The following is a 110,312-nucleotide window of genomic DNA, read 5'->3' on the forward strand; positions in this document are numbered from 1 at the left end:
ATCAACGATGCTTGCGGTGGATGACACACCGCTATCGGGAGCAAGCCCCCTCCCACAGGGGATTTTCTGTGTGCTGGGGGTTGTATGATGAGGTGGCCGGAAGTTGGAGCTCAGTCGGCGAGGAGCATCGGCGGGAGCGTGCCGAGGAGGGACACCGCCGCCACCGCTGCTACGCCCAGTAACCACTCCAGCATCACACTGGCCTTCAAGCTGTCCAGGCGTTCCTCACAGCGCTCGATACGCAGGCGGTTCAACAGCGCCAGTGCCAACATGCCCAGCACCAGCAGCACCTTGATCAACAGAATCAGGGCAAAACCATTGAACAACGGCGTGGGCCATAGCTGCCCGGTGAGCACGCGCACATTGATCAGCCCCGTCACCAGCAACCCGCTGACCAAGCCATAACCCACGCCGCTGAAGCGCTTGAGGATGGTTGCCAGCGCATCCTCTCGCTGGTGCCTGAGGACCAACACCAGCAGCAATAAGCCACCGAGCCAGGCGCCGACGCACACCAGGTGTACCACCTGGTTGAGGATCAGCAGTTGCCCGCTCAATCCATTGAGCATGGCGCCATGGCCCACTGGTGCCAGCGTGACCAGCAGCAGGGTGATCAACGGCAGGCGCAAGGCCGGCCAGGGTTTGACCAGCGCGATCACCAGCAGCAGGTTCAACAGCAGATGCCAGGCCCACACTTGGCCAAAGAAGGTTTTGCCCAGCACCAACTGCACGGTCGCCGGTTGCAGCGCCGCGCTCCAACTGCCGGCCATGCTGGCGGTGATCAACAACAACCAGGCCACGCCGGAACACAGCGCCAAGCCGGCGAGCACGCGGGTGATGTGCAGCAGGTGCCGGTCAAGTGCCGGTTGCCGTTCAGTGCCTGACAACCAGGGCCTGAAGGCACAGGCCCCGAACATCAACAGCACGACGATGAAGTGCACAAAGCGGCACAGCACCAGCAGTGTCGCCATGAATTATTGGCCGACCTTGAAGCTGTATTCGCCGTTGCTCTTGTGCGTGTCGACCGACACCGCGTTCCACACTACTCGATAGTTGCCGGCGGCCAGCGGTGCGGCAGGCGTGACGACCAGGGTCTTCTTATCGGCGTCGGGGGTTTCCAGGCCCTTGATCGCGACTTCGGTGCCGTCCTTGCTCAGCGACACCTTGGTGAAGACGGCTTCGACGCCTTCGCTGAACGTCAGGCGCAGGTCGGCAGGCGCCGCGACGGTGCTGTCGGCCGCAGGCGTCGAGCTCTTGAGGTGGGCATGCGCAAACGCGGCCGAGGCGCCCAGCAGCGATGCGAGCAGGGCGACGGTGGTCAGGGCTTTCTTGATCAACATTGTTCGATACCTTCAGGTTAGGAAGTCGGTAGAGCCATATGCAGCAAGGGAAAGGGTTTGCCTTCGCCATCCAGCGGCGAGCGTGCGACCTGGATGAAGCCATAGTGCAGATAAAACCCCACGGCCTGTGGGTTTTGTTCGTTGACGTCTACCGTCAGGGTGTCATGGCGCGCACGCGCGTGGTCGAGCAATTGCCGGCCGATGCCTTGGCCACGGCGGTCGGGTTCGATAAACAGCATCTCGACGTTATGCCCGCCGGTGCCGATGAAACCGGCGATACCCTGCGGGTCTTCATACACCCACACATCCAGGGCAGGCATGGGCAAATAGGTGTCGCGCACCAGGGGCAGCAGACGTTGGATGTCGTCCTCTGGCAGGAAGTCATGGGTGGCGCGTACCGAGCGTTCCCACAGTGCGCCGAGCACGGGGTCGTCAGTGGCGACACGAGGTCGGATAGTCATGATCTGGGTCCTTGATCGGGAGAGCGATGCTAACCAATCCGTTTTCCAGGGGAAAGGTTCGCGTCAGAAGTTTCATTGTGGTGTGTCGCCGCGCCCTGGAGCCGATGGTAGTCTTGAGGCCATGTTGTTGTCAGGGAGCCCTTATGGGCAATCACAAGATCGGAATTCGTCGAGTCAACGTCGAAAAAATCCTATTGGCGGCGGAAAAAGTCTTCGCGGTGAAAGGTTATGGCAGCACCGCCATGGCCGACATCGCCGAAGAAGTGCAATTGCCGCGCTCCAACCTGCATTACTACTTCACCACCAAGAGCGAACTGTACAGCGCGGTGCTGTTCGACCTGCTGGACGTGTGGAAACAGGACGCCCTGAGCTTCGAAACCTTCGACGATCCGCGTGTGGTGTTGAGCAGCTACATCCGCGCCAAGATGCAGCGCTCGCGCACGCGGCCCTATGGGTCGAAAGTCTGGGCCAACGAAATCATCCACGGCGCGCCGACCCTGGGCCAGGCGCTGGATGAAAGCCTGTACGACTGGGCCAAGATGAAGGAAGCGAAAATTCGCCAATGGGTGGAAGACAAACGCATCCTGCCGGTGGAGCCGTCGAGCCTGCTGTATATGATCTGGGCATCGACCCAGCACTATGCGGACTTTGATCATCAGGTGACGATTCTGAATGATCACCAGCCGCTGTCGGACATGCAGTTCGAGAAGGCCATTCAGACGGTGACCAGTGTGATTCTGCGGGGGATTGGGTTGGAACCTTGAGGTTTGTGTTGTGAGTGGTGGCCTCATCGGGAGCAAGCCCCCTCCCACAAATGACCGCATTCACCTGGAGGCATGCAATCAACTGTGGGAGGGGGCTTGCTCCCGATAGCGGCCTGAAGCCCTACACCGCCTCCCGGTAGGGGTTGCGCGGATCCTGCGTCCAATTCAAAAACGGCTTGCCCGTCTCCATCGGCACCATCTCGATACAATCCGCCACCGGGCAGGTGATCTGGCACAGGTTGCAGCCCACGCACTCATCATCGATCACGCTGTATTGATGCGTGCCATCCGCCTGTTTCACACTCGCGATCGCCTGGTGCGAGGTATCTTCACAGGCTATGTGACAACGCCCGCAGCCGATACACGCCGCCTGATCGATCTTGGCGATGACCTGGTAATTGATGTCCAGGTACTTCCAATCCGTGGTATTGCCCACCGCCCGCCCGGAAAAATCCTGCAGGCTGGTGTAGCCCTGGCTGTCCATCCAACGGGACAGCCCATCCTTCATCTCGTCCACAATCCGAAACCCATGCAACATCGCCGCCGTGCACACCTGCACCGCGCCGCACCCCAGCGCGACGAATTCGGCGGCATCGCGCCAGTTGCCGATGCCGCCAATGCCGCAGATCGGCAGGCCCTGGGTCTGCGGGTCACGGGCGATTTCCGCGACCATGTTCAAGGCAATCGGCTTGACCGCCGAACCGCAATACCCGCCGTGGGTGCTCTGGGTGCCGACCACCGGCAGGGCGACCATGCGTTCCAGGTCGACACTGGTGATGGAGTTGATGGTGTTGATCAGCGAGACCGCGTCCGCACCGCCGCGATAGGCCGCCCGCGCCGCCACACGAATGTCGGTGATATTCGGCGTGAGCTTGACGATCACCGGCAGCGAGCAGTACGTCTTGCACCAGCGCGTGACTTGTTCGACATACTCCGGCACCTGGCCTACCGCTGCGCCCATGCCGCGTTCGGGCATGCCGTGGGGGCAGCCGAAATTCAGCTCGATACCGTCGCAGCCGGTGGCCTCCACCAAGGGCAGGATGTTTTTCCACGACTGTTCGACGCAGGGCACCATCAGCGACACGATCAGCGCACGGTCCGGCCAGTCCTTTTTGACCTGGGTGATTTCCCGCAGGTTGATCTCCAGGGAACGGTCGGTGATCAGCTCGATATTGTTGATGCCCAGCACTTCACGATTGGCGCCGTAGTGGGCCGAGTAGCGTGACGACACATTGACCGCCGCCGGGTCTTCCCCCAGGGTTTTCCACACCACGCCGCCCCAGCCGGCCTCGAAGGCGCGGACCACGTTGTAGGCTTTGTCGGTGGGCGGTGCGGAGGCCAGCCAGAAGGGGTTGGAAGCCTTGATACCGGCGAACACAATCGAAAGATCGGCCATTACGCAGCCTCCACGTTCAGCATGAGTTGGGTGTGCATGGCCTCGGCGGCCAGCTTGCCGTGTTGCACCGCCTGCACGGTGAGGTCCTGGCCGAGGCTGACGCAATCGCCGCCGGCATAGACGCCTGGAATACTGGTGCGCAACTGCTCGTCGACGAAGATCCGCTCGCCGACGCGGTGCAGTTGCTGGGCCAGCGGGTCGTGCAGGGCGGCGTTGTCGAAGCCCTGGCCGATGGCCTTGAAGATGGCGTCGGCGGCCAATTCGAAGGTTTCGCCGGTGGCGTGCAGACGCCCATTTTCCATGTGCGTGCGCAGAAAGCGCATGCCGCGCACACGACCGTGATCATCCAGCAGCACGGCTTCGGGCTGGGCCCAGGTCAGCAGGCGCACCTGATTGGCCTTGGCGATGTCCTGCTCATGCTGGGTTGCGCCCATGTCCGCCAGGCCACGGCGGTACACCAGGTTCACATCGCGGGCACCCAGGCGGGCCATTTGCACGGCCATGTCGATGGCGGTGTTGCCGGCGCCGAGCACGATGCAGCGGTCGGCCAGGGGCAGTTGGGTGAGGTCCTCGGCCTGGCGCAGCTCGCGGATGTAGTCGGTGGCGGCCAGCAGGCCGGGAGCCTCTTCGTGGGGCAGACCGAGTTGTTTGCTGGCGGCCAGGCCGAGGCCGAGGAACACCGCGTCAAATTGCTGGTGCAGCTCGCTCAAGGTCAGGTTATCGCCCAGGCGCTGGCCGTGGCGAATCTCGATACCGCCGATCTGCAGCAGGAAATCCAACTCCTTTTGCGCAAAGTCATCCACCAACTTGTATTTGGCGATGCCGTATTCATTCAGCCCGCCGGCTTTTTCCCGCGCCTCGAAAATCACCACGTCATGCCCGTGCAAGGCAGCGCGATGGGCGCAGGCCAGCCCCGCAGGCCCGGCGCCGACCACCGCGATGCGTTTGCCGGTGGACGCGGCGCGCTGGAACGGGTGTTCGCTGAAGTGCGCATTGTCGATCGCGTAGCGTTGCAACAGGCCGATCAGCACCGGGGCGCATTCCTCGGCGTGGTTGCGCACGCAGGCTTGCTGGCACAGGATTTCGGTGGGGCACACCCTAGCGCAACTGCCGCCGAGGATGTTGGCCGAGAGGATTCTCTGCGCCGCACCCTGCACGTTATCGGTGTGGATATTGCGGATGAACGAGGGGATATCGATCTCGCTGGGGCACGCATTCACGCACGGCGCGTCGTAGCAATACAGGCAACGCGAGGCTTCCAGTTGGGCTTGACGACGGTTGAGGGGCGGCGCCAGGTCGCTGAAATGGCTGGCCAGCGTTGCGCCGTCTTCTTGGGGGTGGGGGAGGTGGGTCAGGGTCTGGATCACGGGGTTGGCCTCACGGTTTTGTGGGTTGCCTCTGGCGGGCATTGTTGCTGCCTGTACTGGCCTCATCGGGAGCAAGCCCGCTCCCACAGTCGACTGTGGGAGCGGGCTTGCTCGCGAATGCGCGCTCAGCGGTTCACGGCCACCGGCCTGGAATGCTCAGCCCGTTTGCTCAACTGCTCGAACACCGGCGGATACGCCGGCCGCTCCACATACCGCCCGGCGCCGCGTTCGGCGCGCAGGTCGCCATCGGCCCAGACCAGCTTGCCCTGGCTGATGGTGTGGCTCGGCACACCGCGTACGGTCTTGCCTTCGAAGATGTTGAAGTCGACATTCTGGTGGTGGGTCTTGGCGGAAATGGTCCGTGTGCCCTGCGGGTCCCACAGCACCAGGTCGGCATCCGCACCCACCCGGATCGCGCCCTTGCGCGGGTAGAGGTTGAAGATCTTCGCGGTGTTGGTGGAGGTCAGCGCGACGAAATCCTGCATCGACAGGCGCCCGGTGTTGACGCCCTCATCCCACAGCAACGCCATGCGGTCTTCGATACCGGCGGTGCCGTTGGGGATCTTGCTGAAGTCGTCACGGCCGGCGGCTTTTTGTTCGGCGCAGAAGCAGCAATGGTCGGTGGCGGTGGTGTGCAGGTTGCCCGATTGCAGCCCGTGCCACAGCGCCTCCTGATGCCCGCGTGGGCGGAACGGCGGGCTCATCACGTAGCCGGCGGCGGTTTGCCAGTCGGGGTGCTGGTAGACGCTGTCGTCCAGCAGCAGGTGGCCGGCGAGGACCTCGCCATACACCGGCTGGCCCTTGCCACGGGCGTAGGTGATTTCGTCGAGGGCTTCCTGGGTCGATACGTGCACCAGGTACAACGGCGTGCCCAGGGTCTCGGCGATACGGATTGCGCGGCTGGCCGCTTCACCCTCCACCTGGGACGGCCGCGACAGCGGGTGTGCTTCCGGCCCGGTGATGCCCTGGGCCATCAGCTTGCGTTGCAGGTGATACACCAGCTCGCCGTTTTCCGCATGCACAGTGGGCACCGCGCCCAGTTCCAGGCAGCGTTCGAAGCTGGCGACCAGCGTGTCATCGGCCGCCATGATCGCGTTCTTGTAGGCCATGAAGTGCTTGAAGCTGTTGATGCCGTGATGGCTGACCAGTTCGGCCATTTCCTCGCGCACCTGCTCGCTCCACCAGGTGATCGCAACGTGAAAACCGTAGTCGGCCGCGGACTTCTGTGCCCAGCCGCGCCACTGGTGAAAGGCTTCAAGCAATGACTGCTGGGGGTTGGGAATCACAAAGTCGATGATCGAGGTGGTGCCCCCTGCCAGGCCCGCCGCCGTGCCAGTGAAAAAATCTTCGCTGGCCACGGTGCCCATGAAGGGCAGTTGCATATGGGTATGAGGGTCGATGCCGCCAGGCATCAAGTACTGGCCGCTGCCGTCGAGTATTTCAGTGCCGGCGGGAATATCCAGCTGAGTCCCTATGGCCCGGATTAGACCGTCTGCGCATAAAACATCGGCGCGGTAACTTTCATCATGGGTAATAACGGTGGCGCCACGGATCAACAGCGACATGTCGAGTTCCTCACAGGCTTGACCGGCTTGTGCCAGTTCTAAGTGTTGTAATGCTGCTTTCCGATGCTCGGTTAATTCTTGTCATCGGTGACAGGAATAGAAACTAGCCCGAGATTTTCGATTGGGCAAGAAGATTTTTTATAAGCTTATATCGTCTTTAATATATTGATTTATAAGGATAAAAAATAAAAATCACCAAAATGTAGCGATGTCTCACCATTTTGACGCACTTGACAGGTTCTTAAATTGAGCAACATTTCTTATTGCAAATCAGACGCTTGAGAGATGCCTCTTGACGGGGCCGGTAAATAAAAATAATTGTGTTGCACCAGATTGAGTCCTGACGGTTCGGGCAACTTCCACGTTATTTAGCCTGAGTAGCGCGGCGAGTGCCTGAGGCTCAATCGGAAAGTTGATAAACATCAGTACGTTATATAAGCGGTGTGGGTTCGAGGTGGGCGGTCGGCACGGTTATTGAGTGCAATGGCGGCTGGCCGGACCCGTGATGTCATGTTGTTAACGCGGTACTCCGGCCACCCAGGTTCAAACCCTGGGTGAGCAACAATAATTCGAAAAAACCGTGGAGCGGCCATGCAACAGAACAGATCGCAAGTCATTGAACGCAACGGCCTGTACGAACTCGACGCCGGCCCCGACGTCCTCGACAGCCCTCGCTACAACCACGACATGGCACCGACCAAGGTGCATGAACGCACCTGGAACAAATGGCACATCACCGCGCTGTGGGTCGGCATGTCGATCTGCGTGCCGACCTACACCCTGGGCGGGGTACTGACGGCCTACTTCGGGCTGACGGTGGGCGAGGCGCTGATGGCGATCTTGCTGGCCAATATCGTGGTGCTGATCCCGCTGACCCTTAACGCGTTTCCCGGCACGAAGTACGGCATTCCCTTTCCGGTGTTGTTGCGTTCGTCCTTCGGCATTCTCGGCTCCAATGTGCCGTGCCTGATCCGGGCGCTGGTGGCGTGCGGTTGGTTCGGGATCCAGACGATGTTTGGCGGGCTGGCGATCCACCTGTTCCTGGGCTCGATTTTCGAGGGCTGGAAGTCCCTGGGCGGCACTGGCGAAGTGATCGGCTTCATGATCTTCTGGACCCTGAACCTGTGGGTGGTATTGCGTGGCGCCGAATCGATCAAGCGCCTGGAAACCCTGTCGGCACCGTTGCTGGTGGCGGTGGGGATCGGTCTGCTGGTGTGGGCGATGCCGAATGTGTCGCTCAGCGAGCTCATGGCCATCCCACCCAAGCGCCCTGAAGGCGCGAGCCTCACCGGTTACTTCATGGCCGGGCTCACTGCGATGGTGGGTTTCTGGGCCACGTTGTCGCTGAATATTCCCGACTTCAGCCGCTACGCCAGGAGCCAGAAGGACCAGATCCTGGGGCAGATTTTCGGCCTGCCGCTGACCATGTTCCTGTTTGCCGCCCTCGGCGTGATCATGACAGCCGCGTCGGTCAAGCTGGTGGGTGTCAGCGTGTCCGACCCGGTGAGCCTGATCGGGCATATCCAGAGCCCGGTGTGGGTTGCGATTGCCATGGCGTTGATCATTATCGCGACGTTGTCCACCAACACGGCGGCGAACATCGTGTCGCCCACCAATGACTTTCAGAACATTGCGCCCAAGCTGATCAACCGCACCACCGCCGTGATCTTGACTGGCTTGGTGGGGCTGGCATTGATGGGCCACGAGTTGCTGAAAAAGCTCGGGCTGATTGTTTCCGATGTGAGCCTGGAGACCGTCTATTCCAACTGGTTGCTCGGCTATTCAAGCCTGCTGGGGCCTATCGCCGGGATCATGGTGGTGGACTACTTCATCACCCGCAAACAGCAATTGGACCTCGCCGGCCTGTACCGCGATGACATTTACCCTGCTTGGAACTGGAGTGGCTTTATCGCCTTCGGCGTGCCGGTGGTGCTGACCTTGCTGTCGCTGGGCAGCGACGCGTTCAGTTGGTTCTACAGCTACGGCTGGTTTACCGGTTCGGCACTGGGCGGTGTGTTGTATTACGGCCTGAATGCCAAGCGCGGCATCAGCCCGGTCACGGCCAAATCCTCGTTGTGAGAGGTTGAAATGCAATTCAAATGTGGGAGCGGGCTTGCTCGCGATGAGGCCGCGTCAGTCGCTGCAAATGTCGTCTGGAAGAGCGCGTTCGCGAGCAAGCCCGCTCCCACATTTTTGGCCTCATTCCATGACTGGAATCGGGTCAACCCATAAGAAATGTAGCCTGAGGAGATCCCCCATGAACGCTGTGACGGACGTTCTGCAATCCACCCATCAGCACATCAACCGCGACCGCTTGTGGCAGTCCCTGATGGACCTGGCCAGGCTCGGCGCCACGCCCAAGGGCGGCGTATGCCGCCTGGCCCTGACCGACCTCGATCGCAAGGCCCGCGATCTGTTCGTGCAGTGGTGCGAGGAGGCGGGTTGCACGGTCACCATCGACGGCATCGGCAATATCTTCGCGCGCCGCCCCGGGCGCAATCCCAACCTGCCACCGGTAATGACCGGTAGCCATATCGACACCCAGCCCACCGGGGGCAAGTTCGACGGTTGCTTTGGCGTGCTGGCCGGCGTGGAAGTGCTGCGCACGCTCAATGACCTGAAGCTGGAAACCGAGGCCCCGCTGGAAGTGGTGGTGTGGACCAACGAAGAAGGCTCGCGTTTTCCACCGTGCATGATGGGCTCCGGGGTGTTCGCCGAGAAATTCACCTTGGCCGATACCCTGGCCAGGGTCGATGCGGAGGGGGTCAGCGTGGGCGATGCGTTGAATGCGATCGGCTACGCGGGAGCACGTCCGGTCAGCGGGCACAAAGTCGGCGCGTATTTCGAGGCGCATATCGAGCAAGGGCCGATTCTCGAGGACGAGAAAAAAACCATCGGTGTGGTGCTGGGGGCATTGGGGCAGAAGTGGTTCGACCTGAAACTGCGCGGCGTTGAAGCCCATGCGGGACCGACGCCGATGCACCTGCGCAAGGATGCTTTGGTCGGCGCGGCAGCGGTAGTGGCGGCGGTGAATGCAGCGGCGTTGGGGCACCAGCCCCATGCGTGTGGAACCGTGGGTTGCCTGCAAGCCTATCCTGGCTCGCGCAACGTCATTCCGGGTGAAGTACGCATGACCCTGGACTTCCGCCATCTGGAGCCGGCGCGGCTGGATTCGATGATTGCCCAAGTGCGCAAGGTGATCGATGAGACCTGTGCCAAACATGGCCTGAGCTTCGAGATGGAGCCTACGGCGGATTTCCCCGCGCTGTATTTCGACCAGGGCTGCGTCAAGGCTGTGCGCGACGCGGCCAATGGCCTGGGCCTGTCGAACATGGACATCGTCAGCGGGGCAGGGCACGACGCGATTTTCGTCGCTGAACTCGGCCCGGCAGGGATGATCTTCGTGCCGTGTGAAGGCGGCATCAGCCACAACGAAATCGAAAACGCCACCCCGGATGATCTGGCGGCAGGCTGTGCAGTCTTGTTGCGCGCAATGGTTGCTGCTTCAGCCGCCATCGCCAGCGGCAGACTCGCTGCCTGAAAAGCAGTTGAGGAAGGTGGGTGGGGGGCGAGCCCTAATGCCAGTCAGTTAATAAGCGACAGAGCGGACGATGGATAACCTGTGGGAGGGGGCTTGCTCCCGATAGGCCGCGCAGCGGCCTCAAAAATGGGCCTGCTACGCAGTCCATCGGGAGCAAGCCCCCTCCCACATTGGACTCACACTGCGCAATGTTTGGCGCTATATCCAGATTGCGTCCCATAGCGGATAGTCACCTATGCGCTTCACCAACCCCGCTCGCAGCGGGTTGGCCACCACGTATCTGGCCATTTTTACCAAGTCGTCCTCCTTGCGCAGCGCCCGGTCATGGAAGCCTTCCTGCCAGAGCCGTCCCTTGCGCCCACTCGCACCGTTGACGGTTCGCGTACTTCTGGATTTCACCTGGCACATCAGATCCGCCAGCGAGCCTTTTTTCAGCTCGAGCAAGCAATGGAAATGGTCCGGCATGACGACCCAGGCCATGGAGTTCGCCAGCCCTTTGTATTGGGCCAGCCGAAATTGCCAGACCACCAGGCGGCCGAGGTGGAAGTCGCTGAATAGGGGTAGGCGTTCGTGGGTTTTGGTGGTGATGAGATAGATGCGGTTCGGTTCGCTGAAACGACCGATACGCAGGCGGTGTGAAGCGGGTAGATCTGCCATTCCCTGGGCCTCTCTAGATGGGTTTAGAGAGGCTAGATTGGGGAGTGAGAGGCTGATGGGCAGGGGTTTGGCAGGATGTGTCCAGGCGGACGCTATCGGGAGCAAGCCCCCTCCCACATTGGCTCTGCGGCGTGCATACATAATGTGTCTGGTCGTAGGACCAGTGTGGGAGGGGGCTTGCTCCCGATAGCGGTCGTCAGCTCATGCGTCAGGTTGCCATCCACCCCCCAATGCCGTGACCAACCCCACGCTCGCCTGTAACTGCCGTGTCTGCACCGCCTGCAAGGTTCTCTGCGCCTGCAGTGCGGCGGTTTGTGCAGTCACCACATCCAGATAACTCACCGCCCCGGCCTGATAGCTGTTCATCGCCAGAGACTCGGTATGCTGCGCCGCATCCGCCGCCGCCTGTTCATCCTGTGCCTCCTGTTGCAAATCCCTTAGCTGCGCCAGGTTATCTTCCACCTCCCGCACGGCCTTCAACACCTGGCTGCGGTATTGCGCAGAGGCTTCTTCAAACTCGGCTTTGGCCTGGCGCTCATTGGCGCTCAAGCGTCCGCCATCAAAGATCGGCAGGTTTACCAACGGCCCCAGCGCCCAGTAACGGTTGCCGGCCGACAGCAGGTTGCCGACGCCTTGGGTCTGCCCGCCAATCAAGCCGGTCAGGCTGAAATCCGGATACCAGGCCGCCTTGGCCACGCCAATATTGGCATTGGCGGCAAACACTCGGCGTTCCGCCGCCGCGATGTCGGGGCGACGTTGCAGCAGTTGGCTCGGCAGTTGTGAAGGCATTCCTGGCAAAGCGATCAGTTGCTGACTTGCCGGCAAGGTGAAGTCGCTGGCCGCTACGCCGACCAATTCGCCGATGGCATGTTCGGTCAGGTTGCGTTGCCCACGCACTTCATCCCATTGTGCCTTGGCTTCGGCCAGTTGGTTTTGGGCGCGGGTCAGGTCCAGCTCAGAAGCAATCTGACCTTCATAGCGGCTACGGGTCAGTTGCAATGCCTGGCTGAAATCATCCAGCGAGCGGTTGAGGATCCGCGCTTGCGCATCCAGCCCATTGAGTTGCACATACAGGGTCGCCAACTGGTGTTGCAGGCTCAGGCGTGCCACCGCCAGGTCGTCCCCGGACGCCTGCGCCTGGGCATCCCCGGCGGCGACCTGATTACGGATCTTGCCCCATAGGTCCAGGTCGTAGCTCAGGGCAAACCCTGCGCTATTGCTGTTGTACACCGACGGCTGCGTGGCGCCGCGCAGTGGCCGTGAATCCGACTGGCGCTGACGCAAGGTTTGTGCGCTGGCGGTGATCTGCGGGAACAGCCCTGCGTGCAGTTGGCTGGCGTAGGCCTGGGACGCATCGAAGTGTGCCAGCGCCGCAGCCAGGTCCGGGTTGGCCTTGAGCAGTTGTTGTTGCAGGTCATTGAGGCGCGCGTCGTGGTAGAGCTTCCACCACTGGGGAGCCAGGCGATCGGACGGTTGCGCGCTGCGCCACGGACCGTCGCTGGTCTGTTCACGGTAACCGGCCGGCAGGTCCACCGCTGGCACCTGGTAGGCGGGGGCCATCGAGCAGCCTTGCAGCATCAGCAGCATTAATGCGGCGAGGGGTTTAAGCCTTGGGCGCATGCGCACCTCCGGAGGCATCGGCCAGTTGTACCGGGTCACCTTCGCGCAGGGCGTCGGGTGGGTTGTCGACCACGCGGTCGGCGGGTTTCAAACCTTGGTCGACGACCAGGCGCTCGCCGAGGTCGAGGCCGATGTGGATGTCCCGCAGGTGCACGTGGTTCTGCGCATCCAGCACCGCGACTTGGGTGCCTTGGGCGCGAAAGATCAACGCGCTGGCCGGAATGCTGACGCCGTGGGTGTCTGCCGGAATCGGCAGGGTGGCTTCGGCATAGTCACCCGGCAGCAACTCGCCCTTGGGGTTGTCGGCGACGAACTGGGCGAGCAGGGTGCCGGAGCGGCGATCGATGGCGGTGGAGTCGCCGATCAGGCGCGCCTTGAAGTGCTCGCCGGGGTGTTCGGGCACCGTCAGCTTGGCTTCGAGACCCGGGCGGATCACCGCCGCATAGTTCTGTGGCACCGGCACGTAGAGGCGCAACTGATGCGTGTCGGCGATATCGAACAGTTCCGGGTCGCTGTCGGTATCGGCCTTGATCAACTGGCCGATATCGGTGTTGCGTGCGGTGATGGTGCCGGTGAAGGGCGCGCGCAGGGTCTTGTAGCTCTCCAGCGCCGACAGGCGTGCGTAATCGGCAGCCGCAGCTTCAGCATTGGCTTTGGCGGCGGCGGCGTTGGAGGTTTTTTCATCGGCCTCCTGGCGCGACACCGAGTGGCTGGCCAGCAGGTTTTGCCAGCGTGTGGCGGTGGTTTGCGCCAGGCGTGCATCAGCCTGTTGCTGAATCAGCCGGGCGTGGGCTTGTGCCACTTGCTGATCAAGGTCCGGGCTGTCGATTTCGGCGAGCACCTGGCCAGCTTTCACCGGGCTGCCGATGTCGACTTTCCAGTCCTTCAAGTAGCCGCTGACCCGGGCGTGGATCGGTGCCTTGCTCCAGGCTTCCAGGTGCGCGGGCAAACGCAGGGTATCGCCGGCGGCGTTCTGTTGGGGTTGGAACACCATCACCTGTGGGATGGCGGCGGTTTCCGTCCAGGCGGTAACCGATTGCTCGTGCAGTGTGCGGGCGTGCAGGCCGTTGGCGACCAACAGGGCGGCCACAGTCAGGCCGCCGACACCCATGAGCATCAAGCGCTTGCGCGAGGGTTTGTGATCAGACGACATGTGAAGTTTCTCCAGCAACAGCGCGAGTAGAGTGACGACCGTGGACCAGGCTGAAGACCACGGGAACAAACAACAAAGTGGCAGTGGTGGCGAGGATCAAGCCGCCGATCACCGCCCGGCCCAGAGGCGCGTTCTGCTCTTCGGAAAGGGCCAGCGGCAACATGCCGATGATCATCGCCAGGGCGGTCATGCACACCGGGCGAAAGCGTGTGTAGCCGGCTTCCAGCGCAGCCTTTAGCGCATCGCCATGTTCGGCCAGGCGTTCGCGGCAGAAGCTCACCACCAGGATCGAGTTGGCGGTGGCCACGCCCATGCACAGGATGGCGCCGGTGAGCGCCGGCACCGACAGCGAGGTGCCGCTGAGGAACAGCATCCACACGATGCCCGCCAAGGCAGCCGGCAGGGCGGTGATAATCACGAACGGGTCGACCCACGACTGGAAGTTGACCACGATCAGCAGGTAGATCAGCACGACCGCACCGAGCAGGCCGAAGCTCAAACCGCTGAAGGCTTCGTGCAACGCGTCGATTTGCCCATGCAGGCTGATCACCGCGCCTTTGGGGCGCATGGAGGCGGTGTCGTCGAGCACTTTTTGCACGTCACGGGCCACGCCCCCCAGGTCACGGCCTTGCACGTTGGCGTACAGGTCCAGGGTCGGTTGGATATTGTAGTGAGTCACCACCGCCGGGCTTTGCACGCGGGAGATGGTTGCCACGCCGCCGAGGATTTGCGACTGGCCATCAGCCCCTGTGACCGGCAGCGCTTCCAGTGACGGCAAGCTGTCCAGGCGGTATTGCGGCGTTGCAGCGACGATGGAGTACGACACGCCGTTCGCCGGGTTCAGCCAGAAGGTCGGCGCGGTTTGCGAGCTGCCCGCGAGGGAGGCGACCATGCTGTTGGTCACGTCCTTCTCGGTAATCCCCAGGCCATTGGCACGCATGCGGTCGACGTTGACTTGCAGCGACGGGTAGCCGGTGGACTGCTGGATACGCAAGTCGGCGATGCCTGGAATGTGCGACAGGTGACGTTCCAGTTCCACGGCGTAGGCGCGGTTTTCTGCATCGCTGCGCCCGGAGATTTTCACATCCAGTGGTGCGGGGGCGCCGAAGTTGAGGATCTGGCTGCTGATATCGGCCGGCAGGAACGCGAAGTGGCTGCCGGGGAAACTCTGCGGCAAGACTTCACGCAGTTTTTTCACGTAGTCGGCGGTGGGCGCATGGTCTTTTTTCAGGCTGACCTGGATGTCGCCATCCTGCGGACCGATAGTGCCGCTGCTGCTGTAGGCCATGTCGATGCCGCTCAGCGGAATGCCGATGTTGTCGACGATGGTGTCCAGTTCTTGCGCCGGGATCACTTCGCGAATCCGCGCTTCAATGCGGTCGAACGCCGCCGCGCTTTCTTCGATACGCGTGCCCAGCGGCAAGCGTACGTGCAGGGCCAGGGCGCCGGCGTCGGTGGCCGGAAAGAAATCCTGGCCCAGGCTCGGCAGCAGCAGGAACGAGGCGAGCACGCACGCCAGGAAACCTGCGATAAAGCGTTTGCGGTTGCCCAGCGCCAAGGTCAGCAGGCCGTGGTAGGTGTCGCGGATGTTCGAGAAGTGACGCTCGAAGCCTTGCTGAAAATTCAGCACCGATTGCAGCAGGCGATTGCGCGTTTTCTGGTGCTGCTCGCCCTCGTGGTGGTTGATGAATGCATCTTCCGGGTGATGCCCCGCGCCTTGTTCCGGCGTATGTGGCTTGAGCAGGAACATCGCCAGGGTCGGCACCAGCGTGCGCGAGAGGATGAACGAGCTGGCCATGGCAAAGATCACCGCCAGGGCCATCGGCCGGAACAGGTAGCCGGCAATCCCGTTCAGCAGGAACATCGGCACGAACACGATGCAGATACACAGCAGCGAGACGAATGCCGGGCCGACGATCTGCGCGGCGCCGTCGAGGATCGCGGTTTTCACCGCCTTGCCTTGTTCCAGGTGCCAGTTGATGTTCTCGATGGTCACCGTGGCGTCGTCCACCAGGATCCCGACCGCCAACGCCAACCCGCCGAGGGTCATCACGTTGAGGGTTTGCCCGCTGACAGCCAGCAGCGCGATGGCTGATAGCACCGCCAGGGGGATCGAGGCGGCAATGATCAGGGTGGAGCGCCAACTGCCGAGGAACAGCAGGATCATTGCACTGGTCAGCAGCGCGGCGATGATGCCTTCCTGGGCTACGCTACCGACCGATTGCTTGACGAACACCGAGGCGTCACCGAGCAGCGAGGTCTTCAGCGAAGGTGGCAGGGTTTCGTTGATGCGCGGCAGCATCTGGCGAATACCGTCGATGATCGACAGGGTGGAAATGCTGCCGTTTTTCAGTGCCGGCATCAGTACGGCGCGGTGGCCGTCGACCCGCACGATGTTGGTCTGCGGTGGCGAGCCGTCACGCACGTGGGCGACTTGGCCGATGGTGATCAGCGCGCCGTCGACGGTCTTGATCGGCAGGTCGTTGAGCTCATCGATGGCCTTGGGGCTGTTGTTGAGCAGAATCGTGTATTCATTGGGGCCGAGCTTGGCGGTGCCCACCGGGATGATCTGGTTTTGCAGCGCCAGGGCATTGCCCACGTCCTGCGCCGACAGGCCTTTGGCGGCGAGTGCCTGGGGGTCGAGGTCGAGGGTGATCTGCCGCTGCTTGCCGCCCATGGGGGTAGGCATGGCCAGGCCGGGCAGGGCACTTAAAGGCAGGCGAATGTTGTTCTGCACCAGGTCGCGGATCTTGGCTTCCGAGAGGCTGGGGCTGGAGAACGCCATTTGCAGGATCGGCACCGTGGAGGCGCTGTAGTTGAGGATCAGTGGCGGCGTGATACCGGGCGGCATCTGCTTGAGCACGGTTTGTGAAACAGCGGTCACCTGGGCGTTGGCGGTACGGATATCCACGCCGGGTTGGAAGAAGATCTTCACGATGCCCATGCCGGGCAGCGATTGCGATTCGATATGTTCGATGTCGTTGACGGTGGTGCTCAGGGAGCGTTCATAGGTGTAGATCACCCGGCCGGCCATGGCGTCCGGTGACAGGCCGTTGTACTGCCAGACCACGGCGACTACGGGGATGCCGATATCGGGAAACACATCCGTAGGGGTTCGCAGGGCCGCCATCGGCCCGATGATGCAAATGAATATGGCCAACACGATAAACGTGTACGGCTTTTGCAGTGCGGTCTTTACCAGCCCGAGCATGCGTGAACCTCCGAGGGAGCAGGATTGCAAACCCCGGCAGTCTTGCCCGACCCACCTAACACGCACCTTTCAGCCAAATGAAGGAACATTTAGTTAAGCGCTTAAGAACCTTTCATGTGTATTCATTTGTTCTACAAAGGGCCGCTCCCCAAGCTTGTCATCTATCGGCGGCGACACATTTCGCCTCGTCTTTTTACTCATGTCCTATGGAGCCCTGCCATGTCACTTAAACCTTTGCTTTTGATTCCTGCCCTCGGTGCTGTGCTGCTGTTGTCGGCGTGTGCCGGCCCGATCCCCAAGGCGGACCCAAGCGAGGCGTGGATCGGTTTGAAAGAAGAAGCCCCGAATGACCTGATGGCCGAACGTGTCGACGGCAAGCGTGTGGATGACGGGCGTTTTTTTGAAGTGCCGCCAGGCGACCATCGCCTGGATGTGACCCTGTTTGAAGAAGAGCCAGGCGACGACAATCAGCAGGACTGCCAGGGGCGGGTCGAGTACAAGCACTTCAAGGCGGGTGAGCATTACACCCTGGTGGAGTCGAGCCTCGGCACTACCGTGCGCGCGGTGCTCAAGGATGGTCACGGCAAGGAAGTTGCCGCGACCCAGGACTTCAATTGCATGCCAGGCTAAGCGTGACGTGCCGCCGACGCCTCTGGTGGCTTGGCGGGTTTGACGTGGGGGTGATGATGGCGACGGGTTACGCGCATCACGCCCCACAACATGGCACTGGCGACAGCCAGCCAACCGCAGATCAACAGGAAAATCGTTGTAGCAAGGCTCATTCTGGCCTCCTTTCGCCCCTTGGGGCACACACACACTTCTTTATGGACAGTCTAGCTACCGGGCGGTTGCCTGCTATTGACCAATGGTCGAGTCTGTCCAACTTGTTTGCTCTATCCCCGGCGTTTTACTGAGACTCAAGGCTATACCGACGTGGCAGAGCACCCTATGATCTGGAGCCTCACCGGCAGTTGATCAAGAGAGTAAAAAATTGCGGTTACGGTCGAACGTTAAAACCACCCTGTTGCTGGCATGTACCTTGGGGCTTGCGGCGTGTTCCGGGCAGCCGTCGAAACTGCCGGGCCTGCCGGAGCGCGTCGAACTCAATGGTGTGCCGACCTTTCGCAGCGAGGCCTACCTGAGTGGCCCTAGTGCTTTGGCCAGCATGCTGTCGCAACAAGGCATTGTCATGACACCTGGCTTGCTGGATAAGCCACTGCATCTACCCGGCGCGGAGGCAGACCTTGAGCGCAACATGCAGGTGCTGGCTCGCGAATACGGGCTGATGGTGTATCCGCTGGACAGCCAACTGACGGCGGTGCTGGCGCAGGTCGCCGCGGGTTACCCGGTGATGGCGCGGCTCAACCCGAGTTTCTGGTCGGGCACCCGCTATGTCGTGGTGGTGGGGTTCAATCAGCAAAAGAGCACGGTGTTGCTGCGCTCGGGCATGGAGCGACGGCTGTCGATGAGCTTCAGCGACTTTGAGTCAGCGTGGAAGAGCGCCGGTCACTGGGCCATCCTGACCCAGCGTCCGAGCCAGTTGCCCGCCAATGTGGACGCACAGCGCTGGCGTGATGCGGCCAACGCCACGGCGCAGGCTGGCCAGGAGAGGGCGGCGGCGCAGGCGCTCAAGGTGCTGGCGGAGCGCAAATAAAACCGCGCCCAAGGCGCGAGTGTAGTGAGCGGGCTTGCCCCGCGCTGGGCGGCGCAGCCGCCCCAAATCTGGTCACCTCGGTATTCCTGAAACACCGCGGCGTTCTTGTTGGGGCGGCTGCGCCACCCAGCGCGGGGCAAGCCCGCTCACTACAAGAGTTCGGTTGTGGTTACCGGGGGGCTTAGCGGCGCACCTCTGCGGCAATCGGGCGGTTCTTCAGGTTTTTGTCGGCCTTGTAGCGCAACGCGACGTCCGGCACCGACGTGCTCTTGCCGGTCTCGACCCAGTTGCGAATACGACCGGCATCGGCGAAGTGGGTGAATTTGCCGAAGGCGTCCAGGATCACCAATGAAACCGGGCGGTTGCCCATGCTCGTCACCAGCACCAGGCAGTGGCCGGCCTGGTTGGTAAAGCCAGTCTTGGTCAGCTTGATATCCCAGTTGGCGCGGTTGATCAGGTGGTCGGTGTTGGAGAAGCCCAAGGTGTAGTTGGGTTTGCGGAACGACACGGTCTTTTCTTTAGTGGTGCTGAGCTGGCTGAGCATTGGAAACTTGCGTGCATAGGCCAGCAGCTTGCTCAAGTCACGGGCGGTGGACACGTTGTGAATCGACAGGCCGGTGGGTTCCACATAGTGGGTGCTGGTCATGCCCAGCGCCTTGGCCTTGGCGTTCATTGCCGCGATAAACGCGGGGTAGCCGCCCGGGTAGTGGTGAGCCAGGCTGGCAGCTGCGCGGTTTTCCGAGGACATCAGGGCAATCAGCAGCATTTCTTTACGCGGCATTTCGCTGCCGATTTTCACACGGGAGAACACGCCTTTCATTTCCGGCGTGTCCTTGATGTTGATGTCGATGTATTCGTCCATGTTCTGCTTGGCTTCCAGCACCACCAGGCCGGTCATCAATTTACTCACGGAGGCGATGGGTACCACCACGTCGGGGTTGCTGGAATAGATGACTTTGTTGGTCTGTAAGTCGACCAGCATGGCGCTGCCGGAGGCGATTTGCAGTTTGGAAGTATCACGCGGCGCCTGGGTGGTTTCGGCTGCGTGCGCGAAGGTGCCTGTAAATGCAAAAAATAGGCTGACGATAGAGAGACGAATTTTCACGCGGGTGAACTCGCTAAAAAGTAAGGAAATACCGTTCGAGAACGGGTTTTATGATAAATGCCGTTACATTTTAGGAGTATGGATCAATAACTGTCGAATGTTCTTCTAAACCCGGACGAAAGCACTTAAAAACAAAGAAAAAAGTATTTTAGCGGCGGCAATAAAAAACCCCGCGATAAGGCGGGGTTTTTTCAGTACGGCTGGTTATCAGTCGTGCAGGGTTTCTGCTGCATACAGCGTATTTTCCAGCAAGCAGGCACGAGTCATCGGGCCGACACCCCCTGGCACGGGAGTGATCCAGCCGGCGCGGGGCAGGGCGGTCTCGTAGACCACATCACCGACCAGCTTGCCATCTTCCTGACGGTTGATGCCGACGTCGATCACGATGGCGCCTTCCTTGATCCACTCACCCTTGACCAGACCCGGCTTGCCGGCGGCGACCACCACCAGGTCGGCACGGCCGACGTGGCCGGCAAGGTCCTTGGTGAAGCGGTGGGTGACGGTCACGGTGCAACCGGCCAGCAGCAGTTCCATGGCCATTGGGCGGCCGACGATGTTGGACGCGCCGACGACCACGGCATCGAGGCCGTACAGGTCGACACCGGTGCTTTCCAGCAGGGTCATGATGCCTTTGGGGGTGCAGGGGCGCAGCAGCGGGATGCGTTGTGCGAGGCGGCCGACGTTATAAGGGTGGAAACCGTCGACGTCTTTGTCCGGGCGGATGCGTTCGAGCAGCTTGGAGGCATCCAGGTGCTCGGGCAGTGGCAGTTGAAGCAGGACGCCGTCGATGGCCGGGTCGTCGTTGAGGGTGTCGATCAGGTCGGTCAGTGCCTGCTGGGTGGTCTCGGAAGGCAGGTCGTAGGCCTTGGAAATAAAGCCGACCTCTTCACAGTCTTTACGCTTGTGCGAGACATAAACCTGAGAGGCAGGATCGCTGCCGACCAGGATCACCGCGAGGCCGGGCGTGCGCAGACCTTGCTGGCTGCGCTCGGTGACGCGTTTGGCGATCTGCTGGCGCAGGCTGGCGGCGATTGATTTGCCGTCGATAAGTTGTGCAGTCATTACGCGTGATTAACCATCGAGAGGGGGAAGAAAAGTGCGCGCATTCTCGCACGCCATGGCGTGAGGGCAAAGGCGCTTGGTCTGCAAATTGCCCTAACCCCTTAAATAAAATCAGTTTTTTTCAAAAAAGATTTGACGGGTATCAACGCCCTCTATACTATTCGTCGCACTTGTCGGGCACAGCCTAGCACTGGTTAAGAAGGTCGAGCAGAATAGTTGTTCTGCAAGGCTGGAAGCACTTAGTTTGTAATCCTCCAAGAGTACAGATTAATAAGGCGCCCGTAGCTCAGCTGGATAGAGCATCCGCCTTCTAAGCGGATGGTCGCAGGTTCGAGTCCTGCCGGGTGCGCCATTAGGCAGCTTTGGCACAAGTAGCGCTATATGGTGGGCGTAGCTCAGTTGGTAGAGCACGGGATTGTGACTCCCGTTGTCGAGGGTTCGATCCCCTTCGTCCACCCCATATTCGAAAGGCGCCAGATTTAACAGTCTGGCGCCTTTTTTGGTTTCAGCGGTTCGAATATTCCGCGACTGCAGGTAGTGGGTCGCAAGGGCAGGGCGTTTCGTCGTATTTGTGTATCTCGATGATGCCGCACTGCCTGCCGCCCCCGTCTGAGGGGTGGGCCGTCAGGGAGATGGATGACGACTTCCTCTATATATAGAAGGAGCGGCGCAGAGCCCTGGCGTGATGGGCTGTATTTGTCAGCGGGGCGGGGGGCATCAGTGCCTTCGTACCGATAAATTGCCGGCTGTTTTCGGGCGTATTTCCAGTAGGGTGACTTCTTGGGTTTGACCCACTAGAATGCATGCCCTTGATTGGGGTCGGAAATGGCCGGCTAACGTCTGTGCAACGAGGAATATCCATGCAAGTTTCTGTTGAAAATACTACTGCTATCGAGCGTCGCCTGAGCATCACCGTGCCGGCTGAGCGTATCGAGACTGCGGTCAACAAGCGTCTGCAGCAGACTGCCCAGAAGGCCAAGATCGCTGGTTTCCGTCCAGGCAAAGTGCCAATGAGCGAAATCAAGCGTCGTTTTGGTGCCGATGCGCGTCAGGAAGCTGTAGGTGACGTGATCCAGGCTTCTTTCTACGAAGCCGTTGTCGAGCACAAGCTGAACCCGGCTGGCTCGCCATCGATCGAGCCTAAGTCCCTGGAAGCCGGCAAGGACCTGGAATACGTTGCCGTATTCGAAGTGTTCCCTGAGTTTGAAGTGGCCGGTTTCGACGGTATCACCGTTGAGCGCCTGAGCGCTGACGTAGCTGATGCCGACCTGGACAACATGCTGGAAATCCTGCGCAAGCAGAACACCCGTTTCGAAGTGGCCGACCGCGCTGCCCAGAACGAAGACCAGCTGAACATCGATTTCGTCGGCAAGGTTGACGGCGAAGCTTTCGCTGGCGGCTCCGCCAAGGGTACTCAGCTGGTGCTGGGTTCCAACCGCATGATCCCTGGTTTCGAAGACGGCCTGGTTGGCGCAAAAGCCGGCGAAGAGCGCGTGCTGAACCTGACTTTCCCTGCTGACTACCAGAACCTGGACCTGGCCGGCAAAGCCGCTGAGTTCACCGTGACCGTCAACAGCGTTTCCGAGCCTAAGCTGCCAGAGCTGAACGAAGAGTTCTTCGCGCAATTCGGCATCAAGGAAACCGGTATCGAAGGCTTCCGCACCGAAGTTCGCAAGAACATGGAGCGCGAGCTGCGTCAGGCCATCAAGTCCAAGGTCAAGAACCAGGTCATGGACGGTCTGCTGGCCGCCAACCCGATCGAAGTGCCCAAGGCTCTGCTGTCCAACGAAGTGGATCGCCTGCGCGTTCAAGCGGTTCAGCAGTTCGGTGGCAACATCAAGCCTGATCAACTGCCGGCCGAGCTGTTCGAAGAACAAGCCAAGCGCCGTGTCGTGCTGGGTCTGGTCGTGGCTGAAGTGGTCAAGCAACACGACCTCAAGCCTGACGAAGATCGCGTTCGCGAAATGATCCAGGAAATGGCTTCGGCCTACCAGGAGCCTGAGCAGGTCGTGGCTTGGTACTACAAGAACGACCAGCAACTGAACGAAGTACGTTCGGTTGTGCTGGAAGAACAAGTTGTGGATACTGTTCTGCAGAAGGCTAAGGTGACCGACAAAGCGGTCTCTTACGAAGAAGCAGTCAAGCCGGCGGAAGCAGCACAAGCCGACTGATTGTCCAACTCGTTGGAAATACAACCATAAGCCAGCCTCGCGCTGGCTTATGCGTTTTCAAGACATGACTATTTGGGAGTAACTGCAGAGCATGTTCCGTAATTCCTATATTCAGCAGAACTCTGATATCCAGGCCGCCGGCGGCCTGGTCCCGATGGTTGTCGAGCAATCTGCTCGTGGCGAACGCGCCTACGACATCTACTCGCGCCTGCTCAAGGAGCGAGTGATCTTTCTGGTTGGTCCGGTAGAGGACTACATGGCCAACCTGATCTGTGCGCAACTGCTGTTCCTTGAAGCGGAAAACCCGGACAAGGACATCCATCTCTACATCAACTCTCCAGGCGGTTCGGTGACGGCGGGCATGTCGATCTACGACACCATGCAGTTCATCAAGCCGAACGTATCGACCACTTGCATCGGCCAGGCGTGCAGCATGGGCGCGTTCCTGCTGACTGCCGGTGCCGAGGGCAAGCGTTTCTGCCTGCCTAACTCGCGTGTGATGATTCACCAGCCACTGGGCGGCTTCCAGGGCCAGGCGTCGGATATCGAAATCCACGCCAAGGAAATCCTGTTTATTCGTGAGCGTCTCAACACGCTGATGGCCAAGCACAGCGGGCGCACCCTCGAAGAAATCGAGCGCGACACCAACCGCGACAATTTCATGAGTGCCGAAGCCGCGCGTGAATACGGGCTGATCGACGCAGTGATCGACAAGCGCCCCGCTTAATATAAGCCGCTCAAAATAGGGCTGGTCGGCATGTCCGACCACCGGCGGGCTTGAAAAAGCCCGCATAAGCCTTCATCTTGTGTTGCAAGCCTATCGGATTTGGATCGAACGAATGACTGACACCCGCAACGGCGAGGACAACGGCAAGCTGCTCTATTGCTCCTTCTGCGGCAAAAGCCAGCATGAAGTACGCAAGTTGATTGCCGGCCCCTCGGTGTTTATCTGCGACGAGTGCGTCGACCTGTGCAATGACATCATCCGCGAGGAGGTGCAGGAAGCCCAGGCCGAGAGCAGCGCGCATAAATTGCCTTCGCCTAAAGAAATTAGCGGTATCCTTGACCAGTATGTAATCGGTCAAGAGCGTGCAAAGAAGGTTCTGGCCGTAGCGGTGTACAACCACTACAAGCGCTTGAACCAGCGTGACAAGAAGGGCGACGAAGTCGAACTCGGCAAGAGCAACATCTTGCTGATCGGCCCGACAGGCTCGGGTAAAACCCTGCTTGCCGAAACCCTCGCTCGCCTGTTGAACGTTCCGTTCACCATCGCCGACGCCACCACCCTCACCGAGGCTGGCTACGTGGGCGAAGACGTCGAGAACATCATTCAAAAGCTGCTGCAGAAGTGCGACTACGACGTAGAGAAAGCCCAGATGGGTATTGTCTACATCGACGAAATCGACAAGATTTCGCGCAAGTCGGACAACCCGTCCATCACCCGGGATGTTTCCGGTGAAGGCGTGCAGCAGGCCCTGTTGAAACTGATTGAAGGCACGGTGGCTTCCGTTCCGCCTCAAGGTGGTCGCAAGCACCCGCAGCAGGAATTCCTTCAGGTCGATACGCGCAACATCCTGTTCATCTGTGGTGGTGCGTTCTCCGGTCTCGAAAAGGTCATCCAGCAGCGCTCCACCCGTGGTGGCATCGGTTTCAGTGCGGAAGTGCGCAGCAAGGAAGAAGGCAAGAAGGTGGGCGAGTCCCTGCGTGAAGTCGAGCCTGACGATCTGGTCAAGTTCGGTCTGATCCCGGAATTCGTCGGCCGTCTGCCGGTCCTGGCCACGTTGGACGAGTTGGATGAGGCGGCTCTGATTCAGATCCTCACCGAACCGAAAAACGCCCTGACCAAGCAATACGCCAAGCTGTTCGAGATGGAAGGTGTGGACCTCGAGTTCCGTACCGACGCGCTCAAATCAGTGGCCAAGCGGGCATTGGAGCGCAAGACCGGTGCACGTGGTCTGCGTTCGATCCTCGAAGGCGTGTTGCTCGACACCATGTACGAGATCCCCTCGCAGTCCGAGGTGAGTAAAGTGGTGATCGACGAAAGCGTTATCGAAGGCAAGTCCAAGCCACTGTATATCTACGAAAACAGTGAGCCGACTGCAAAGGCTGCGCCGGACGCGTAAGCGTTTTGCAGCTGCAGTACCAGCAAGGGGCCTTTCGGGGCCCCTTTGTTTTTGGTGTGGCTTTTTGGGGTGGTTTTTCAGGACGGCTTTTAAATTCATAGGCATTCATGCGTTTAACTGCTGGCATTGAGCTTGTTTTTTTTGCATGCAGCCCCCATCTTGGCTCCAAGCTTATTTTTCAACTGTCATAGAGGCGAAATCATGAAGACAACCAGCGAATTGCCTCTCCTGCCGTTGCGTGATGTCGTCGTCTATCCGCACATGGTTATCCCGCTGTTCGTGGGGCGCGAGAAGTCTATCGAAGCCCTCGAGGCTGCGATGACGGGCGACAAGCAGATCCTGCTGTTGGCTCAGAAGAATCCTGCTGATGATGATCCGGGCGAAGAAGCCCTGTATCGCGTCGGCACCATTGCCACCGTGCTGCAACTGCTTAAGCTGCCTGATGGCACCGTCAAGGTGCTGGTCGAAGGCGAGCAGCGTGGTGCGGTCGAGCGTTTCATGGAGGTGGATGGTCACCTGCGTGCCGAAGTCGCGTTGATCGACGAAGTCGAAGCCCCTGAGCGCGAATCCGAAGTGTTTGTACGCAGCCTGCTCTCGCAGTTCGAGCAGTATGTGCAGTTGGGCAAGAAAGTCCCGGCTGAAGTCCTGTCGTCCCTCAACAGCATTGATGAGCCAAGCCGCCTGGTCGATACCATGGCTGCGCACATGGCGCTGAAAATCGAGCAGAAGCAGGACATTCTCGAAATCATCGACCTGGCCGCCCGCGTTGAACATGTGCTGGCACTGCTGGATGGCGAAATCGACCTGTTGCAGGTTGAGAAGCGCATCCGTGGTCGCGTGAAGAAGCAAATGGAGCGCAGCCAGCGCGAGTACTACCTGAATGAGCAGATGAAGGCCATTCAGAAGGAGCTTGGCGACAGCGAGGAAGGCCACAATGAAATCGAGGAGCTGAAAAAGCGTATCGATGCCGCCGGCCTGCCGAAAGACGCCCTGGCCAAAGCCACCGCCGAGCTGAACAAGCTCAAGCAAATGTCCCCGATGTCGGCCGAAGCCACCGTGGTTCGCTCCTACATCGACTGGCTGGTGCAGGTGCCGTGGAAGGCCCAGACCAAGGTGCGCCTGGACCTGGCTCGTGCAGAAGATATCCTCGACGCCGATCACTATGGCCTCGAAGAAGTCAAAGAACGCATTCTCGAATACCTCGCCGTGCAAAAGCGCGTGAAGAAGATTCGTGGCCCGGTGTTGTGCCTGGTCGGCCCTCCAGGTGTGGGTAAAACCTCGCTGGCCGAATCCATCGCCAGCGCCACCAACCGCAAATTCGTGCGCATGGCCCTGGGTGGTGTGCGTGATGAGGCGGAAATCCGTGGCCATCGCCGGACTTATATCGGTTCGATGCCAGGAAGATTGATTCAAAAGATGACAAAGGTCGGTGTGCGCAACCCGCTGTTCCTGCTCGATGAAATCGACAAGATGGGCAGCGACATGCGTGGCGATCCGGCGTCGGCTTTGCTCGAAGTGCTCGACCCGGAGCAGAACCATAATTTCAATGACCATTACCTGGAGGTCGATTACGACCTGTCCGACGTGATGTTCCTGTGCACCTCCAACTCCATGAACATTCCGCCAGCCTTGCTGGACCGGATGGAGGTGATTCGTCTGCCGGGTTACACCGAAGACGAGAAGATCAACATCGCCGTCAAGTACCTCGCGCCCAAGCAGATTTCGGCCAATGGCCTGAAAAAGGGCGAGATCGAATTTGAGGTCGAGACGATCCGCGACATCGTGCGCTATTACACCCGCGAGGCCGGTGTGCGGGGGCTTGAGCGCCAGATCGCGAAGATCTGCCGCAAGGCCGTGAAGGAGCATGCGCTGGAAAAACGCTTCTGCGTCAAGGTCACTGCTGACTCCCTGGAGCACTTCCTGGGCGTGCGCAAATTCCGTTATGGCCTGGCTGAGCAGCAGGACCAGGTAGGACAGGTGACTGGCCTGGCATGGACCCAAGTGGGCGGCGAATTGCTGACCATTGAGGCGGCGGTGATCCCTGGCAAGGGCCAGTTGATCAAGACCGGCTCGCTGGGTGATGTGATGGTCGAATCCATCACTGCCGCGCAAACCGTGGTGCGCAGCCGCGCCAAGAGCCTGGGCATCCCCCTGGACTTCCACGAGAAGCACGACACGCACATCCACATGCCGGAAGGGGCGACTCCGAAGGACGGCCCTAGCGCCGGCGTAGGCATGTGCACGGCCCTGGTGTCGGCATTGACCGGCATTCCGGTGCGAGCGGATGTGGCCATGACCGGGGAAATTACCCTGCGTGGTCAGGTACTGGCCATCGGTGGTCTGAAAGAGAAATTGCTGGCCGCGCACCGGGGTGGAATCAAGACGGTGATCATTCCTGAAGAGAATGTCCGCGACTTGAAGGAAATTCCTGACAATATCAAGCAAGATCTTCAGATTAAACCCGTTAAATGGATTGACGAGGTCCTGCAAATTGCGCTGCAATACGCGCCGGAGCCCTTGCCGGATGTGGCTCCGGAGATCGTCGCGAAGGATGAAAAACGCGAGTCTGATTCCAAGGAAAGAATTAGCACGCATTAATGCGTTTAAGCCTGGGGGCTTCCTTGACAGATTTTTAGAGCCCTTGTTATAAAGCGGCTCTTAAGTGTCTGTAGGCCATTCAGCACTGGTTTTTGCTTTCACCAAAAAACTTAGAATCATACTCAATAGATATATAAGGGGACTTAGAGTGAACAAGTCGGAACTGATTGATGCTGTTGCCGCATCCGCTGATATCCCGAAAGCTGCTGCTGGCCGTGCGCTGGACGCAGTTATCGAATCCGTCACTGGCGCTCTGAAGGCCGGCGACTCCGTGGTGCTGGTAGGCTTTGGTACTTTCTCTGTGACTGACCGCCCAGCTCGCGTTGGCCGCAACCCACAGACTGGCAAAGCACTGCAAATCGCTGCTGCCAAGAAACCAGGTTTCAAAGCCGGTAAAGCCCTGAAAGAAGCCGTTAACTAAGCCTCGTTCAAGCCTTACCTATCCGGGTCAGACGCAGGTCTGGCCTGGCAGCGGAGCGGCACAGCCGACCCAGGTATCCATCGGGTCGCAACGCCGGGGGTGTGGGTTCAAACCCCCGTCCGCTCCGCCAGTTACGAGAAGGCGCATCCTCGGATGCGCCTTTCTTCTATCCGGACTCTACCCACGCTCCACGGTTGCCTAATTTTGAAGTTCAACCGTTTCTGGGGGACGCATGCTGCAGAATATCAGGGACAATTCACAAGGCTGGATTGCCAAGACCATTATCGGGATCATCGTCGCATTGATGGCGTTCACCGGTATCGAAGCCATTTTCCAGGCTTCGACCAACAACAAGCAGGACGTGGCCAAGGTCAACGGTGAAGAAATCACCCAGACCGAATTGAGCCAGGCCGTCGATATGCAACGTCGCCAGCTGATGCAACAGCTGGGCAAGGATTTCGATGCTTCCCTGCTGGACGAGAAATTGCTGCGCGATGCGGCCCTCAAAGGGCTGATCGACCGCAAGCTGTTGCTGCAAGGCGCTGCGAATTCCAAGTTTGGCTTCTCCGAAGCAGCCTTGGACCAAGTCATCCTGCAGACGCCGGAATTCCAGGTGGACGGCAAGTTCAACCCCGAACGCTTTGACCAGGTGATCCGTCAGCTGGGCTACAGCCGTATGCAGTTCCGTCAGATGCTGACCCAGGAAATGCTCATCGGCCAGGTTCGCGCAGGTATTGCCGGCAGCGGCTTCGTGACCGACGCCGAAGTGCTCGCATTCGCCCGCCTGGAAAAACAGACCCGCGATTTCGCCACCGTGAATGTCAAGGCCGACCCTGCGGCGGTGAAGCTCACCGACGACGAGGTCAAGGCTTACTACGACCAGCACGCCAAAGAGTTCATGACCCCGGACCAGGTGGTCATCGACTACCTGGAACTGAAGAAGTCATCGTTCTTCGACCAGGTCACCGTCAAGGACGATGAACTGCAGGCTGCCTATCAGAAAGAAACCGCCAACCTCGCTGAACAGCGTCGCGCCGCGCACATTCTGATTGAAGTCAACGACAAGACCACCGACGCGCAAGCCAAGGCCAAGCTCGAGGAAATCCAGGCGCGCCTGGCCAAGGGCGAGAAGTTCGAAGCCCTGGCCAAGGAGTTCTCCCAGGACCCGGGTTCGGCCAACAATGGCGGTGACCTCGGTTTCGCCGGCCCTGGCGTCTATGACCCGGCTTTTGAAACTGCCCTGTATGCCTTGAACAAGGACCAGGTGTCGGCCCCGGTGCGTACCACCTTCGGTTGGCACCTGATCAAGTTGTTGGGCGTTGAAGCACCGCAGGTGCCATCGTTTGCCAGCCTGAAAGACAAGCTGACCCGCGAGCTCAAGACCCAACAGGTTGAACAGCGTTTTGTCGAAGCCACCAAGCAATTGGAAGACGCGGCTTTCGAAGCCTCCGACCTGGCTCAGCCGGCGTCCGACCTGAAGCTGACCGTGCACACCTCCGCGCCATTTGGCCGTGAGGGTGGTGAAGGTATCGCGGCCAACCGTGCCGTGGTCACCGCTGCGTTCAGCCCGGAAGTGCTGGATGAGGGTGCCAACAGCACCGCCATCGAGCTGGACCCGGAAACCGTCATCGTGCTGCGTGCCAAAGAGCACCTCAAGCCGGCGCAATTGCCGCTGGAGCGTGTTGCTGCGGCGATTCGCACCCAGATGACCAAGGAGCGCGCCAGCGCGGCGGCCAAGGCTCACGCTGACGAAGTGATCGCCAGCCTGCGCGACGGCAAGACCCCGTTGGACCAACCGGTCGACGGCCAGGCCTGGAAAGTCACCGAAGCGGCGACCCGTAACGCCGAGGCTGTTGATCCAGCAGTGCTGCAAGCCCTGTTCCGTATGCCCAAGCCTGCGAGCAAGGACAAGCCGACGTTCACTACCGTGACCCTGGCTGATGGCAGCCTGGTGATCGTGCGCCTGAACGGCGTCAACGAAGCGGCAGCCCCGTCGGACGAAGAAAAGGCGCAATACCGTCGATTCCTCGCTTCGCGCATCGGCCAGCAAGACTTTGCGGCGTACCGTAAGCAGTTGGAAACCCAGGCTGACATCAAGAAGTTCTGATGACGGTTTGAATGAAAAGCCCCCGGCCTGAAAAGACCGGGGGTTTTTTTATGGTGCTTGATCTGTAGATCTGTGACGTTTTACCGACAGGAATATGCGCGCCAAGGTCTCGTTCTGTTGCACAATACCGCCCTGACTGTTTTTCTCAGGATTTTCGATGTCGACATCATTTCACGTGCGTAGCCTCGGGTTGGCGCTTATGTTGGCGGGCGCCGCGGGCTGCTCGTCGCCCAAGACCGCTATTTATGAACATGAGAACTTCGACGATTCCGGTACGTTTTCCCGTGATTATCCGGTCAGTGCCACGGCGTCCTGCGAGGCGGCGCGGCGGGCGCTGCTGAGCCAGGGCTACATCATCACCAGCAGCGATCCCAAACTGGTGGTGGGCAACAAGAGCTTCCAGCAAACCGGCGAAACCCACATGCAGATCAGCTTCAATGTGGTGTGTGCCAATGATGGCAAGGGCAACAATCACTCGACGATGTTTGCCAACGCCTTGCAGGACCGGTATGCGCTGAAGAAGGTCAACAACTCCGCGAGCCTGGGTGTGGGTGTGCTGGGCTCGGTGTCGATGCCGATCGGCTCCACCGATGACTCGATGGTGAAGGTGGCGAGTGAGACCGTCTCGGCACCGAAGTTCTATGAGCGTTACTTTGCGCTGGTGGACGTGTTCCTGCCGCAGGAAGCGAAGCCGGTCGAGCAGAGCCCAGAAAAGCCGAAGGCTGAGCTGGGGGTGCCTGAGCCTAAAGTTGAGCCTGCCACCGCGCCTGTAGCACCCGCTGCGCCTGTCGAGAAAGTCGAGACACCGAAAATCGAGGCGCCTGCGCCATCAGTTTCGGAGCCGGTTGTTCCTGCGCCTGAGCCTGCGCCGATTACTCCTCAGCAAGAGCCGGTTGTCGCCCCGGCCGCGACTAACCCGGCATTGCCAGCGCCGACGGAAGCGATCCCACCACTGCCGACCCCGGCAAAGTAAGCTTAGTGCCTGCGGGATAAATTCCCGCAGTGCTGCTACGTTTAATGTGCATGTGCAGGAACGTCATGACGCAGACTTTTTTTCGTCATGACGGCACTTTAGGCTGGCTGTGCAGGTCATTAATCTGCAGCCACATTAAACCTAGCGAGGAGTGACCCATGGACGATTATCAGGAAGAACTGCTGGAGTACCAGGCTTTTGAATTGGACCCGCTGGATCCGGTGGATGACGCCACTGAGCTGTAACCCTGACTTCAGGCGGAATGCCGCTGACTGCGGCGAAATTCCCCTGGGGTCTGGTTGTTCCACCGCCTGAACGCCCGTTGAAACGCCTGGGCCGAGGCAAAACCGAGCAGATAGGCGATTTCGCCGAATGCCAGTTCGGTGTCGCGAATGTAGGTCATCGCCAAGTCGCGGCGAGTATCGTTGAGAATCGCGCGAAACTGAGTGCCTTCTTCGGCCAGCTTGCGTCGCAGGGTCCAGGTGGGCAGCTTCAAGCGCGCCGCCACTTCTTCAAGGTCCGGTTCCCGGCCGCCATTGAGCATCGGCCCGAGCAAACGGGTGATGCGCTCGCGCAGGCTGCGGGTGCGGGTCAGCTGTTCCAACTCCCTTTCACACAACTGCAGCAACAGATGCCAGGTGCTGGGGCAGTGCTGTGGGTTACGCAGGGCCAGGGTTTGCTGGCCTAGGCGCAGTTGGTTGGCATCCGCGCCGAAGTGAACATCGCCTAGCGCCTGGTAGTGTTCGCTGTATTGCGGCGCTTCGAACTCGATGTCGATACGCTGAGCACGCACAGGCTGCTGGGCCAGGCCCGACAATTGGTGCAGCCAGCCGGCGATGATCGAGTCCACCACAAAACGGTTGTAAGCGTTGTAGGGGCTGATGGAATAAAACCGCAGCCAGGCGCCTTCAGCATCCTCATGAAAGCTCGACTGCCCGCGATAGTTGGAGCCGTACAAGGCTTCGAAGCGCGTCAATGTACGTGCCGCTTCGCGTACGTTGGGCGCCTGGGCGGCTGTGACACCTGCCAGCCCGGCCTGGCTCAAGCGGCTGAGCTGGCCCATGCGCAGGCCCAGGCTCGGGTCGCCGGTCAGTTGGATGGCCGCATGGCCCAGGCGCATATAGCGCGGGATCGACAGGCGTGCGCCAGCCTCGGCAAGGCGTGCCGGGTCCAGGCCGTATTGCAGCAGCAAGGGTTGCGGGTCCATACCGTGGCTGTGGATGGCATCGGCCAGGGTGTGCACGAAGCCCACCGACAGATCCCCAAGGCGCACCGGCTTCACGGGTTACAGCCAGATATTCAACAGGCGTGCGCCACGGGCGTCGCTGTCGGCACTGACCTGCCCGTTGCTGTTCAGGAAGCTGTGCCCGGCGGTGCCCAGGTCCCAGAACTGCCCGCGCAGAAATACACTCATGCCTGCCGTGGCCTGGCTGATCGGCTGCTGGCTGATCAGGGTGAGCCGGCGCCAGGCTTCGCCTTCGCTGAGTTCTTCGGGCTTGAGGCTGATTTCAGGCGGCGTGGACACACTTTTGAAGCCGCGCCATGGCCGGTCCCAGGTGTCGCGACCGGTCACGAATGCCGGCACCGCAATCAGCTGTGCGCCTTGCTCATTGAGCTTGCGGTAGTTGTCCGGGTACCAGCTGTCGCTGCCGACCAGAACGCCGAGGCGCCCGGCCGGCGTGTCGACCACGCTGACAAGGTCTTCAGCGCCCGGTTGGATAAAGCCACGTTCGTCATAGATAGGATAGAGCTGGCGCTGCGGCTGGCCCAAGGGCAAACCGTCGGCGCCGAACACCAGGCTGGCGTTGTACAGCGCGCCATGGCCGATCTGCAGTTGCCCCTGGCTCACGTTCGGGTTGGGCAGGGTGATGGAGCCGGCCACCAGGGTGACGCCGAACTCTTTGGCCAGGCCGCCGAACAGCGTCTGATAGTCGCGGGCCATCGATGCGGCTTTCATGCGCAGGTAGGCGTCGTCCATGCGATTGTCGCCGGTGGCGCTGAGCCAGGCACGGGCAAACAGGAATGGGTTGCTGGCCGACAGCCAGTTCATCGCGTCCTTGAGGTGGATGGCCTGGTACAGCTCGTTTTTCTCGCCGCCCAGCATCAGCCAGGTGCCGATATGCTCCGGCAGCACCACGACGGTCTTGCTGTTGATCAGCCCCTGGTCTCGGGCCTTTTGCAGGTAGGCCGCGAGTTTCAGGTGCAGGCGTTCCAGGCTCTGGTAGTCGGCGGGAAACAGTTCCGGCTGGATGCCCAGCAAATTGCCACGGTCGGCCGGTATGCCTTCGTTGACGGCCAGGGTAATGCGCAGGTCCGACAGGTAATGCGCCACGGGGCGCTCCTGGGTCCAGACCAGATACGCGGTGGCGGCGGCAACCAGGGCCAGGGTGAAGCTCAAAGCTAGAAGTTTACGCATGGGGCAACAGACAACAGACCGGGTGCAGGGTTCGCGACTAGGGTAGGGCCCATGGCGCGGCTTGCCAAGGGGCGCTGTACATTTGGATCAATAACTTGTCAGTTTCAGTCATTGAGCGTGGGTTCAGCGCCTCTTAGTCTGTGGGACATAAACCGATGGGGTGTCATACGAACGCCCCACGTCCCGTGATGATCTGTTGTGGAGCTTGACCATGACCGCTGCTGCCTACCCGCATCTGCTGGCCCCGTTGGACCTGGGTTTTACCACCTTGCGCAACCGTACCCTGATGGGCTCGATGCACACTGGCCTGGAAGAAAAGCCTGGCGGTTTCGAACGCATGGCGGCCTATTTCGCCGAGCGTGCCCGTGGCGGCGTGGGCCTGATGGTGACCGGCGGCATTGGCCCGAATGATGAGGGTGGGGTCTACGCCGGTGCGGCCAAGCTGACCACCGATGCCGAAGCACAGAAGCACAAGATCGTGACCCAGGCCGTGCACGAAGCGGGCGGCAAGATCTGCATGCAGATCCTCCACGCCGGCCGTTATGCCTACAGCCCCAAGCAGGTGGCGCCGAGCGCGATTCAAGCGCCGATCAACCCGTTCAAGCCCAAGGAACTGGACGAAGAGGGCATCGAAAAACAGATTCAGGATTTCGTCACTTGTTCGTTGCTGGCCCAGGTCGCCGAATACGACGGCGTTGAAATCATGGGCTCCGAGGGCTACTTCATCAACCAGTTCCTCGCCGCCCATACCAACCACCGTACCGACCGTTGGGGCGGCAGCTACGAAAACCGCATGCGCCTGGCGGTGGAAATTGTACGCCGTGTGCGCGAGGCCGTCGGGCCGAACTTCATCATTATCTTCCGCCTGTCGATGCTCGACCTGGTGGAAGGCGGCAGCACCTGGGAAGAGATCGTGCAGTTGGCCAAGGCCATCGAACAGGCCGGTGCAACGCTGATCAACACCGGTATCGGCTGGCACGAAGCGCGTATCCCGACCATCGCCACCAAGGTGCCGCGTGGCGCGTTCAGCAAAGTCACCGCCAAGCTGCGCGGTGCGGTGCAGATCCCGCTGATCACCACTAACCGTATCAACACCCCGGAAATCGCCGAACAGATCCTCGCCGAAGGCGATGCCGACATGGTTTCGATGGCGCGGCCGTTTCTCGCCGACCCTGAGTTCGTCAACAAGGCTGCGGCCGGTCGTGCCGATGAAATCAACACATGCATCGGCTGCAACCAGGCCTGCCTGGACCACACCTTCGGCGGCAAACTGACCACCTGCCTGGTCAACCCACGAGCGTGCTACGAGACCGAACTTAACTACCTGCCGGTCAAACAGATCAAGAAAATTGCCGTGGTCGGCGCCGGCCCGGCCGGCCTGGCAGCGGCGACGGTGGCTGCCGAGCGTGGCCACCAAGTGACGCTGTTCGATTCGGCCAGCGAAATTGGCGGCCAGTTCAACATCGCCAAGCGAGTGCCGGGCAAGGAGGAATTTTTTGAAACCCTGCGTTACTTCAAGCGCAAGCTGCAGACCACCCACGTCGAACTGTGCCTGAACACTCGCGTGGAGGTGGCGCAACTGGCGGCGGGCGGTTATGACGAGATCATCCTGGCCACCGGTATTGCACCGCGCACCCCGGCGATCCCGGGCATCGACAATGCCAAGGTGCTCAGTTACCTGGACGTGATTCTGCAGCGCAAGCCGGTGGGCAAGCGCGTGGCGGTGATCGGCGCCGGTGGCATTGGTTTTGACGTCTCGGAGTTCCTCGTGCACCAGGGCGTGTCCGCCAGCCTTGACCGCGAAGCCTTCTGGAAGGAGTGGGGCATCGACACCCAACTGCAGGCCCGTGGTGGCGTGGCCGGGATCAAGCCTCAGCCCCATGCGCCGGCACGTGAAGTGTTCCTGCTGCAACGCAAGACCTCCAAGGTCGGTGACGGTTTGGGCAAGACCACCGGCTGGATTCACCGCACCGGTCTGAAGAACAAGCAGGTGCAGATGCTCAACAGTGTCGAGTATTTGAAGATCGACGATGAGGGCCTGCATATCCGTATTGGTGCCGAAGGCGAGCCTCAGGTGCTGGCGGTGGACAATATCGTGATTTGCGCCGGCCAGGACCCGCTGCGTGAATTGCAGGATGGCCTGGTCGCGGCGGGCCAGAACGTGCACCTGATCGGCGGTGCCGATGTGGCGGCCGAGCTGGATGCCAAGCGTGCGATCAACCAGGGTTCACGCCTGGCGGCCGAGCTGTAAGGCCACAAGCGGGGCGGTGTTAGACTACTGCCCCGTTTTTCATGCAGATCCCCCGATGGGCCCCTTCGACTGGCTTCCCCGCGCTCCCCTTGAACCCTTGCACCTGGATTGGTTGAAGGGCGTCGAGTTGGCGGTACTGCGCCTGGACCGCATCGACCCGCTGATCAGCGGCAACAAGTGGTTCAAGCTCACCGGGCATCTGGCGCAGGCGCAAACCGCCAGCGGCATCATCAGCCTGGGCGGCGCTTACTCCAACCATTTGCACGCCTTGGCGGCGGCCGGGCAACGCTTGGGTTTCCCCACCGTTGGCCTGTTGCGCGGCCACCCTCAAGACACGCCCACCGTGCTCGACCTGAAAGCGTTCGGCATGCAGCTGCATTGGCTGGGCTACGGCGGCTATCGCGCGCGGCATGCGCCGGACTTCTGGTTGCCTTGGCGAGAGCAATACCCGCACCTGCATCCCGTGCCCGAAGGCGGAGGCGGAATGGCCGGTGCATTGGGCTGCGGGGTGCTGCTGGAACAGGCGCGCGCGCAATTGCACACCTTGGGTTGGGCGGACTATCACGGCTGGTGGCTGGCGGCGGGTACCGGCACGACGCTCGCGGGCCTGGTCCTGGCTGAGGCGGGGGCGCATCCGGTGTACGGCGCCATGGCCGTGCCGGATGATCACGGTGTTGCGCAGAACATCGAGGCGCTCGTGCCGGGCGGTTACGAATTGCTGGACGCCTGCCGGGGCGGCTTCGCCAAAATCGACGCGGTGTTGCGCGACTTTATCGAGGCTACCGAACAGGCCTGTGGCTTGCCGCTGGAGCCGCTCTATACCGGCAAAGCGCTGCTGGCGTTAAAGCAGCAGATCGAAGCCGGACGTTTCAGGCCCGGCACCCGGTTGATCTTCATTCATACCGGCGGCTTGCAAGGCCGCCGAGGGTTCACGGGGTAGCGCGCTTGCCCGGCATCATGCGCAGCGCGGTGTTATCGCGCACGATGTAGTGGTGGTAAATCCCCGCCAAGGCATGCAGCCCGATCAGCCAGTAACCGACGGTACCGCTCAGTTCATGCCACTCCTTGATCTGCTTGGCCAAGTCTTTGTTTTCGCCGATCAGGGGCGGCAACTCTATTCCGTAGAACATCACGGAATGCCCTTGGGCGCTGACGATCAACCAGCCCAGGATCGGCGTGCCGATCATGAACACATACAGCGCCACGTGCATCAGTGTCGCCAGTGCCGCCTGCCAGGGGGGCGGTGCCGGCACGATTTTCGGTGCCACGCCCAGTGCGCGTGCGAACAGCCGCAGCCAGACCAGTACAAAAATGGTCAGGCCGAACATGAAGTGCATTTCCACAATCAATGCCCGACCGCCACTGCCTTTGGGGAAGACCCCACGAAACTCAATGCAGGCGTAAACCACCGCCAGCAGCACCACCATCACCCAGTGCAACGCTATCGACATGGTGCTGTAACGCGTATCGGAATTTTTCCACGGCATCGCTGGGTTCCTCACTCATCAGGGCAAACCTCCGTTCTTTGGCGACGGAGTGCTTTAACTGTATGCCGATTTTGAGTGGTTTGCCTGGCGCAAATACCGTTGTTTTGACCTCTGTCAGCCGCTTTGCGGCATTTCGCCGCGAGCCAGGCGCTGGTTGATCTGCGTGATGACTGCCGGCAGCTCCAGGAGGGTGTCGATCAGGTAGTGCGGACGCGAGCCTTCGAACAGGTGCCCGATGCGTTTGCGTTCGCTGGCCAGTGTGGCGCTGTCCAGCGCGCGGAACTGCTCGTAGGTCAGGCCAAGGGCATTGCCGGAACAGGTCAGGGCCACGGTCCACATCCCGGCGCGGCGACCTTCAAGAATGCCTGGCACGGTGTCGTCGACCTTCACGCACGCCGCCACATCATCGACCCCCAGCGCGATCACGTTGGCCAGGGCCTGGGCCGGCCATGGTCGGCCGTTGGGCACTTCGTCGGTGGCAACCACATGGTCCGCGATGTAGCCGTGGGTGGCGGCAAGGGCAACCACCTTGTCCATCACTTGCTTGGGGTAGCCTGAGCAGGAACCGATCTTGATGCCTTGCACGCGCAGCCGGGCGATGGTGTCGAGGGCGCCCGGGATCAGCGCTGAATGCTCGGCGATCTTTTCGATCTGCAGCGGCATGAAACGCTGGTAGATCGCGGTGACGTCATCGTCGGTTGGGCTGCGGCCGAACGCCTTGCGGTAGCGTTCAGCTACCTGCGGCTGATCGCACAAGGTGCGGATATGGTCCCATTTGCCCATGCCCATCGGGCCGCGGGCTTCGTCGATGGACACCTGCACACCGAACTCGGCGAAGGCTTCGACAAAGATCTGCGTGGGGGCAAAGGAGCCGAAGTCGACCACGGTGCCGGCCCAGTCGAGGATCACGGCCTGGAGGGTGTTGGGGGTTTGATAGTTCATGCCGGCGATCCCTGAGAAGAAAGATTGATATGCATGGATTGCAGTGCCTCGGCGATGGCGGCGACGGCGGCGTGCATGTCGCTGGCATCGACCTGGCCGATACAGCCCACGCGGAAGGTTTCCACCTGAGTCAATTTGCCGGGGTACAGGATGAACCCCTTGGCCTTGACCCGTTCGTAAAACGCCTTGAACTGGTAACGCGGGTCTTGCGGGGCGTGGAAGGTCACGATAATCGGCGCCTGGATCGCTGCCGGCAAAAAGCTGTGCAGGCCCAGTTCAGCCATGCCGTCCAGCAGCGCCTGGCAATTACTGGCGTAGCGTTGATAGCGCGCAGGCAGGCCACCTTCCTCGGCGTATTGCACCAGCGCTTCGTGCAGGGCTGCGACCACATGGGTCGGCGGAGTGAAGCGCCATTGACCGGTACTGGCCATGTAGCGGTGTTGGTCGAACAGGTCCATCGCCAAGGAATGACAATTACCCTCGGCGGCGGCCAGGGCGTGCTTTTGCGCAAAAACGAAACCCATGCCCGGCACGCCCTCCAGGCATTTGCCCGAAGCGGCAATGAGGGCGTCGAACGGCACCTCGCGGGCGTCGATCGGCAAGGCGCCGAACGAGCTCATGGCGTCGATGATCAAGCGCTTGCCGTGGTGCTTCACCACCTGGGCGATCGCCGCCAGCGGGTTGAGAATGCCGGTACTGGTTTCGCAGTGAATCAACGCGACGTGGGTGATGGTGGGGTCCGCCTGCAACAGGCGGTCCACGTCGGCGGCGGTGGTCGGCGCGTCCTCGGCGGTTTCAAAGGCCGTGAATGCACGGCCGAGCACTGCGCAGATCTTCGCCAGGCGTTTACCGTAGGCGCCGTTGGTCAGCACCAGTACCTTGCCGTTGCGGGGCACCAGTGTGCCGATGGCGGCTTCCACGGCAAAGGTGCCGCTGCCTTGCAAAGGCACGCAGTGGTGGCTCGCGGCGCCGTTGATAATCGCCAGCAACTGCTCGCAAACACTGGAGGTGAGTTGGTTGAAACGGTCATCCCATGAGCCCCAGTCCATCAGCATTGCCTGGCGGGTGCGGGCGGACGTGGTCAGGGGGCCGGGCGTGAGCAGAATCGGCGGGGTCATTGCAGCTCCTCGTGAAGCGGTCGAATCAATCTACGGCGCCTAAATTGCAGTTTGGCTTGTTATCAATCAAATTGTTTGTTGTTATGCGAGCTATCAGTGAGGCCGATAGCTATGAACCTGTTCCAACTGCGCGCATTCGATGCCGTGGCCCGCGAGGGCAGCTTTACCCGGGCGGCGGCACGGCTGTTTATCAGCCAGCCGGCGGTGACCGGGCATATCAAGGCCCTGGAGGAGCACTACCAGATCCCGCTGCTGCGCCGCACGGCACGGCGGGTGGAGTTGACCGAGGAGGGCACGCGCCTGGCCGCGATCACGCGGGCGATCTTCGGCCTGGTGGATGAGGCGCAGATGCTGCTGGAGGCCAACCGGCAATTGCTGACCGGGCGCCTGGAAGTGGCGGCGGATGGCCCGCACCTGGTGATGCCGATGATTGCCAGCCTGCGCGCGCGTTACCCGGGCATCACCGTCAACCTGCGGTTGGGCAATGCTCAGGAAACCCTGGCGGCGCTGCTGTCCGAGCATGCAGACGTGGCGGTACTGACCGAGGTGGAGCCGCGCCACGGCCTGCATTTGCAGCCCTTGAGTGAGTCGCGGATCTGCGCGCTGGTGCCGGCGGGCCATGCCTGGGCCAAGCAGCCTGGCGGCATTGACCTGGAGCAGCTCAACGAGGTGATCATGGTGCTGCGTGAACCCGGTTCCATCACCCGGCGTACCTTTGATGACGCCTGCCAGGCACGCGGTGTACAGCCCAAGGTGTTGCTGGAGCTGGACAGCCGTGAAGCGGTCACCGAAGCCGTCGCCGCGCAATTGGGCGTGGGCGTGGTGTCGTCAATGGAGGTCAGCCCCGACCCGCGGGTACGGGCGATTGCCTTGCAAGGTGATGGGCTGGTCAACCGGCACCTGCTCGGTTGCCTGGAGCGACGTCGCTCATTGCGCTTGATCCAGGCGTTTTTCGAGTTGGCCGCTTGACGGTTTTTTGGTGGATTGGAGCGTTCTTGCCCTATAAACTCTGCCCCCAAAGCGCCGGCCAGTAGACGTTTCGGCGCGATGGATAAAAGAGAGTGAGTCATGGGCGCACAGTGGAAAGTCAAACATAAAGAAGCGGCAGCCAATGCCAAGGGCAAGATCTTCGGCAAGCTGGTGAAAGAGATCACCATCGCCGCCCGTAACGGTGCCGACACCGCGACCAACGCCCACCTGCGTCTGGTGGTGGAGCAGGCCAAAAAGGCCTCGATGCCCAAGGAGACCCTGGACCGCGCCATCAAGAAAGGTGCCGGCCTGCTGGGCGAAACCGTGCAGTACCACCGTGTCACCTATGAAGGTTTTGCCCCGCATCAGGTGCCGTTGATCGTCGAATGCGTGACCGACAACATCAACCGTACCGTGGCGGAAATCCGCGTGGCATTCCGCAAGGGCCAGCTGGGTGCCTCCGGCTCCGTGGCCTGGGACTTCAACCATGTCGGCCTGATCGAAGCCTCGCCGGACACCCCGGACGCGGACCCGGAAATGGCCGCTATTGAAGCCGGCGCCCAGGATTTCGAAGACGGCGAGGAAGAGGGCACCACCCTGTTCATCACCGAGACCACCGACCTGGACGCTGTGCAGAAAGCGCTGCCGGAGCAGGGGTTCACCGTGCTGTCGGCCAAGTTGGGCTATCTCTCGAAGAACCCGGTCAGCGGCTTGACCGATGAGCAGATGGCCGAAGTCGAAGCCTTCCTGGAAGGCCTGGACAACCATGATGACGTGCAGGATATGTTCGTCGGTTTGGCCGGCTGATCTGCAACTCGAGAGATAAGGTCAAAATGTGGGAGGTGGCTTGCTCCCTTCCACAGGGTTTCAGTGCTGTTGTGCAGATTGCAGCAGCGCTTCAATTTCTTCAAAGCTTGGTCGGGCCATTACCTGCGGCTGACAGCAACGCTTTTGCAGCGCTACGAGTTCGCCGCTCCCGCCCGTTTCAACTCGCTCCAACAACTCCCCCAGCAACACCCCAAACGCTCTCACTTCGATACGTTGCAACGCCCTGGTTTCCAACGTGTCCGCCATAGCATGGAACGAGGCCGCGCCAAAATCGCCCAACAGGCAATCGCCCGCTGCATTCCACAAGATATTGTGCGCGTACAAGTCGCCATGGGTGATGCCCTGCCGATGCAGGTGCGCCGCCACCGACGCCACGCCCCGCAGCATGCGCAACGCCACCTCAAGGCTGAAGCGGGTATCGGCTTCGTAGATATCCCGGGTGCAAGAGTCCCAGCTGGGCAGGGCGGCCAGGTTGCGGTAACTCGCATCGATCAGGTCCATGACCAGCGCGGCCTGGTCGTCGGGGTGGCCGACGACGCGGCCCTGTACCTTGATCAGGTTCGGGTGCAGGCCCGCGGCGATACAGGCTTGCATTTCGTGCAAGGGGGAGCCGTCGCTGGTGATGGTGCCTTTGTACAGCTTGACCGCGACAGGTTTGGCCAAAGGCTTCCACAGGGCTTTGCGGATGATCCCGGACGCGCCCTCGCCGAGTACCTCGGCCAGTTCCAGCTCAGGCCAGGGAATACTCGCCGTCGTGTGCTCATCGGCCGTTACCGCCGCCATTTCCACCGGGTTACCGGCATAGGCCAGCCAGGTCAGGCTCGGTAGGTTCAGCAGCCATTCGGGCAAATGGGTGAAACGGTTGGAGGCGATGCGGATCAGCTCGAGGTTGTGGCAGTGGGCCAGGCTTTGCGGCAAGTGCTCCAGTTGATTGCCGGCCAGCATCAGCTTTTGCAGCAGCGGCCGCTCTCCCAGTTCGTGGGGCAATTGGCGGATGCAATTGTCGGTGAGAATCAGCCAGCGCAGCCGCGGTGGCAGGGCGGCGGCGGGCACATGGCTGATCTGGTTGGCCTTGAAGCCGATCATGCTCAGCTGGGCGCATTGGCCCAGGCATTCCGGCAACTCGGTAAAGGCGTTGTTCGAGCAGAACAGGATGCGCAAGTGGGTCAGGCGGTGAAGATCGTCGGGCAGACTGCTCAGGGCATTGCCGGTGAGGTTGAGGATCTCCAGGGAATCGGCCAGTTCAAATATTTCCGGCGGGAATTCGGTCAGCCCACAGGACAGGTCCAGGCGTCGGGTGCCGGCCAATTGGCCGGCCTTGAGTTGGGCGAGGGTATTCATGAACGGCGCGATCACTCGGCAAGGTAGGTGTAAATGCCGCTCATGATACCGGGTCGGATGCCCATTGCGGGCAGACCGTTTGTAATTGACTCAGGCGGCTCGCCGTGCGGGCCAGATCGATGGCCTGGCCTTCCATGGCGAGCGGCAGGGGCTGGTGGCCGATCAGGGTCAGGCGCTTATCGCGGTCGTAAAGCACGTCCACCAGGTTGATAAAACGCTGTTGCACGGCGATGGGGCATTCTGCCAGTTGGGGCAGGCCGTCGATGATCCAATGGTCGTAGTCCTGGCACAGCAGCAGGTAATCCATCACCGCCGTGAGTTGCTCGCACAGGTCGTTGAAGGTGAAAGCGATGGTACGGGCCTGCCGATGGCGGTAAGTCAATTGCCGGGTGCCGACGCTCAAGCGGTGCGGTGGTGAGTCGGTGGCGGGCAGTCCAAGGTCTTCGCGCTGCTGCGCAGTGCCCGGCCATACATATTGCCCTTCGGTAAACCGTTGTTCGGCATGGGTCTGGGGCAGGCTGCGGAAGTCCTGCGGCGAACTGACCTCCAACACGTCCATGCGTGCGGCGATGAGGTCGATCACCGGCTTGAAGCGTTCGTGGTAAAGGGGGTTGGGCAGTAACCCTTCGGGGGGGTAATTGGACGTCACCAACACCCAGATGCCCCGCTGGAACAGCGCCTTGAACAAGCGGCTGATCAGCATCGCATCGCCGATGTCGTGGACATGGAACTCGTCGAAACACAGCACGCGACAACCTGCCAGCAGTTCATCCAGGGTGACGGCCAGGGCATCGGTGTGTTCGCGGTGCTGGAACATGCCCCGGTGCAGGCGGGCGAAAAAATCGTGGAAGTGCACGCGCTGCTTCTCGTCGATCGGCAGCGCCTGGAAAAACCCATCGAGCAGCCAGCTTTTACCCCGCCCCACCGGGCCATGCAGGTACAGGCTGCGTGTGCGCTGACCGCCGAGCAGTTGCCGGGTTTCTCGGGCCAGGGCGGCAATTGCCTGGGTCTGGCCGGTACTGAGGGTGTAGCCCTGTTGCGCGGCTTTTTGTGCAAAGAAAGCGGCGATGGGCGAGGTGTCCGAGGCGTCGGTTTTTTTACCCAGCAGGCGTTGGATCAGGGAAAGCACGGCCAATACGAGTCGCTCTGTGTTTCGGGGGTCGCTTACTTTAGGGGCCTGGGCGCGATTTGACCAATAGAGAAGCAGGCAAGCCGTTATCTCAAAAAGGCATGACGGGTGGGGGATCCCGCGCAAACTGGCAGATTCTTGCTAAATGACTAACCTCATACAAAGTTTGTACCCCTGTATAAGGAATTGGGGCTGTGAAGGGACACACAGTATTGGCCGTCATGGGCGCCATGCTTGGCAGTACGGTCTACGGCGCGCAACTGCAAGTGGTGGTGCGCATCGACGTACAGCGCGGCTGCCAATTGGTGGGCACCACCCGCAGTGCCGGTATCGAACAGCTGGGTGTGCTGGACTTCGGCAGTGGCCCGCGCCTGGACGACCCGGCCGGTCCCTTGAGCGCGGCCCTGATCAGCCAGCGTCAACCGCGCCTTGAATGTAACCCCGATACGCCCTACCAAGTGCGCGTGGACGGTGGCCTGCATGGTGGCGTCGGTGAAGTGCGTTACCTCGCCAACGCTGCGCCTTCGGCTCGCCCCATTCCCTATCGCCTGTACGCTGACGCCGCGCGTCGCATCCCCTTGCCTGTAAATGAACCGTTGAGCGGGCGCGTGCCGGACTCCGGCAGCGTCGACCTGCCGCTGTATGGCCGTATCGAACCGTTGAGGGATATTCCCGCCGTCGGCCGCTATTCCGACCTGCTCAAGGTCACCGTCACATGGTAAGCCGGGGTTGGGCCCTGATAGCCGTGGGCGGCTTGTTGCTGCTGGCGGGTGACGCTGAGGCGGCGGTCAGTGGGCAGATTCAGGCGCGCCTGGTGATCACGGCCAGTTGCGAGGTGAGCAAAGGTGGGGTGACGACGCCGCTCAATGCTACAGGCGGCGCCGCCATGCTCGACTTCGGCAGCCAGGGCCCGACCTGGACCAACCCTGTGGGCGCGGTCGTTACCGATGTGACCAAGGCACCGTTGTCGGTGTCCTGCAACCCGTCGGTGGTGAGCAGTTTTAAAGTGACCATCGACGGTGGCACCAATGGTGACGGCACTGTCCGGCGCCTGAGCAATGGTCGTCAGAGCATTCCGTATCAGTTGTCGGCCGATCCGCTGGGGAGAATCTCCTACAGCATCGGTCAGCAACACCATTTCGTCATGACCAAGGGGACACACATCCCGATCCTGTTATTCGGCTTGGTGGTGGCGAATACCAAGGCCTTACCGGCCGGCATCTACACAGACACCCTGACGGTGACTCTGGATTGGTAAACCATGAGGATGAACATCATGCATGCACTTGTCTCCAAAGCAGTTTTCCCCTTGATGGCGCTGGCGTGGGTGTCGGCTGCGCAGGCGGCCACGGTGGCTGGCACGGTGACCTCCACCCTGGTGTTGACCAGCAGTTGCCTGGTCAACGGTGCGGCGGCGACCGGCGGGATGAGTTTCGGTGCGTTGAACTTCGGTACCGCCAATAGCCTGTTCACCCAAGCGACCGGCCAGGTGCTGGGCGGCGGCGGCGGAGCGTTGTCGATCTTGTGTTCGGCCGGTACTTCACCCTCGTTGACGGTGTCTGCAGGGGCCAACGATGGCAAGTCCGCCGGTGGCGGGCGTGCGCTGTATGACGGGGTGGCCAATTACGTGCCCTACGACCTTTACACCGACAGCGGTCACTCGAACCTGTTGGCCATCGGTGGGGTGATCAACCTGGCGCCGAGCACCGGGGTTGCCCAGGCCGTGAATATCTACGGCAAGGCTACCGGCAAGGCGGGGCTGCCGGCCGGCACGTACACAGACACCGTTGCCGTGACCCTGACCTTCTAAGTGCATGAATCGCGTTGGGTGGGCGGCGTTGCTGGTGTGCCTGGGCTGGGGAATGCCGGTGTCGCTGTTGGCGGTGACCAGCCAGTCGTTCCAGGTCAGTGCGACGATCACCCCGGGATGCCTGGTGGTCGGCGGTGGCACGAATTACGGCAGCCTGGCGTTCGGCACGTACTCAGCGCTGGCGACCAGCACCGCGTCCGTCGCGCTCACCGGGGGTGTGACCTTGCAATGCACGCCAGGGGTTGCGCTGAATATGAGTGTCGACGGCGGTTTGTATAACGCCAGCGGCCGGCGGATGCAGCTCAATAGCGGCACCGCCCAAGTGGCTTACCAGTTGTTTCGGGACGCGGCCTTCAGCCAGAGCCTGGGGATCAGCCAGAGCGTCAGCGTGACCTACAGCAACGCCAACAACATCACTTTGCCGATTTATGGGCGAGTGCAGTTACCGGGCAACCAGCCTGGGGGGACGTACAGCGATACGCTGCAGGTGCAGCTGTCGTGGTAAAGCGATCGGCACAAGGAGTGGGATTTATGGATGCAGCTTCCCGGCGAGGATGGATCGCGGGTGTTATCAGCATGATGGTACTGGGCGTGGCGAATGTGCAGGCTGCCAGTTCCGTGTTGATCTGGCCGATTGACCCGGTGCTGGAGGCCGATCAACAGGCCAGCGCCCTGTGGCTGGAGAACCGCGGCACCGAGACCGCAAACCTGCAAATCCGTGTGTTTGCCTGGACCCAACAGGGTTTCGACGAGCAGTACCACAACCAGCGCGACGTGATCGGCAGCCCGCCGGTGGCGAAGATCGAGCCGGGGCAGAAGCAACTGGTGCGCCTGACCCGTACCAAAGACGTGCCGCCGGGCCAGGAGCTGGCCTATCGCATCATCATCGATGAAATCCCATCGGCCACACCCATCGCCACGCCGGCCGATGGCAAGACCGCTGCAGCTATCCGCTTCCAGATGCGTTATTCGGTGCCACTGTTCGCCTATGGGCCGGGCTTGTGGAGCAAGGACGACGGCACCCGTGATCGCGACCCGAAAGGGGCGGGCAAACCGGACTTGAGCTGGAAGAAGGTCACGGTGGGCGCACGCAGCTACGTCGAAATGCGCAACCAGGGCGCCGTGCATGCGCGTTTGACCGATGCCGCGTTCAAACAGGGCGGCCAGCCCCGGCCGCTGGTGGAGGGCTTGTTGGGCTACGTGTTGCCGGGCGCGACCATGCGCTGGCCGGTGCCGGACGGGTTACCCGTTGATCAGCCGCTACAGGTCCGCATCAATGGTGCAACGCAGCTGGAGAGCCTGGCGCCGGGGCGGTAGGGCAATGCGCTAGGGCATGGAGCAGCCCCGGATGTTAACGGATGGAGATGTCCATTGACGGACACAAAGTAGTGGTGAGCCAAGGTCAGGCTCGAGGGTTATGGCGAAGGGTGTGGGTGGGGGGCTTGTCCGGCCTGGCGCTTGCGCCGCTGGGCATGGCTGCACCGTTGCCACCACCGCCCAGCAGCATGGAGGCTGTTGCTGATGCGCAGTTGTTCCTGGAACTGGTGGTCAACCAGCAGGACACCGGCCGTGTGGTCGCGGTCAATCAGAGAGCCGGGCAATTGTTCCTGCCGGCCTCGGTGTTGCAAGAGGTGGGCATGAAACTGCCTGCCGACGTCGGCAGCGAAATCGCGCTGGATAACCTGCCGGGCCTGCACAGCGACTACGACAGCCAGGGCCAGCGGCTGGTGCTCACCGTGCCGCCCCCCTGGTTGCCTGAACAGTTTATCGGCAATCGCGACAACTCCCCACGCACTCCCGCGTTGACCAGCTTTGGCGCGATGCTCAACTACGACGCCTATCTGAACGACACCGATGACGCGGCTACTTACCTGGGCGTCTTCAACGAAGTGCGGCTGTTCGATACCTGGGGAACCTTGTCCAACACCGGGCAGTACCGCGCCACCATTGGTCGTGAGACCGTCGGCAGCAGCCTGGATAACGGTTACCGACGGTATGACACCACCTGGCGGTTTTCCGATGATGAACGCCTGCTGACCTACGAAGCGGGGGATGTGATCAGCGCCGCGTTGCCCTGGAGCACTTCGGTGCGCCTGGGCGGGGTGCAGGTGTCGCGGGACTTTGCGGTACGCCCGGATCTGGTGACTTACCCATTGCCGCAATTCTCGGGCGAGGCGGCGGTGCCGTCGTCGGTGGATTTGTTCATCAATGGTTATAAAACCAGCAGTGCGGATTTGCAGCCAGGCCCCTACACCTTGACCAACGTGCCGTTTATCAACGGCGCTGGGGAAGCGGTGGTGGTCACCACCGACGCCTTGGGCCGACAAGTGTCGACCACGGTACCCTTCTATGTCACCAGTACGCTGTTGCAACAGGGCTTGTCGGACTTTTCGGTAGCGGCGGGTAATCTGCGTCGCGACTACACCGTGCGTGATTTTGGTTATGGCCCTGGGCTGGTCAGCGCTACGTTTCGCCACGGGCTGTCCGATGCCTTCACGTTGGAAAGCCACGCGGAAGCCTCTAACGACCTGACCCTGGGCGGCGTGGGTGGCAACCTGCGAATGGGCACCTTCGGTGTGCTCAACACGGCGATCAGCCAAAGCCAGTATGACGGCAGGACCGGCCAGCAATTGAGCCTGGGCTACCAATACAGCAACCCGCTCTATAGCCTGTCGTACCAACGGGTAGAGCGCCGCGATCAATACGCCGACCTGAGCCTGATCGACACGCCTTACGCCAGCCTCAGCAAACGCAGCCAGCAGGCAACCTTGAGTCTGAACCTCAAGGATTTCGGCAGCCTGGGCGTCGGTTATTTTGATGTGCAGGCGGCGGATGATTCACGCACGCGCCTGGTGAACCTGACTTGGAGCAAACCGCTGTGGCGCAACAGCAGTTTTTACCTGTCGGCCAACCATGAGGTGGGCGACAGCAGTTGGGCGGTGCAGGCGCAACTGGTGATTCCGTTCGACGTTTACGGCAGCCTCAGCGTCGGCAGCGAACGCAGCAAGACCGGGCAAAGCCTGCAGCGGGTCAATTACAGCCGCGCCGTGCCGGCCGAAGGCGGGGTGGGCGTCAACCTGGGTTACGCCAGCGGTGATGGGCCGGCTTATCGTCAGGCCGACCTGACCTGGCGTTTGCAGTCGGTGCAGTTGCAGGCGGGCGTGTATGGCAGCCGCGACAGCGAAACCCGTTGGGCGGATGCCAGCGGCTCACTGGTGTGGATGGACCATCAGGTGTTCGCCGCCAACCGCGTCAACGATGCATTTGTGGTGGTGAGTACCGATGGCTTCAGCGGTGTACCGGTGCGCTATGAAAACCAGGTGGTGGGCCAGACCGATCGCAACGGCCACCTGCTGGTGCCGTGGACCAGTGCGTACTACCGCGCCAAATACGAGATTGACCCGCTGAACCTGCCGGCCAGTGTGCAAGTCCCCAACGTTGAGCAACGCGTGGCCGTGCGCCGGGGCAGCGGTTATCTGCTCGAGTTCCCGATGCGTCGGGTGCTTTCGGCGAGTATCACGCTGGTCGATGCCCAGCATGCGGAACTGCCCCTGGGCAGCCAGGTACGTCATGAGCAGAGCGGCGCGTTGGCGGTGGTGGGCTGGGATGGCCTGGTGTACCTGGAAAACCTGGCGGCCCATAACACCTTGCAAGTTACCCTCGGCAATGGCCAGACGTGCCAGGCCACGTTTGAACTGGATACCACTCGGGAACAGGTGCCGCTGATCGGGCCGCTGGTGTGCCAATGACATAAGGAGTGTGCGTGTGCGGGTCAAGGAATGGCTGTGGGGGGTGTCGAGCTTGGTCGTATCGATTCCGGTGCAAGCTGCCTGTTCGGCGGTGGCCACCGTGCCGGCCAGCTTCGGCACGGCGGTCAGCTCGATGACGGTACGTACCACGTCCCAGCCCAGTTCGACCACCAACGGTGGCATCAACTGCACACCGGCGTTGCTGTCGGTACTGACGTCCGGTGATCACTTCTACGCGACCATTACCGGTTCGGCGCAAGGTGGCATGCTCGGGCCGACGGGTGATGTCATCAGCTACACGGTGTACGGCAACAACACCACCTCGTTCCCGATAACGCGGGGCAGCGCATTTGATTTCGGCGGCAGTGGCGGCATTGCCGCGAACTTGGGGCTGGTGTTCGGCCCCGGCACCAAAACCTTGCCACTCTACTTTGCCACCACCGTTGGCAGTAACGTGGCGGCAGGCGTGTACAGCGAGACACTGAGTATTTTATGGAGCTGGAATTATTGCGCGGGCATTGGCATCGGCGGTATCTGCGCAGGGCGCGATATCGGCAGTGGCACCAGCACGCTGAACGTCAGCATGACCGTTGCCAATGATTGTCAGATCACCACGCCGGCGATCGCGTTCGGCAGTGCGCCGGTGGTCAGCGCTTTCACCACCGTCAACGGCCAGGCCAGTGTTGCCTGCACCAAGGGCAGCGCCTACACCGTCGGCCTCGGCGACGGGCAGAACCCGGTGAGTGTGGGCGGACGACGGCAGATGATTTCCGGCAGTAATCTCTTGGCCTACGACATTTTTCAGGGCGCCGGCACCACCCGTTGGGGCAGCGTGGGCGCGTCGCGGCGCGCCAGTGCCTCGGCGGAAATCAACCCCGGCAACGGCCTTGGCACCGGCAGCCAGGTGTTCAACTACAACGCCCGGATCTACACCGACCAGACCACGCCACCGGGTGGCACCTACCTCGACAACGTGGTGCTGGATGTAGGGTTCTAGAACTTCAGCAGCGGCGTGCCCGGCTGGTCCGCAGGCCTGACCATGGCGTAGTTGTACCCGCCGCCGGACCAATACTGCGCCTCTAAACCGTCGGCACTGCGGCTGCCACGGGGCAGGAACCCGTTGTTCGGGCCGGGTGGCCGGATGTAGAAGCTGAGGCGGTGACCTTGTGCGTCCTCGTACAGCACCATGGCGGCCGCGCCTTGATCGGTCGTGAGCAGGCGCCCGCTGACCGGTTTGAAGCCCGATGGGCTGAGGTCGGGCAGGCGATGGGCGCGGTTGAAGTAACGGTCCAGCCACGCCTGCATGGCGCCGCCGTCCTGGGTCTGGTAGTCGGCCGGCATGATGCCGTCCTGGGCGAACAAGCGGAATGCTTGCATCGCATCGGCCATTGGTAACGTCGGCGCTTGAGTGGCTTCGCGGGCATGCCAGCCGCCCAGCCCGCCGAGGCTGACGGCGATCAACAGGACGGCGGCGCTGGCGACGTGGCGGCGCGTCTGATGCTTGAGGCGCCGGCGAATCAGTGCCGGGTCCAGCTCGGGGTTGGCCGGTTGTTGCAAGGTGCCGCTCAAGGACGCGCGCAGCAACTGCGCGTCGCGTTGCCATGCGTGCACTTGAGCCGCGGCGTCGGGGTGGGCGGCCAGCCAGGTTTCGAGCACACGGCGGTCGCTCTCCGACAACTGGTGGTCAACATAGGCATGCAAATCGCGTTCGCTGGGGGGCAGGCTGATCATTTGAGTATCCGCAGGGAAGGGCTGGCGATGTCGCCGTCGCTGAGTTGGCGCAAGGCTTGGCGTGCCCGGGACAGACGCGACATCACCGTGCCGAGCGGTACGTCGAGGATGTCGGCGACTTCCTTATAGCTCAAGCCCTCGACACTGACCCAGAGCAGCAGGGCGCGTTGTTCGGTGTTGAGCTGGTCGAAGGCTTGCAGGGTCGACTGGGCCATGACCGTGCGCTCTGCCGAAGGGTGCGCGTCGTCACGGCCGGTGAAGAATTCGAGCATGCGCGCATACCGACGGCTGCGCCGGTGAGCGTCGAGGAACTGCCGGTAGAGAATCGAGAACAGCCAGGCGCGCAGGTCACCTTCGCTGCGTCTATCGGCCCAGCGGGTGATTGCCCGTTCCAGGGTCGACTGCACCAGATCGTCGGCGCTGCTGGTGTTACGCGTCAGGGACACGGCAAAACGCCGCAACCTGGGGATGAGTTCACGTAACTGTTCGTCGAGTTCATGCATGGCAGTGGAAGTCTGGTCGGTTGTACTGAGGAAGACGCAGGCCCTTGTAGGTTATTCCATCAGCCGAGAAAAGAAATTCACTCTGTGTTGAGTCAGACGTTTCTGCATAGCTTGAGAGGCTGTAATCGCGGGAGTTGCCGTCTCTCCACCCTTGTAACTGCCAGCACGTGGTTGGCGGTGAAACGATGAGGGTGTGTCCATGACGTTGTCACCAACCGATAAAGCGTATTTTTCACCAGAAGCATTCGCTCATTTACCCGCCGCGCAGCAGTACATGCTTGAAGAGTGGGGCCGGGGGCCGTTGGTTCCGCTCGACGATAGCTGTGTGCACCACGCCATCGAAGCTCAAGCGGCACGGGCTCCTCAGGCCATAGCTGCGGTCGGTTTGGGCCAGCCCATCAGTTATGAACAACTCAACCGCCAGGCTAACCGCCTGGCGGTGCGATTGATCGAGCAGGGGGTCAAGCGCGGCGATACGGTGGCGCTGTTCGTCGAGCGGTCGATCCCTATGTTGGTGGGGTTGCTGGCGGTGATGAAGATCGGCGCGGCGTATGTCCCCCAGGACGCCAGGATCGTGCCGCCCGTGCAACTGGCAATGGTCCTCGACACATTGACCAGTCCGGTCATATTGACCCTGTCGAACCTGAGGGGACGTATCCCTGAAACACCGACGCAGCGCTGCGTGTGTCTCGATGACTTTCTCGCCGAAGAACCCTGGGTTGCCCAGGACAATCATCGTCTATTTGCCGTTACCTACCCGGACGATCTGTGTTTTGTGCTGTTCACGTCCGGCACTACCGGGCGCCCCAACGGTGTGCGCGTCACCCATCGCAACCTATGCAATATCCTGCTCACGGAACCGGGGCGGATGGGGATGGCGCCTGGCCGCACCGTGGGGCAGATCCTCAATATCGGTTTTGACATGGCCGCCTGGGAAATGCTTGGCTGCCTGGCCCACGGTGCGACCCTGCTGATCCGTGGCAAGGACATTGCGCAAACGGCAGCACAGTGTGATGTGTTGATCGCGACACCTTCGATCCTGGCCACGCTCGATCCGCAACGTTGCCCCAGGATCAAGCAGGTCGCCGTGGCCGGCGAACCTTGCCCCCAGACCCTGGCTGACCGCTGGGCCAGCCACTGCGATTTCTATAACGGCTGCGGGCCGACTGAAACCACCATCGTCAATACCTTGCACCGGCATGTCCCCGGCACATTGCTGACCATCGGCACACCGACGCCCAACAACACGGTGTATGTCCTCGATGCACAAGGGCGTGCCTGTGAACCAGGGCAAACCGGTGAAATGTGGGCCGGTGGCAAAGGTGTGACAGCCGGCTACCTGGACGATGCTCAACTGACTGCGCAGCGTTACCGGCCGGACCCGTTCCTGGGCGGCGATGCGAGGATGTTTCGCACGCGGGACCTGGGGCGCTGGACGCGTGACGGGCAACTTGAGCACCTGGGGCGTGTGGACGATCAAGTCAAGGTGCGCGGTTTTCGTGTGGAGCTGGATGCGGTGTCGGCTGCACTGGAAGCCGGGGAGGGATGCGTACGCGCCGTCACGCTGAAACTGGACGAGCGAAACCTGATCGCCTTCGTTTCACCGGCCAGCGCCGATATTGAATCTTGCCGGCATCAGAGCGAACAACGCTTGGCCTACTACTGCGTGCCGTCGGCGATCTATGCGCTGGAACAATTGCCCCTGACGGCCAGAGGCAAGGTCGACAAAGCGCTGTTGCTGCAATGGGCGCAGCAAAGGCAGGACGTGAAGGAGGCCGGTCATGTTTGATGCACTGGCCCGAGCCCAGATTCCTCCCCAGCCGAGGTTCTGGCGGCGCCTGCGCGCGTGGTCGGTGTTTTCCTATTACAACCGTCTCTTTGCACTGGTCATCGCCTGCAATGCAGGGGTGCTGTGGCTGGGCGCGGGGGTGCAGGCCATGGGGACGCAGGCACTGTCGACGATGGTGTTGATCAACCTTTCGCTGGCGACCTTGGTGCGCCAGCAATACCTGATCAATGGGCTGTTCTGGCTGGCCACCCGCGTGCCGCTGGGATGGCCGTTGGGCATTCGGCGCCGGGTGGCAAAGGTGTATCACTTCGGCGGGCTGCACAGTGGCGGGGCAGTGGCGGCGACAGCCTGGTTCTGCGCCATGTTCGGTATGCAGGTAGCTCTGTACTTGCGCGAGCCTGGTGATGCTTCGTCAAGCGCAATGTGGCTGGGTGCGGTGTTGATGGCATTGCTGTTGTTGATGCTGATCATGGCGCTGCCTTGGATGCGTGGGCATTTTCACAACGCTTTCGAGCGTGTTCACCGGTTTGCCGGATGGGGGGTGCTGCTGCTGTTTTGGGGGCTGACACTGACGGCATCCGTCGAAGATGGGGGGAACCCACTGTCCAGCGGTGCATTTTGGGTGCTGGTGTTACTGACCTTGAGTATCGCCCTGCCGTGGCTGCGCTTGCGCCGGGTGCCGATCGAAACGCTGCGGCCTTCCCGGCATGCGGCAATTGCACAATTGACCCACACCACACCGTTTGCCGGCTCATCCACGGCGATCAGCCTGAACCCACTGCTGGAATGGCATTCCTTCGCCAATATCCCTGCGCCGGATCAGGCGGGGTTTCGCCTGATCATTTCACGGGCTGGGGACTGGACGGGGCGGTTCATTGAGCAACCGCCTGCCCAGGTCTGGGTCAAGGGCATTACCACCGCCGGGGTCGCGAATGTGGAGACGCTGTTCAAGTCGGTGCTCTACATCGCCACCGGCAGTGGCATCGGTCCGGTCATGCCGCACCTGCTGGCAGGCAACGTGCCGATACGGTTGATCTGGTCGGCCCGCAGCCCGCGCAAAACTTACGGTGACGCATTGGTGGATGAAATTCTCCGGGCACAACCCCAGGCGCTGATCTGGGATACCGATGAGCGCGGTAAACCTGACCTTGTGCAACTGGCCTATGGCGCTGTCCAGGCTTATGGCATCGAAGCGGTCATCTGCATCGCCAACCAGAACCTGACGCAGCGTGTGGTGCAGGCGTTGGAAACCCAAGGGATACCCGCTTATGGCGCGATCTGGGATTCCTGAGAGCGTGGGGTCGTTGAAGATTATCAATCAGTGGAGGTGCTTATGAATGTATTGGTCGAACGTCATGGCCGAGTGATTCTGGTCAGGCTCAATCGCCCTGAAGTCAAAAATGCGCTGAGTTCGGCGCTGATGACCGAACTGGTTTCTTGTCTGGAAACCCTTGACCGAGATCCTGAGGTGGGCTGTTTTGTGATCACCGGCGGCACGGACTATTTTGCCGCGGGTGCCGACATTAAGGAGATGAGTGGCAAGTCCTATCTGGAGATGCTCAACGAAGACTATTTCGTCGGCTGGGAAGCGTTCACCCGGCTGCGTACGCCCACCATCGCCGCAGTCGCCGGATACGCTTTTGGTGGCGGATGTGAACTGGCGTTGATGTGCGACATGATTTTTGCCGCCGACACCGCCACGTTTGCTCAGCCTGAAATCAAGCTCGGCGTGATGCCTGGCATGGGCGCCACCCAGCGTTTGACAGGGTTGATCGGCAAGGCCAAGACCATGGACCTGATATTGACCGGCCGGCCGATGACGGCCCAGGAGGCCGAGCAGGCCGGGTTGGTGTCGCGTGTTTATCCGTCGGCGGCTTTGTTGGAGCAGGCGTTGGCGGTGGCGGCACAAATCGCTGGATTCTCTCGCACGGCCACCCGGGCGGCGCGAGAGGCTGTGGAGCAATCCCTTGAGGTGGGATTGCACGAGGGCGTGCGTCTGGAGCGCCGATTGTTCCACGGCCTGTTCGCCACGCCGGACCAGCAGGAGGGCATGCAGGCGTTCTTGGGCAAGCGCGCGGCTTCCTTTAACCAGAGGTAGAAGGGCGGCGCATCTACTTTGAAAATAACTACAGTAAAAGGGGAATAAACCTACATGGGATTCGTCTCATAGCTCATTTCCCCTACGGCCACGTGCCCTGGAGCTTTTCATGGTAGATCATTCATCACCGCCACGGCCGCCCCTCAGTACAGCCAGTCTGGTCGTCAGGCTGGCGTGTATTGGTGGTGTGGTGGCGGTTATGGCTGGGGCGTTTGCCTACGTCAATGGCACCCTCGACCCCCAGCGCCTGCGCCCCAAGACCTTGGTCAATGCCTTGGAAACCAATAACGGCCAGCACCCGGGCTTCCGGCGCAATCATGCCAAGGGCGTGTGTGTAGCTGGTTATTTTGAAAGCAGCCCTGAGGTGCGTGCCTACTCCAGTGCCGAGGTATTCAGCGCAGCGAAAACCCCGGTGATTGGCCGGTTTGCCCTGCCCAGCGGTAACCCTTATGCGCCGGACAGCAGCGTGCCGATCCGCAGTCTGGCCTTGCAGTTCAGCCAGGCCAACGGCCAGCAATGGCGCACGGGCATGAACAGCATGCCGGTGTTCCCGGTGGGCACGCCCGAGGCGTTTTACCAGTTGCTCAAGGCCGGCGCGCCGGACCCGGCCACCGGCAAGCCGAATCCTGCGAGCATGCCCGCGTTTTTCGCCGCACACCCGGAGACGGCGCCGTTCCTGGCGTGGGTCAAGACCGCCAAGCCGTCGGCCAGCTATGCCACGCAAACCTATAACGGCATCAATGCGTTTTACCTGGTAGGCACTGATGGCAAGCGCCAGGCCGTACGCTGGGGCGTGGTGCCGCAGAGCCAGGACGCAAGTGGTGACAGCGCGCCGCCGGGCAGCGATTTCCTGGAAACAGACTTGGTGCAGCGGTTGGCGGCCGGGCCGCTGCGTTGGCAATTGAACATGACCCTGGCCAACCCCGGCGACCCGGTGGACGACGCCAGCAAGCCCTGGACCGGTGAGCACAAGGTGCTCAACGCCGGCACCCTGGTGCTGCAAAGCAGCCAGCCCCAGGCGGACGGTGATTGCCGCGATATCAACTTCGACCCGCTGATTCTGCCCAGCGGCATCGAAGCCTCCAACGACCCATTGCTGGCAGCCCGTTCGGCCGCTTACGCCAGTTCCTACCTGCGCCGCGCGGGTGAAGTCAGCCCACTGCACAGCGCCCCACAGGAGTCGAAGCCATGAATGCTCAACCCAGGTTTTTCGCACCGCTGGCGCGTCTGCTGCATTGGTTGATGGCGCTGATGATCATCGCCATGTTGTTTATCGGCGCGGGCATGGTGGCATCCGTGTCGGAACGTCACGAGTGGCTGATTCACCTGCACAAGCCGCTGGGTATCGCGATTCTGGCGCTGGTGATCGTGCGCCTGGTGGTGCGTTTCTCGACCCGGCAACCACCGCTGCCCGCCGATTTGCCGCTGTGGCAAGTCTTGGCGGCCAAGGCGTCCCACCTGGTGCTGTACGCATTGATGCTGGTGTTGCCCTTGTTGGGCTGGGCAATGATTTCGGCGGCCGGCGATCCGGTGATGCTCAGCAGTTCGGTACAACTGCCGGCACTGGTAGGGGCGAACGCGCCATTGTTTGCGCTGTTGCGCAAGGCCCATGGTTATCTCGCTTACCTGTTGTTCCTGACGGTGCTGCTGCACCTGGCCGCAGCGTTGTTCCACGGCCTGATCCGGCGCGATGGTGTATTGCAAAGCATGACCGGCACCAAGGGCTGATGCCGGGGGCGGGGAGGTTAGCGCAGCGCCGTGACGATATCGGCCACGGTGCTCAAGACGTCCTTGCCCAATTGCTTGGAGCGCTCGCCTGACCAACCGGTTTTCGGGTTGGGCGCGTCGTCGTTGTCCTTGAAGGGCATCTCCAGGGTCAGCGACAGGCAGTCGTACTTCTCGCCGACGGCATTGCAGGCCAGCGTCATGTTGGCCTCGCCCGGCAGGTCGCGGGTGTAGCCGTGGGTGGTCTGGAAGTCGCGGGTCAACCCACTCAAGTGGCTGCGGAAGTGTTTTTCCAGTTTCTCGATACGCGGGGTGTAGCCGGGGTTGCCTTCGCAGCCGGCGGTGAAGACGTAAGGGATTTCCTCGTCGCCGTGGATATCGAGGAACAGGTCGACGCCATACTTTTCCATCTGCTGCTGGGCGAACAGCACTTCGGGGCTGGTTTCCTGATTGGCGCTCTGCCAGGCACGGTTGAGGTCCTGACCCATGGCATTGGTGCGTAGATGCCCATGGAAGGCGCCATCGGGGTTCATGTTCGGTATCAGGTACAGGTCGGCGACGGACAGCAGTTTTTTCAGCTCGGTATCACCGTCCTGTTGCAGGCGTTCGATGATGCCTTCCATAAACCATTCGGCCATGTGCTCGCCGGGGTGTTGCTGCGCGATGATCCAGACTTTGCGTCGGCCTTCGCCACCCTTGCCACGGCGCAGCAGCTGGATATCGCGGCCTTCGACACTTTTGCCGGTAGCGAGCAATTCAGTGCCGGCGCGATTCAGGGCCTGGTCGATCAGCCAGTCATGGCGTTCACGGCTGTAGGGTTCGAAGTAGGCGAACCACACTTGTTTCTCGCGAGTCTGGAGGCTGATGTGCAGGATTTCGCCATCAAAGCGCGTGGGCACGCGAAACCAGTTGATATGGTCGTACGAAGCCACGGCGTTATAGCCGCTCCAGGCATGTTTATAAGAGGAGCGGCCCGCATTGCTCAGGCGGAAGGTGTGGGTGTGCCCCACGTGCATGCCTTCAGCCTTGAAGTGGAACCATTGGAAGTGCGGGCTGCGGGTATCGGGTTTGATCGCCAGCAGCAACTGATAAGCGTCGCTGGCATCCAGGACCTGGATATTGCCGCTGTCGAAGTCGGTGCTGATCTTGATGGAGGTCAAGGCCACGGTCATAGTCTGGCTGCCTGATTATGAGTTGTTGTGGCGGATATCTTACACAGGCGCGAGGAAAAATCTGGATGCAAAATTGTTGCAGGGGGAGGGGGCGTCATCCTTGACGCTCTGGCAGCTTAGAATCTATGAGATTGATTCTCAAGCGCTATTTCTCAAAGATACGGGCTAGAGCGTTCATGCGACTTTCTTTGGTTGATGCTCTTTTGCTACCATGCGCGCCATCGAGCAACACACAGTCTTCATTAGCCTGAAGCCATGCCAGGGAAACTGGCAAAAAAAAGACCCGGCCAAAGAGCCGGGTCAAAAACCGTGATTAGCCTGATGAGGAGATATTCCAAGAGTCCGACCTAAGGTCCCTTGGTCTATCGACTGATCTCGCGATCAGCTGAGTCCAATAATAATCATTATCATTTGCAAGTCAAATGTTTTTATCCGTCGGATAGAAATATTTTTCCCGCGTGCCCGTCATGCCTTTGACTGCGGCACCGATGCCTGCAGCGACCGTTCCACCATCGCTTTGGCCATATCAATCAAATACACCACTGAAAATGCCAGGTCCCGTTGGTTGCCCTGATGGTTGCTCGCCGATTCGTAGGCCGTGGCTGCCGCGCTGCGCAACAGGTCTGAAGCGTGGATCAGGGCTTCCTCCTGGCTGATGCCCGGGTGGATGGCGAACAAAGCCTCTTCCGGCATCGATGCAGACATATCTTCTTTCAAGTAGAAGTCCAACGCGCGCTGGGCCGCGCCGCTGCTGCGCATGCCGTGCAGTTCATCGTATTCAGGTGTTTGAGCGAGTAAAGACGGGCTGGTCATCATAAGGGGCGCTACTCTGAGTGGGTGTCGAAAACCTTATGTTCGATGATAGTACGTATCGTATTTATGTCGTTTTATGGATTACTACAAACTGTTTATTGCCCTGGAAAATACGCAACGTATTGTCAGGCGCCATGGATAAATGGATAGCGCTGGTCAGAACCCACATGAGAGACCGCAAGGTCACGCAGGATCAATTGGCCGAGCGCCTGGGCATGTCCCAGGGGGGCGTTGGCCATTGGCTGAATAAACGCCGCGTGCCCAGCCTGGCGGACATGAACCGGGTGCTGAAGGAGCTCGGCCTGGGGTACCTGGAAGTCGCGCTTGAGGTTCGTGAACGAATCGATGAGGGGGCAGAGGCCCACGAGCAACGCTACAACCCGTATTTCCGCTACCCGGTCAGCGACTGGAAAGGGCTCTGTGAAATGCGCGAAGAGCGCGGCACCTACGCAACTGCGCGCTTTGAACCGACCGATTACCACGCCCAGGGCGAGGCATTCTGGCTACCCGTGATGGGGGACGCCATGACGGCGCCCAGCGGTCTGAGCATCGGCGCCGGCATGCTGATCCTGGTGGACCCGGCCATCGACGCCGCACCTGGCAAGCTGGTGCTTGCCCAATGGGCCGACAGCGCCCAGGCGACCTTTCGCCAGTTGCAGGAAGAGAGCGGCCAGCTCTACCTGGTACCGCTCAATCCCACTTACCCCAAGCAGGTATTCAGCGACGATTGCCGAATCCTCGGCGTCGTGGTGCAAGCCACCGCGAAGTTTTAGTCCGCCGTTTCCAGCTCCACCAAGGCACTGCCTTCGGCAACCATTTCACCTTCCTGGCAAAACAGCGCCTTGACCACCCCGGCCTGGGGGGCACGGATGCTGTGTTCCATCTTCATCGCCTCCAGCACCACCAACTGCGCCCCGGCTTCCACACTTTGCCCGACGTCCACCAGCACCCGCACGATACTGCCGTTCATGGGCGCCGTGAGGCCGCCTTGATGCGACTGGTTGGCCTCGACCGCCGCAATCGGGTCAAACAGGCTTACCGCATGCATCTCACCGCCCCAGCGCAGATACAGCAGCGCCCCCTGGCGCACCGCCAGATGGCTGCGACGCACGCCGTGCTGTTCGGTCAGCAACTGCTCATCGCGCCACTGCGATGTGCTGTCCGCCAGCGTCACCTGCCGGTCTTGCCCGCCGCAGCTCAAATGCAGGGAGACCTCGGCCGGCAGCCCGGCGCGGAACCCGCGTGTGTCCGCCCAGGGGCCATCGGCGGTCGGCAGGCTCTGCATGAAGGCCGAGCCTGCCATCTGCCAGAACTCATCGCTCAATGCGCCGGGCGGCGGCAACAGCTCATCCTGATAGCGCGGAATAAACCCGGTATCCAACTCTGCCGCCGCAAACGCCGGATGCCCGATGATCCGCCGCAGAAAACCCAGGTTGGTCTTGAGCCCGCCGACGGCGAATTCATCGAGCATGCTCAATAACCGCAACCGTGCCTGTTCGCGGTCTTCGCCCCAGGCAATCAGCTTGCCCAGCATCGGGTCGTAGAATGGCGAGACACTGTCCCCCTGGGCAACGCCGCTGTCCACGCGGCGGCCGGTGCCCGGCACCGACTCGCGATACAGCGCCAGATGCCCGGTGGCCGGCAGGAAATCATTGGCCGGGTCTTCGGCATACAGGCGCACTTCAATCGCATGGCCGATCAACGGCACCTGCTCCTGGGTGATCGGCAGTGGTTCGCCCTGGGCGACACGGATCTGCCAGGCCACCAGGTCCAGGCCGGTAATCGCCTCGGTGACCGGATGTTCCACCTGCAGCCGTGTGTTCATCTCCATGAAGAAAAACTCGCCGCGCGCGTCCAGCAAGAACTCCACGGTGCCCGCGCCCACATAACCGATGGCCTGGGCCGCACGCACGGCGGCTTCACCCATGGCTTTGCGTTGTTCCACGCTCAAGCCGGGGGCGGGCGCTTCCTCCACGACTTTTTGATGACGACGCTGAATCGAGCAGTCGCGCTCATTGAGGTACAGGCAGTGGCCCTGCTGATCGGCAAACACCTGGATTTCCACATGGCGTGGCTTGAGCAGGTACTTCTCCACCAGCATCTGCCCATTGCCGAAGGACGATAGCGCTTCGCGCTGGGCGGAAGCCAAGGCTTCGGCCAGTTGGCTGACGTCCTCGACCACCTTCATGCCCTTGCCGCCGCCACCGGCCGTGGCCTTGAGCAGCACCGGGTAGCCGATACTTTCGCAGGCGCTGCGGAAGGTCTCCAGGTCCTGGGCCTCGCCGTGATAACCCGGCACCAGCGGCACGCCCGCGGTTTCCATCAGTGCCTTGGCCGCCGACTTGCTGCCCATGGCGTCGATGGCCGAGGCGGGCGGGCCGAGGAAGATCAAACCGGCCGCTTCAATCGCACGCGCAAAGCCGGCGTTTTCCGAGAGGAAGCCGTAGCCGGGATGAATCGCCTGGGCGCCGCTGGCCTGGGCGGCGGCGATCAGTTTGTCGATTTGCAGGTAGCTGTCGGTCGCTTTGCTGCCACCCAGGTCAACGCGAATGTCTGCCTCGCGACTGTGGCGTGCATCGCGATCGGTGGCGCTGTGTACGGCCACGGTGGTCAGGCCCATGGCTTTGGCCGTGCGCATCACGCGACAGGCAATTTCGCCACGGTTGGCGACCAGTACGGTGGTCAGCTTGCTCATGAACGTGGCTCCTGCGCTTGCCAGCTGGGCGGGCGTTTTTGCAGGAAGGCGCGCAAGCCTTCCTGGCCTTCGGCGCTGACACGAATCCGCGCAATGGCATTTTCGCAATAGCGGCGCAGGGCCGGGGTGAGCGCGCCGTTGCCGACTTCGCGCAGCAAATCCTTGCTGGCGCGCATCGCGGCCGGGCTGTTTTGCAGCAGGTTGGCGACCCACTGTTCGACCTGCAGGTCCAGCTCACCGGCGGGGTAGCTTTCCGCCAACAGGCCGATTTCCCGTGCGCGCTGGCCGCCAAAGCGCTCGGCCGTCAAGGCATAGCGGCGCGCCGCGCGTTCGCCGATGGCTTGCACCACAAACGGGCTGATCACGGCCGGGGCCAGGCCGATGCGCACTTCCGACAAGCAGAACTGCGCATCATCGGCGCCAATCGCCATATCGCAGCAACTGATCAGGCCCAGGGCGCCGCCATAAGCCGCGCCTTGCACCACCGCCAGGGTCGGGATCTTCAGCTTGGCCAGGTTGTACATCAACTCGGCCAGCTCGCGAGCGTCGTCCAGGTTGGTGTGGTAGTCCAGCTCGGCCGATTGTTGCATCCAAGCCAGGTCGGCACCGGCGCTGAAGTGTTTGCCGCGCGCGCGCAGCACCAGAAAGCGCAGGGACGGGTCGGCCTGTACCTGGTCGAGGGCGATGATCAATTCACGGATCATCTCGGCATTGAACGCGTTGTTCTTGGTCTCACGACTGAGCCACAGGCTGGCGAAACCACGCGTGTCGGTGACCAGTTCGAGGGTGTTGAAATCGCTCATGGGGTACAGCTCCATTTACATGCGGAACACGCCGAAGCGGCTCGGCTCGATGGGGGCGTTCAGCGCGGCGGACAAGGCCAGGGCCAGCACGTCGCGGGTCTGCAACGGGTCGATGACACCGTCGTCCCACAGGCGTGCGCTGGAGTAGTAGGGGTGGCCCTGAGTCTCGTACTGGTCGAGGATCGGCTGCTTGATCGCCGCCTCTTCCTCGGCACTGAACCCTGTGCCCGCACGTTCGGCTTGTTCGCGCTTGACCTGCACCAGTACGCCGGCCGCCTGTTCGGCACCCATCACGCCAATGCGTGCGTTCGGCCACATCCACAGGAAGCGTGGGTCGTAGGCTCGGCCGCACATACCGTAGTTACCCGCACCAAAACTGCCGCCGATGATGACCGTGAACTTCGGCACCTTGGCACAGGCCACTGCCGTGACCAGCTTGGCGCCGTGTTTGGCGATACCGCCGGCCTCATACTTCTGGCCGACCATGAACCCGGTGATGTTCTGCAGGAATACCAGTGGAATCCCGCGCTGGCAGGCCAGTTCGATAAAGTGCGCGCCTTTTTGCGCGGCTTCGGCGAACAAGATGCCGTTATTGGCCAGGATCGCAACCGGGTAGCCCTGCAGGTGCGCAAAACCGCACACCAGTGTGGTGCCGAACAGTGCCTTGAATTCATCGAACACCGAGCCGTCGACCAGCCGTGCGATCACCTCGCGGACATCGAACGGTTGCTTGGCATCGGCCGGGATCACGCCATAGAGTTCTTCGCCGCTGTACAGCGGCGCCTCGGGCGGCCGTTGCCGCAACTCACCCTGCTTGCGCCAGTTGAGGTTGGCCACACTGCGGCGGGCCAGGGCCAGGGCGTGTTCATCGCTGTCGGCATAGTGGTCGGCCACGCCGGAGATTTTGCAGTGCACGTCCGCGCCGCCAAGGTCTTCGGCGCTGACCACTTCGCCGGTAGCGGCTTTCACCAGCGGCGGGCCGGCGAGGAAGATGGTGGCTTGCTGACGCACCATGATTGCTTCGTCCGCCATGGCGGGCACATAGGCACCGCCTGCGGTGCATGAGCCCATGACCACGGCGATCTGCGGGATGCCCTGGGCGCTCATGTTCGCCTGGTTGAAGAAGATCCGCCCAAAGTGCTCGCGGTCAGGGAACACTTCATCCTGACGCGGCAAGTTGGCGCCACCGGAGTCCACCAGGTAGATGCACGGCAGGCGGTTCTGCTCGGCGATGGTCTGGGCGCGCAGGTGTTTTTTGACGGTGAGCGGGTAGTAGGAGCCGCCTTTCACCGTGGCGTCGTTGGCGACGATCATGCATTCGACGCCTTCCACGCGGCCGATCCCGGCAATCACCCCGGCGGCCGGCACGTCTTCAGCGTAGACCTGGTGAGCGGCCAACTGGCTGAGTTCCAGAAACGGCGAGCCGGGATCCAGCAGGCGGTTGATGCGCTCACGCGGCAGCAGTTTGCCGCGTGAGGTGTGCCGCTCCTGGGCCTTGGCGCCGCCGCCTTGCTGTACTTGAGCAAGCAAGGCGTGGAGGGCGTCGACTTGTTCGCGCATCGCCCTGCTGTTGGCGGCGAACTCCGCCGAGCGCGGGTTGAGCTGGGTGTGCAAGGTGGCCATGGCGTGCTCCCTCAGCGGGTTTCGTTGAAGAGTTCGCGACCGATCAGCATCCGGCGAATTTCGCTGGTGCCGGCGCCGATTTCATACAGCTTGGCGTCACGCAACAGGCGTCCGGCAGGGAACTCATTGATGTAGCCATTGCCGCCGAGAATCTGGATGGCATCGAGGGCCATCTGCGTGGCGCGTTCGGAACTGAACAGGATCACCCCGGCAGCGTCCTTGCGCGTGGTTTCGCCGCGCTCGCAGGCCTGGGCGACCGCGTACAGGTAAGCGCGGCAGGCGTTGAGTTGGGTGTACATGTCGGCGACCTTGCCCTGGATCAGCTGGAACTCACCGATGCTCTGGCCGAACTGCTTGCGGTCGTGGATATACGGCACGATCAGGTCCATGCAGGCTTGCATGATGCCAATCGGGCCGCCCGCCAGGACCACGCGTTCGTAGTCCAGGCCGCTCATCAGCACTTTGACACCGCCATTGAGCGTACCGAGGATATTTTCTTCGGGCACCTCGACGTCATCGAAGAACAGCTCGCAGGTGTTGGAGCCGCGCATGCCCAGCTTGTCGAACTTGTTGCTGCGGCTGAAGCCTTTCCAGTCGCGCTCGACAATAAATGCGGTGATGCCATGGGCGCCTTTTTCCAGGTCGGTCTTGGCGTAGATCACATAGGTGTGGGCGTCCGGGCCGTTGGTGATCCAGGTCTTGCTGCCGTTAAGCACGTAGTGATCGCCGCGTTTGTCGGCGCGCAGCTTCATCGAGACCACATCGGAGCCGGCATTCGGCTCACTCATGGCCAGTGCGCCGATATGTTCGCCGCTGATCAGCTGGGGCAGGTACTTGAGTTTCTGCGCGTGGCTGCCGTTGCGGTTGATCTGGTTGACGCAGAGATTGGAGTGGGCGCCGTAGGACAAGCCGACCGAAGCCGAAGCGCGGCTGATCTCTTCAATTGCCACCACGTGGGCCAGGTAACCCAGGCCGGCGCCGCCATATTCTTCCGCGACGGTGATGCCCAGCAGGCCCATGTCCCCGAACTTGCGCCACATATCGGCGGGGAACAGGTTGTCGCTGTCGATCTGTGCCGCGCGCGGTGCCAGCTCCTTGGCCACGAAGGACTGCACTTGATCGCGCAGCATGTCGATGGTTTCGCCGAGGGCGAAGTTAAGGGACGGGTAACTCATGGACAGGCACCTTAAATGTGAGCTTTGTTGTTGTGTGGGTTGAGCGGCAGGGGAGGTCGCTAACCTTTACGTTAACGTAAGCTTGCCTTGCGACGCTGTCAATCGTAGTTTACGTTTACGTCAACCTACAAAAAAGACAACAGGGGTCGTTATGGATCAACCGCATCAGAGCTACAGCCGTGGCTCCCAGGACAAGACCTTGCTGGCCATGACCATTGGCCAGGCATTCGATCGCACCGTCGCGCAGTACCCGGATGGCGAGGCGCTGGTGGTGCGTCACCAGCAATGTCGCTACACCTGGCGGCAACTCTGCGAGGCGGTGGACCTGCACGCCCGTGCGTTCCTGGCCCTGGGCATGCAAACCGGCGATCGCCTGGGTATTTGGGCGCCCAACTGTGCCCAGTGGTGTATCAGCCAGATCGCCAGCGCCAAGATCGGCGTGATCCTCGTCAACATCAACCCGGCGTATCGCAGCAGCGAGCTGGAGTACGTGCTCAAGCAGTCCGGCTGCCAGTGGCTGGTGTGCGCCGGGTCGTTCAAGACTTCCGATTACCACGCCATGCTGCTGGAGTTGAAGCCCGACCTGCGCGGCATCATCAGTCTCGACCCGGCCCCGCCTGCGGGTTTCCTGCCCTGGTCGCAGCTGGCGGCGCTCGGTGCAGGTGTGCCGCCCGAGCAATTGCATACCCGTCAAGCCAGCCTGCACTTCGACCAAGCCGTCAACCTCCAGTACACCTCCGGCACTACCGGCTTCCCCAAGGGCGCCACCCTCAGTCACCACAACATCCTCAATAACGGTTACATGGTCGGCGAAAGCCTGGGCCTGACGGCGCAGGATCGCCTGGTGATCCCGGTGCCGCTGTATCACTGCTTTGGCATGGTCATGGGCAACCTGGGCTGTATCACCCACGGCACCACCATGATTTATCCGAATGACGGCTTTGATCCGCTGCTGACCCTCACCGCCGTCGCCGAAGAGCGCGCGACCGGCCTGTACGGTGTGCCGACCATGTTTATCGCGATGCTGGATCACCCACGCCGACGCGAGTTCGACCTGTCGACCTTGCGCACCGGCATCATGGCCGGCGCCACGTGCCCTATTGAGGTGATGCGCCGAGTGATCAGCGAGCTGCACATGAGCGAGGTGCAGATTGCCTATGGCATGACCGAAACCAGCCCGGTGTCGCTGCAGACGGGGCCGGATGACGACCTCGAGCGCCGTGTCACCACCGTTGGCCGCACCCAGCCGCAGTTGGAAAACAAGATCATCGACACTGCCGGTAACATTGTGGCGCGGGGCGAGATCGGCGAGTTGTGCACCCGTGGCTACAGCGTGATGCTCGGCTACTGGAACCACCCGCAAGCCACCCGCGAGGCCATCGACGATGCCGGCTGGATGCACACCGGCGACCTTGCGACCATGGATGAGCAAGGCTACGTAAGCATTGCCGGACGCAACAAGGACATGATCATCCGAGGTGGCGAGAACGTGTACCCGCGTGAGCTGGAGGAGTTTTTCTTCACCCATCCGGCGGTGGCGGATGTGCAGGTCATCGGCATCCCGGACGCACGCTACGGTGAAGAGATCGTCGCCTGGATCAAGTTCCATCCCGGCCACGCCGCCAATGAGCTGGAACTGCAAACCTGGTGCAAGGGCCGTATCGCCCACTTCAAGACGCCCCGGTATTTCAAGTTCGTGGATGAGTTTCCGATGACGGTGACGGGCAAGGTGCAGAAATTCCGCATGCGCGAGATTTCCATCGAAGAGCTGGGAGAAGGGCGGGGGTAAACCCCGGAAAGCACAAAGGGGACCCGAAGGTCCCCTTTAATTTGTCGTTGCGTGCTCTTTTTTTATTATTGAGGGGCGGCCTATTGTTGTTTTTGGCAGCCGTTACCCTTTACCGCTGTTTTTTGGCGACCCCCATGCGGGGTCAAGAGCAAACGTATTTTTTTGAGCGCTGATCTGCTTCTTCGCGTGCGATCCAACCAGTGGGTAGCTACCTGATGGTAGTTTTATTGTTCTCTATCCGGTTGCGGGTTTCGGCATGCCGTACCCTGCGAAGCACATCTTCTCCAAAAAAATCTGTTAGCTGCGTCTCTGCCGTGTTGTTTTTGTTATGTCAGAGTCGTTTCGTCTTATTTTTATTAGGTTTGGCGCTTTTTATTCTTGTTATGCCATAGAGATAGCAGAAGCCGTGCCAACTTTTTAAAACCCTTTAAAATCAATGGTTTGATTTTTTAGTAGGCAGCGGCCTACGGCAAATAAGACAAAATATGTTCCCGTGTTACTCGTTAAGTAGCGAGGCGGTAACACATTGTCACGACCACGCTACTCAAACGGCGTTACGCGCCTTGGCCACCCGCGAGCCCGTGGGGCGGCCCAGCACCGCGCTGATCTGTTGGCCCGCACGTATCAAGGCGTCCAGGTCGATACCGGTCTCGATACCCAAGCCGTTGAGCAGGTACAGCACATCTTCGCTGGCGACGTTACCGCTGGCGCCCTTGGCATAAGGACAGCCGCCGAGGCCCGCGATAGAGCTGTCGAACACACTGATCCCTTCCAGCAGGCTGGCGTAGATATTGGCGATCGCCTGGCCATAGGTGTCGTGAAAGTGCCCCGCCAGCTTGTCCCGCGGCACTTGGGCGCCCACCACCTCGAACAAGCGCCGCGTGGCGCCTGCGGTGCCGGTGCCGATGGTGTCGCCCAGGGACACTTCATAACAGCCCATGGCGTACAACTCCCGCGCGACAGCCGCCACTTGTTCTGGTGCAACTTCACCCTCATAGGGGCAGCCCAGCACACAGGACACATAGCCGCGTACGCTGATGCCATGCTGCTGAGCGGCGGCCATGATCGGCGCGAAGCGCTCCAGGCTTTCGCTGATGGAGCAGTTGATATTGCGTTGTGAAAACGCCTGCGATGCCGCTGCAAAGACCGCGACTTCCTTCACCCCCGCAGCCAGCGCATCTTCAAAACCGCGCAGGTTCGGCGCCAGGGCACCGTAGGTCACCCCAGGTTTGCGCTGGATCTGTGCAAACACCTCGGCCGACCCGGCCATCTGCGGCACCCATTTGGGTGAAACAAAACTGCCGACTTCGATATAGCTCAAGCCCGCCGCGCTGAGTGCGTCCACCAATTGGACCTTGTCGGCCACGCTGATGGGCTGGGCTTCGTTCTGCAGACCGTCGCGTGGGCCGACTTCGACCAGGCGGACATACGAGGGGAGGGACATGGCAGTTACCTTCTGATCAATGGCCGGCTTGGCTCATGGTGTGCGCCAGGGCCTGGGTGCAGCGCTCTTCGGCGGTGTCCAGTTCCAGCTTCATTTGTTCGATATCCAGCAACTGTTGCTCAAGCTGCGCACGCCGTTCGGAGATCTTGGCCAGCATGCTGTTGAGTTGCACGTGGTTGCCGCTGGTGGGGTCGTAGAGTTCGATCAACTCGCGGCACTCGGCCAGGGAGAAACCGATGCGCTTGCCGCGCAGGATCAGCTTGAGGCTGACCTTGTCCCGCGCCGAGTAGATGCGCTCCTGGCCCCGGCGTTCCGGGGCCAGCAGGCCTTGTTCTTCGTAGAAGCGAATGGCGCGGGTGGTGATGTCGAGTTCGCGGGCGAGGTCGGAGATGCTGTAGGTCGTACTCATGGTGGCGCTCAAGGGATGGCTTGGGCGCTAGGCTAGTGTCAGCTTTACGTAAACGTCAAGGTCAAGGTCAAGCCGGTTTGCTGTCGAACTTCTTTTCCTGCGCCATGACTTGTTGGCACAACTCGATCATTTGCTCACGCATCCAGCGGTTGGCCGGGTCCTGGTCGGTGCTCTCATGCCAGTACAAGTGGGTTTCCACGGGCGGCACGTCGTTGACCGGCAGGTTGAACCAGTGCAGTTCGTGGCGGCGGGCGAAGCGTTCGGGCACGGTCATCACCATGTCGGTCTGCTGCAACACCTGCGAGGCCATCAGGTAATGCTGCGAGCGCAGGGCGATCTTGCGCTGGATGCCCATCTTGCCCAGCGCCAGGTCGACATGGCCCAGGCCGTTGCGGCGGCTGGAGATGTGAATATGGGTCAGTGCCAGGTAGTCATCCAGGGTGAACTTGTCTTTGCCCGCCAGTGGATGGCCTTTGCGCATCGCACACACGTAGCGGTCTTCCATCAACTTGACGTGGCGCACCTGTGGGTCGGTGTTCAGCGGCGCATCCACGGCAAAGTCCAGGCGCCCGGCCGCCAGCTCTTTGGTGGTCTCGCGGCGTTTGGACAGGAAACTCTCGATCGCTACCGTGGGCGCCAGGCGGCGCAGACGCTGGAACAGCAGGGGCAGGATCACCGCTTCGGTGAGGTCGGTCATGCTGATGCGGTAGGTCTTGGCCGCCTGCTGGGGGTTGAAAATCCGGCTTTCCTGTACCGACACCCGCAGCAACGACAAGGCATTGCGCACCGGGCCGATGATGTTCTGCGCCATGGGCGTGGGCACCATGCCCTGGGCGGTACGCACGAACAGCGGGTCGTTGAAGGTTTCGCGCAGACGCGCCAGTGCGTTGGATACCGCCGGCTGGGTGATGCCGACAATCTGCCCGGCGCGGGTCAGGTTGGCTTCGGTATAGATCGCATCAAAAACGATAAACAGGTTGAGGTCGACCTTGCTCAGATTCATTGCGTTGCGCTCTTATTGTTAGATGGCGATTTGTCAGGTGCTCATGCGTTGATCATATATCGGTGATGAATGTTAATACACGCCGAGAATAGGCTAGGTAAATTATCAGCGCTGTTCTAGCATCAATTCCATGCCCTAAACAACCTCTCAAAGAAGGGAGCTGCCCATGGATTTTGCCTATTCGCCCAAGGTTCAGGAACTGCGTGAGCGCGTCACCGCCTTTATGGATGCGTATGTCTACCCGGCCGAGCCGGTGTTTGAACGCCAGGTCAGCGAAGGCGATCGCTGGCAGCCCACTGCCATCATGGAGGAGTTGAAGGCCAAGGCTAAAGCCGAGGGCTTGTGGAACCTGTTCCTGCCGGAATCCGAACTGGGCGCCGGCCTGACCAACCTTGAATATGCGCCGCTGGCCGAAATCATGGGACGCTCCTTGCTCGGCCCGGAGCCCTTCAATTGTTCGGCTCCCGACACCGGCAACATGGAAGTGCTGGTGCGTTATGCCAATGAAGAACAGAAGCAGCGCTGGCTCGAACCGTTGCTGCGCGGCGAAATCCGCTCTGCCTTTGCCATGACCGAACCGGACGTGGCGTCCTCAGACGCCACCAACATGGCTGCCCGCGCCGAGCGCCAGGGCGACGAATGGGTGATCAACGGTAAAAAATGGTGGACCTCCGGCGCATGTGACCCGCGCTGCAAGATCCTGATCTTCATGGGCCTGAGCAACCCGGACGCGCCGCGTCACCAGCAGCACTCGATGATCCTGGTGCCGGTGGATACGCCCGGGGTGAAAATCCTGCGCCCGCTGCCGGTATTCGGCTACGACGATGCCCCCCACGGTCACGCCGAAGTGCTGTTCGAGAATGTGCGGGTGCCCTACGAAAACGTGCTGCTCGGCGAAGGCCGGGGCTTCGAGATTGCCCAGGGGCGCCTTGGCCCGGGCCGTATCCACCATTGCATGCGCTCGATCGGCATGGCTGAGCGCGCACTGGAACTGATGTGCAAGCGCTCCGTCAGCCGTACCGCATTCGGCAAGCCATTGGCTCGTCTGGGCGGCAATATCGACAAGATCGCCGACTCGCGCATGGAAATCGACATGGCGCGCCTCCTGACCTTGAAAGCGGCGTACATGATGGACACTGTCGGCAATAAAGTGGCGAAAAGCGAAATTGCCCAGATCAAGGTGGTGGCGCCGAACGTGGCGTTGAAGGTCATCGATCGGGCGATCCAGATTCATGGCGGCGCGGGTGTGTCAAACGACTTCCCGTTGGCCTACATGTACGCCATGCAACGCACCCTGCGCCTGGCCGACGGCCCGGACGAAGTGCACCGCGCGGCGATCGGCAAGTTCGAGATCGGCAAGTATGTGCCGCGGGAACTGATGCGTAGCGGGCAGTAGGACCGCGTCGCCTGCCATCGGGAGCAAGCCCCCTCCCACACTAGACTGTATTCACAAATAGAAATTTGCGAATACAGTCTAGTGTGGGAGGGGGCTTGCTCCCGATGGGGCCAGTATCAACAACACAACCCCCACAGATCTCAGTACACCCAAACCTCCACCCGCCGATTCTTGATCCGCCCCTCATCCGCCGTATTCGCCGCCACCGGCATCTGCGCACCAAACCCACGGATATCACGCAGCACCACGCCGCTCTTGACCAGTTCCCGGCGTACCGCCATCGCCCGCAGCTTGGACAGCAACGCCGCCCGCTGCGGATCATTCTTCACATCGCCAAACCCCACCAACGTGACCTGCTTGTCGAGCTTGCCGTGGCCTTTCAGGTACGCCACCACCCGCTGCAAATCCTGCCGCGCCTTGTTGTCCAGGCTGGCGCTGCCTTCCTCGAAGCGGAAGTTCACGCTCAAGCGCTGGGCGTCGCGGGCGATGGCTTGATAGTCCTCGGGCATCGATGGGCGTGGCTCCACACTGATCGCCTGCACGTGCTGGGCAATAAAGCCACTGGCCGCCACGATCGCCTGGCCTTTGCCGCTCTGGGTAAAGTCCACCAGGGCTTTGGCCCAAGGGTTGTGGTTGGACGGCGGCAGGTAAAAGAACAACCGGCGTGACAACGGGTAGTCCTCGGTCGCAATCAGGCTGGCCAGCGGCAGCATGGGTTGGGAGTCGCCGTCGACAATCGCCACGGCCTTGGCCTGGCGCACATAGGGCAGGCCGATAAAGCCAATGCCTTGGGGATCGTGGCTCACCGCATCGGACAAGGCCTCGCTGGACTCGAAACGCTTGGCACTGGTGGCCAGGGGCTTGCCACGCCGGCTCAATACCAGCTCCTTGAACGTGTCATAGGTGCCGGACTGATCATCCCGCGCATACAAATGAATGCCGCCCCCGATCCCGCCCAGTGCCTCCCAGGTACTGACCTCACCGTTGAAAATCTGCGCCAACTGCTCGGTGTTCAAGGTGGTGAGCGGGTTGCGCGGGTTGAGGATGATCGCCAGGCCATCGATGGCAATCACTTGTTCGGCTTCAGGGCTTTTCAGGTCACCCAGGGGCTCGAGGTCTACCAGCTCGCTGTCCTTGATGGGGCGCGAAGACGCCGCCAGGTCGGCGTTGGCCATGTTCAGTGCGGTAAACCCGGTGCTGGAGCCGTGGGCCGCGACCTCGATGGTTACCGTTTTGCCCTGGCGCGTCTTGCCCACCCAGCGCTGTTCATTGCTGCCTGGGGTGGGTTCGCCGTGTATTCCCTGCAACCCCTGATGCTCCATCAACCCTTTGACCAGCGCTGGCCCCAGTGCCGCGCCAATCGTGTTGGAGCCCTGGATGCGTAACGCAGGGCCTTGGTCGGGAACGGGGAGGGCAGCGGCCACAGCAACGAGCGGGAACAGGGTCAGCAGGAACAGAACGCGCAGCCTCATGCCGGCACCTTCTTAAGCCAAAGGGAGTGCCGGGAGAATAAGTCAGGCAGATGACATCAATATGACTGCCACACCGGGGGACAAAATGTGGGAGGGGGCTTGCTCCCGAAGGCGGTGGATCAGTTGATACATCTGCCGACTGACCCTTCGCTATCGGGAGCAAGCCCCCTCCCACACTTAAACAACCAGGTTCAGCCGGGAATCAGCTCAACTCAAGCCAGATCGGTGCATGGTCCGACGGCTTTTCCAAACCGCGCAACTCGTAATCCACACCGGCATCCTTGACCCGTGCCAGCAAGCCGTTGGACGCCAGGATCACATCAATGCGCAAGCCACGCTTGGGCTCGTCTTCAAAGCCGCGGCTGCGGTAATCGAACCAGCTGAAGCGGTCGGCTACCGTCGGGTTCAAGTGCCGGAAGCTGTCCACCAGGCCCCAATTTTTCAGGCGCGCCATCCATTCGCGCTCTTCCGGCAGGAAACTGCACTTGCCGGTTTTCAGCCAGCGCTTGGCGTTGTCGGCGCCGATGCCGATATCGCAGTCTTCCGGGGAAATGTTCACGTCGCCCATCACCACCAGAGCCTGCTCATTGTTGAACTGGCTTTCCAGCAGGTGCTGCAGGTCTGCATAGAAGCGCTGCTTGGCCGGGAACTTGGTCGGGTGGTCTCGGCTTTCGCCCTGGGGGAAGTAGCCGTTCATCACGGTGATCGGGTGGCCGTTTTCATCCGCGAAGGTGCCCCAGATAAAACGGCGCTGGGCGTCCTCTTCATCCGTGGCAAAGCCTTTGTGCACGCTCAGGGCTTCTTTGCGCGAAAGCAGCGCCACGCCGTAATGGCCTTTTTGCCCGTGGTAATACACGTGATAGCCCAAAGCCTGTACTTCGGCCAAGGGGAATTGGTCATCGTGGACTTTGGTTTCCTGCAGGCCGATCACGTCGGGTTGGTGTTTCTCGATCAACGCTGCCAGCTGATGAGGGCGAGCGCGCAGCCCGTTGATATTGAAAGAGACGATTTTCATGGTCGGCAGTCCAGTCTGGCAAAACGGCGATGCTAGCCGACAAGTCCGACGGGGGCCAGCGTGGCGGTAGGGTGGATGCACTGCTAATGTCTGGGAACGACTCGCGCCGTACAAGTTCGTACCCATAAGAACGCCACCTTTCAATGGCGCCCAGGGAGATTGAACGTATGCCCGACACCACTGCCCAGATTCACCTGCTCGACAGCGGATATTCCCGCGAAGCGCGCTCATTGCTGTACCAGGCCTATCGTCATGAGCCGACCTTCGCCTATATCTTCGAAGCCGAGCGTCCGGGCTACGAGCAGCGCGTGCGGGCCACGGTGCGCGAGTTGGTCAAGCAGCATTTCTTCCAGAAGTTGCCGGCCATCGGCCTATTGGTAAATGATCGCTTGATCGGCATTGCCTTGATCGCGCCACCGCAACGGCGCCTGGGGATCACCGAGAGCTGGGCCTGGCAATTGCGCATGTGGCTGAGCACCGGCGTGCGCGGTACGCGGCGTTACCTGGAATACCATCACGCGGTGCTGGCGTGCCTGCCGGGGGACGCGGTGCATGTGCTGCCGCTGTTGGGCATTCACCCGCAATTCCAGGGCAAGCACTACGGCGAGCAACTGCTGGAAGCGGTGCACAACTGGTGTGCCGAAGACCCACACTCGTCGGGCGTGGTGGTCGACACCGGCAACTCCCGCTACCTGGAGTTCTACAAACGCCAAGGCTATGAGGAAATCGGTGAGGTCGCCGTAGGGCCGATCCTGGAGCACGTGTTTTTTCACCCCAATCCCCAGGCGTTACATGCTGCAACGGGTTAAGACAGAATTATTCAGACAATTCCGAGTTCAAACAGTCTCCCTAGCTCGTGTAGCATCCGCGCCTATGAAGTTTCCAGGAAGATTTACCAGCGGCTTGGTTCTGCTGTTCACAAGCTGCGGCGCTTTGGCGCAAAGCGAATTGGACGTGCGTGTCAAACCCTCCAACGACGCGTTGAAAGCCAACATCGAAGGCTATATCGGCGGGGTCGGCGATCGTGATGAAGAAGCGTTGCTGCGGTTCAGCCGTGGCGCCGAGGAGCAGGCGCGCAAAGCGGCGCAGGCTCTGGGTTTCTATCAGCCGCAGATCGCCAGTGATGTACAGGGCGGCAAAAACCCGCGCCTGATCCTCACCATCGACCCCGGCGAACCGGTGCATTTGCGCAACGTGACCATTCGGGTCGACGGCCAGGCGGCGAGCCTCAAGGCGTTTCGCGTGCCGGCCGGTGACGACCTCAAGCCCGGCGCCGTGCTCAACCACGGCCATTATGAAGACGCCAAGCGTCTGATCCAGAACCAGGCGTCACGCTACGGCTTTTTCAGCGGGCGTTTTATCAGCCAGAAGCTGTCGGTGGACCCCAAGGCGGGCGTGGCCGATATCGAACTCATTTATGACAGTGGCAAGCGCTACACCATGGGCAAGGTCAACTTCACCGGCGACACGCCGTTCGATGCCGACCTGCTGCAACGCATGGTGCCGTTCAAAAGCGGCACCCCCTACGATTCCGAATTGATCGCCGAACTCAATCAGAACCTGCAAGCGAGCGGGTTCTTCGAAGGCGTGCGCGTGGACGCCGCACCCGCTGCCGCCACCGACGATGTGATCCCGGTGGCGGTGCAGTTGGAAACCCGCAAGCCGCGCACCATGGGCCTGGGCCTGGGCTACTCGACCGACGTCGGCCCGCGCGGCAAGGCCAACTGGACCCGCCACTGGGTCAACCCCCAAGGCCATAGCTACGGCTGGGAAGCCGAGTTATCGGCGCCGCGCCAGAACGTCGGGCTGTGGTACGACGTGCCGCTGGACCCGCCGCTGACCGACAAGCTGCGCTTTGCCGGCGGCTACCAGAACGAAGAACTCGCCGGCACCGACACCTTGAGTAAATTGCTCACGGTCGGTCCCGAATGGCACAGCAAGTTGCCCAGTGGCTGGACCCGGATCATCTCGCTCAAGTACCAGCGTGAAGAATATCGCCTGGGCAATGATTCCGGCTTGAGTAACCTGGTGATGCCGGGGATCAGTTATTCCTACCTGCGCAGCGACAACCGTATCGACCCGCACAACGGCTACCGCTTGATGTTCGACACCAAGGTCGCCAAGGAAGGGCTCGGTTCCGACACCAACCTGCTTTACGGCACGGCGACCATCAAGGGCCTGACCACGCTGTGGGACAACCATCGCTTCCTGGGCCGTGCACAGTTCGGCGGCAGTGCCACCAATGGCTACAAATCCGTGCCGCCCTCGCTGCGCTTCTTTGCCGGGGGTGACCAGAGCGTACGCGGCTACGAGTACCAGACCCTGTCGCCGGAGAACGACCGTGGTGACCGTATCGGCGGCCGCTACATGGTGGCCCTGAGCGCCGAGTATCAATACTCCATCGCCGAGAAATGGCGGATCGCGACCTTTATCGACCAGGGCAACTCGTTCAACACCCTGGACATGCCCAGCCTGAAAACCGGTGTCGGTGTGGGTATCCGCTGGGTCTCGCCGGTGGGGCCGATCCGCCTCGACCTGGCCCATGCCCTCGAAGATCCGGGCGGCATTCGATTGCACTTTTCCATGGGGCCTGAGCTGTGATGCGTGGTTTGAAAATAGCGGGGCTGGCCGTGGTGGCGCTCCTCGCTTTAGTGTTTGTGGGGTTATGGGCGCTGCTTGGCAGCCAGGCGGGCAGCCGTTGGGCATTGGGCCAGGTGCCGGGTTTGAGCGTCGAGAACTTCCAGGGGCATTTAGGTGGCCAATGGAGCGCCGATCACCTCCTTTGGCAGCAGGGCACCAGCCGCGTCGAGCTTGATGCGCCGAAATTCGATTGGTCACCGGCCTGCCTGTTGCGCATGACGGTGTGCATCAATCAGTTGGACGTGGAGCAGGTCAACCTGCACTTTGCGCCCAGCACGGAAGAGAGCAGCGGGCCGATCCAATTGCCTGAGTTGAAATTGCCGGTTGCCATCCAGTTGGGCGAAGTTCGCGTCGGTAGCCTGGTGTTCAATGGCAGCGAAGAGCTCAAGGGCCTGCAATTGGCCGCGCACTGGACGGCGGCGGGTCTGCAGATCGACTCGGTGCACCTGCAACGCGATGGGCTGGTGCTGGACCTCAATGGCCTGTTGCAACCTGTGGGCGATTGGCCGCTGACCGCCACCGGCAACTTGAGCTTGCCCTATGCCCCGGGCGGCGCGCCGTGGAAGGTGGCCCTCAAGGTCGATGGCGACTTGCTCAAGACCCTCAAGCTCGACGCCGACAGCAGCGGCTACCTGCCGGCCAAGCTCAGCGGCGAACTGCAGCCCCTGGTGGAGAACCTTCCCGCGCAACTGCATCTCACCGCCGATGGCTTCAAAGCCAGCGCCGACCTGCCCGACACCCTGCAACTCAATCAACTGGACCTCACCGCCCAAGGTGATTTGCACAACGGTTACCAACTGCTGGGCAAAGCGCTGTTGCCGGCGGAAAAAGGGCCGGTGGACTTGCTGCTGCAAGGCAAGGTCGACGCCAAGGGCGCGCAGATCGCCGGGCTCGACTTGACTGCCGGCGACCAGCAAAGCCTCAAGCTCAACGCCAACCTGGACTGGCAACAAGGCTTCAGCGCCGACGCCAGGATCGACTGGCGGGATTTCCCCTGGCATCGCCTCTACCCACTGATCGACGAACCGCAGGTGGTATTGCGTACCTTTAATGGTGAAGTCTCCTACAAAGACGGCAACTACCTCGGCAACCTCAAGGCCGACCTCGACGGCCCGGCCGGCAAATTCAATGTGGTAACGCCGTTCAGTGGCGACCTCAAGCAGGTCTTCCTGCCGGAGTTGAAACTGAGCGCCGGCCAAGGCAAGGCCGAGGGCCACCTGAACCTGCAATTTGCCGACGGCATCGCCTGGGACACCGCGTTGGACCTGTCGGCGCTGAACCCGGCGTATTGGGTCGCCGAATTGCCGGGCACCCTGGCCGGCCCACTGCGCAGCAAGGGTGAGTTCAAGAATGAACAGCTCAAGCTCAACGCCGACCTCGACCTCAAGGGCCGTCTGCGTGGGCAAACCGCCGTACTGGCCGCCAAGGCCGAAGGGGCGGGCGAGCAATGGACCCTGGCCAACCTGGATATCCGCCTGGGCGACAATCGCATCAACGGCAGTGGCAGCTTGCAGCAGCGTCTGGCAGGGCAGATCGATATCAAGCTGGCGCGTCTGGCCCAGTTGTGGCCACAGCTGCGCGGGCAGATCAATGGCCGGGTGGATGTCGCCGGCAGCCTGAAGGCGCCGCAAGGCAAGCTTGATCTCAAAGGCCAGCAATTGGCATTCGCCGATAATCGCCTGCAGAGCCTGAGCCTCGACGCCACGCTCGACAGCGCCCAGCGCGCCAGGCTCGACCTCAAGGGTAGCGGCATTCAGGCCGGCGAAACCCAGGTCGGCACCCTGACTGCCAGCGCCCAGGGCGACATCAAGAGCCAGAAAGTCCAGTTGGACCTGGCCGGCCCGCTGGTCAAGCTGGCTCTGGCCCTGGACGGCAATCTCGACAAGGGCAACTGGCGCGGGCGCCTGGCCAGTGGCGAGGTACAAGCCGGTGGCCAGGACTGGAACCTGCAGGCCCCGGCGAAGATCGAGCGGCTGGCGGACGGCAAGCTGACCTTCGCTGCACATTGTTGGGTGTCCGGTGCGGCCAGCCTGTGTGGTGAGGATCAGCGTCTGATGCCCGAACCCAAATTGCGCTACCACCTCAAGCAATTCCCCATCGACAGCCTGGCGGCCTTCTTGCCCAAAGACTTTGCCTGGCAGGGCAAGCTCAACGCCGACCTGCAGCTCGACCTGCCCGCCAGCGGCCCCAAGGGCGTGGTCGCAGTGGACGCCAGTGGCGGCACCTTGCGCGTCAAGGACAAGGCCCAGTGGCTGGACTTTCCCTACGAGACCCTGAAGCTGGAAAGTACCCTCAAACCTGACCGCATCGACACCCAACTCAACTTCCGCGGCGGCAGGCTCGGAGAGCTGCTGGTGCAGGCGCAGATCAATCCGTTGCCGAAGAACAAGCCGATGACCGGCAATTTCAGCCTGACCGGCCTGGACCTCGCCGTGGCGCGGCCCTTTGTGCCGATGGTGGAAAAACTCAACGGCAAGCTCAATGGCAGCGGCCGCATCTCCGGTGGCCTGCTCGCGCCGCAGGTCAACGGCAGCGTGAACCTGGTGGGCGGCGAGATTTCCGGGCCGCAATTGCCGGTGAGCCTGGAGGGCCTGAATGTACAGGCGCTGATCGCCGGTGAGAATGTGCAGCTCAATGGTGGCTGGCGCAGTGGCAAGGCCGGGCAGGGCAGCCTCAAGGGCCAGATCGGTTGGGGCCAGGCCCTGGCGGTCGACCTCAGCCTGCAAGGTTCGCAACTGCCGGTGACGGTGGAGCCTTACGCCGTGCTGGAAGTGGCGCCCGACCTGAAGATCAGCCTCAAGGGCGACAAGCTGGCCATTGCCGGCAAGGTGCACATCCCGCGCGGCGATATCACCGTGCGTGAACTGCCGCCGTCGACCGTCAAGGTCTCGGATGACACGATCATCGTCGGCAGCCAGACCGAGGAGGGCAAGCCGCCGATGGCGATGGCCATGGATATCGACGTGGTGGTGGGCGAAGACCAGCTCAACTTCGCAGGCTTCGGCCTGACCGCCAAGGTGCAGGGCCAGGTGCATATCGGCGACAACATGGACACCCGCGGCGAGCTGTGGCTCAACGACGGTCGCTACCGCGCCTACGGGCAAAAACTCGATGTGCGGCGTGCCCGGCTGTTGTTTGCCGGGCCGCTCGACCAGCCGTATCTGGACATCGAAGCCGTGCGCAAGACCGGCGATGTCACTGCCGGTATCCGTCTGAGCGGCAGCGCCGAACAGCCGACCACGCAGATCTTCTCGGAGCCGGCCATGAGCCAGGAGCAGGCGCTGTCCTACCTGGTGCTGGGGCGTCCGCTGAGCACCACCGGCGAAGACAACAACATGCTCGCCCAAGCCGCATTGGGCCTGGGGTTGATGGGCAGTGCCGGGGTGACTTCGGACATCGCCAAGAACCTGGGTATCCAGGACTTCGAACTCGACACCCAGGGCAGCGGTAACACCACGGCGGTAGTGGCCAGCGGCAAGATCACCGAGAACCTCAGCCTGCGTTATGGGGTTGGGGTGTTCGAGCCGGCCAATACCATTGCGCTGCGCTATCTGCTCAGCAAGAAGGTGTATCTGGAAGTGGCCAGTGGCGTAGCCAGTTCGCTGGATATTTTCTACAAGCGGGATTTCTAGGTCTCACTCGCACAAAAAATAGTGCGGGGAGGCTTGATTGTGGGAGGGGGCTTGCTCCCGATAGCGGTGTATCAGTCACAGACAAGCTGGCTGAAATACCGCTATCGGGAGCAAGCCCCCTCGCACATTAGCAAGCAAGCTAATAATTCCATTTGACATTCGCTGCCTAAGCAGTAACATCTTGTCATACATTCACTGCCTAGGCAGTAATAAGGTGACTTCCGATGGCCCACTTCACCCCTGACAGTTTCCGCAACTGCCACCTCGGCCTCCTGCTGGGCCGAGCCGCACTGCTCAAAGACCGCATCATCGACACCCATATGGAACCCCACGGTGTGACCGCCGCGCAGTTCAAGGTGTTGATCATCATTGCCCAATTCGACGTCGACACCCCGGCCGAGCTGTGCCGCAACCTGTCCCTGGACAGCGGCTCCATGACCCGGATGCTCGACCGTCTGGAACAGAAGGGCCTGCTCGCGCGCAAGCGTTCCGAGCACGACCGGCGCCAGGTGCAACTGGTGCTTACCGAGGACGGTCAGCGCCTGGCGGACATGTTGCCGTACATCGGCGCCCAGTCGATGAACGAACTGGCCGGAGCCCTGGAGCCTGGCGAGTTGCAAACCCTGGAACGCATCCTCAAGAAAATCCTGATAGCTGCGGGTGACGCCATCGTCATCCAGCGGGTAGGTGATCAATGAACACGCGCACACTCAGCCTGCTGCTGGTGGCGATGACCCTGGCCGGTTGCGCCAACTACAGCGGCCTCGACACTCAAGGCAAACGCCTCGACGCCAACACCCTGCAAACCGGCAAATCCCTCAGTGGCGTGACCCTGTCGACGGCCGCCTGGCCGACCGCCGATTGGTGGAAAAGCCTGGGCGACCCGCAACTCGATGGCCTGATTCGCGAGGCCCTGCAAAACAGCCCGGACATGCAAGTGGCCAGCGCCCGTGCGCACCAGGCCCAAGCGGCTGCCTTTGCCGCCGACGCCGCACGCATGCCGACCCTGGATGCCAGCGCCGGTATCAGCCGCTCGCGGTTGGCCAAGGACCAGGACCCGCGAGGGCAGGGCGATGCCTACGCCACGGTGCGTAACATCAGTGCCGGCTTCAACTACAACTTCGATCTCTGGGGTGGCCAGCGCGCCGCCTGGGAAGCCGCGTTGGGCCAGGCCCGTGCCGCCGAAGTCGACCAGCAGGCCGCGCGCCTGACCCTGGCCGCCAACGTGGCCAAGGCTTACAGCGACCTGGGCCAGGCGCATATCGTGCGTGACCTGGCCAATGAAGACCTCAAGCGCACGCGCCAGATGCTCGACCTGAGCAAGCGCCGCCTGAGTTCGGGCATCGACAGTGAGTATCAGTTCCAACAGACCGAAAGCCTGGAAGCCAGCTCCGAATCGCAACTGATCGATGCGGAAAAACAACTGCAGAGCGCCAAGATCGCTCTGGCGGTATTGCTCGGCAAAGGGCCCGATCGTGGCAACGAACTGGCCCGCCCGAACGTATTGAAAGCCAGCGCCGTGGCCGTGCCGTCCGTGCTGCCGGCCGAGCTGCTGGGCCGTCGCCCGGACCTGATCGCCGCGCGCTGGCGTGTCGAGGCTGCAAGCAAAAATATCGACGCGAGCAAAACCCGCTTTTACCCCAACCTCAACCTGAGCGCGAGCGCCGGGGCCGAGTCGTTGCTGGGGGATGCGATGTTCGGCTCGGCCAGCCGGTTCTTCAGCATTGCGCCGACGATCTCGTTGCCGATCTTCGATGGCGGGCGCCTGCGTGCCGACCTGGATGCCCGCGACGCCGATTACGACCTGGCCGTTGCCCAGTACAACAAAACCCTGGTGCAGGCCTTGGGCGATATCGGCACCACCCTGTCCCAGCTACGCGACACCGGACGGCAGATCCAGGCCCAGCAACACGCTGCGGACATTGCCAGGCAGTCCTTTGATACCGGTATGCAGCGCTACAGCTCCGGGATCGGTAGCTACCTGGACGTGCTCAGCATCGAGCAGCAATTGCTGCAGGCCCAGCGCCAGCTGGCGACCCTGAATGCGGCACAGATCGATTTGTCGATTCAATTGATGCAGGCCCTGGGTGGCGGGTTCAACGCCAATAACGTGGCCGCAACCACCCCAGCCACACGCACGGAATAATTGGAGGTATTTGTCATGGCCACTGCCGACAGCAACAACGCAAACGAACCCACCAACGACAGCAACCCGCGCAAACGCAAGGTGATGCTGCTGCTCCTGGCGCTGATCGTCATCCTCGGCGCCGTGGGCGTGTGGGGCTGGTATGAGTTCTACGGCCGCTTCAGCGAAAGTACCGACGACGCCTATGTGAACGGCAACGTGGTGGAAATCACTCCGTTGGTCACCGGCACTGTGGTCAGCATCGGTGCCGACGATGGCGACCTGGTCCACGAAGGCCAGGTGCTGGTCAACTTCGACCCGAATGACGCCGCCGTCGGCCTGCAAAGTGCCCAGGCCAACCTGGCGCGCACCGTGCGCCAGGTGCGCGGCTTGTACAGCAACGTCGATGGTATGAAAGCGCAGGTCAATGCGCAGAAAGCCGATGTGCAGACCGCCCAGGATAACTACAACCGCCGTAAAACCCTGGCCCAGGGCGGCGCGATCTCCCAGGAAGAACTGTCCCACGCCCGTGACAGCCTGACCGCCGCGAAGAACGCCCTGACCAACCTTGAGCAGCAACTCAAGACCAGCAACGCGCTGGTGGATGACACCGTGATCAGTTCGCACCCCGACGTACAAGCCGCCGCCGCGCAACTGCGCCAGGCCTACCTGACCAACGCCCGCAGCACCTTGATTGCGCCGGTCACCGGTTACGTGGCCAAGCGCACCGTGCAACTGGGCCAGCGCGTACAGCCGGGTACCGCCTTGATGGCCGTGATCCCGCTCGACCAGCTGTGGATCGACGCCAACTTCAAGGAAACCCAGCTGCGCAACATGCGCATCGGCCAGCCGGTGGACATCGAAGCGGACATCTACGGCAGCGACGTGAAATTCAGCGGTACCGTCGACAGCCTCGGCGCCGGCACCGGCAGCGCATTTGCCCTGCTGCCGGCGCAGAACGCCACTGGTAACTGGATCAAGATCGTCCAGCGGGTACCGGTGCGCATCCACATCAACGCCGACGAGTTGGCCAAAAACCCGCTGCGGGTCGGCTTGAGTACCCTGGTCAATGTGGACCTGCACGACCAGAGCGGCCCGGTGCTGGCGCAACAGGCGCCGCAAAAGGCCTCGTTCACCACCAATGTGTATGACCGCCAACTGGCCGAAGCCGACGCCATGATCACCCAGTTGATCCATGACAACAGCATCGCCGCACCCAAGGCTGTGCAACGCTGATGAGCAATAACGCCTCCTTCACGCCACCCAGCCTGGTGATGGCCACTATTGGCCTGTCGCTGGCGACCTTTATGCAGGTGCTCGACACCACCATCGCCAACGTGGCGTTGCCGACCATTTCCGGCAACCTCGGCGTGAGTTCGGAGCAGGGCACCTGGGTCATTACCTCGTTTGCGGTGAGCAACGCGATTGCCTTGCCGCTCACCGGCTGGTTGAGCCGGCGCTTCGGTGAGGTGAAGCTGTTTTTATGGGCGACCATCCTGTTTGTGCTGGCGTCGTTTATGTGTGGTGTATCCACCTCGATGCCCGAGCTGATCGGTTTTCGCGTGCTGCAAGGCTTGGTGGCGGGGCCGCTGTACCCGATGACCCAGACGTTGCTGATCGCGGTGTATCCGCCGGCGAGACGGGGGATGGCCCTGGCGTTGCTGGCGATGGTCACGGTGGTGGCGCCGATCGCCGGGCCTATCCTCGGCGGCTGGATCACCGACAGCTACAGCTGGCCGTGGATCTTCTTCATCAACGTGCCCATCGGCATCTTTGCGGTGATGGTGGTGCGTGCGCAGTTGAAGAACCGCCCGGTGGTCACCAGCTATCAGCCGATGGACTACGTCGGGCTGTTGAGCCTGATCGTCGGCGTGGGCGCCTTGCAGATCATCCTCGACAAGGGCAACGACCTGGACTGGTTCGAATCCAACTTCATCATCATGGGCGCCGTGATCTCGGCGATTGCCCTGGCGGTGTTCGTGATCTGGGAAATGACCGACAAGCACCCGGTGGTCAACCTGCGGTTGTTCGCCTACCGCAACTTCCGTATCGGCACCATCGTGTTGATCCTGGGCTACGCGGGTTTCTTCGGCATCAACCTGATCCTGCCGCAATGGTTGCAGACCCAGATGGGCTACACCGCCACCTGGGCCGGCCTGGCGGTGGCGCCAATCGGGATTTTGCCGGTGCTGATGTCGCCCTTCGTGGGCAAGTACGCGCACAAGTTCGACCTGCGCCTGCTGGCGGGCCTGGCGTTCCTGGCGATCGGCTTGAGTTGCTTCATGCGCGCCGGTTTCACCAATGAAGTGGACTTCCAGCACGTTGCCCTGGTGCAGTTGTTCATGGGTATCGGCGTGGCGCTGTTCTTTATGCCGACCTTGAGCATCCTGATGTCCGACCTGCCGCCGCACCAGATTGCCGACGGCGCCGGGCTGGCGACGTTCCTGCGTACCCTGGGCGGTAGCTTCGCGGCATCGCTGACCACCTGGATCTGGATTCGCCGGGCCGACCAGCACCATGCGTATATGAGCGAGAACATGACCACCTATGACTCGGCCACCCGTGACGCCCTGAATGCGTTGGGCGGGGCAGGGCAGAAGGCTTACACCCAGCTGGACCAGATCCTCACCAGCCAGGCGTACATGATGTCCACCGTGGATTACTTCACGTTGCTGGGCTGGATGTTCATGGCGTTGATGCTGCTGGTGTGGCTGGCCAAGCCGCCGTTCACCGCCAAAGCGGGGCCTGCGGCTTCCGGCCACTGATCCCGGGGTACACGCGGTCCAAATGTGGGAGGGAGCAAGCCTCCTCCCACATTTGAATCTTTGTTCACATTGGAACAGTGATGTCTGGGGTTCAGGCGCCAGGCAGCGCCAACTGCGTATTGATGAAATCAAACGCCGCCAACTGAAAGCCTTGCTCATCCACCTGCAATGCCCACCCTTGCTTATCCCAATCCCCCAGCACAATGCGCTTGGCCGCCTGGTCGCCGATCTGCAGTTTATGAATGGCGGGGCGGTGGGTATGGCCGTGGACCAGGGTGCGTACGCCGAACTGCTGCATGATGCGCGGCACTTCTTCGGGGGTGACATCGACAATGTCGTTGGCCTTCATGCGCGTCTGCGCACGGCTTTCGCTGCGCAGCTTGCGCGCCAGCTTGTGCCGGGTGCCCAGGGGCAGGTGGCGCAGGATAAACAGCACAATCGGGTTACGCAGGATGCGCCGCAGCTTCATATAGCCGACGTCGCGGGTGCAGAGGCTATCGCCGTGCATCAAGAGCACCGGCTCGCCGTAGAACTGCACGACACTCGGGTCCTTGAGCAAGGTGGCGCCTGCCGCTTTGCAGAACCGCTTGCCGATCAGGAAGTCGCGATTGCCGTGCATGAGGAAAATCGGGGTGCCGCTGTCGCTCAGCTCACGCAGAGCCTCGCAGATGGAGCGCTGGAAGGGGGTCATGCCGTCGTCGCCAATCCAGGCTTCAAAGAAGTCCCCCAGAATGTACAACGCCTGGGCGCCACGGGCGCGGCCTTGGAGCAGATCCAGAAACGCCCGGGTAATGTCCGGGCGTTCCTCTTCCAGATGCAAATCTGAAATCAGTAATATCACCCAACGATCTCGGCTTTCTCGACGATCACGTCTTCTACCGGTACGTCCTGGTGACCGGCTTTACCGGTGGTCTGCACGCTTTTGATCTTGTCGACAACGGCGGTGCCTTCGGTGACTTTACCGAATACCGCGTAACCCCAACCCTGCACGTTCTTGCCGCTGTGGTTCAGGAAAGCGTTGTCGGCCACGTTGATGAAAAACTGCGCGGAGGCCGAATGCGGCTCCATGGTACGGGCCATGGCGACGGTGTACTTGTCGTTGGAAAGGCCGTTGTCCGCTTCGTTCTGGATGCTTGGGCGCTTGTCTTTCTTTTCTTTCATGCCGGGTTCGAAACCACCGCCCTGGATCATGAAGTTACCGATCACACGGTGGAACACCGTGTTTTCGTAGTGGCCGGCCTTAACGTATTCGATGAAGTTGGCGACGGTGATCGGCGCTTTCTCGGCGTTCAGCTCGATGACGATGTCACCGTGGTTGGTGGTCAGTTTGACTTGGGTCATGGTCGTGTCTCTTTCAAGGAATTCGTGGGTTGGACGCCTGGGCGCCGTGACCGGTTTGGCTCAATGGCAGCCAAGGCGCGCAGTTTAGCGTGCCTGGCAGGAATTTCGAGGTGGTTTTTTACCGCGTCCGTCATTAAAACAGCAATTAAAGCTGCAGTTTTCGGTCGTACCCTGTCAGCGGCTTGACAGCATCAGCTATGATAACGGCTTTGTTTTATCTGGCCCCCACCGGCCACGTACCTGTCTGTTCAAGGATCCTATGAGCAAGCCCACTGTCGACCCTACCTCGAATTCCAAGGCCGGACCTGCCGTCCCGGTCAATTTCCTGCGCCCGATCATCCAGGCGGACCTGGATTCGGGCAAGCACACGCAGATCGTCACCCGCTTCCCGCCAGAGCCCAACGGCTACCTGCACATCGGCCACGCCAAGTCGATCTGTGTGAACTTCGGCCTGGCCCAGGAGTTCGGTGGCGTCACGCACCTGCGTTTCGACGACACCAACCCGGCCAAGGAAGACCAGGAATACATCGACGCCATCGAAAGTGACGTGAAGTGGCTGGGTTTCGAATGGTCCGGTGAAGTGCGCTATGCCTCGCAATACTTCGACCAGTTGCACGACTGGGCCGTCGAGCTGATCAAGGCCGGCAAGGCCTACGTCGACGACCTGACCCCGGAGCAGGCCAAGGAATACCGTGGCAGCCTGACCGAGCCTGGCAAGAACAGCCCGTTCCGCGACCGTTCGGTGGAAGAGAACCTGGACTGGTTCGCCCGCATGCGCGCCGGTGAGTTCCCCGACGGTGCCCGTGTGCTGCGCGCCAAGATCGACATGGCCTCGCCGAACATGAACCTGCGCGACCCGATCATGTATCGCATCCGCCATGCCCACCACCACCAGACCGGTGACAAGTGGTGCATCTACCCGAACTACGACTTCACCCACGGTCAGTCGGACGCCATCGAAGGCATCACCCACTCCATCTGCACCCTGGAGTTCGAAAGCCATCGCCCGCTGTACGAATGGTTCCTGAGCAACCTGCCAGTGCCGGCGCAGCCGCGTCAGTACGAGTTCAGCCGCCTGAACCTGAACTACACCATCACCAGCAAGCGCAAGCTCAAGCAACTGGTTGATGAAAAGCACGTGCATGGCTGGGACGACCCACGCATGTCCACGCTGTCGGGTTTCCGTCGCCGTGGCTACACGCCAGCTTCGATCCGCAACTTCTGCGACATGGTCGGCACCAACCGTTCCGACGGCGTGGTCGACTTCGGCATGCTCGAATTCAGCATCCGCCAGGACCTGGACGCCAACGCCCCGCGCGCCATGTGCGTGCTGCGCCCGTTGAAAGTCGTGATCACCAACTACCCGGAAGATAAGGTCGAGAACCTCGAGCTGCCGCGTCATCCGCAGAAAGAAGAACTCGGCGTGCGCAAGCTGCCGTTCGCCCGTGAAATCTACATCGACCGCGATGACTTCATGGAAGAGCCGCCAAAGGGCTACAAGCGCCTGGAGCCGAACGGCGAAGTGCGCCTGCGTGGCAGCTATGTGATCCGTGCCGACGAAGCGATCAAGGACGCCGAGGGCAACATCGTCGAACTGCGCTGCTCGTACGACCCGGACACCCTGGGCAAGAACCCTGAAGGCCGCAAGGTCAAGGGCGTGATCCACTGGGTACCGGCCGCGGCCAGCATCGAGTGCGAAGTGCGCCTGTACGATCGTCTGTTCCGCTCGCCGAACCCTGAAAAGGCCGAAGACAGCGCGAGCTTCCTCGACAACATCAACCCTGACTCCCTGCAAGTACTCACTGGTTGTCGTGCCGAACCCTCGTTGGGCGAAGCACAGCCGGAAGACCGTTTCCAGTTCGAGCGCGAAGGCTACTTCTGCGCGGATATCAAGGACTCGAAACCAGGCGCTCCGGTCTTCAACCGTACCGTGACCTTGCGTGATTCGTGGGGCCAGTGATCAAGTCTTAAGGAAGCCGATGTGCTAACGATCTACAACACACTCAGCAAGACCAAAGAAGTCTTCAAGCCGCTGGATGGCAACAAGGTGCGCATGTACGTGTGCGGCATGACCGTGTACGACTACTGCCACATTGGCCATGGCCGCAGCATGGTTGCCTTCGACCTGGTCACCCGCTGGCTGCGTTTCAGCGGTTATGACCTGACCTATGTGCGCAACATCACCGACATCGACGACAAGATCATCAACCGTGCCAACGAAAACGGCGAGTCGTTCGACGCGCTGACCGAGCGCATGATTGCCGCCATGCATGAGGATGAGGCACGCCTCAACATCCTCAAGCCGGACATGGAACCGCGTGCCACGGACCACATCCCTGGCATGCACGCGATGATCCAGACCCTGATCGACAAGGGCTACGCCTACGCCCCGGGCAATGGCGACGTGTACTATCGCGTCGCCAAGTTCATGGGCTACGGCAAGCTGTCGCGCAAGAAGATCGAAGACCTGCGCATCGGCGCCCGCATCGAAGTCGACGAAGCCAAGCAAGATCCGCTCGACTTCGTGCTGTGGAAAGCCACCAAGCCGGGCGAGCCAAGCTGGGAATCGCCATGGGGCGCCGGGCGTCCGGGCTGGCACATCGAATGCTCGGTGATGTCCACCTGCTGCCTGGGCGAGACCTTCGACATTCATGGCGGCGGCAGCGACCTCGAGTTCCCCCACCACGAAAACGAAATCGCCCAGAGCGAAGCCGCCACCGGCAAGACCTACGCCAATGCCTGGATGCACTGCGGCATGATCCGCATCAATGGCGAGAAGATGTCCAAGTCCTTGAACAACTTCTTCACCATCCGCGACGTGCTCGAGAAGTATCACCCGGAAGTGGTGCGCTACCTCTTGGTGTCCAGCCACTATCGCAGTGCGATCAACTACTCGGAAGACAACCTCAAGGACGCCAAGGGCGCCCTGGAACGTTTCTACCATGCGTTGAAGGGCTTGCCGGCAGTCGCTCCAGCGGGCGGCGAAGCCTTCGTGGCTCGCTTCACCGAAGTCATGAACGACGACTTCGGCACCCCGGAAGCCTGCGCGGTGCTATTCGAGATGGTGCGCGAGATCAACCGTCTGCGCGAGAGCGATCTCGACGCAGCGGCGGGCCTGGCGGCGCGCTTGAAAGAGCTGGCGAGTGTGCTCGGGGTTCTGCAAATGAAGCCTGAGGAGTTCCTGCAAGCCGGCGCTGAAGGGCGTGTGGACGCCGCTGAAGTGGATGCGCTGATCCAGGCGCGTCTGACCGCGCGTACCAACAAGGACTGGGCGGAATCCGACCGTATCCGTGACCAACTGACCGCGATGGGTGTGGTGTTGGAAGACGGGAAGGGCGGGACGACGTGGCGGTTGGCTGACTGACCATTGTTTGCTGCACGCTGAATGAAAAACGCCCCGACTGGTTCGGGGCGTTTTTTTATTCGCTGTTTGTGCTGCACCGACGCTACCTGCAAACGATCCCTCCTCGGCAGGCATCTAAAGTGCATTATCAGCGAGAGCCTATATTCAAAACCCCATCTTTAATCTCCGCAATTTCGGGTTTGGTTTCGTCAAATTTCCGGGCTTTGAATTTGAAGGTCCCCTGCACATTCTCCAAGCTTGGAGGAGCAAGTAAAGTAATTGTGCCTGCGATGGCGTTATACGAGTCGAGGGCTGGGGTGTTAGGCGGTGTGTAGTGGGCGACGATCCCATTGACTGAACCATCAAGAGGGTATGTCCCCGCCAGAGTGCCTAAAGGAATGCCGAAGCTGATCTGGTGGACGCGAAAGGGGTTGAAGATATGGTGGTACGCCCTGACGATAAGTCGAACGCCTGTTTCGCTGGTAATGGCGATATTGGATTCAAACTTAAACTTTTCGCCCTCCACGGAAATCTCGGCGATGACTTCCTTTGCGACCGAGATAGTGGATGTCGCTACTGATGAGTTATTCATAATATGGCCCTATTGAAAGCTGTCATGCGGATGCAAGGCAGTGAAAAAACAATAGGTAAGTCAATAAGTATTCGGAACTGTCAGATTTAACAGTTTTTTAGTCTGGTTTGTAATAAGGAAAACGTTGCTCTATTCCTTTTGTGGCGTTGTGTTGTGCTTAACCTCAACGCGTGTCACTTACCTCATACCGACTCTGCACAAACCCATTGTCCGACACATGCGTGCTGACGTGATGAAGCTCATGCTCACGGCCAACCTGGCTGAACAGCGGAATGCCTTGCCCCAGCAAGACCGGGATACGCGTGATGATCAGCTCGTCGATCAGGCCCGCTTCCAGAAATGCCTGGATCGTCTGGCCTCCATCGATATACAGATGCTTCATGCCGCGTTCGGCTAGCTGGGCCACCACCGCAGGCGCGTCGGCTGCCATGACTTCGACCTTGCCTTCCAGATGGGCAGGCAGCGCCAGCGGACGGTGCGAAAGCGCTATGACCGGCGTGCCTTCATAAAGCCACTCGGCGAAGGACGCCACCTTCTCCAGGGTTTTGCGGCCCATCACCAGTGCATCAACGGTGGCGATATAGCTTTCAAACGTCATGCCGTTCAAGACAGCACGTTCATACTCCGGCCGAAGAAGCCACTCGATATCGCCATCGGGTCGTGCGATAAACCCGTCGATGCTGGCTGCGATAAAGACAGAGCATTTGATATCCATGGGGCCGCTTTCCTTTTGTGTCATTGACCTTGAGCGCAAGTGCTAATGGTCATTTAATCCTGATGTGTAACAAGCGAGCGTAGCCAAAAATCATCTGGGTGTCTGGCGGGTGCCAATGCCCCTTTCTGTATTGCGAGGATGTATGCGACGTTGGTTGGGCCGTTACCGTTACGCAATCATTTTCTGGCTGTGCTTCGGCATTTTCCGTACATCCCTGGCCGATTGGAACCCCATTCCGTCCGGCTCCATGCGCCCCACGTTGCTGGAGGGGGATGTGGTGCTGGTCAATCGCGTGGCGTATGACCTCAAGGTGCCGCTGACGGATATTTCCCTGGCCAAGCTCGATAACCCCCAGCGTGGCGATGTGGTCACGTTTTCGTCGCCCAAGGATGGCATGCGCCTGATCAAGCGCATCGTCGGTATACCCGGTGACACCCTGGAAATGAAAGATGAGGTGTTGTGGGTCAACGGCGTGCCTGCCACCTACAGTGATGCGCAGGACATCAGCGAACCCATCGTTGCCGGCCATACGGTGCCGGGGATCAAGCTGAACGAGCTGGCGGCCAACCGTCAGCGCACTGTCCAGTTCATGCCGACCGTGCGGGCGTTGCGCAATTTCGGCCCGGTGGTGGTACCTGCCGACAGCTATTTCATGCTCGGCGACAACCGCGATTACAGCGATGACTCCCGGTATATCGGCTTTGTGCCACGCCGGCTGCTGATCGGGCGAGCGCATCACATCCTTGCCTCAGCCGAGATCCTGGATCACTGGATGCCACGCGTTAGCCGGTTTGGCGCAGCGATTTTGTAATCGGACTCACGCGAGTCCAAATGTGGGAGGGGGCCTGCCCTAATGTCAGTTAAGAGAACCTGCCGCTCACTACAGATGATGTGTTCTACACCCACCATTTAACTGACGGGCATTAGGGCTTGCCCCCGACTGCTGACTGATCCACCGCTATCGGGAGCAAATCGAATCGTCGCACCGCCCCACATGTTTTTCCCTGTCCGCTCGTTGAATCAGCGGCGGCTGCTGACTTCGGCCGGTACGTCGTCACCGGCCATGCGCTTGCGGAACAGTGCGGTGCGGGCCAGTAACAGCGTGGTCACGGGCACCGTGATCGACAGCAGGATCGGGATCAACCAGCCATGCAGTACCGGCCCGGACTTGAGCACCGAAAAGTAGATAATCGATGCCAGCGCCACACACCACGCGCCCAGCGTCGAAGCCAGTGCCGGCGGGTGCATGCGTTGGAAAAAGTCCTTCAGCCGCAACAAGCCGACTGCACCGATCAACGCAAACAGACTGCTGAGCACCAGCAGCCCCGCGACAATCACTTCCACCCATAACGGCATCATTCAATCACCTCCCCACGCAGCAGGAATTTCGCCAGGGCAAACGAACCGACAAAGCCGAACAGCGCGATCAGCAGCGCGGCTTCAAAGTAGGTGTCACTGGCATACCGAATACCCAGCACCAGCATCATCAGCATCGCCAGGATGTACAGGTAGTCCAGCGCCAGTACCCGGTCCTGGGCCGATGGGCCTTTGAACAGGCGGATCAGCGTCAGCACCATGGCCAGCGAGAACAGGAACAGGCTGAACAGGATCGCATTGGAGAGCAGGGCGCTCATTCGAAGATCTCCATCAGGGGCCGTTCGTAAGTGGTCTTGAAGTGCTCGATAAACGGCGCTTCATCCTCCAGGTCGAATACATGCAGCAGCAGGATGCTGCGGTCCAGCGCCAGTTCCGACCAGATCGTGCCGGGCACCACGGTGGTGATCATCGACAGCGCGGCCAGGCCGTTCGGGTCGCGCAGGTCCAGGGGGATCTTGATGAAGCGCGAGCGCGGTGGGCGTGAGCCGCAGGTCAGCACGCCCCAGGCCACTTGCAGGTTGGAGATGACCACATCGCGGCCGACCAGGAAGAACAGGCGGATGATCACCCCGGGGCGGCGGATCCGCACCGGCAGCGGGCGCAACGGCGCCATCATCAGCGGCGCCAGGAAGCCCAGCAGTGCGCCCAGCAGCAGGTTGCCGGGGCTGACCGACAGGTTCAGCACCAGCCACAACAGCCACAGTGCCAGCGACAGCCACGGGGCGGGGAACAGGCGCTTCATGGTTGCACCTCCAGCGCGGCAGCCTTGGCTTCAGGGCTTGGTACCGGGCGTGTGGCCATCACCGCCATCACGTAATGTTCCGGGTTGTTCAGGCTGACGGCCGTGTCCTGGGTGTAGTGCAGCAAGGGTTCGGCCTTGAAGGTCAGCAGGATGCTCAAGCCGAGCAGCAGGAAGATCGGCACGCACTCGTAGCGACGCAGGAGCGGCGAGGGGCGCTCCTCCGGGGTCCAGAAACGCTGGATGCCCAGGCGTGCGAAGGCGATCAACGAAGCCAGGCCCGAGAGGATCAGCAGCGCTACAAGGCCCCAGGCCGCCGGGCGGATCGGTTGGTCAACGCTGACGCCCAACCCGAGCGGATTGACCAGCGCACTGAGCAGGCTCAGCTTGCCGATAAACCCGGACAGCGGCGGCATGCCGATGATCAGCAGCGCACAGGCAATAAAGCTGAGACCTAGGAACGCCATGGTCCAGGGAATCACCTGACCGACCACCGCCTGTTGCTCATCGTCAAGGTTCACACCCGGACGCGGGTGCAGGGACTCCATGGGTTTTGGCAGCGCATCAATCTCTTCATCCAGCGGCAGGTCGTTGGCCGAACGCGAACGCTCGATCAATTCAGCCAGCAGGAACAGCGCGCTCAACGCCAGCGTCGAGCTGACCAGGTAGAACAGCGCACCCGCAATCAGGCTCGGCTGGGCAAAACCGACCGCCGACAGCAAAATCCCCGCCGACACCAGGATGCTCAAGCTCGCCATGCGCTCCAGCCGCTGCGCTGCCACCATCGCCAGTGCCGCGCCGATGATGGTCGCCATACCGCCGTACACCAGCCAATCTCCGCCAAACAAGGCCGAGGCACCGGCCTGGCCGGAAAACAGCAGCGTCCACAGGCGCAGCACGGTGTACACGCCGACCTTGGTCATGATCGCAAACATCGCCGCCACCGGCGCACTGGCCGAGGAGTAGGCGGGCGCCAGCCAGAAATTCAGCGGCCACATGCCGGCCTTGGCCAGGAATGCCGTGGCGAGGATCGCCGCACCGGCGTGCAACAGGCCGCGATCGGCTTCGGGCACCAGCGGGATTTTCAACGCCAGGTCGGCAAAATTCAGGGTGCCGGTGACGCCGTAGATCATCGCCGCGCCGATCAGGAACAGTGACGACGCCACCAGGTTGATCGAGATGTAATGCAGCCCCGCCGACACCCGCGCCCGGCCCGAGCCGTGCAGCATCAAGCCATAGGAGGCCGCCAGCAGCACCTCGAAAAACACGAACAGGTTAAACAGGTCGGCGGTGAGGAAGGCGCCGTAGAGGCCCATCATCTGGATCTGGAACAGCGCGTGGAAACTGGTGCCCGCGCGATCCCAACGCGCCATCGCGAACAACAGCGCACTGACGCCGATGATGCCGGTGAGGACCAGCATCAAGGCCGACAGTTGATCCACCACCAGCACGATACCGAACGGCACCTGCCAGTTGCCCGGCAGGTACACGCCAATCGAGCCGGGGCCGCCTTTTTGTGTCCAGTACAGCAGCAGGATCGCAATGCCCAGGCCGATCATGCTGGAGACCAGATTGATTCTGGCTTTCAGCGGGCGGCGTTTTTCACCGAGCATCAGCATCAGTGCGGCGGTCAGCAACGGCAGCAGGATCGGTGCGATGATCAGTTGGTTCATCCACATCATTGCTTGGGCTCCCGGCCGTCCACATGGTCGGTTCCGGTCAGGCCCCGGGACGCCAGCAACACCACCAGGAACAACGCCGTCATGGCGAAGCTGATCACGATTGCCGTCAGCACCAGGGCCTGGGGCAGGGGGTCGGTATAGTGGAGCAGGTCTTGCGGTACGCCGTCCTTGATGATCGGCTCCTTGCCGATAAACAGGCTGCCCATGCTGAAAATGAACAGGTTCACCCCGTACGACAACAGGCACAGGCCCATCACCACCTGGAACGTCCGTGGCCGCAGGATCAACCACACACCGGAGGCCGCCAGGACCCCAATGGCGATTGCGATGACTTCTTCCATCAGGCGGCTCCTTCTGTTGCGGCAACCACTTTGGCCTGGTTGCTCGGTTTATGCGCGCGTACCGACTGGTGGCCGAGGGCGGTGAGCATCAGCAGCGTGGAGCCAACGACCATGGCGTAAACGCCGACGTCGAAGAACAGCGCACTGGCTACGTGAATGTCGCCCAGCAACGGCAGGCTGAAATGCCAGGTATGCGTGGTCAGGAACGGGTAACCGACCAACAGCGCACCGAGCCCGGTGAGTGTCGCCGAGAGCAGGCCGAAGCCCATCCAGCGCATCGGCCGCAGGCTCATCTGCGCCTCGACCCACTGGGTGCCGGCCACCATGTATTGCAGAATGAACGCCACCGACATCACCAGGCCGGCGACAAAACCACCGCCGGGCTGGTTGTGGCCGCGCATGAACAGGTAGAACGAAACCACCAGCGCAATCGGCAGCAGCAGGCGTACCAGTACTGCGGGCACCATCATGAAGCCCAGGGCGGTATCGCTGGCCTGGCGCGGGTTGACCAGGTCGGTGGCCACGTCCGGTGCCAGTTGGCGCTGTTGCGGTGGCAACTCCATGCTTTCTTTCGACGGCCGGAAGCGGCGCAGCAGGGCATACACGGTCAACGCCACGGCGCCGAGCACAGTGATTTCACCGAGGGTGTCGAAGCCGCGGAAGTCGACGAGCATCACGTTCACCACATTGCTGCCGCCGCCTTCGGGCAAGGCACGACTGAGGTAGAACGAGGAAATATCGTTGGGCGTCTGGCGTGTCAGCATCGCATACGACAACAGCGCCATGCCGCCACCGACCACGCTGGACAGCAGGAAGTCCCGCACGCGGCGGATGCGGGCCTTGCGCAACGAGCTGGGCAGTGGCGAGACCTCTTCGATCCGCCGTGGCAGCCAGCGCAGGCCCAGCAGGATCAGCACCGTGGTGACCACCTCGACCGCCAGTTGCGTCAGCGCCAGGTCCGGCGCCGAGAACCACACGAACGTGACGCAGGTCACCATGCCGCACACGCTGACCATGGTCAGGGCTGCCAGCCGGTGGTACTTGGCTTGCCAGGCGGCGCCCAAGGCACAGGCGATCGCCAGCAACCACAGGGTGACGAACACGATGGAGCCCGGGATCTTCGGCCGGTCACCCCAGCTGAGGCCGCTGTTGAGCATCGGGATCATGCCGCCGATCACCGCCACCAGTACCAACAGGAACAGCTGGGTCTGCAGGCGCTTGGTGCTGATGCGTTTCTCGATCTTGCGCACGCCGCGCATCATCACCACCAGGCTGCGTTCGAACATGCGCTTGCCATTGAAGTAGCTGATGATCGGCGGGTACGCGAAGCGGCCGCGCTTGAGCTGCTTGCGCAGCAGCAGGTACAGCACCACGCCGCCGGTCATGGCCACCAGGCTCATGATCATCGGTGCGTTCCAGCCGTGCCAGATGGCCAGGCTGTATTGCGGCAGCACGCCGCCGACCACCGGCAAGGCGGCCGCGGCCAGGATCGAACCGACCACTTGAGCCGGGAAAACCCCCACCAGCAGGCAGGTAAACACCAGCAACTCCACCGGCGCACGCATCCAGCGCGGTGGCTCGTGGGGTGTGTGGGGCAGGTCCGTCGCGGGCGGGCCAAAGAACACGTCGACGGTAAAACGCAGGGCGTAGGCCACGCTGAAGGTGCCGGCAATGGTCGCGATCGCCGGCAGGGCGATCTCCACCCACCGGGTCGCCGAGATAAACACCGTTTCGGCGAAGAACATCTCTTTGGACAGGAAGCCGTTAAGCAACGGTACGCCGGCCATGGAGGCGCTGGCCACCATGGCCAGGGTCGCGGTAAACGGGATCAGACGGACCAGGCCACTGAGCTTGCGAATGTCACGGGTGCCGCTTTCGTGGTCGATGATCCCCGCCGCCATGAACAACGAAGCCTTGAACGTCGCATGGTTGAGGATATGGAAGACCGCGGCGACCGCCGCCAACGGGCTGTTGAGGCCCAGCAGCAGGGTGATCAGCCCGAGGTGGCTGATGGTGGAGTAGGCCAGCAGGCCCTTGAGGTCATTCTGGAACATGGCGCAGTACGCGCCGAGGAGGAGGGTGAGAGCGCCGGCACCGCCGACGATCCAGAACCATTCTTCGCTGCCGGACAGCGACGGCCACAGGCGGGCCAGCAGGAACACGCCGGCCTTCACCATCGTCGCCGAGTGCAGGTAGGCCGATACCGGCGTGGGGGCCGCCATTGCGTGGGGCAGCCAGAAATGGAAGGGGAATTGCGCGCTTTTGCTCAGCGCGCCGACCAGCACCAGCGCCAGCATGACCGGGTAGAGCGAATGCGCACGGATCTGATCGCCCGCCGCCAATACCTGGTCCAGGTCATAGCTGCCGACGATATGCCCCAGCAGCATCACACCCGCCAACAGGCACAGGCCACCGGCGCCGGTGACCATCAAAGCCATATAGGCGCCACGGCGCGCATCCGCCCGATGGTGCCAGTAGCCGATCAGCAGGAACGAGAACAGGCTGGTCAGTTCCCAGAAGAACACGATCTGGATCAGGTTGCCGGAAATCACCAGCCCGAGCATGGCGCCCATGAACGCCAGGAAAAACGCGAAGAAGCGCGGTACCGGGTCATCCGGTGACATGTAATAGCGCGCATACAGCGACACCAGCGTGCCGATGCCCAGCACCAGCATCGAGAACAGCCAGGCAAACCCGTCCATGCGCAAGACGAAGTTCAGCCCGAGGCTGGGCAACCACATGAATTCTTCGTGAATCACGCCACCATGGGCGATCAGGGGGTAGAGCAGGGCCACTTGAACAGTGCCGACCAGCGCCACCAGGCCGGCCAGCAGGGATTCGGTGTTACGTGCATTGTGCGGCAGCAAGGCCGCCAGACAGCTGCCAAGGAACGGCAGAAGCAGTAGAACTATCAGGGACATAGGCTTCTAATCTGCGGGAGTTTGAGATGCATCATACGTGCCGCTTTCGTGATCACCAAACGGCAACATGTGGCAGGATCCTACAAGGTAGGCCGAAAACTCCCATTTGGCATTGTGTCGGACCTTAGCCCTGCTGCTCCTGTTCCCTTTCATCCGCCAGGTCGATGGCCTTTTGCCCCTTGGTCTTCAACTCACTGACGATCACCGCCACCACAATCAATGCCGCCCCCAACATGGCAATCGGCGGAAAGCGCTCCCCGGCGATGCGCCCGATCACGCCGGCCCACACCGGCTCACCGGCATAGATCAAGGTGGCGCGGGTTGGCGAAACACTCTGTTGCGCCCAGTTCATTGCCACCTGGATGATCGCACTGGTCAAGCCCAGGCCGACGGCACTGAACAGCAGCAGCCACGAGAACTCGGGCAGCGCTTCACCCATCGGCACCACCATCAGAAACGACAACAGCGACGCCGTGGCCAGTTGCACGACGGTGACGCGACGCACATCCACCTGTCCGGCATAGGCGCCGATGAGGATAATTTCCGCCGCCACCGCGATTGCACAGATCAGCGTGGCGATCTCACCGGGGCTGAAGTTGAGCGAGGCGCCGCTGGGGCCTGTCAGCAGCATCAGCCCGGTAAACGCCAGCATGATGCCGATGCTCGGCATCAGCCCTGGGCGCCGGCCGAGCACCAGCCACTGCAACAATGGCACGCAGGGCACATACAGCGCCGTGATAAAGGCCGACTGGCTGCTGGGGATGGTCTGCAAACCGATGGTCTGCATGCCATAGCCGAACATGATCGAGGTGCCGATGAAGGCGCCGGCCTTCAATTCAAACAGGGTCAGCTCGCTCAGCGTACGCAATGAGAAGAAGCCGACCACGAGCGCCGCCGCCGCAAATCGCAACCCCACGAAAAACATCGGGCCGCTGACGGTCATGGCATGCTGCACCAGCAAAAACGTGCCGCCCCAGATCATGGTGATCAGCACCAGGATGCATTCGGCTTTGCTGAAACGGTTGAAACGCGGGGAAACGTTCGAGGAGGTCATGGCGGCTCGGTCTTGCAAGGGAAAGGCACGGACCGCACAATGCGCCGCACGCTGGGCAGTATACTGCGCACACCTACCAATTGAGCAATATAGTGCACAAAGAAAATCCGCAACGGGCTTCGGTCCTGCAACACGTCAGCCAAAACGTTCGTCGCCTGCGCCACGCCGCCGACCTCAGCCAGACCGCGCTCGCGGAAAAGTCCGGGGTCAGCCGGCGCATGCTGGTGGCCATCGAGGCGGGGGAGAAGAATGTCAGCCTGTCGACCCTGGACCGTGTCGCCGAAGCGCTGGAGGTGGCGTTCAGCGACCTGATCCAGGCGCCGGATGCGGGCGACCACAGCCGCATCAACGAGTTGGCCTGGGCCGGCGATATCCCCGGCAGCAAGGCCGTGCTGCTGGCCAGGGCCAACGCCCGGCGCGAAGTCGAGTTGTGGGAGATGCGCCTGGAGCCCGGTGATCGCTACAGCCCCGAACCGGACCCGGAAGGCTGGAGCGTGCAATTGTTTGTGTATGAAGGGGCCTTGACCCTGATTCTGGATGACGAAGAAAAGCACGTTGCCGCAGGCGAGTTCTACATGTTCGCCAGCCGCCAGTCCCACCACTATCGCAATGAGGGTGATGTGGCCGTGTGCTTCGTTCGGACCGTGGTGATCTAACTGTTCGCCAGGCAACAGCGCCTGGGCACTTTGCTGGTTTGAAACACGCCCCCATAGCGCTGATTTTCCAGCAAGCTTCTGATTTTATTGACGATTAAATTCAGGCACGACTCCTGCAATCGCACAGGTCATCCCATCGGAGCCTGGAGTCGGCCCATGTCAGCCCACCCTCAATACCCTGCCCATATCATTCGCTCGGACGCCGAAGCCATCGAGGTGGCGACGCGCCTGGCCGCACGTTTTGCCGTTGACGCCAGCGCGCGCGACCGTGAGCGTCGCTTGCCGGTGGCCGAACTCGACGAGTTCTCTGCCAGCGGCCTGTGGGGCATCACCGTGCCTAAAGCCTACGGTGGCGCCGAAGTGTCCTATGTGACCGTGGCCGAAGTGATCAAGTTGATCTCCGCCGCCGACCCGTCACTGGGGCAGATCCCGCAGAACCACCTGGGCGTGGTGGATATCCTGGTGCAAACGGCGACAGAGGAGCAAAAGCGGCATTACTTCGGCAAGGTCCTGGCGGGCTACCGCTTCGGCAATGCTTTCTCCGAAGCCAAGAGCAAAAATGCCGGCACTTTCGATACCCAGATCCGTTTCCACGGCGACCGCGCGCAAATCAATGGCGAGAAGTTCTATTGCACCGGCGCACTGTTTGCGCACCTGGTGCCCACCGTCGGCAATGACGAAAACGGCCAGGCGTTTATTGCGCTTGTCGAACGTGATGCACCGGGCCTGAGCGTCATCGACAATTGGGACGGCTTTGGCCAGCGCACCACCGCCAGCGGCGGCGTGACCCTCGATGGCGTGAGTGTGCCCTTGAGCGCGGTGATCCCCGCACACCGGGCGTTCGACCAACCCACCGCCAGCGGCCCTATCTCGCAGATCATCCAGGCCGCCGTCGACACCGGCATTGCCCTGGGCGCCCTTGAACAAGCCAAAATCTACGCGCGTCAGGCGCGCCCATGGATCGATAGCCAGCAGGACCACGGCTGGCAAGACCCGTTCACCATCGCCGCCATCGGCGACCTGCAGTGGCGTGTGCATGGTACCGAAGCGATCCTCGCCAAGGCCGGTATCGCGGTCGACCTGGCCCTGGCCGAACCGAATGAAGACACCGTAGCCAATGCCTCGCTGGTGGTTGCCCAGGCCAAGGTCCTGTCCGCCGAAACCGCATTGCTCGCCAGCAGCAAACTCTTCGAACTGGCCGGCACCCGCTCGGTCGCCGCCAAGCACAACCTCGACCGCTTCTGGCGCAATGCTCGCACCCATACCCTGCATGACCCGGCCCGCTGGAAATACCACCTGATCGGCAATTTTGTGCTTAACGGCGTGAAGCCTGCCCGCCACGCCTGGAACTGAGGAGCCTACCCATGACTGCACCGAACCCCGTTCTGAATCAAGCGCGCCAATTGCTCGACAGCACCCGCCGCCATGTCGAGAAAAGCGATGACCCCTACGTGATCAGCCGCTTCGGTGATTTGCAGATCCGCGTCGATGTCGCCGCGGCCTTGCTTGAACGCGCCGAAACCCATCCCAGCCCGGTCGCGTTGACCGAAGCGCAAATCGCCGCCGCCGAAGCCCTGATTGCCGCCAGCAACGCCGAATTCGAACTGACCGGCCAACGCACGGCCTTGCCGTCGACCCTGGATGACCCGCTGCGCTGGAAGTATCAGGTAGTCGGCAATTTCCACCTCAACGGAGTGCATTGATGGCCCGGCAAATTCGCTTGAATGCCTTCGACATGAACTGCGTGGGTCACCAATCCCCCGGCCTGTGGGCGCACCCGCGGGACCGCTCGTGGCAGTACAAGGACCTGGAGTACTGGACCGACCTGGCGAAAATCCTCGAGCGTGGCAAGTTCGACGGCCTGTTTATCGCCGATGTGCTGGGTATTTACGATGTTTACAACGGCAACGGCGACGCGGCGATCCGCCAGGCGGCGCAGGTGCCGGTCAACGACCCGTTGTCGCTGATCGCGCCGATGGCGCTGGTCACCGAACACCTGGGTTTTGGCCTGACCGCTTCGCTGTCGTTCGAGCACCCGTATCCGTTTGCTCGCCGGCTTTCGACCCTCGATCATCTGACCAAGGGCCGTATCGGCTGGAACATCGTCACCTCGTATCTGGAAAGCGGTGCCAAGAACCTCGGCCAGAAAGCCCAGACCGAACACGATGCACGCTACGACTACGCCGAAGAATACCTGCAGGTTTGCTACAAACTCTGGGAAGGCAGTTGGGAGGAGGGCGCCGTACTGCGTGACCGCGAGCGGCGGATTTTCAGCGACCCGAGCAAAATCCACGAGATCCGCCATGTCGGCAAGCACTTCCAGGTGCCCGGTATTCACCTGTGCGAACCCTCGCCACAGCGCACGCCTGTGCTCTACCAGGCCGGTGCATCCAGCCGTGGCAAGCAGTTCGCCGCCGAGCAGGCCGAATGCGTGTTCGTGGCCGCGCCGTCCAAGGTGCTGCTGAAAAAGACTGTCGCCGACATCCGCCGCCGCGCTGCCGAAGCCGGGCGTGACCCCAGGAAAATCCTGATTTTCAATCTGCAGACGGTGATCGTCGGTGAGACCGATGCGAAGGCCAAAGCCAAGTTCGATGAATACAAAACCTATGTCAGCTACGAAGGCGCGATGGCGCTGATCTCCGGTTGGACCGGTATCGATTTCAGCCAATTCAAACCGGATGAGCCGCTCAAGCATGTGCACACCAACGCCATTCAATCGGCGGTGGAAGCGTTCTCCACGGCCGATCCGAACAAGGTCTGGACGCCCCATGAACTGGCGGACTGGGTCGGCATCGGCGGTTTTGGCCCGCTGTTCGTCGGCGGCCCGCAAACCGTCGCCGACCTGCTGCAGGAATGGGTCGAAGAGACCGACGTGGACGGTTTCAACCTGGCCTATGCGCTGACCCACGAAACCTTTATCGACGCCGTCGACCTGCTCGTGCCTGAGTTGCAGAAGCGCGGCGTGTACAAGACCGAATATGCCCAAGGCACCTTGCGTGAGAAGTTGTTTGGCGAAGGCGCGCGGTTGGCGCCGAACCATCCCGGCGCCGGCTACCGCGATTTATCGGGCTTATACAAAACCAGGGTGGGAGGGGGCTTGCTCCCGATAGCGGTGGGTCAGCAACAGATAGTTACCTGACACTACCCAACTTGACCTTCAGCCAGCGGACCACCGCACGCTTAACCACTAATAGGAGTAGTCCCTATGAGCGTGCACGAACTCAAACGCCCGCTGGCCCTGGAATGGCCTGCCGAATGGCTCGGTCATCTGCCCCACGCCCTTGAACAACTGCAGCACTGGGCGCAGGTCACTCCGCTGCAAACCGCCCTGCGTCACAAGCGCCAGGGCCAGTGGTATGCCTGGCGCTGGATCGATGCCTTGCGCGATGTCGAGCGCCTGGCCGACGGCTTGCGTCAACAGGGTTTCGATGAGCAGTCGCGACTGGCTCTCAGCGGCGCTTTTGAGCCCAACCTGTTGCTGCTGGCGTTGGCGGCCCAGTCTGTCGGCGCGTCGGTGCTGTCCATCGCCGATGACCTGGCTCCCGAGGTGGTGCAGCAACAACTGTGGCGCATACGTCCTACCCATGGCTATGTGCAAAGTCGTCGGCAGGCGCGACATTGGTCATCCACCCAACGCTTGGACTTCGCCCAATTACTCGGCCCGGTCGACCCGGCGCAACACGTGCAGCGCTGGTGGCAGCCGACGAGTGAAACCGTGCTGTGGAGCGAGGAGGGCACCGACTGGCCAGGGGGGCTCGCCGTGGTGCTGGAACAATGGCTAAGCAGCGGCCATGGCCTAGCCTTCCCGGAAAGCCCGGCTTCGGCCCGCCGTGATCGTCGCGAAGTGGCGCCCACCGGCTTGCTGCTGTCGCCTGCACGTTTGCAACACCTGGCCGACGAGATCGAAAGCCGTCTGGCTCCCCTCGGCACCTGGCGTCGACGCCTGTGCGAGTGGGCGATCGCGCATCCGCACAGCGGCCTGCGCCGTCTGTTGAAAAACCGCGTGCGCAGGCTGCTCGGTTTTCAGCGCCTGGCCTATATCTGGCAACCCGTCAAAACCAGCGTCGAGCCGACATGGCTGGCTGAATTCAAGCGGGAGATTGCATGAGCCAGGCCATATTGCAGGTACGCGATGTCTCGCTGTCGTTCAAAGGCGTCAAGGCCATCAACGCCTTGTCCTTTGCTGTGCAACGCGGCGAGATCTGTGCGCTGATCGGGCCCAACGGTGCCGGTAAAAGCTCGCTGCTCAATGTGCTCAACGGCGTATATCGCTTCGATGCCGGTGAAATCGTCTTTGAGCAACACGCCTTTCACCGTATCGATCCCCTGGATGCAGCCCGCCGGGGCATTGGCCGCACCTTCCAGAACAACGCGCTGTTCAAGAAGATGAGCGTGCTCGACAACCTGCTCACCGGCCTGTCGCGGCACATGCGCAGTACCTTTATCGAACAAGCCCTGGGCCTGCCCCGCGCACGACGCGAGGCCGAGGCGTTCCGGCTGCGCGCCCAGGGCATCCTCGACTTCCTGGACCTGCAAGCCCATCGCGAGGTGCTGGTGGGCAACCTCTCCTACGGCCTGCAAAAGCGCGTGGAGCTAGGCCGGGCGTTGATCGCCGGGCCTAGCCTGCTGCTGCTCGACGAACCCATGGCCGGCATGAACGCCGAGGAAAAACGCGAGATGGCGCGCTTCGTTGCCGATGTGAACCGCGACCTCGGCACCACCGTGGTGTTGATCGAACATGACATCGGTGTGGTCATGGGCCTGTCTGACCATGTGGTGGTGCTCGACTACGGCCGCAAGGTCGGCGACGGCACACCGGCCCAGGTGCAGGCGGACCCTGACGTGATCGCGGCCTACCTGGGAGTTGCACACTGATGACGTTCTTCTTCGAAACTCTGCTCGGCGGCCTGCTCGCCGGCACGATGTACTCGCTGGTCGCCATTGGCTTTGTGCTGATCTACAAGGCCAGCGGCGTGTTCAACTTCGCCCAGGGCGCGATGCTGCTGTTTGCCGCGCTGACCTTCGTCAGCCTGCACGACCAGGGCGTGCCGTTTGCCCTGGCACTCCTGTTGACGGTGCTGGTGATGGTCATCGGCGCCTGGCTGATCGAGCGCCTGGTGCTGCGACCGCTGGTGAACCGTTCGCAGATCACGCTGTTCATGGCCACCTTGGGCCTGTCGTTCATTATCGAGGGCCTGGCCCAGGGTTTGATGGGCTCGCAGGTGCGCGCCCTCGACCTGGGGATCGACGACGTGCCGCTGTTCGTCGGGCCGCTGATGCTCAGCCAGTTCGACCTGGTCGCGGCGGCCGCTGCCGTCGTGCTGGTGACGGTGCTGGCGCTGCTGTTCAACAAAACCCGCATGGGCGTGTCGTTGCGTGCGGTGGCGGATGACACCACGGCGGCGCTGTCCATCGGCATCAACCTCAACCGGATCTGGCAGATTGTCTGGGCGGTGGCGGGCATTGTCGGGCTGGTCGCCGGGTTGCTCTGGGGTGCCCGGCAGGGCGTGCAGTTTTCCTTGTCGCTGGTGGTGCTCAAGGCGCTGCCGGTACTGATCATCGGCGGCTTCACCTCGATCGGTGGGGCAATTGTCGGCGGGTTGATTGTCGGCGCGGCGGAGAACCTGGCCGAGGTGTACATCGGCCCCTGGATCGGTGGCGGTATCACGCCGTGGTTTGCCTACGTACTGGCCTTGGCCTTCCTGTATATCCGCCCCGCCGGTCTGTTCGGCGAGCGCGCCATCGAGCGAGTCTGAACCCATGTCGATACCCGTTGTTCAAGAAACCGCGCCGCTATTGCTGACTGAGCGGCGCCTCCCGTGGGGCTGGATCGGCCTGTGGGTACTGGCCTTTGTGGTGGTGCCGCTGTGGGGCAATGACTATTGGCTCAATGCGATCCTGATTCCCTTTCTGGTGCTGTCGCTGGCCGGGCTGGGCCTGAACCTGTTGACCGGCTACACCGGGCAAACCTCGGTCGGCGCAGCCGGGTTCATGGCCGTCGGCGCATTTGCCACCTACGGTTTTCTGCTGCGCCTGCCCGAGTTGGGCTTGCCGGTGGCACTGTTCGGCGGTGGGATTATCAGCGCGTTGGTCGGCCTGCTGTTCGGTCTGCCCAGCTCGCGAATCAAGGGCTTCTACCTGATGGTCACCACCTTGGCCGCGCAGTTTTTCCTGGAGTGGCTGTTCGTCAAATTCCCCTGGTTCTACAACTACGGCTCCTCCGGGACCATTTCCGCGCCCAGGCTGGCGCTGTTCGGCCACGACCTCAATACGCCGCTGGGCCGCTACCTGCTGACGCTGGTGACGGTGCTGCTGTTGACCTGGGCCGCCGTCAACCTGGTGCGTAGCCAAATTGGCCGCAACTGGATGGCGATCCGCGACATGGACACCGCCGCTGCCGTGGTCGGCATTGCGGTGGCGCGCTACAAGCGCCTGGCGTTCGCCGTCAGCTCGTTCTACCTGGGCATCGCCGGGGCATTGTGGGCCTTTGCCTACCTGGGCACGGCCAGTGCCGGCAGCTTCGATATCAACCGTTCGTTCCAGATCCTGTTCATCATCATTATCGGTGGCATGGGCAGCATCGCCGGCAATTTCGTCGGGGCGGCCTTTATCAGCCTGCTGCCGATTTTCCTCAGCCATGCCGGGCAGGCGCTGTTCGGTGGGGCGGTGGATGCGGGGCAGTTGCAGAACCTGCAGAAAATCATCTTTGGCGTGTTGATCATCGTGTTCCTGATCAAGGAACCCGAGGGCTTGATTCGCCTGCTGGGCAACCTGCGCGACCGGCTGCGTCAGTGGCCTTTACGTTTCTGAACCGATAAGAGAATCCCCATGCGTGCAACCTTCAAACGTTCCCTGGCCGGCGCTGCCTTTGCGCTTGCCACATTGACTGGCGCCATCCCCCAGGCCATGGCTGCGGCGGACCAGCAATTCATTCCCCTGGCGACCTATCGCGTCGGTGCCTATGCCTCCAGCGGCGTGCAGGTATGGGCCGGGATGATCGATTACCTGCGCTATATCAACGAGGTCGAAGGCGGTATCAACGGGGTGAAACTGGTGTGGCAGGAGTGCGAGACCGAATGGACGGCGGAGAAGGGCATCGAGTGCTACGAGCGCTTCAAGCATGGCCTGGACGGTGCGCCGGTCGCGGTGTACCAGCCCAACGGCGCACCCGCGGCGTATGCCCTGAGCGAGCGCGCCGAGGTGGACAAGATCCCGCTGATCACCCTCGGCTACGGCCGCACCGAAGCCACTGACGGCACGGTATTCCCCTACAACTTCCCGGTGATGCTGACCTTCTACAGCGAGGCGTCGACCCTGGTGAACTACATCGCCCAGCGCGAAGGCGGTTTCGACAAACTCAAGGGCAAGAAAATTGCCACGGTCTATCACGACTCGGCCTATGGGCGTGAAACCCTCGGCCCGTTGAAGCTGCTCGCCGACAAGTATGGCTTTGAAAACATCCAGATCCCGGTCGCCGACCCGGGCAACGAACAATCGGCGCAATGGCGCCAGGTGCGCCAGGCCAACCCGGACTGGGTATTCCTGCGCACCTGGGGCGTGTCCACGCCGGTGGCGGTCAAGACGGCGGCGCGGTTCGGCTTTCCTGTCGACCATATCATCGGCGATATCTGGGCCAGTTCCAGCGAAGATGTGCTGCCCGCAGGCGCTGCCGCCAAGGGTTACCTGGCGCTCACGCCGTATCCGGCCGGGGCGGATTTCGACATCCACAAACGTCTCAAGCAGTTCATCCTCGACAAGGGCCACAGCGACCTCAAGGACCTGAACAACTTCGGCAGCGTCTACTACAACTCCGGCCTGGTGAACGCCGCCGTGGCAGTGGAAGCGATCCGCACCGCCCAGGCCAGGTTCGGCAAGCGCCCGCTCACTGGCGAAGAAGGCCGTTGGGGGCTGGAGCACCTGAACATCGACGATGCCCGCTTGAAAGACATGGGCTACCTGGGCCTGATGCAGAACCTCAAGCTGTCGTGCCGCGACCACGAAGGCGGCGGCTCGGCGCGGGTGCAGCAATGGGACGGCGCGCATTGGACGCTGATCAGCGACTGGATCGCCGCCGACCGTGCGTTGCTGCGCCCGCTGATCGATGAAAAATCCGCCGCGTTCGCCAAGGAAAAAGGCCTGACACCACGCACCTGCACCGGGGATGAATAAACCATGAGCCAGCCTGCTGCTGCACCCGCGAGCCCGTCACTGTTAAGCGTCAAGGACATCGAGGTGATCTACGACGGCGCGATCCTGGCGGTGGCCGGGGTGTCGCTGCAGGTGCCCCGAGGCGCCATCGTGGCCTTGCTCGGCGCCAATGGCGCGGGCAAGAGCACCACGCTCAAGGCCATCTCGGGCCTGGTGCGGGCCGAGCGCGCCGAGGTCAGCCGTGGGGCCATCGAGTATGCCGGGCTTGACCTGGCCGGCATCGACCCCAGCCGGCGTGTGCGCCAGGGCATGGTGCATGTGCTGGAAGGTCGCCATGTGTTCGGCCAACTGACGGTGGAAGACAACCTGCGCAGCGGCGGTTTCGTGCGGCGCTTGAGCCGGCGGGACCTGGAGCACGACCTGGAGCGCATCTACACCTGGTTCCCACGGCTCAAGACCAAGCGCTACACCCGCGCCGGCCTCACTTCGGGCGGCGAGCAGCAGATGGTCGCCATCGGCCGGGCGTTGATGACCCGTCCTACTTTGGTACTGCTTGACGAGCCGTCGATGGGTTTGGCGCCTATGATCGTACAAGAGATCTTCGAGATCATCGCGCAGCTCAATCGCGAGCAGCAGGTGAGTTTTTTGATCGCCGAGCAGAACATCAATGTCGCTCTCAACTATGCGTCCCAGGGTTACGTACTGGAGACTGGGCGGGTAGCCTTGAGTGGCAGCGCCACCGAGTTGATGGCGCGGGGTGACCTGCAGGCTATCTATCTGGGCAAACAATAAGGGCCTATGGGCATGAGTGAATCCTTGCGCGACGCCGATGTACTGATCGTCGGCGGCGGCTTGAGCGGTACGATGCTGGCGGTGCAACTGTTGCGCCTGCCTGGGCAGCGACAGATACGGGTGATCGAGCCGCGCGCCGAACTGGGCCGGGGTGAGGCCTACAGCGCGGTCGAGCTGGGCCATACCCTGAACGGCAACGCCGCACGCATGAGCGTCGACCCGGACAATCCCGATGACCTGACCGAGTGGCTCACCGACTATATCGGCGCCGGTGGCTGGCCGGAGTCGGCCGAGCAAGCGGTGCCGATCAGCGAGCTGTTCCCGCCTCGGGGTATTTTCGGCGTGTATGCGCAGCAGCGGCTGGCCGAAGCCCAGGCGCGGTCCGCGTCCACGGTGGAGCATGTGCGTGCCGAAGTGGTCGACCTGCAAGTCGAGGACGCAGCCACGGTGGTCACCCTGGATAACGGCCGGCAGCTGCGCGGTGCGTTCGCGGTCCTCGCCACCGGTATGTTCCCGGCGGCGCGCACGCCACAGACCGAGTCCAGCGGCTTGAACGCGGCGGCGGTGGACCCTTGGGACGTGCGGGCCATGAGCCACATCGACCCACAAGCGACGGTGCTGATCATCGGTTCCGGGCTGACCATGGTGGATGCTGTGGTGTCTCTGGAACAGGCCGGCCACCGTGGGCCGATCGAGATTTTCTCGCGCCATGGGCTGTTGCCCCATGTGCGTCGGCAGCCGCCGAGTTGGGGCGACTTCCTGGCGGCCGACCCGGGCCTGCGCAGCCCTAGGCAATTGCTGCGCGAGGTGCGTCGCCAATGCCGCATCGCGCTGCATGAAGGCATCGATTGGCAGGCACCGCTGGACACTGTGCGGGCGCATATCGGTCGGTTGTGGAGCCAGGCCAGCGAGCGCGAGAAACGGCAGTTCGTGCGGCATGTGCGGCCTTGGTGGGAAAGCCATCACCACCGCTCGCCGCCATTGAGCGCGCAGTTGGTGGCGCGCTTGCAAGGCGAGGGGCGGTTGCGCATTCAGGCTGCGTCGTTCAAGGGCTTGGTGACTGTGGATGAGCGCGTGACCATTGCGGTACGCCGCCGGGGCGAGCAGGGGATCACCCAGGTCTCGGGCGCTGCGTTGATCAACTCCAGCGGCATCGAATACGACTGGCGCCGCGTGGCCCGGCCGCTGCCCCAGCAGTTGCTCAAGCGCGGATTGATTCGCCCCGGGCCGCTGGCCTTGGGGATTGCGGCGGATGCGTCGGGCGCGGTGCTGGATGCCCAGGGCCACGTCAGCCGGCGCTTGTTCGCCATGGGGCCACCGTTACGCGGCATGTGGTGGGAAAGCACGGCGGTGACGGATGTGGCGATTCAGGCTAAAGCCTTGGCTTATAAATTGGCAAAGCTCTAAAAGTGTGGGAGGGGGCTTGCTCCCGATAGCGGTGGTTCAGATTAAACTCTGTGACTGACAC

96 protein-coding genes and 2 tRNA genes are annotated in these 110,312 nt (G+C 61.5%); 54 read left to right on the forward strand and 44 right to left on the reverse strand.

Translation table 11 applies throughout. From position 1 onward, the window contains the following. Positions 1-110: 110 nt before the first annotated feature. The 3 genes from copD to ACQRBV_RS18100 are packed head-to-tail and all read right to left on the reverse strand — an operon-like array spanning position 111 to position 1,798. Complete coding sequence (gene copD / locus ACQRBV_RS18090; protein ID WP_411985625.1) at positions 111-968, reverse strand: copper homeostasis membrane protein CopD; 858 nt, start codon at positions 966-968, stop codon at positions 111-113. Positions 969-971: 3 nt separating this feature from the next. Then, entirely contained in the window at positions 972-1,337 is a 366-nt protein-coding gene (gene copC / locus ACQRBV_RS18095; RefSeq protein ID WP_060756777.1) for a copper homeostasis periplasmic binding protein CopC, read from the reverse strand. 17 nt (positions 1,338-1,354) lie between these two features. After that, a complete protein-coding gene (locus ACQRBV_RS18100) occupies positions 1,355-1,798 on the reverse strand; it encodes a GNAT family N-acetyltransferase (protein WP_060756776.1) in 444 nt (147 codons plus the stop codon). Between the two features lie 143 nt (positions 1,799-1,941). Here ACQRBV_RS18100 and ACQRBV_RS18105 point away from each other — a divergent pair, with 143 nt between their 5' ends. After that, positions 1,942-2,562 carry a TetR/AcrR family transcriptional regulator gene (locus ACQRBV_RS18105; protein ID WP_060756775.1) on the forward strand — a complete coding sequence of 207 codons (621 nt, stop codon included), beginning with the start codon at positions 1,942-1,944 and terminating at the stop codon, positions 2,560-2,562. A 121-nt stretch (positions 2,563-2,683) separates the two neighbouring features. On the opposite strand, the gene preA is transcribed toward ACQRBV_RS18105, so the two are convergent. The 3 genes from preA to hydA all read right to left on the reverse strand — a co-directional run bounded on the left by preA (position 2,684) and on the right by hydA (position 6,890). After that, on the reverse strand, positions 2,684-3,958 hold the full coding sequence (gene preA, locus ACQRBV_RS18110) for an NAD-dependent dihydropyrimidine dehydrogenase subunit PreA (RefSeq protein WP_411985626.1): 1,275 nt from the start codon (positions 3,956-3,958) through the stop codon (positions 2,684-2,686). Further along, entirely contained in the window at positions 3,958-5,325 is a 1,368-nt protein-coding gene (locus ACQRBV_RS18115; protein ID WP_411985668.1) for an NAD(P)-dependent oxidoreductase, read from the reverse strand. Before ACQRBV_RS18115 ends, preA begins: the two co-directional genes overlap by 1 nt. Positions 5,326-5,450: 125 nt before the next feature. Further along, positions 5,451-6,890 carry a dihydropyrimidinase gene (hydA, locus tag ACQRBV_RS18120; RefSeq protein WP_411985627.1) on the reverse strand — a complete coding sequence of 480 codons (1,440 nt, stop codon included), beginning with the start codon at positions 6,888-6,890 and terminating at the stop codon, positions 5,451-5,453. 591 nt (positions 6,891-7,481) lie between these two features. On the opposite strand from hydA, the gene ACQRBV_RS18125 reads away from it, so the two are divergent. After that, a complete protein-coding gene (locus tag ACQRBV_RS18125) occupies positions 7,482-8,969 on the forward strand; it encodes an NCS1 family nucleobase:cation symporter-1 (protein ID WP_090370071.1) in 1,488 nt (495 codons plus the stop codon). Between the two features lie 178 nt (positions 8,970-9,147). Continuing rightward, positions 9,148-10,431 carry a Zn-dependent hydrolase gene (locus ACQRBV_RS18130; protein ID WP_411985628.1) on the forward strand — a complete coding sequence of 428 codons (1,284 nt, stop codon included), beginning with the start codon at positions 9,148-9,150 and terminating at the stop codon, positions 10,429-10,431. Positions 10,432-10,629: 198 nt separating this feature from the next. Here ACQRBV_RS18130 and ACQRBV_RS18135 read toward each other — a convergent pair whose 3' ends face one another. From ACQRBV_RS18135 to ACQRBV_RS18150, 4 genes are all read right to left on the reverse strand, one after another. After that, on the reverse strand, positions 10,630-11,088 hold the full coding sequence (locus ACQRBV_RS18135) for an REP-associated tyrosine transposase (protein ID WP_411985629.1): 459 nt from the start codon (positions 11,086-11,088) through the stop codon (positions 10,630-10,632). A 201-nt stretch (positions 11,089-11,289) separates the two neighbouring features. Next, a complete protein-coding gene (locus tag ACQRBV_RS18140) occupies positions 11,290-12,708 on the reverse strand; it encodes an efflux transporter outer membrane subunit (RefSeq protein ID WP_411985630.1) in 1,419 nt (472 codons plus the stop codon). After that, entirely contained in the window at positions 12,692-13,861 is a 1,170-nt protein-coding gene (locus ACQRBV_RS18145; RefSeq protein ID WP_411985631.1) for an efflux RND transporter periplasmic adaptor subunit, read from the reverse strand. The genes ACQRBV_RS18140 and ACQRBV_RS18145 overlap by 17 nt, the downstream gene beginning before the upstream one ends. Next, positions 13,851-17,072, reverse strand: coding sequence for an efflux RND transporter permease subunit (locus tag ACQRBV_RS18150; RefSeq protein WP_411985632.1), 3,222 nt, complete (start codon positions 17,070-17,072; stop codon positions 13,851-13,853). The genes ACQRBV_RS18145 and ACQRBV_RS18150 overlap by 11 nt, the downstream gene beginning before the upstream one ends. Before the next feature lie 219 nt (positions 17,073-17,291). Here ACQRBV_RS18150 and ACQRBV_RS18155 point away from each other — a divergent pair, with 219 nt between their 5' ends. Then, on the forward strand, positions 17,292-17,702 hold the full coding sequence (locus tag ACQRBV_RS18155) for a hypothetical protein (protein WP_060756766.1): 411 nt from the start codon (positions 17,292-17,294) through the stop codon (positions 17,700-17,702). Here ACQRBV_RS18155 and ACQRBV_RS18160 read toward each other — a convergent pair. Next, the gene (locus tag ACQRBV_RS18160) at positions 17,699-17,854 is read right to left on the reverse strand and encodes a hypothetical protein (protein WP_162843524.1); all 156 of its coding nucleotides are present in this window, start codon (positions 17,852-17,854) and stop codon (positions 17,699-17,701) included. The genes ACQRBV_RS18155 and ACQRBV_RS18160 overlap by 4 nt on opposite strands. 209 nt (positions 17,855-18,063) lie before the next feature. Between ACQRBV_RS18160 and ACQRBV_RS18165 the strand changes: the two genes are divergently transcribed. Then, on the forward strand, positions 18,064-18,726 hold the full coding sequence (locus tag ACQRBV_RS18165) for a peptidase C39 family protein (protein ID WP_104994203.1): 663 nt from the start codon (positions 18,064-18,066) through the stop codon (positions 18,724-18,726). A gap of 181 nt (positions 18,727-18,907) precedes the next feature. On the opposite strand, the gene pbpG is transcribed toward ACQRBV_RS18165, so the two are convergent. Continuing rightward, positions 18,908-19,831 (reverse strand): D-alanyl-D-alanine endopeptidase, encoded by a 924-nt coding sequence (pbpG, locus tag ACQRBV_RS18170; RefSeq protein WP_060756764.1) that lies wholly within the window; start codon positions 19,829-19,831, stop codon positions 18,908-18,910. Positions 19,832-20,038: 207 nt separating this feature from the next. After that, complete coding sequence (gene folD, locus ACQRBV_RS18175; RefSeq protein ID WP_060756763.1) at positions 20,039-20,893, reverse strand: bifunctional methylenetetrahydrofolate dehydrogenase/methenyltetrahydrofolate cyclohydrolase FolD; 855 nt, start codon at positions 20,891-20,893, stop codon at positions 20,039-20,041. A gap of 275 nt (positions 20,894-21,168) precedes the next feature. Between folD and ACQRBV_RS18180 the strand changes: the two genes are divergently transcribed. The 9 genes from ACQRBV_RS18180 to ACQRBV_RS18220 all read left to right on the forward strand — a co-directional run bounded on the left by ACQRBV_RS18180 (position 21,169) and on the right by ACQRBV_RS18220 (position 31,286). Continuing rightward, positions 21,169-21,245: transfer RNA gene (locus ACQRBV_RS18180), tRNA-Arg, on the forward strand. Positions 21,246-21,277: 32 nt separating this feature from the next. After that, positions 21,278-21,353, forward strand: a tRNA-His gene (locus tag ACQRBV_RS18185). 400 nt (positions 21,354-21,753) lie between these two features. Beyond that, on the forward strand, positions 21,754-23,064 hold the full coding sequence (gene tig, locus ACQRBV_RS18190; RefSeq protein WP_060756762.1) for a trigger factor: 1,311 nt from the start codon (positions 21,754-21,756) through the stop codon (positions 23,062-23,064). Between the two features lie 91 nt (positions 23,065-23,155). Next, a complete protein-coding gene (gene clpP / locus ACQRBV_RS18195) occupies positions 23,156-23,791 on the forward strand; it encodes an ATP-dependent Clp endopeptidase proteolytic subunit ClpP (protein ID WP_016974096.1) in 636 nt (211 codons plus the stop codon). A 112-nt stretch (positions 23,792-23,903) separates the two neighbouring features. After that, entirely contained in the window at positions 23,904-25,187 is a 1,284-nt protein-coding gene (gene clpX, locus ACQRBV_RS18200) for an ATP-dependent Clp protease ATP-binding subunit ClpX (RefSeq protein WP_003238279.1), read from the forward strand. Positions 25,188-25,388: 201 nt separating this feature from the next. Beyond that, positions 25,389-27,785, forward strand: coding sequence for an endopeptidase La (lon, locus tag ACQRBV_RS18205; protein ID WP_411985633.1), 2,397 nt, complete (start codon positions 25,389-25,391; stop codon positions 27,783-27,785). 148 nt (positions 27,786-27,933) lie between these two features. Beyond that, on the forward strand, positions 27,934-28,206 hold the full coding sequence (locus tag ACQRBV_RS18210) for an HU family DNA-binding protein (RefSeq protein ID WP_060756760.1): 273 nt from the start codon (positions 27,934-27,936) through the stop codon (positions 28,204-28,206). Positions 28,207-28,438: 232 nt separating this feature from the next. Beyond that, positions 28,439-30,313 (forward strand): SurA N-terminal domain-containing protein, encoded by a 1,875-nt coding sequence (locus ACQRBV_RS18215; RefSeq protein ID WP_060756759.1) that lies wholly within the window; start codon positions 28,439-28,441, stop codon positions 30,311-30,313. Positions 30,314-30,470: 157 nt separating this feature from the next. Continuing rightward, positions 30,471-31,286, forward strand: a complete 816-nt coding sequence (locus ACQRBV_RS18220; RefSeq protein WP_411985634.1) for a DUF2242 domain-containing protein — start codon at positions 30,471-30,473, stop codon at positions 31,284-31,286. Positions 31,287-31,539: 253 nt separating this feature from the next. Here ACQRBV_RS18220 and ACQRBV_RS18225 read toward each other — a convergent pair whose 3' ends face one another. Together ACQRBV_RS18225 and ACQRBV_RS18230 are read right to left on the reverse strand one after the other, a co-directional pair. Further along, positions 31,540-32,568 carry an AraC family transcriptional regulator gene (locus tag ACQRBV_RS18225; protein ID WP_104994197.1) on the reverse strand — a complete coding sequence of 343 codons (1,029 nt, stop codon included), beginning with the start codon at positions 32,566-32,568 and terminating at the stop codon, positions 31,540-31,542. Positions 32,569-32,571: 3 nt separating this feature from the next. Further along, positions 32,572-33,702 carry a carbon-nitrogen hydrolase family protein gene (locus ACQRBV_RS18230; RefSeq protein ID WP_090370097.1) on the reverse strand — a complete coding sequence of 377 codons (1,131 nt, stop codon included), beginning with the start codon at positions 33,700-33,702 and terminating at the stop codon, positions 32,572-32,574. Between the two features lie 211 nt (positions 33,703-33,913). On the opposite strand from ACQRBV_RS18230, the gene ACQRBV_RS18235 reads away from it, so the two are divergent. Continuing rightward, positions 33,914-35,953: an FAD-dependent oxidoreductase gene (locus ACQRBV_RS18235; RefSeq protein WP_411985635.1), complete on the forward strand. Its 2,040-nt coding sequence runs from the start codon at positions 33,914-33,916 to the stop codon at positions 35,951-35,953. A 55-nt stretch (positions 35,954-36,008) separates the two neighbouring features. Then, a complete protein-coding gene (locus ACQRBV_RS18240) occupies positions 36,009-36,893 on the forward strand; it encodes a 1-aminocyclopropane-1-carboxylate deaminase/D-cysteine desulfhydrase (protein WP_411985636.1) in 885 nt (294 codons plus the stop codon). Here the strand turns inward: ACQRBV_RS18240 and ACQRBV_RS18245 are convergent. From ACQRBV_RS18245 to ACQRBV_RS18255, 3 genes are all read right to left on the reverse strand, one after another. After that, positions 36,883-37,440 carry a cytochrome b gene (locus ACQRBV_RS18245; RefSeq protein ID WP_161549196.1) on the reverse strand — a complete coding sequence of 186 codons (558 nt, stop codon included), beginning with the start codon at positions 37,438-37,440 and terminating at the stop codon, positions 36,883-36,885. The genes ACQRBV_RS18240 and ACQRBV_RS18245 overlap by 11 nt on opposite strands. Positions 37,441-37,554: 114 nt before the next feature. Further along, positions 37,555-38,382 carry a phosphonoacetaldehyde hydrolase gene (phnX, locus tag ACQRBV_RS18250; RefSeq protein WP_161549195.1) on the reverse strand — a complete coding sequence of 276 codons (828 nt, stop codon included), beginning with the start codon at positions 38,380-38,382 and terminating at the stop codon, positions 37,555-37,557. Then, positions 38,379-39,500, reverse strand: coding sequence for a 2-aminoethylphosphonate--pyruvate transaminase (locus ACQRBV_RS18255; RefSeq protein WP_411985637.1), 1,122 nt, complete (start codon positions 39,498-39,500; stop codon positions 38,379-38,381). Before ACQRBV_RS18255 ends, phnX begins: the two co-directional genes overlap by 4 nt. Positions 39,501-39,611: 111 nt before the next feature. On the opposite strand from ACQRBV_RS18255, the gene ACQRBV_RS18260 reads away from it, so the two are divergent. Together ACQRBV_RS18260 and ACQRBV_RS18265 are read left to right on the forward strand one after the other, a co-directional pair. Then, positions 39,612-40,469 carry a LysR substrate-binding domain-containing protein gene (locus ACQRBV_RS18260; RefSeq protein WP_244699619.1) on the forward strand — a complete coding sequence of 286 codons (858 nt, stop codon included), beginning with the start codon at positions 39,612-39,614 and terminating at the stop codon, positions 40,467-40,469. Positions 40,470-40,568: 99 nt separating this feature from the next. After that, positions 40,569-41,276, forward strand: a complete 708-nt coding sequence (locus tag ACQRBV_RS18265; protein WP_005789254.1) for a YebC/PmpR family DNA-binding transcriptional regulator — start codon at positions 40,569-40,571, stop codon at positions 41,274-41,276. A gap of 60 nt (positions 41,277-41,336) precedes the next feature. On the opposite strand, the gene ACQRBV_RS18270 is transcribed toward ACQRBV_RS18265, so the two are convergent. Both ACQRBV_RS18270 and zapE read right to left on the reverse strand, forming a co-directional pair. Continuing rightward, the gene (locus ACQRBV_RS18270; RefSeq protein WP_411985638.1) at positions 41,337-42,638 is read right to left on the reverse strand and encodes a protein kinase; all 1,302 of its coding nucleotides are present in this window, start codon (positions 42,636-42,638) and stop codon (positions 41,337-41,339) included. A gap of 40 nt (positions 42,639-42,678) precedes the next feature. After that, positions 42,679-43,773: a cell division protein ZapE gene (gene zapE / locus ACQRBV_RS18275; RefSeq protein ID WP_411985639.1), complete on the reverse strand. Its 1,095-nt coding sequence runs from the start codon at positions 43,771-43,773 to the stop codon at positions 42,679-42,681. A 215-nt stretch (positions 43,774-43,988) separates the two neighbouring features. On the opposite strand from zapE, the gene ACQRBV_RS18280 reads away from it, so the two are divergent. Genes ACQRBV_RS18280 through ACQRBV_RS18310 form a run of 7 tightly spaced genes read left to right on the forward strand, consistent with a single transcriptional unit; the run spans position 43,989 to position 50,323 of the window. Next, entirely contained in the window at positions 43,989-44,489 is a 501-nt protein-coding gene (locus ACQRBV_RS18280) for a Csu type fimbrial protein (RefSeq protein ID WP_427877926.1), read from the forward strand. After that, positions 44,483-45,025: a spore coat protein U domain-containing protein gene (locus tag ACQRBV_RS18285; protein ID WP_411985640.1), complete on the forward strand. Its 543-nt coding sequence runs from the start codon at positions 44,483-44,485 to the stop codon at positions 45,023-45,025. Before ACQRBV_RS18280 ends, ACQRBV_RS18285 begins: the two co-directional genes overlap by 7 nt. A gap of 18 nt (positions 45,026-45,043) precedes the next feature. Next, on the forward strand, positions 45,044-45,577 hold the full coding sequence (locus tag ACQRBV_RS18290; RefSeq protein WP_060756929.1) for a Csu type fimbrial protein: 534 nt from the start codon (positions 45,044-45,046) through the stop codon (positions 45,575-45,577). Positions 45,578-45,581: 4 nt separating this feature from the next. Beyond that, positions 45,582-46,082 (forward strand): Csu type fimbrial protein, encoded by a 501-nt coding sequence (locus tag ACQRBV_RS18295; protein WP_411985641.1) that lies wholly within the window; start codon positions 45,582-45,584, stop codon positions 46,080-46,082. Between the two features lie 26 nt (positions 46,083-46,108). Next, on the forward strand, positions 46,109-46,894 hold the full coding sequence (locus tag ACQRBV_RS18300) for a fimbrial biogenesis chaperone (RefSeq protein WP_411985642.1): 786 nt from the start codon (positions 46,109-46,111) through the stop codon (positions 46,892-46,894). Between the two features lie 41 nt (positions 46,895-46,935). Next, entirely contained in the window at positions 46,936-49,326 is a 2,391-nt protein-coding gene (locus tag ACQRBV_RS18305; protein ID WP_411985643.1) for a fimbria/pilus outer membrane usher protein, read from the forward strand. 16 nt (positions 49,327-49,342) lie between these two features. After that, complete coding sequence (locus tag ACQRBV_RS18310) at positions 49,343-50,323, forward strand: Csu type fimbrial protein (protein ID WP_411985644.1); 981 nt, start codon at positions 49,343-49,345, stop codon at positions 50,321-50,323. On the opposite strand, the gene ACQRBV_RS18315 is transcribed toward ACQRBV_RS18310, so the two are convergent. Further along, the gene (locus tag ACQRBV_RS18315) at positions 50,320-51,057 is read right to left on the reverse strand and encodes an anti-sigma factor family protein (RefSeq protein ID WP_411985645.1); all 738 of its coding nucleotides are present in this window, start codon (positions 51,055-51,057) and stop codon (positions 50,320-50,322) included. The two genes, ACQRBV_RS18310 and ACQRBV_RS18315, sit on opposite strands and share 4 nt — an antisense overlap. Beyond that, the gene (locus ACQRBV_RS18320) at positions 51,054-51,560 is read right to left on the reverse strand and encodes a sigma-70 family RNA polymerase sigma factor (RefSeq protein ID WP_161549189.1); all 507 of its coding nucleotides are present in this window, start codon (positions 51,558-51,560) and stop codon (positions 51,054-51,056) included. Before ACQRBV_RS18320 ends, ACQRBV_RS18315 begins: the two co-directional genes overlap by 4 nt. A gap of 199 nt (positions 51,561-51,759) precedes the next feature. Between ACQRBV_RS18320 and ACQRBV_RS18325 the strand changes: the two genes are divergently transcribed. The 5 genes from ACQRBV_RS18325 to ACQRBV_RS18345 all read left to right on the forward strand — a co-directional run bounded on the left by ACQRBV_RS18325 (position 51,760) and on the right by ACQRBV_RS18345 (position 57,175). Further along, positions 51,760-53,349, forward strand: a complete 1,590-nt coding sequence (locus ACQRBV_RS18325; RefSeq protein ID WP_411985646.1) for an amino acid adenylation domain-containing protein — start codon at positions 51,760-51,762, stop codon at positions 53,347-53,349. Next, entirely contained in the window at positions 53,342-54,640 is a 1,299-nt protein-coding gene (locus ACQRBV_RS18330; protein WP_411985647.1) for a hypothetical protein, read from the forward strand. The genes ACQRBV_RS18325 and ACQRBV_RS18330 overlap by 8 nt, the downstream gene beginning before the upstream one ends. A 42-nt stretch (positions 54,641-54,682) precedes the next feature. Beyond that, positions 54,683-55,447, forward strand: a complete 765-nt coding sequence (locus ACQRBV_RS18335; protein WP_090370131.1) for an enoyl-CoA hydratase-related protein — start codon at positions 54,683-54,685, stop codon at positions 55,445-55,447. A gap of 109 nt (positions 55,448-55,556) precedes the next feature. Further along, positions 55,557-56,639 carry a catalase family peroxidase gene (locus ACQRBV_RS18340; protein WP_244385526.1) on the forward strand — a complete coding sequence of 361 codons (1,083 nt, stop codon included), beginning with the start codon at positions 55,557-55,559 and terminating at the stop codon, positions 56,637-56,639. After that, positions 56,636-57,175 (forward strand): cytochrome b, encoded by a 540-nt coding sequence (locus ACQRBV_RS18345; RefSeq protein WP_060756733.1) that lies wholly within the window; start codon positions 56,636-56,638, stop codon positions 57,173-57,175. Before ACQRBV_RS18340 ends, ACQRBV_RS18345 begins: the two co-directional genes overlap by 4 nt. A 17-nt stretch (positions 57,176-57,192) precedes the next feature. Here ACQRBV_RS18345 and ACQRBV_RS18350 read toward each other — a convergent pair whose 3' ends face one another. Then, positions 57,193-58,344, reverse strand: coding sequence for a M14 family metallopeptidase (locus ACQRBV_RS18350; protein WP_205343618.1), 1,152 nt, complete (start codon positions 58,342-58,344; stop codon positions 57,193-57,195). A 465-nt stretch (positions 58,345-58,809) separates the two neighbouring features. Continuing rightward, a complete protein-coding gene (locus ACQRBV_RS18355; RefSeq protein WP_411985648.1) occupies positions 58,810-59,160 on the reverse strand; it encodes a DUF6124 family protein in 351 nt (116 codons plus the stop codon). A 131-nt stretch (positions 59,161-59,291) separates the two neighbouring features. On the opposite strand from ACQRBV_RS18355, the gene ACQRBV_RS18360 reads away from it, so the two are divergent. Continuing rightward, on the forward strand, positions 59,292-59,930 hold the full coding sequence (locus tag ACQRBV_RS18360) for a LexA family protein (protein ID WP_244699593.1): 639 nt from the start codon (positions 59,292-59,294) through the stop codon (positions 59,928-59,930). Here ACQRBV_RS18360 and ACQRBV_RS18365 read toward each other — a convergent pair. The 4 genes from ACQRBV_RS18365 to ACQRBV_RS18380 are packed head-to-tail and all read right to left on the reverse strand — an operon-like array spanning position 59,927 to position 65,453. Continuing rightward, positions 59,927-61,852, reverse strand: a complete 1,926-nt coding sequence (locus ACQRBV_RS18365) for an acetyl/propionyl/methylcrotonyl-CoA carboxylase subunit alpha (protein WP_411985649.1) — start codon at positions 61,850-61,852, stop codon at positions 59,927-59,929. The genes ACQRBV_RS18360 and ACQRBV_RS18365 overlap by 4 nt on opposite strands. Next, positions 61,849-62,655 (reverse strand): gamma-carboxygeranoyl-CoA hydratase, encoded by an 807-nt coding sequence (locus tag ACQRBV_RS18370; RefSeq protein ID WP_411985650.1) that lies wholly within the window; start codon positions 62,653-62,655, stop codon positions 61,849-61,851. Before ACQRBV_RS18370 ends, ACQRBV_RS18365 begins: the two co-directional genes overlap by 4 nt. 15 nt (positions 62,656-62,670) lie before the next feature. After that, complete coding sequence (locus ACQRBV_RS18375; RefSeq protein WP_411985651.1) at positions 62,671-64,278, reverse strand: carboxyl transferase domain-containing protein; 1,608 nt, start codon at positions 64,276-64,278, stop codon at positions 62,671-62,673. An 11-nt stretch (positions 64,279-64,289) separates the two neighbouring features. Beyond that, on the reverse strand, positions 64,290-65,453 hold the full coding sequence (locus ACQRBV_RS18380; RefSeq protein WP_104994175.1) for an isovaleryl-CoA dehydrogenase: 1,164 nt from the start codon (positions 65,451-65,453) through the stop codon (positions 64,290-64,292). A gap of 151 nt (positions 65,454-65,604) precedes the next feature. Between ACQRBV_RS18380 and ACQRBV_RS18385 the strand changes: the two genes are divergently transcribed. Beyond that, entirely contained in the window at positions 65,605-67,242 is a 1,638-nt protein-coding gene (locus ACQRBV_RS18385; protein WP_411985652.1) for an AMP-binding protein, read from the forward strand. Positions 67,243-67,786: 544 nt separating this feature from the next. On the opposite strand, the gene ACQRBV_RS18390 is transcribed toward ACQRBV_RS18385, so the two are convergent. The 3 genes from ACQRBV_RS18390 to ACQRBV_RS18400 all read right to left on the reverse strand — a co-directional run bounded on the left by ACQRBV_RS18390 (position 67,787) and on the right by ACQRBV_RS18400 (position 70,098). Continuing rightward, positions 67,787-68,686, reverse strand: coding sequence for a hydroxymethylglutaryl-CoA lyase (locus tag ACQRBV_RS18390; RefSeq protein WP_205343622.1), 900 nt, complete (start codon positions 68,684-68,686; stop codon positions 67,787-67,789). Between the two features lie 16 nt (positions 68,687-68,702). Continuing rightward, positions 68,703-69,095, reverse strand: coding sequence for a MerR family transcriptional regulator (locus ACQRBV_RS18395; protein ID WP_411985653.1), 393 nt, complete (start codon positions 69,093-69,095; stop codon positions 68,703-68,705). Between the two features lie 67 nt (positions 69,096-69,162). Then, positions 69,163-70,098: a LysR family transcriptional regulator gene (locus tag ACQRBV_RS18400; protein WP_090370153.1), complete on the reverse strand. Its 936-nt coding sequence runs from the start codon at positions 70,096-70,098 to the stop codon at positions 69,163-69,165. A gap of 166 nt (positions 70,099-70,264) precedes the next feature. On the opposite strand from ACQRBV_RS18400, the gene ACQRBV_RS18405 reads away from it, so the two are divergent. Further along, positions 70,265-71,494, forward strand: a complete 1,230-nt coding sequence (locus ACQRBV_RS18405; RefSeq protein WP_090370155.1) for an acyl-CoA dehydrogenase — start codon at positions 70,265-70,267, stop codon at positions 71,492-71,494. A gap of 140 nt (positions 71,495-71,634) precedes the next feature. Here the strand turns inward: ACQRBV_RS18405 and ACQRBV_RS18410 are convergent, their stop codons facing one another. Both ACQRBV_RS18410 and xthA read right to left on the reverse strand, forming a co-directional pair. Further along, positions 71,635-72,966, reverse strand: a complete 1,332-nt coding sequence (locus ACQRBV_RS18410) for a phosphate ABC transporter substrate-binding/OmpA family protein (RefSeq protein WP_411985654.1) — start codon at positions 72,964-72,966, stop codon at positions 71,635-71,637. Between the two features lie 202 nt (positions 72,967-73,168). Next, the gene (xthA, locus tag ACQRBV_RS18415; RefSeq protein ID WP_060756719.1) at positions 73,169-73,981 is read right to left on the reverse strand and encodes an exodeoxyribonuclease III; all 813 of its coding nucleotides are present in this window, start codon (positions 73,979-73,981) and stop codon (positions 73,169-73,171) included. Between the two features lie 167 nt (positions 73,982-74,148). Here xthA and ACQRBV_RS18420 point away from each other — a divergent pair, with 167 nt between their 5' ends. The 7 genes from ACQRBV_RS18420 (at position 74,149) to ACQRBV_RS18450 (ending at position 85,143) form a co-directional block, all read left to right on the forward strand. Continuing rightward, positions 74,149-74,790 (forward strand): GNAT family N-acetyltransferase, encoded by a 642-nt coding sequence (locus tag ACQRBV_RS18420; protein ID WP_411985655.1) that lies wholly within the window; start codon positions 74,149-74,151, stop codon positions 74,788-74,790. A 64-nt stretch (positions 74,791-74,854) separates the two neighbouring features. Continuing rightward, positions 74,855-76,582, forward strand: a complete 1,728-nt coding sequence (locus ACQRBV_RS18425) for an autotransporter assembly complex protein TamA (protein ID WP_411985656.1) — start codon at positions 74,855-74,857, stop codon at positions 76,580-76,582. Beyond that, positions 76,582-80,253 carry a translocation/assembly module TamB domain-containing protein gene (locus ACQRBV_RS18430; protein WP_411985657.1) on the forward strand — a complete coding sequence of 1,224 codons (3,672 nt, stop codon included), beginning with the start codon at positions 76,582-76,584 and terminating at the stop codon, positions 80,251-80,253. Before ACQRBV_RS18425 ends, ACQRBV_RS18430 begins: the two co-directional genes overlap by 1 nt. A gap of 224 nt (positions 80,254-80,477) precedes the next feature. Then, a complete protein-coding gene (locus ACQRBV_RS18435) occupies positions 80,478-80,951 on the forward strand; it encodes a MarR family winged helix-turn-helix transcriptional regulator (RefSeq protein WP_060756715.1) in 474 nt (157 codons plus the stop codon). Continuing rightward, positions 80,948-82,399, forward strand: coding sequence for an efflux transporter outer membrane subunit (locus tag ACQRBV_RS18440; protein ID WP_244699574.1), 1,452 nt, complete (start codon positions 80,948-80,950; stop codon positions 82,397-82,399). Before ACQRBV_RS18435 ends, ACQRBV_RS18440 begins: the two co-directional genes overlap by 4 nt. A gap of 15 nt (positions 82,400-82,414) precedes the next feature. Then, entirely contained in the window at positions 82,415-83,614 is a 1,200-nt protein-coding gene (locus ACQRBV_RS18445) for an efflux RND transporter periplasmic adaptor subunit (protein WP_060756713.1), read from the forward strand. Further along, entirely contained in the window at positions 83,614-85,143 is a 1,530-nt protein-coding gene (locus ACQRBV_RS18450) for a DHA2 family efflux MFS transporter permease subunit (RefSeq protein ID WP_060756712.1), read from the forward strand. Before ACQRBV_RS18445 ends, ACQRBV_RS18450 begins: the two co-directional genes overlap by 1 nt. Before the next feature lie 91 nt (positions 85,144-85,234). Here ACQRBV_RS18450 and lpxH read toward each other — a convergent pair whose 3' ends face one another. Beyond that, positions 85,235-85,984, reverse strand: a complete 750-nt coding sequence (lpxH, locus tag ACQRBV_RS18455; protein ID WP_411985658.1) for a UDP-2,3-diacylglucosamine diphosphatase — start codon at positions 85,982-85,984, stop codon at positions 85,235-85,237. Continuing rightward, complete coding sequence (locus ACQRBV_RS18460; RefSeq protein ID WP_060756710.1) at positions 85,981-86,484, reverse strand: peptidylprolyl isomerase; 504 nt, start codon at positions 86,482-86,484, stop codon at positions 85,981-85,983. The genes lpxH and ACQRBV_RS18460 overlap by 4 nt, the downstream gene beginning before the upstream one ends. Before the next feature lie 259 nt (positions 86,485-86,743). Here ACQRBV_RS18460 and ACQRBV_RS18465 point away from each other — a divergent pair, with 259 nt between their 5' ends. Together ACQRBV_RS18465 and cysS are read left to right on the forward strand one after the other, a co-directional pair. After that, positions 86,744-88,444, forward strand: coding sequence for a glutamine--tRNA ligase/YqeY domain fusion protein (locus ACQRBV_RS18465; RefSeq protein ID WP_198761793.1), 1,701 nt, complete (start codon positions 86,744-86,746; stop codon positions 88,442-88,444). A gap of 21 nt (positions 88,445-88,465) precedes the next feature. Continuing rightward, positions 88,466-89,848 (forward strand): cysteine--tRNA ligase, encoded by a 1,383-nt coding sequence (gene cysS, locus ACQRBV_RS18470; RefSeq protein ID WP_060756708.1) that lies wholly within the window; start codon positions 88,466-88,468, stop codon positions 89,846-89,848. Positions 89,849-89,975: 127 nt separating this feature from the next. On the opposite strand, the gene ACQRBV_RS18475 is transcribed toward cysS, so the two are convergent. Continuing rightward, positions 89,976-90,419 (reverse strand): hypothetical protein, encoded by a 444-nt coding sequence (locus tag ACQRBV_RS18475; protein WP_411985659.1) that lies wholly within the window; start codon positions 90,417-90,419, stop codon positions 89,976-89,978. A 163-nt stretch (positions 90,420-90,582) separates the two neighbouring features. Continuing rightward, on the reverse strand, positions 90,583-91,134 hold the full coding sequence (locus ACQRBV_RS18480; RefSeq protein WP_060756706.1) for a dihydrofolate reductase family protein: 552 nt from the start codon (positions 91,132-91,134) through the stop codon (positions 90,583-90,585). Between the two features lie 142 nt (positions 91,135-91,276). Here ACQRBV_RS18480 and lepB point away from each other — a divergent pair, with 142 nt between their 5' ends. After that, positions 91,277-91,945: a signal peptidase I gene (lepB, locus tag ACQRBV_RS18485; protein WP_411985660.1), complete on the forward strand. Its 669-nt coding sequence runs from the start codon at positions 91,277-91,279 to the stop codon at positions 91,943-91,945. A 209-nt stretch (positions 91,946-92,154) separates the two neighbouring features. Here the strand turns inward: lepB and ACQRBV_RS18490 are convergent, their stop codons facing one another. From ACQRBV_RS18490 to ACQRBV_RS18520, 7 genes are all read right to left on the reverse strand, one after another. Continuing rightward, positions 92,155-92,493, reverse strand: a complete 339-nt coding sequence (locus ACQRBV_RS18490; RefSeq protein ID WP_060756704.1) for a Na+/H+ antiporter subunit G — start codon at positions 92,491-92,493, stop codon at positions 92,155-92,157. Further along, positions 92,490-92,768 (reverse strand): K+/H+ antiporter subunit F, encoded by a 279-nt coding sequence (locus ACQRBV_RS18495; RefSeq protein ID WP_005789171.1) that lies wholly within the window; start codon positions 92,766-92,768, stop codon positions 92,490-92,492. The genes ACQRBV_RS18490 and ACQRBV_RS18495 overlap by 4 nt, the downstream gene beginning before the upstream one ends. Then, complete coding sequence (locus ACQRBV_RS18500) at positions 92,765-93,253, reverse strand: Na+/H+ antiporter subunit E (RefSeq protein ID WP_060756703.1); 489 nt, start codon at positions 93,251-93,253, stop codon at positions 92,765-92,767. Before ACQRBV_RS18500 ends, ACQRBV_RS18495 begins: the two co-directional genes overlap by 4 nt. After that, on the reverse strand, positions 93,250-94,932 hold the full coding sequence (locus ACQRBV_RS18505) for a monovalent cation/H+ antiporter subunit D (RefSeq protein ID WP_060756702.1): 1,683 nt from the start codon (positions 94,930-94,932) through the stop codon (positions 93,250-93,252). The genes ACQRBV_RS18500 and ACQRBV_RS18505 overlap by 4 nt, the downstream gene beginning before the upstream one ends. Further along, positions 94,929-95,273, reverse strand: a complete 345-nt coding sequence (locus tag ACQRBV_RS18510; protein ID WP_060756701.1) for a Na+/H+ antiporter subunit C — start codon at positions 95,271-95,273, stop codon at positions 94,929-94,931. The genes ACQRBV_RS18505 and ACQRBV_RS18510 overlap by 4 nt, the downstream gene beginning before the upstream one ends. Continuing rightward, entirely contained in the window at positions 95,273-98,194 is a 2,922-nt protein-coding gene (locus tag ACQRBV_RS18515) for a monovalent cation/H+ antiporter subunit A (protein ID WP_411985661.1), read from the reverse strand. Before ACQRBV_RS18515 ends, ACQRBV_RS18510 begins: the two co-directional genes overlap by 1 nt. 124 nt (positions 98,195-98,318) lie before the next feature. Continuing rightward, complete coding sequence (locus ACQRBV_RS18520) at positions 98,319-99,248, reverse strand: DMT family transporter (protein ID WP_060756699.1); 930 nt, start codon at positions 99,246-99,248, stop codon at positions 98,319-98,321. 92 nt (positions 99,249-99,340) lie between these two features. Here ACQRBV_RS18520 and ACQRBV_RS18525 point away from each other — a divergent pair, with 92 nt between their 5' ends. From ACQRBV_RS18525 to ACQRBV_RS18575, 11 genes are all read left to right on the forward strand, one after another. Continuing rightward, the gene (locus tag ACQRBV_RS18525; RefSeq protein WP_060756698.1) at positions 99,341-99,904 is read left to right on the forward strand and encodes a helix-turn-helix domain-containing protein; all 564 of its coding nucleotides are present in this window, start codon (positions 99,341-99,343) and stop codon (positions 99,902-99,904) included. A gap of 156 nt (positions 99,905-100,060) precedes the next feature. Beyond that, entirely contained in the window at positions 100,061-101,257 is a 1,197-nt protein-coding gene (locus ACQRBV_RS18530) for an SfnB family sulfur acquisition oxidoreductase (protein ID WP_411985662.1), read from the forward strand. Positions 101,258-101,268: 11 nt separating this feature from the next. Beyond that, positions 101,269-101,607 (forward strand): acyl-CoA dehydrogenase, encoded by a 339-nt coding sequence (locus ACQRBV_RS18535; protein WP_104994162.1) that lies wholly within the window; start codon positions 101,269-101,271, stop codon positions 101,605-101,607. Next, positions 101,607-103,043 (forward strand): LLM class flavin-dependent oxidoreductase, encoded by a 1,437-nt coding sequence (locus ACQRBV_RS18540; RefSeq protein WP_411985663.1) that lies wholly within the window; start codon positions 101,607-101,609, stop codon positions 103,041-103,043. The genes ACQRBV_RS18535 and ACQRBV_RS18540 overlap by 1 nt, the downstream gene beginning before the upstream one ends. A 66-nt stretch (positions 103,044-103,109) precedes the next feature. Then, entirely contained in the window at positions 103,110-104,012 is a 903-nt protein-coding gene (locus tag ACQRBV_RS18545) for an acyl-CoA synthetase (RefSeq protein WP_411985664.1), read from the forward strand. Beyond that, entirely contained in the window at positions 104,009-104,779 is a 771-nt protein-coding gene (locus tag ACQRBV_RS18550; protein WP_090370201.1) for an ABC transporter ATP-binding protein, read from the forward strand. The genes ACQRBV_RS18545 and ACQRBV_RS18550 overlap by 4 nt, the downstream gene beginning before the upstream one ends. Then, positions 104,779-105,660: a branched-chain amino acid ABC transporter permease gene (locus ACQRBV_RS18555; RefSeq protein WP_090370204.1), complete on the forward strand. Its 882-nt coding sequence runs from the start codon at positions 104,779-104,781 to the stop codon at positions 105,658-105,660. The genes ACQRBV_RS18550 and ACQRBV_RS18555 overlap by 1 nt, the downstream gene beginning before the upstream one ends. 4 nt (positions 105,661-105,664) lie before the next feature. Then, positions 105,665-106,714, forward strand: a complete 1,050-nt coding sequence (locus ACQRBV_RS18560) for a branched-chain amino acid ABC transporter permease (RefSeq protein WP_060756691.1) — start codon at positions 105,665-105,667, stop codon at positions 106,712-106,714. 18 nt (positions 106,715-106,732) lie between these two features. Further along, the gene (locus ACQRBV_RS18565) at positions 106,733-108,073 is read left to right on the forward strand and encodes an ABC transporter substrate-binding protein (RefSeq protein ID WP_411985665.1); all 1,341 of its coding nucleotides are present in this window, start codon (positions 106,733-106,735) and stop codon (positions 108,071-108,073) included. Between the two features lie 3 nt (positions 108,074-108,076). Then, the gene (locus tag ACQRBV_RS18570; RefSeq protein WP_411985666.1) at positions 108,077-108,844 is read left to right on the forward strand and encodes an ABC transporter ATP-binding protein; all 768 of its coding nucleotides are present in this window, start codon (positions 108,077-108,079) and stop codon (positions 108,842-108,844) included. Positions 108,845-108,856: 12 nt separating this feature from the next. Further along, the gene (locus ACQRBV_RS18575) at positions 108,857-110,251 is read left to right on the forward strand and encodes an FAD/NAD(P)-binding protein (RefSeq protein WP_411985667.1); all 1,395 of its coding nucleotides are present in this window, start codon (positions 108,857-108,859) and stop codon (positions 110,249-110,251) included. The last annotated feature ends 61 nt before the right edge of the window (positions 110,252-110,312 follow it).

The sequence above is a fragment of the Pseudomonas sp. R11F genome (genome assembly GCF_050312575.1).
In the GTDB taxonomy this organism is placed as follows: domain Bacteria; phylum Pseudomonadota; class Gammaproteobacteria; order Pseudomonadales; family Pseudomonadaceae; genus Aquipseudomonas; species Aquipseudomonas palleroniana.

Bases quoted from the DNA above. Each gene is read 5' to 3' on its own strand.
- copD (WP_411985625.1), bottom strand. From the start codon at position 968: ATGGCGACACTGCTGGTGCTGTGCCGCTTTGTGCACTTCATCGTCGTG.
- copC (WP_060756777.1), bottom strand. From the start codon at position 1,337: ATGTTGATCAAGAAAGCCCTGACCACCGTCGCCCTGCTCGCATCGCTG.
- ACQRBV_RS18100 (WP_060756776.1), bottom strand. From the start codon at position 1,798: ATGACTATCCGACCTCGTGTCGCCACTGACGACCCCGTGCTCGGCGCA.
- ACQRBV_RS18105 (WP_060756775.1), top strand. From the start codon at position 1,942: ATGGGCAATCACAAGATCGGAATTCGTCGAGTCAACGTCGAAAAAATC.
- preA (WP_411985626.1), bottom strand. From the start codon at position 3,958: ATGGCCGATCTTTCGATTGTGTTCGCCGGTATCAAGGCTTCCAACCCC.
- hydA (WP_411985627.1), bottom strand. From the start codon at position 6,890: ATGTCGCTGTTGATCCGTGGCGCCACCGTTATTACCCATGATGAAAGT.
- ACQRBV_RS18125 (WP_090370071.1), top strand. From the start codon at position 7,482: ATGCAACAGAACAGATCGCAAGTCATTGAACGCAACGGCCTGTACGAA.
- ACQRBV_RS18130 (WP_411985628.1), top strand. From the start codon at position 9,148: ATGAACGCTGTGACGGACGTTCTGCAATCCACCCATCAGCACATCAAC.
- ACQRBV_RS18135 (WP_411985629.1), bottom strand. From the start codon at position 11,088: ATGGCAGATCTACCCGCTTCACACCGCCTGCGTATCGGTCGTTTCAGC.
- ACQRBV_RS18140 (WP_411985630.1), bottom strand. From the start codon at position 12,708: ATGCGCCCAAGGCTTAAACCCCTCGCCGCATTAATGCTGCTGATGCTG.
- ACQRBV_RS18145 (WP_411985631.1), bottom strand. From the start codon at position 13,861: ATGTCGTCTGATCACAAACCCTCGCGCAAGCGCTTGATGCTCATGGGT.
- ACQRBV_RS18150 (WP_411985632.1), bottom strand. From the start codon at position 17,072: ATGCTCGGGCTGGTAAAGACCGCACTGCAAAAGCCGTACACGTTTATC.
- ACQRBV_RS18155 (WP_060756766.1), top strand. From the start codon at position 17,292: ATGTCACTTAAACCTTTGCTTTTGATTCCTGCCCTCGGTGCTGTGCTG.
- ACQRBV_RS18160 (WP_162843524.1), bottom strand. From the start codon at position 17,854: ATGAGCCTTGCTACAACGATTTTCCTGTTGATCTGCGGTTGGCTGGCT.
- folD (WP_060756763.1), bottom strand. From the start codon at position 20,893: ATGACTGCACAACTTATCGACGGCAAATCAATCGCCGCCAGCCTGCGC.
- tig (WP_060756762.1), top strand. From the start codon at position 21,754: ATGCAAGTTTCTGTTGAAAATACTACTGCTATCGAGCGTCGCCTGAGC.
- clpP (WP_016974096.1), top strand. From the start codon at position 23,156: ATGTTCCGTAATTCCTATATTCAGCAGAACTCTGATATCCAGGCCGCC.
- clpX (WP_003238279.1), top strand. From the start codon at position 23,904: ATGACTGACACCCGCAACGGCGAGGACAACGGCAAGCTGCTCTATTGC.
- lon (WP_411985633.1), top strand. From the start codon at position 25,389: ATGAAGACAACCAGCGAATTGCCTCTCCTGCCGTTGCGTGATGTCGTC.
- ACQRBV_RS18215 (WP_060756759.1), top strand. From the start codon at position 28,439: ATGCTGCAGAATATCAGGGACAATTCACAAGGCTGGATTGCCAAGACC.
- ACQRBV_RS18220 (WP_411985634.1), top strand. From the start codon at position 30,471: ATGTCGACATCATTTCACGTGCGTAGCCTCGGGTTGGCGCTTATGTTG.
- ACQRBV_RS18230 (WP_090370097.1), bottom strand. From the start codon at position 33,702: ATGCGTAAACTTCTAGCTTTGAGCTTCACCCTGGCCCTGGTTGCCGCC.
- ACQRBV_RS18235 (WP_411985635.1), top strand. From the start codon at position 33,914: ATGACCGCTGCTGCCTACCCGCATCTGCTGGCCCCGTTGGACCTGGGT.
- ACQRBV_RS18240 (WP_411985636.1), top strand. From the start codon at position 36,009: ATGGGCCCCTTCGACTGGCTTCCCCGCGCTCCCCTTGAACCCTTGCAC.
- ACQRBV_RS18245 (WP_161549196.1), bottom strand. From the start codon at position 37,440: ATGCCGTGGAAAAATTCCGATACGCGTTACAGCACCATGTCGATAGCG.
- phnX (WP_161549195.1), bottom strand. From the start codon at position 38,382: ATGAACTATCAAACCCCCAACACCCTCCAGGCCGTGATCCTCGACTGG.
- ACQRBV_RS18255 (WP_411985637.1), bottom strand. From the start codon at position 39,500: ATGACCCCGCCGATTCTGCTCACGCCCGGCCCCCTGACCACGTCCGCC.
- ACQRBV_RS18260 (WP_244699619.1), top strand. From the start codon at position 39,612: ATGAACCTGTTCCAACTGCGCGCATTCGATGCCGTGGCCCGCGAGGGC.
- ACQRBV_RS18265 (WP_005789254.1), top strand. From the start codon at position 40,569: ATGGGCGCACAGTGGAAAGTCAAACATAAAGAAGCGGCAGCCAATGCC.
- ACQRBV_RS18270 (WP_411985638.1), bottom strand. From the start codon at position 42,638: ATGAATACCCTCGCCCAACTCAAGGCCGGCCAATTGGCCGGCACCCGA.
- ACQRBV_RS18280 (WP_427877926.1), top strand. From the start codon at position 43,989: ATGGGCGCCATGCTTGGCAGTACGGTCTACGGCGCGCAACTGCAAGTG.
- ACQRBV_RS18285 (WP_411985640.1), top strand. From the start codon at position 44,483: ATGGTAAGCCGGGGTTGGGCCCTGATAGCCGTGGGCGGCTTGTTGCTG.
- ACQRBV_RS18290 (WP_060756929.1), top strand. From the start codon at position 45,044: ATGCATGCACTTGTCTCCAAAGCAGTTTTCCCCTTGATGGCGCTGGCG.
- ACQRBV_RS18295 (WP_411985641.1), top strand. From the start codon at position 45,582: ATGAATCGCGTTGGGTGGGCGGCGTTGCTGGTGTGCCTGGGCTGGGGA.
- ACQRBV_RS18300 (WP_411985642.1), top strand. From the start codon at position 46,109: ATGGATGCAGCTTCCCGGCGAGGATGGATCGCGGGTGTTATCAGCATG.
- ACQRBV_RS18305 (WP_411985643.1), top strand. From the start codon at position 46,936: ATGGAGATGTCCATTGACGGACACAAAGTAGTGGTGAGCCAAGGTCAG.
- ACQRBV_RS18315 (WP_411985645.1), bottom strand. From the start codon at position 51,057: ATGATCAGCCTGCCCCCCAGCGAACGCGATTTGCATGCCTATGTTGAC.
- ACQRBV_RS18320 (WP_161549189.1), bottom strand. From the start codon at position 51,560: ATGCATGAACTCGACGAACAGTTACGTGAACTCATCCCCAGGTTGCGG.
- ACQRBV_RS18325 (WP_411985646.1), top strand. From the start codon at position 51,760: ATGACGTTGTCACCAACCGATAAAGCGTATTTTTCACCAGAAGCATTC.
- ACQRBV_RS18330 (WP_411985647.1), top strand. From the start codon at position 53,342: ATGTTTGATGCACTGGCCCGAGCCCAGATTCCTCCCCAGCCGAGGTTC.
- ACQRBV_RS18335 (WP_090370131.1), top strand. From the start codon at position 54,683: ATGAATGTATTGGTCGAACGTCATGGCCGAGTGATTCTGGTCAGGCTC.
- ACQRBV_RS18340 (WP_244385526.1), top strand. From the start codon at position 55,557: ATGGTAGATCATTCATCACCGCCACGGCCGCCCCTCAGTACAGCCAGT.
- ACQRBV_RS18345 (WP_060756733.1), top strand. From the start codon at position 56,636: ATGAATGCTCAACCCAGGTTTTTCGCACCGCTGGCGCGTCTGCTGCAT.
- ACQRBV_RS18350 (WP_205343618.1), bottom strand. From the start codon at position 58,344: ATGACCGTGGCCTTGACCTCCATCAAGATCAGCACCGACTTCGACAGC.
- ACQRBV_RS18355 (WP_411985648.1), bottom strand. From the start codon at position 59,160: ATGATGACCAGCCCGTCTTTACTCGCTCAAACACCTGAATACGATGAA.
- ACQRBV_RS18360 (WP_244699593.1), top strand. From the start codon at position 59,292: ATGGATAAATGGATAGCGCTGGTCAGAACCCACATGAGAGACCGCAAG.
- ACQRBV_RS18365 (WP_411985649.1), bottom strand. From the start codon at position 61,852: ATGAGCAAGCTGACCACCGTACTGGTCGCCAACCGTGGCGAAATTGCC.
- ACQRBV_RS18370 (WP_411985650.1), bottom strand. From the start codon at position 62,655: ATGAGCGATTTCAACACCCTCGAACTGGTCACCGACACGCGTGGTTTC.
- ACQRBV_RS18375 (WP_411985651.1), bottom strand. From the start codon at position 64,278: ATGGCCACCTTGCACACCCAGCTCAACCCGCGCTCGGCGGAGTTCGCC.
- ACQRBV_RS18380 (WP_104994175.1), bottom strand. From the start codon at position 65,453: ATGAGTTACCCGTCCCTTAACTTCGCCCTCGGCGAAACCATCGACATG.
- ACQRBV_RS18385 (WP_411985652.1), top strand. From the start codon at position 65,605: ATGGATCAACCGCATCAGAGCTACAGCCGTGGCTCCCAGGACAAGACC.
- ACQRBV_RS18390 (WP_205343622.1), bottom strand. From the start codon at position 68,686: ATGTCCCTCCCCTCGTATGTCCGCCTGGTCGAAGTCGGCCCACGCGAC.
- ACQRBV_RS18395 (WP_411985653.1), bottom strand. From the start codon at position 69,095: ATGAGTACGACCTACAGCATCTCCGACCTCGCCCGCGAACTCGACATC.
- ACQRBV_RS18400 (WP_090370153.1), bottom strand. From the start codon at position 70,098: ATGAATCTGAGCAAGGTCGACCTCAACCTGTTTATCGTTTTTGATGCG.
- ACQRBV_RS18405 (WP_090370155.1), top strand. From the start codon at position 70,265: ATGGATTTTGCCTATTCGCCCAAGGTTCAGGAACTGCGTGAGCGCGTC.
- ACQRBV_RS18410 (WP_411985654.1), bottom strand. From the start codon at position 72,966: ATGAGGCTGCGCGTTCTGTTCCTGCTGACCCTGTTCCCGCTCGTTGCT.
- xthA (WP_060756719.1), bottom strand. From the start codon at position 73,981: ATGAAAATCGTCTCTTTCAATATCAACGGGCTGCGCGCTCGCCCTCAT.
- ACQRBV_RS18420 (WP_411985655.1), top strand. From the start codon at position 74,149: ATGCCCGACACCACTGCCCAGATTCACCTGCTCGACAGCGGATATTCC.
- ACQRBV_RS18425 (WP_411985656.1), top strand. From the start codon at position 74,855: ATGAAGTTTCCAGGAAGATTTACCAGCGGCTTGGTTCTGCTGTTCACA.
- ACQRBV_RS18430 (WP_411985657.1), top strand. From the start codon at position 76,582: ATGCGTGGTTTGAAAATAGCGGGGCTGGCCGTGGTGGCGCTCCTCGCT.
- ACQRBV_RS18435 (WP_060756715.1), top strand. From the start codon at position 80,478: ATGGCCCACTTCACCCCTGACAGTTTCCGCAACTGCCACCTCGGCCTC.
- ACQRBV_RS18440 (WP_244699574.1), top strand. From the start codon at position 80,948: ATGAACACGCGCACACTCAGCCTGCTGCTGGTGGCGATGACCCTGGCC.
- ACQRBV_RS18445 (WP_060756713.1), top strand. From the start codon at position 82,415: ATGGCCACTGCCGACAGCAACAACGCAAACGAACCCACCAACGACAGC.
- ACQRBV_RS18450 (WP_060756712.1), top strand. From the start codon at position 83,614: ATGAGCAATAACGCCTCCTTCACGCCACCCAGCCTGGTGATGGCCACT.
- ACQRBV_RS18460 (WP_060756710.1), bottom strand. From the start codon at position 86,484: ATGACCCAAGTCAAACTGACCACCAACCACGGTGACATCGTCATCGAG.
- ACQRBV_RS18465 (WP_198761793.1), top strand. From the start codon at position 86,744: ATGAGCAAGCCCACTGTCGACCCTACCTCGAATTCCAAGGCCGGACCT.
- ACQRBV_RS18475 (WP_411985659.1), bottom strand. From the start codon at position 90,419: ATGAATAACTCATCAGTAGCGACATCCACTATCTCGGTCGCAAAGGAA.
- ACQRBV_RS18480 (WP_060756706.1), bottom strand. From the start codon at position 91,134: ATGGATATCAAATGCTCTGTCTTTATCGCAGCCAGCATCGACGGGTTT.
- lepB (WP_411985660.1), top strand. From the start codon at position 91,277: ATGCGACGTTGGTTGGGCCGTTACCGTTACGCAATCATTTTCTGGCTG.
- ACQRBV_RS18490 (WP_060756704.1), bottom strand. From the start codon at position 92,493: ATGATGCCGTTATGGGTGGAAGTGATTGTCGCGGGGCTGCTGGTGCTC.
- ACQRBV_RS18495 (WP_005789171.1), bottom strand. From the start codon at position 92,768: ATGAGCGCCCTGCTCTCCAATGCGATCCTGTTCAGCCTGTTCCTGTTC.
- ACQRBV_RS18500 (WP_060756703.1), bottom strand. From the start codon at position 93,253: ATGAAGCGCCTGTTCCCCGCCCCGTGGCTGTCGCTGGCACTGTGGCTG.
- ACQRBV_RS18505 (WP_060756702.1), bottom strand. From the start codon at position 94,932: ATGATGTGGATGAACCAACTGATCATCGCACCGATCCTGCTGCCGTTG.
- ACQRBV_RS18510 (WP_060756701.1), bottom strand. From the start codon at position 95,273: ATGGAAGAAGTCATCGCAATCGCCATTGGGGTCCTGGCGGCCTCCGGT.
- ACQRBV_RS18515 (WP_411985661.1), bottom strand. From the start codon at position 98,194: ATGTCCCTGATAGTTCTACTGCTTCTGCCGTTCCTTGGCAGCTGTCTG.
- ACQRBV_RS18520 (WP_060756699.1), bottom strand. From the start codon at position 99,248: ATGACCTCCTCGAACGTTTCCCCGCGTTTCAACCGTTTCAGCAAAGCC.
- ACQRBV_RS18530 (WP_411985662.1), top strand. From the start codon at position 100,061: ATGTCAGCCCACCCTCAATACCCTGCCCATATCATTCGCTCGGACGCC.
- ACQRBV_RS18535 (WP_104994162.1), top strand. From the start codon at position 101,269: ATGACTGCACCGAACCCCGTTCTGAATCAAGCGCGCCAATTGCTCGAC.
- ACQRBV_RS18540 (WP_411985663.1), top strand. From the start codon at position 101,607: ATGGCCCGGCAAATTCGCTTGAATGCCTTCGACATGAACTGCGTGGGT.
- ACQRBV_RS18545 (WP_411985664.1), top strand. From the start codon at position 103,110: ATGAGCGTGCACGAACTCAAACGCCCGCTGGCCCTGGAATGGCCTGCC.
- ACQRBV_RS18550 (WP_090370201.1), top strand. From the start codon at position 104,009: ATGAGCCAGGCCATATTGCAGGTACGCGATGTCTCGCTGTCGTTCAAA.
- ACQRBV_RS18555 (WP_090370204.1), top strand. From the start codon at position 104,779: ATGACGTTCTTCTTCGAAACTCTGCTCGGCGGCCTGCTCGCCGGCACG.
- ACQRBV_RS18560 (WP_060756691.1), top strand. From the start codon at position 105,665: ATGTCGATACCCGTTGTTCAAGAAACCGCGCCGCTATTGCTGACTGAG.
- ACQRBV_RS18565 (WP_411985665.1), top strand. From the start codon at position 106,733: ATGCGTGCAACCTTCAAACGTTCCCTGGCCGGCGCTGCCTTTGCGCTT.
- ACQRBV_RS18570 (WP_411985666.1), top strand. From the start codon at position 108,077: ATGAGCCAGCCTGCTGCTGCACCCGCGAGCCCGTCACTGTTAAGCGTC.
- ACQRBV_RS18575 (WP_411985667.1), top strand. From the start codon at position 108,857: ATGAGTGAATCCTTGCGCGACGCCGATGTACTGATCGTCGGCGGCGGC.